General features: G+C 56.4%; 109 protein-coding genes, 4 tRNA genes and 1 pseudogene (1 of these 114 cut by a window edge). 49 read left to right on the top strand and 65 right to left on the bottom strand.

Features of this window, described 5'->3' with window-relative positions:
- From E0L16_RS15155 to ghrB, 4 genes are all read left to right on the top strand, one after another.
- On the top strand, positions 1 to 352 hold the final stretch of the coding sequence (locus E0L16_RS15155; RefSeq protein ID WP_131637263.1) for a sugar phosphate isomerase/epimerase family protein. 398 nt of this gene lie to the left of the window's left edge; the window shows 352 of its 750 coding nt (coding positions 399-750); its start codon lies beyond the left edge, outside the window; it ends in the stop codon at positions 350 to 352.
- A gap of 3 nt (positions 353 to 355) precedes the next feature.
- A complete protein-coding gene (locus tag E0L16_RS15150) occupies positions 356 to 1294 on the top strand; it encodes a sugar kinase (RefSeq protein ID WP_131637262.1) in 939 nt (312 codons plus the stop codon).
- Between the two features lie 117 nt (positions 1295 to 1411).
- Positions 1412 to 2692 (top strand): MFS transporter, encoded by a 1281-nt coding sequence (locus E0L16_RS15145; protein ID WP_001089079.1) that lies wholly within the window; start codon positions 1412 to 1414, stop codon positions 2690 to 2692.
- A 27-nt stretch (positions 2693 to 2719) separates the two neighbouring features.
- Positions 2720 to 3694 carry a glyoxylate/hydroxypyruvate reductase GhrB gene (ghrB, locus tag E0L16_RS15140; RefSeq protein ID WP_131637261.1) on the top strand — a complete coding sequence of 325 codons (975 nt, stop codon included), beginning with the start codon at positions 2720 to 2722 and terminating at the stop codon, positions 3692 to 3694.
- Between the two features lie 58 nt (positions 3695 to 3752).
- Here ghrB and cspE read toward each other — a convergent pair whose 3' ends face one another.
- Positions 3753 to 3965, bottom strand: coding sequence for a transcription antiterminator/RNA stability regulator CspE (cspE, locus tag E0L16_RS15135; protein WP_003860775.1), 213 nt, complete (start codon positions 3963 to 3965; stop codon positions 3753 to 3755).
- Between the two features lie 246 nt (positions 3966 to 4211).
- Complete coding sequence (locus E0L16_RS15130) at positions 4212 to 4922, bottom strand: DUF3053 domain-containing protein (protein WP_063452198.1); 711 nt, start codon at positions 4920 to 4922, stop codon at positions 4212 to 4214.
- A gap of 331 nt (positions 4923 to 5253) precedes the next feature.
- Between E0L16_RS15130 and E0L16_RS15125 the strand changes: the two genes are divergently transcribed.
- The gene (locus E0L16_RS15125; protein WP_063452196.1) at positions 5254 to 5541 is read left to right on the top strand and encodes an HTH-type transcriptional regulator; all 288 of its coding nucleotides are present in this window, start codon (positions 5254 to 5256) and stop codon (positions 5539 to 5541) included.
- 38 nt (positions 5542 to 5579) lie between these two features.
- On the opposite strand, the gene E0L16_RS15120 is transcribed toward E0L16_RS15125, so the two are convergent.
- From E0L16_RS15120 to ubiD, 3 genes are all read right to left on the bottom strand, one after another.
- Positions 5580 to 7199 carry an ABC-F family ATP-binding cassette domain-containing protein gene (locus E0L16_RS15120; protein ID WP_131637260.1) on the bottom strand — a complete coding sequence of 540 codons (1620 nt, stop codon included), beginning with the start codon at positions 7197 to 7199 and terminating at the stop codon, positions 5580 to 5582.
- 217 nt (positions 7200 to 7416) lie between these two features.
- Positions 7417 to 8118, bottom strand: coding sequence for an NAD(P)H-flavin reductase (gene fre, locus E0L16_RS15115; protein ID WP_006812340.1), 702 nt, complete (start codon positions 8116 to 8118; stop codon positions 7417 to 7419).
- Positions 8119 to 8157: 39 nt separating this feature from the next.
- Positions 8158 to 9654, bottom strand: coding sequence for a 4-hydroxy-3-polyprenylbenzoate decarboxylase (gene ubiD, locus E0L16_RS15110; RefSeq protein WP_131637259.1), 1497 nt, complete (start codon positions 9652 to 9654; stop codon positions 8158 to 8160).
- A 169-nt stretch (positions 9655 to 9823) separates the two neighbouring features.
- On the opposite strand from ubiD, the gene rfaH reads away from it, so the two are divergent.
- Positions 9824 to 10315, top strand: a complete 492-nt coding sequence (rfaH, locus tag E0L16_RS15105; RefSeq protein ID WP_063452193.1) for a transcription/translation regulatory transformer protein RfaH — start codon at positions 9824 to 9826, stop codon at positions 10313 to 10315.
- Here the strand turns inward: rfaH and tatD are convergent.
- The 9 genes from tatD to udp all read right to left on the bottom strand — a co-directional run bounded on the left by tatD (position 10312) and on the right by udp (position 18223).
- On the bottom strand, positions 10312 to 11094 hold the full coding sequence (gene tatD, locus E0L16_RS15100) for a 3'-5' ssDNA/RNA exonuclease TatD (protein ID WP_063868871.1): 783 nt from the start codon (positions 11092 to 11094) through the stop codon (positions 10312 to 10314). The two genes, rfaH and tatD, sit on opposite strands and share 4 nt — an antisense overlap.
- A gap of 41 nt (positions 11095 to 11135) precedes the next feature.
- A complete protein-coding gene (gene tatC / locus E0L16_RS15095) occupies positions 11136 to 11906 on the bottom strand; it encodes a Sec-independent protein translocase subunit TatC (RefSeq protein WP_131637258.1) in 771 nt (256 codons plus the stop codon).
- A gap of 2 nt (positions 11907 to 11908) precedes the next feature.
- A complete protein-coding gene (gene tatB, locus E0L16_RS15090; RefSeq protein ID WP_003860783.1) occupies positions 11909 to 12451 on the bottom strand; it encodes a Sec-independent protein translocase protein TatB in 543 nt (180 codons plus the stop codon).
- 3 nt (positions 12452 to 12454) lie between these two features.
- The gene (tatA, locus tag E0L16_RS15085) at positions 12455 to 12709 is read right to left on the bottom strand and encodes a Sec-independent protein translocase subunit TatA (RefSeq protein ID WP_063452190.1); all 255 of its coding nucleotides are present in this window, start codon (positions 12707 to 12709) and stop codon (positions 12455 to 12457) included.
- 76 nt (positions 12710 to 12785) lie between these two features.
- Positions 12786 to 14426 (bottom strand): ubiquinone biosynthesis regulatory protein kinase UbiB, encoded by a 1641-nt coding sequence (gene ubiB / locus E0L16_RS15080; protein ID WP_102749584.1) that lies wholly within the window; start codon positions 14424 to 14426, stop codon positions 12786 to 12788.
- Positions 14423 to 15028 (bottom strand): ubiquinone biosynthesis protein UbiJ, encoded by a 606-nt coding sequence (ubiJ, locus tag E0L16_RS15075; RefSeq protein ID WP_131637257.1) that lies wholly within the window; start codon positions 15026 to 15028, stop codon positions 14423 to 14425. The genes ubiB and ubiJ overlap by 4 nt, the downstream gene beginning before the upstream one ends.
- A gap of 13 nt (positions 15029 to 15041) precedes the next feature.
- Positions 15042 to 15797, bottom strand: coding sequence for a bifunctional demethylmenaquinone methyltransferase/2-methoxy-6-polyprenyl-1,4-benzoquinol methylase UbiE (gene ubiE, locus E0L16_RS15070; RefSeq protein ID WP_063452187.1), 756 nt, complete (start codon positions 15795 to 15797; stop codon positions 15042 to 15044).
- A 66-nt stretch (positions 15798 to 15863) separates the two neighbouring features.
- Positions 15864 to 17321, bottom strand: a complete 1458-nt coding sequence (rmuC, locus tag E0L16_RS15065; protein WP_107534432.1) for a DNA recombination protein RmuC — start codon at positions 17319 to 17321, stop codon at positions 15864 to 15866.
- A 140-nt stretch (positions 17322 to 17461) separates the two neighbouring features.
- Positions 17462 to 18223 (bottom strand): uridine phosphorylase, encoded by a 762-nt coding sequence (udp, locus tag E0L16_RS15060; protein ID WP_131637256.1) that lies wholly within the window; start codon positions 18221 to 18223, stop codon positions 17462 to 17464.
- 259 nt (positions 18224 to 18482) lie between these two features.
- On the opposite strand from udp, the gene E0L16_RS15055 reads away from it, so the two are divergent.
- A complete protein-coding gene (locus E0L16_RS15055; protein ID WP_112792046.1) occupies positions 18483 to 19289 on the top strand; it encodes a dienelactone hydrolase family protein in 807 nt (268 codons plus the stop codon).
- Between the two features lie 81 nt (positions 19290 to 19370).
- On the opposite strand, the gene metE is transcribed toward E0L16_RS15055, so the two are convergent.
- Complete coding sequence (gene metE, locus E0L16_RS15050) at positions 19371 to 21632, bottom strand: 5-methyltetrahydropteroyltriglutamate--homocysteine S-methyltransferase (protein WP_131637255.1); 2262 nt, start codon at positions 21630 to 21632, stop codon at positions 19371 to 19373.
- Between the two features lie 116 nt (positions 21633 to 21748).
- Between metE and metR the strand changes: the two genes are divergently transcribed.
- On the top strand, positions 21749 to 22702 hold the full coding sequence (gene metR / locus E0L16_RS15045) for an HTH-type transcriptional regulator MetR (protein ID WP_131637254.1): 954 nt from the start codon (positions 21749 to 21751) through the stop codon (positions 22700 to 22702).
- On the opposite strand, the gene E0L16_RS15040 is transcribed toward metR, so the two are convergent.
- The 3 genes from E0L16_RS15040 to pldB all read right to left on the bottom strand — a co-directional run bounded on the left by E0L16_RS15040 (position 22590) and on the right by pldB (position 25395).
- On the bottom strand, positions 22590 to 23489 hold the full coding sequence (locus E0L16_RS15040) for a carboxylate/amino acid/amine transporter (RefSeq protein ID WP_131637253.1): 900 nt from the start codon (positions 23487 to 23489) through the stop codon (positions 22590 to 22592). The two genes, metR and E0L16_RS15040, sit on opposite strands and share 113 nt — an antisense overlap.
- 82 nt (positions 23490 to 23571) lie before the next feature.
- Positions 23572 to 24372, bottom strand: coding sequence for a sugar/pyridoxal phosphate phosphatase YigL (gene yigL / locus E0L16_RS15035; RefSeq protein ID WP_063452181.1), 801 nt, complete (start codon positions 24370 to 24372; stop codon positions 23572 to 23574).
- 30 nt (positions 24373 to 24402) lie between these two features.
- A complete protein-coding gene (gene pldB / locus E0L16_RS15030; protein WP_063452180.1) occupies positions 24403 to 25395 on the bottom strand; it encodes a lysophospholipase L2 in 993 nt (330 codons plus the stop codon).
- Positions 25396 to 25506: 111 nt separating this feature from the next.
- Here pldB and rhtB point away from each other — a divergent pair, with 111 nt between their 5' ends.
- The gene (gene rhtB / locus E0L16_RS15025) at positions 25507 to 26127 is read left to right on the top strand and encodes a homoserine/homoserine lactone efflux protein (protein WP_028014786.1); all 621 of its coding nucleotides are present in this window, start codon (positions 25507 to 25509) and stop codon (positions 26125 to 26127) included.
- On the opposite strand, the gene rhtC is transcribed toward rhtB, so the two are convergent.
- The 3 genes from rhtC to pldA all read right to left on the bottom strand — a co-directional run bounded on the left by rhtC (position 26124) and on the right by pldA (position 29595).
- A complete protein-coding gene (gene rhtC / locus E0L16_RS15020) occupies positions 26124 to 26744 on the bottom strand; it encodes a threonine export protein RhtC (protein WP_131637252.1) in 621 nt (206 codons plus the stop codon). The two genes, rhtB and rhtC, sit on opposite strands and share 4 nt — an antisense overlap.
- Positions 26745 to 26805: 61 nt before the next feature.
- A complete protein-coding gene (gene recQ / locus E0L16_RS15015; RefSeq protein ID WP_063868856.1) occupies positions 26806 to 28635 on the bottom strand; it encodes an ATP-dependent DNA helicase RecQ in 1830 nt (609 codons plus the stop codon).
- 90 nt (positions 28636 to 28725) lie between these two features.
- Entirely contained in the window at positions 28726 to 29595 is an 870-nt protein-coding gene (gene pldA, locus E0L16_RS15010; protein WP_063452178.1) for a phospholipase A, read from the bottom strand.
- Positions 29596 to 29755: 160 nt separating this feature from the next.
- On the opposite strand from pldA, the gene yigI reads away from it, so the two are divergent.
- The gene (gene yigI, locus E0L16_RS15005) at positions 29756 to 30223 is read left to right on the top strand and encodes an acyl-CoA thioesterase YigI (RefSeq protein ID WP_006812366.1); all 468 of its coding nucleotides are present in this window, start codon (positions 29756 to 29758) and stop codon (positions 30221 to 30223) included.
- A 51-nt stretch (positions 30224 to 30274) separates the two neighbouring features.
- Positions 30275 to 31171, top strand: a complete 897-nt coding sequence (gene rarD / locus E0L16_RS15000) for an EamA family transporter RarD (RefSeq protein ID WP_063868855.1) — start codon at positions 30275 to 30277, stop codon at positions 31169 to 31171.
- Positions 31172 to 31254: 83 nt separating this feature from the next.
- Here rarD and corA read toward each other — a convergent pair whose 3' ends face one another.
- The 8 genes from corA to lptM all read right to left on the bottom strand — a co-directional run bounded on the left by corA (position 31255) and on the right by lptM (position 38186).
- Positions 31255 to 32205, bottom strand: coding sequence for a magnesium/cobalt transporter CorA (gene corA, locus E0L16_RS14995; RefSeq protein ID WP_063868853.1), 951 nt, complete (start codon positions 32203 to 32205; stop codon positions 31255 to 31257).
- 150 nt (positions 32206 to 32355) lie between these two features.
- Positions 32356 to 32412: a YsgD/CorL family protein gene (gene ysgD / locus E0L16_RS22235; RefSeq protein ID WP_212743980.1), complete on the bottom strand. Its 57-nt coding sequence runs from the start codon at positions 32410 to 32412 to the stop codon at positions 32356 to 32358.
- Between the two features lie 149 nt (positions 32413 to 32561).
- The gene (gene uvrD, locus E0L16_RS14985; RefSeq protein ID WP_063868850.1) at positions 32562 to 34724 is read right to left on the bottom strand and encodes a DNA helicase II; all 2163 of its coding nucleotides are present in this window, start codon (positions 34722 to 34724) and stop codon (positions 32562 to 32564) included.
- 79 nt (positions 34725 to 34803) lie between these two features.
- Complete coding sequence (gene yigB / locus E0L16_RS14980; protein ID WP_112792050.1) at positions 34804 to 35520, bottom strand: 5-amino-6-(5-phospho-D-ribitylamino)uracil phosphatase YigB; 717 nt, start codon at positions 35518 to 35520, stop codon at positions 34804 to 34806.
- Positions 35520 to 36422: a tyrosine recombinase XerC gene (xerC, locus tag E0L16_RS14975; protein WP_063868846.1), complete on the bottom strand. Its 903-nt coding sequence runs from the start codon at positions 36420 to 36422 to the stop codon at positions 35520 to 35522. Before xerC ends, yigB begins: the two co-directional genes overlap by 1 nt.
- Entirely contained in the window at positions 36419 to 37126 is a 708-nt protein-coding gene (locus tag E0L16_RS14970; RefSeq protein WP_063868844.1) for a DUF484 domain-containing protein, read from the bottom strand. Before E0L16_RS14970 ends, xerC begins: the two co-directional genes overlap by 4 nt.
- Positions 37123 to 37947, bottom strand: coding sequence for a diaminopimelate epimerase (gene dapF, locus E0L16_RS14965; RefSeq protein ID WP_022646661.1), 825 nt, complete (start codon positions 37945 to 37947; stop codon positions 37123 to 37125). The genes E0L16_RS14970 and dapF overlap by 4 nt, the downstream gene beginning before the upstream one ends.
- Before the next feature lie 35 nt (positions 37948 to 37982).
- Positions 37983 to 38186, bottom strand: coding sequence for an LPS translocon maturation chaperone LptM (gene lptM, locus E0L16_RS14960; protein ID WP_006812373.1), 204 nt, complete (start codon positions 38184 to 38186; stop codon positions 37983 to 37985).
- A gap of 135 nt (positions 38187 to 38321) precedes the next feature.
- Here lptM and cyaY point away from each other — a divergent pair, with 135 nt between their 5' ends.
- The gene (cyaY, locus tag E0L16_RS14955; protein WP_003860816.1) at positions 38322 to 38642 is read left to right on the top strand and encodes an iron donor protein CyaY; all 321 of its coding nucleotides are present in this window, start codon (positions 38322 to 38324) and stop codon (positions 38640 to 38642) included.
- A 137-nt stretch (positions 38643 to 38779) separates the two neighbouring features.
- Here cyaY and cyaA read toward each other — a convergent pair whose 3' ends face one another.
- Positions 38780 to 41323 (bottom strand): class I adenylate cyclase, encoded by a 2544-nt coding sequence (cyaA, locus tag E0L16_RS14950; RefSeq protein WP_063452171.1) that lies wholly within the window; start codon positions 41321 to 41323, stop codon positions 38780 to 38782.
- A gap of 350 nt (positions 41324 to 41673) precedes the next feature.
- On the opposite strand from cyaA, the gene hemC reads away from it, so the two are divergent.
- The 4 genes from hemC to hemY are packed head-to-tail and all read left to right on the top strand — an operon-like array spanning position 41674 to position 45768.
- On the top strand, positions 41674 to 42615 hold the full coding sequence (gene hemC, locus E0L16_RS14940) for a hydroxymethylbilane synthase (RefSeq protein ID WP_139158017.1): 942 nt from the start codon (positions 41674 to 41676) through the stop codon (positions 42613 to 42615).
- Positions 42612 to 43352 carry a uroporphyrinogen-III synthase gene (hemD, locus tag E0L16_RS14935; RefSeq protein ID WP_107534423.1) on the top strand — a complete coding sequence of 247 codons (741 nt, stop codon included), beginning with the start codon at positions 42612 to 42614 and terminating at the stop codon, positions 43350 to 43352. The genes hemC and hemD overlap by 4 nt, the downstream gene beginning before the upstream one ends.
- 20 nt (positions 43353 to 43372) lie before the next feature.
- The gene (gene hemX, locus E0L16_RS14930; protein ID WP_131637251.1) at positions 43373 to 44566 is read left to right on the top strand and encodes a uroporphyrinogen-III C-methyltransferase; all 1194 of its coding nucleotides are present in this window, start codon (positions 43373 to 43375) and stop codon (positions 44564 to 44566) included.
- A 2-nt stretch (positions 44567 to 44568) separates the two neighbouring features.
- Positions 44569 to 45768: a protoheme IX biogenesis protein HemY gene (gene hemY, locus E0L16_RS14925; protein WP_063452167.1), complete on the top strand. Its 1200-nt coding sequence runs from the start codon at positions 44569 to 44571 to the stop codon at positions 45766 to 45768.
- 546 nt (positions 45769 to 46314) lie between these two features.
- Here the strand turns inward: hemY and E0L16_RS14920 are convergent.
- The 17 genes from E0L16_RS14920 to trxA all read right to left on the bottom strand — a co-directional run bounded on the left by E0L16_RS14920 (position 46315) and on the right by trxA (position 61471).
- Positions 46315 to 46391: transfer RNA gene (locus E0L16_RS14920), tRNA-Pro, on the bottom strand.
- 44 nt (positions 46392 to 46435) lie between these two features.
- Positions 46436 to 46522: transfer RNA gene (locus tag E0L16_RS14915), tRNA-Leu, on the bottom strand.
- 21 nt (positions 46523 to 46543) lie between these two features.
- Positions 46544 to 46619 (bottom strand) — tRNA-His (locus E0L16_RS14910).
- A gap of 67 nt (positions 46620 to 46686) precedes the next feature.
- Positions 46687 to 46763 (bottom strand) — tRNA-Arg (locus E0L16_RS14905).
- 102 nt (positions 46764 to 46865) lie between these two features.
- A complete protein-coding gene (gene thrP, locus E0L16_RS14900) occupies positions 46866 to 48251 on the bottom strand; it encodes a bifunctional threonine/serine APC transporter ThrP (RefSeq protein WP_063452166.1) in 1386 nt (461 codons plus the stop codon).
- Between the two features lie 198 nt (positions 48252 to 48449).
- Positions 48450 to 49190 (bottom strand): lipopolysaccharide N-acetylmannosaminouronosyltransferase, encoded by a 741-nt coding sequence (gene wecG / locus E0L16_RS14895; RefSeq protein ID WP_063868829.1) that lies wholly within the window; start codon positions 49188 to 49190, stop codon positions 48450 to 48452.
- A gap of 12 nt (positions 49191 to 49202) precedes the next feature.
- Positions 49203 to 50555 carry an ECA oligosaccharide polymerase gene (gene wzyE / locus E0L16_RS14890; protein WP_063868827.1) on the bottom strand — a complete coding sequence of 451 codons (1353 nt, stop codon included), beginning with the start codon at positions 50553 to 50555 and terminating at the stop codon, positions 49203 to 49205.
- Entirely contained in the window at positions 50552 to 51631 is a 1080-nt protein-coding gene (locus E0L16_RS14885) for a TDP-N-acetylfucosamine:lipid II N-acetylfucosaminyltransferase (protein WP_131637250.1), read from the bottom strand. The genes wzyE and E0L16_RS14885 overlap by 4 nt, the downstream gene beginning before the upstream one ends.
- Positions 51628 to 52878: a lipid III flippase WzxE gene (wzxE, locus tag E0L16_RS14880; RefSeq protein WP_131637249.1), complete on the bottom strand. Its 1251-nt coding sequence runs from the start codon at positions 52876 to 52878 to the stop codon at positions 51628 to 51630. Before wzxE ends, E0L16_RS14885 begins: the two co-directional genes overlap by 4 nt.
- Position 52879: 1 nt before the next feature.
- The gene (rffA, locus tag E0L16_RS14875; protein ID WP_063452161.1) at positions 52880 to 54010 is read right to left on the bottom strand and encodes a dTDP-4-amino-4,6-dideoxygalactose transaminase; all 1131 of its coding nucleotides are present in this window, start codon (positions 54008 to 54010) and stop codon (positions 52880 to 52882) included.
- 4 nt (positions 54011 to 54014) lie between these two features.
- A complete protein-coding gene (rffC, locus tag E0L16_RS14870; RefSeq protein ID WP_131637248.1) occupies positions 54015 to 54692 on the bottom strand; it encodes a dTDP-4-amino-4,6-dideoxy-D-galactose acyltransferase in 678 nt (225 codons plus the stop codon).
- Positions 54689 to 55951 (bottom strand): UDP-N-acetyl-D-mannosamine dehydrogenase, encoded by a 1263-nt coding sequence (wecC, locus tag E0L16_RS14865; protein WP_131637247.1) that lies wholly within the window; start codon positions 55949 to 55951, stop codon positions 54689 to 54691. Before wecC ends, rffC begins: the two co-directional genes overlap by 4 nt.
- Positions 55948 to 57078: a non-hydrolyzing UDP-N-acetylglucosamine 2-epimerase gene (gene wecB, locus E0L16_RS14860; protein ID WP_063452158.1), complete on the bottom strand. Its 1131-nt coding sequence runs from the start codon at positions 57076 to 57078 to the stop codon at positions 55948 to 55950. The genes wecC and wecB overlap by 4 nt, the downstream gene beginning before the upstream one ends.
- A 56-nt stretch (positions 57079 to 57134) precedes the next feature.
- Positions 57135 to 58181 carry an ECA polysaccharide chain length modulation protein gene (wzzE, locus tag E0L16_RS14855; protein WP_063868815.1) on the bottom strand — a complete coding sequence of 349 codons (1047 nt, stop codon included), beginning with the start codon at positions 58179 to 58181 and terminating at the stop codon, positions 57135 to 57137.
- A 13-nt stretch (positions 58182 to 58194) separates the two neighbouring features.
- Positions 58195 to 59298 (bottom strand): UDP-N-acetylglucosamine--undecaprenyl-phosphate N-acetylglucosaminephosphotransferase, encoded by a 1104-nt coding sequence (wecA, locus tag E0L16_RS14850; protein ID WP_001050933.1) that lies wholly within the window; start codon positions 59296 to 59298, stop codon positions 58195 to 58197.
- Positions 59299 to 59540: 242 nt separating this feature from the next.
- On the bottom strand, positions 59541 to 60800 hold the full coding sequence (rho, locus tag E0L16_RS14845; RefSeq protein WP_001054528.1) for a transcription termination factor Rho: 1260 nt from the start codon (positions 60798 to 60800) through the stop codon (positions 59541 to 59543).
- A gap of 341 nt (positions 60801 to 61141) precedes the next feature.
- Positions 61142 to 61471, bottom strand: coding sequence for a thioredoxin TrxA (gene trxA / locus E0L16_RS14840; RefSeq protein ID WP_006812392.1), 330 nt, complete (start codon positions 61469 to 61471; stop codon positions 61142 to 61144).
- A gap of 144 nt (positions 61472 to 61615) precedes the next feature.
- Between trxA and rhlB the strand changes: the two genes are divergently transcribed.
- Together rhlB and gppA are read left to right on the top strand one after the other, a co-directional pair.
- Positions 61616 to 62884: an ATP-dependent RNA helicase RhlB gene (rhlB, locus tag E0L16_RS14835; protein WP_063452156.1), complete on the top strand. Its 1269-nt coding sequence runs from the start codon at positions 61616 to 61618 to the stop codon at positions 62882 to 62884.
- 6 nt (positions 62885 to 62890) lie between these two features.
- A complete protein-coding gene (gene gppA / locus E0L16_RS14830; RefSeq protein WP_131637246.1) occupies positions 62891 to 64375 on the top strand; it encodes a guanosine-5'-triphosphate,3'-diphosphate diphosphatase in 1485 nt (494 codons plus the stop codon).
- Between the two features lie 51 nt (positions 64376 to 64426).
- Here gppA and rep read toward each other — a convergent pair whose 3' ends face one another.
- Positions 64427 to 66451, bottom strand: a complete 2025-nt coding sequence (rep, locus tag E0L16_RS14825; protein WP_063868811.1) for a DNA helicase Rep — start codon at positions 66449 to 66451, stop codon at positions 64427 to 64429.
- Between the two features lie 85 nt (positions 66452 to 66536).
- Between rep and ppiC the strand changes: the two genes are divergently transcribed.
- Entirely contained in the window at positions 66537 to 66818 is a 282-nt protein-coding gene (gene ppiC, locus E0L16_RS14820) for a peptidylprolyl isomerase PpiC (protein ID WP_006812396.1), read from the top strand.
- Between the two features lie 55 nt (positions 66819 to 66873).
- On the opposite strand, the gene cysE is transcribed toward ppiC, so the two are convergent.
- The 5 genes from cysE to E0L16_RS14795 form a co-directional block, all read right to left on the bottom strand.
- Positions 66874 to 67695, bottom strand: a complete 822-nt coding sequence (gene cysE, locus E0L16_RS14815) for a serine O-acetyltransferase (protein WP_008502718.1) — start codon at positions 67693 to 67695, stop codon at positions 66874 to 66876.
- A gap of 75 nt (positions 67696 to 67770) precedes the next feature.
- Positions 67771 to 68790, bottom strand: a complete 1020-nt coding sequence (gene gpsA / locus E0L16_RS14810) for an NAD(P)H-dependent glycerol-3-phosphate dehydrogenase (protein ID WP_006812398.1) — start codon at positions 68788 to 68790, stop codon at positions 67771 to 67773.
- Positions 68790 to 69257 (bottom strand): protein-export chaperone SecB, encoded by a 468-nt coding sequence (secB, locus tag E0L16_RS14805; protein ID WP_003860835.1) that lies wholly within the window; start codon positions 69255 to 69257, stop codon positions 68790 to 68792. Before secB ends, gpsA begins: the two co-directional genes overlap by 1 nt.
- Before the next feature lie 31 nt (positions 69258 to 69288).
- Positions 69289 to 69540 carry a glutaredoxin 3 gene (gene grxC, locus E0L16_RS14800; RefSeq protein WP_003860837.1) on the bottom strand — a complete coding sequence of 84 codons (252 nt, stop codon included), beginning with the start codon at positions 69538 to 69540 and terminating at the stop codon, positions 69289 to 69291.
- Between the two features lie 11 nt (positions 69541 to 69551).
- On the bottom strand, positions 69552 to 69983 hold the full coding sequence (locus E0L16_RS14795; RefSeq protein WP_003860840.1) for a rhodanese-like domain-containing protein: 432 nt from the start codon (positions 69981 to 69983) through the stop codon (positions 69552 to 69554).
- Positions 69984 to 70231: 248 nt separating this feature from the next.
- On the opposite strand from E0L16_RS14795, the gene gpmM reads away from it, so the two are divergent.
- From gpmM to E0L16_RS14770, 5 genes are read left to right on the top strand one after another with little or no spacing between them, the layout of a single operon-like run.
- A complete protein-coding gene (gene gpmM / locus E0L16_RS14790; RefSeq protein WP_131637245.1) occupies positions 70232 to 71776 on the top strand; it encodes a 2,3-bisphosphoglycerate-independent phosphoglycerate mutase in 1545 nt (514 codons plus the stop codon).
- A 33-nt stretch (positions 71777 to 71809) separates the two neighbouring features.
- Positions 71810 to 73069, top strand: a complete 1260-nt coding sequence (gene envC, locus E0L16_RS14785; protein ID WP_230373043.1) for a murein hydrolase activator EnvC — start codon at positions 71810 to 71812, stop codon at positions 73067 to 73069.
- Positions 73070 to 73072: 3 nt separating this feature from the next.
- Positions 73073 to 74023 (top strand): divergent polysaccharide deacetylase family protein, encoded by a 951-nt coding sequence (locus E0L16_RS14780; protein WP_131637244.1) that lies wholly within the window; start codon positions 73073 to 73075, stop codon positions 74021 to 74023.
- A 20-nt stretch (positions 74024 to 74043) separates the two neighbouring features.
- Positions 74044 to 75249 carry a glycosyltransferase gene (locus E0L16_RS14775; protein WP_102750783.1) on the top strand — a complete coding sequence of 402 codons (1206 nt, stop codon included), beginning with the start codon at positions 74044 to 74046 and terminating at the stop codon, positions 75247 to 75249.
- A gap of 15 nt (positions 75250 to 75264) precedes the next feature.
- Entirely contained in the window at positions 75265 to 76179 is a 915-nt protein-coding gene (locus E0L16_RS14770; RefSeq protein WP_131637243.1) for a hypothetical protein, read from the top strand.
- Positions 76180 to 76205: 26 nt separating this feature from the next.
- Here E0L16_RS14770 and tdh read toward each other — a convergent pair whose 3' ends face one another.
- Together tdh and kbl are read right to left on the bottom strand one after the other, a co-directional pair.
- Positions 76206 to 77234: an L-threonine 3-dehydrogenase gene (gene tdh / locus E0L16_RS14765; RefSeq protein WP_006812404.1), complete on the bottom strand. Its 1029-nt coding sequence runs from the start codon at positions 77232 to 77234 to the stop codon at positions 76206 to 76208.
- A gap of 9 nt (positions 77235 to 77243) precedes the next feature.
- Positions 77244 to 78440 (bottom strand): glycine C-acetyltransferase, encoded by a 1197-nt coding sequence (gene kbl / locus E0L16_RS14760; protein ID WP_045260056.1) that lies wholly within the window; start codon positions 78438 to 78440, stop codon positions 77244 to 77246.
- A gap of 215 nt (positions 78441 to 78655) precedes the next feature.
- Between kbl and rfaD the strand changes: the two genes are divergently transcribed.
- Genes rfaD through E0L16_RS14730 form a run of 6 tightly spaced genes read left to right on the top strand, consistent with a single transcriptional unit; the run spans position 78656 to position 84841 of the window.
- Positions 78656 to 79588: an ADP-glyceromanno-heptose 6-epimerase gene (gene rfaD, locus E0L16_RS14755; RefSeq protein WP_041911658.1), complete on the top strand. Its 933-nt coding sequence runs from the start codon at positions 78656 to 78658 to the stop codon at positions 79586 to 79588.
- Positions 79589 to 79590: 2 nt separating this feature from the next.
- A complete protein-coding gene (gene rfaF, locus E0L16_RS14750) occupies positions 79591 to 80637 on the top strand; it encodes an ADP-heptose--LPS heptosyltransferase RfaF (RefSeq protein ID WP_112792063.1) in 1047 nt (348 codons plus the stop codon).
- A 3-nt stretch (positions 80638 to 80640) separates the two neighbouring features.
- Positions 80641 to 81624 carry a lipopolysaccharide heptosyltransferase RfaC gene (rfaC, locus tag E0L16_RS14745; protein WP_131637242.1) on the top strand — a complete coding sequence of 328 codons (984 nt, stop codon included), beginning with the start codon at positions 80641 to 80643 and terminating at the stop codon, positions 81622 to 81624.
- A 3-nt stretch (positions 81625 to 81627) separates the two neighbouring features.
- On the top strand, positions 81628 to 82737 hold the full coding sequence (locus tag E0L16_RS14740; protein WP_131637241.1) for a glycosyltransferase family 9 protein: 1110 nt from the start codon (positions 81628 to 81630) through the stop codon (positions 82735 to 82737).
- Positions 82738 to 82742: 5 nt separating this feature from the next.
- Positions 82743 to 83642, top strand: coding sequence for a glycosyltransferase family 2 protein (locus E0L16_RS14735; protein ID WP_131637240.1), 900 nt, complete (start codon positions 82743 to 82745; stop codon positions 83640 to 83642).
- Positions 83630 to 84841, top strand: a complete 1212-nt coding sequence (locus E0L16_RS14730) for an O-antigen ligase family protein (protein ID WP_131637239.1) — start codon at positions 83630 to 83632, stop codon at positions 84839 to 84841. Before E0L16_RS14735 ends, E0L16_RS14730 begins: the two co-directional genes overlap by 13 nt.
- A gap of 23 nt (positions 84842 to 84864) precedes the next feature.
- On the opposite strand, the gene E0L16_RS14725 is transcribed toward E0L16_RS14730, so the two are convergent.
- The gene (locus tag E0L16_RS14725) at positions 84865 to 85821 is read right to left on the bottom strand and encodes a polysaccharide deacetylase family protein (RefSeq protein WP_131637238.1); all 957 of its coding nucleotides are present in this window, start codon (positions 85819 to 85821) and stop codon (positions 84865 to 84867) included.
- Between the two features lie 150 nt (positions 85822 to 85971).
- Here E0L16_RS14725 and rfaQ point away from each other — a divergent pair, with 150 nt between their 5' ends.
- The 7 genes from rfaQ to coaD all read left to right on the top strand — a co-directional run bounded on the left by rfaQ (position 85972) and on the right by coaD (position 92864).
- A complete protein-coding gene (gene rfaQ / locus E0L16_RS14720) occupies positions 85972 to 87042 on the top strand; it encodes a putative lipopolysaccharide heptosyltransferase III (protein ID WP_131637237.1) in 1071 nt (356 codons plus the stop codon).
- Positions 87039 to 88166, top strand: a complete 1128-nt coding sequence (locus E0L16_RS14715; protein ID WP_131637236.1) for a glycosyltransferase family 4 protein — start codon at positions 87039 to 87041, stop codon at positions 88164 to 88166. The genes rfaQ and E0L16_RS14715 overlap by 4 nt, the downstream gene beginning before the upstream one ends.
- A gap of 2 nt (positions 88167 to 88168) precedes the next feature.
- Entirely contained in the window at positions 88169 to 89269 is a 1101-nt protein-coding gene (locus E0L16_RS14710) for a glycosyltransferase (RefSeq protein ID WP_064910019.1), read from the top strand.
- 11 nt (positions 89270 to 89280) lie between these two features.
- Positions 89281 to 90270 (top strand): glycosyltransferase, encoded by a 990-nt coding sequence (locus tag E0L16_RS14705; RefSeq protein ID WP_063452138.1) that lies wholly within the window; start codon positions 89281 to 89283, stop codon positions 90268 to 90270.
- A 66-nt stretch (positions 90271 to 90336) separates the two neighbouring features.
- Complete coding sequence (gene waaA, locus E0L16_RS14700) at positions 90337 to 91611, top strand: lipid IV(A) 3-deoxy-D-manno-octulosonic acid transferase (protein ID WP_003860874.1); 1275 nt, start codon at positions 90337 to 90339, stop codon at positions 91609 to 91611.
- Positions 91611 to 92381 carry a glycosyltransferase family 2 protein gene (locus tag E0L16_RS14695; protein ID WP_131637235.1) on the top strand — a complete coding sequence of 257 codons (771 nt, stop codon included), beginning with the start codon at positions 91611 to 91613 and terminating at the stop codon, positions 92379 to 92381. The genes waaA and E0L16_RS14695 overlap by 1 nt, the downstream gene beginning before the upstream one ends.
- A gap of 3 nt (positions 92382 to 92384) precedes the next feature.
- Positions 92385 to 92864, top strand: a complete 480-nt coding sequence (gene coaD / locus E0L16_RS14690; protein WP_131637234.1) for a pantetheine-phosphate adenylyltransferase — start codon at positions 92385 to 92387, stop codon at positions 92862 to 92864.
- A gap of 2 nt (positions 92865 to 92866) precedes the next feature.
- On the opposite strand, the gene mutM is transcribed toward coaD, so the two are convergent.
- The 4 genes from mutM to radC form a co-directional block, all read right to left on the bottom strand.
- Positions 92867 to 93676 (bottom strand): bifunctional DNA-formamidopyrimidine glycosylase/DNA-(apurinic or apyrimidinic site) lyase, encoded by an 810-nt coding sequence (mutM, locus tag E0L16_RS14685; protein WP_131637233.1) that lies wholly within the window; start codon positions 93674 to 93676, stop codon positions 92867 to 92869.
- A gap of 72 nt (positions 93677 to 93748) precedes the next feature.
- The gene (gene rpmG / locus E0L16_RS14680; RefSeq protein WP_003024094.1) at positions 93749 to 93916 is read right to left on the bottom strand and encodes a 50S ribosomal protein L33; all 168 of its coding nucleotides are present in this window, start codon (positions 93914 to 93916) and stop codon (positions 93749 to 93751) included.
- Between the two features lie 22 nt (positions 93917 to 93938).
- Positions 93939 to 94175, bottom strand: coding sequence for a 50S ribosomal protein L28 (gene rpmB / locus E0L16_RS14675; protein WP_002436699.1), 237 nt, complete (start codon positions 94173 to 94175; stop codon positions 93939 to 93941).
- A 217-nt stretch (positions 94176 to 94392) separates the two neighbouring features.
- Complete coding sequence (radC, locus tag E0L16_RS14670; protein WP_063868776.1) at positions 94393 to 95058, bottom strand: RadC family protein; 666 nt, start codon at positions 95056 to 95058, stop codon at positions 94393 to 94395.
- Between the two features lie 172 nt (positions 95059 to 95230).
- Between radC and coaBC the strand changes: the two genes are divergently transcribed.
- From coaBC to slmA, 3 genes are all read left to right on the top strand, one after another.
- A complete protein-coding gene (gene coaBC, locus E0L16_RS14665; RefSeq protein ID WP_131637270.1) occupies positions 95231 to 96442 on the top strand; it encodes a bifunctional phosphopantothenoylcysteine decarboxylase/phosphopantothenate--cysteine ligase CoaBC in 1212 nt (403 codons plus the stop codon).
- A complete protein-coding gene (gene dut, locus E0L16_RS14660; RefSeq protein ID WP_015570042.1) occupies positions 96420 to 96878 on the top strand; it encodes a dUTP diphosphatase in 459 nt (152 codons plus the stop codon). The genes coaBC and dut overlap by 23 nt, the downstream gene beginning before the upstream one ends.
- 121 nt (positions 96879 to 96999) lie before the next feature.
- On the top strand, positions 97000 to 97596 hold the full coding sequence (slmA, locus tag E0L16_RS14655) for a nucleoid occlusion factor SlmA (protein WP_063868771.1): 597 nt from the start codon (positions 97000 to 97002) through the stop codon (positions 97594 to 97596).
- A gap of 82 nt (positions 97597 to 97678) precedes the next feature.
- On the opposite strand, the gene pyrE is transcribed toward slmA, so the two are convergent.
- A complete protein-coding gene (gene pyrE / locus E0L16_RS14650; protein WP_107534402.1) occupies positions 97679 to 98320 on the bottom strand; it encodes an orotate phosphoribosyltransferase in 642 nt (213 codons plus the stop codon).
- A 67-nt stretch (positions 98321 to 98387) separates the two neighbouring features.
- Complete coding sequence (gene rph / locus E0L16_RS14645) at positions 98388 to 99104, bottom strand: ribonuclease PH (protein WP_013094888.1); 717 nt, start codon at positions 99102 to 99104, stop codon at positions 98388 to 98390.
- A 125-nt stretch (positions 99105 to 99229) separates the two neighbouring features.
- Between rph and E0L16_RS14640 the strand changes: the two genes are divergently transcribed.
- Positions 99230 to 100093, top strand: coding sequence for a YicC/YloC family endoribonuclease (locus tag E0L16_RS14640; protein ID WP_003860907.1), 864 nt, complete (start codon positions 99230 to 99232; stop codon positions 100091 to 100093).
- Between the two features lie 207 nt (positions 100094 to 100300).
- Positions 100301 to 100918, top strand: coding sequence for a trimeric intracellular cation channel family protein (locus E0L16_RS14635; protein ID WP_131637232.1), 618 nt, complete (start codon positions 100301 to 100303; stop codon positions 100916 to 100918).
- 26 nt (positions 100919 to 100944) lie between these two features.
- On the opposite strand, the pseudogene E0L16_RS22055 reads toward E0L16_RS14635, so the two are convergent.
- Positions 100945 to 101070, bottom strand: a pseudogene (locus E0L16_RS22055) (hypothetical protein); the annotation flags it as partial.
- 5 nt (positions 101071 to 101075) lie between these two features.
- Complete coding sequence (gene ligB, locus E0L16_RS14630; protein WP_131637231.1) at positions 101076 to 102746, bottom strand: NAD-dependent DNA ligase LigB; 1671 nt, start codon at positions 102744 to 102746, stop codon at positions 101076 to 101078.
- A 249-nt stretch (positions 102747 to 102995) separates the two neighbouring features.
- On the opposite strand from ligB, the gene gmk reads away from it, so the two are divergent.
- The 5 genes from gmk to recG are packed head-to-tail and all read left to right on the top strand — an operon-like array spanning position 102996 to position 108862.
- Positions 102996 to 103619 (top strand): guanylate kinase, encoded by a 624-nt coding sequence (gene gmk / locus E0L16_RS14625; RefSeq protein WP_006177710.1) that lies wholly within the window; start codon positions 102996 to 102998, stop codon positions 103617 to 103619.
- Between the two features lie 54 nt (positions 103620 to 103673).
- On the top strand, positions 103674 to 103949 hold the full coding sequence (gene rpoZ / locus E0L16_RS14620; protein WP_000135058.1) for a DNA-directed RNA polymerase subunit omega: 276 nt from the start codon (positions 103674 to 103676) through the stop codon (positions 103947 to 103949).
- A 19-nt stretch (positions 103950 to 103968) separates the two neighbouring features.
- Positions 103969 to 106083: a bifunctional GTP diphosphokinase/guanosine-3',5'-bis pyrophosphate 3'-pyrophosphohydrolase gene (spoT, locus tag E0L16_RS14615; RefSeq protein ID WP_022646616.1), complete on the top strand. Its 2115-nt coding sequence runs from the start codon at positions 103969 to 103971 to the stop codon at positions 106081 to 106083.
- Between the two features lie 4 nt (positions 106084 to 106087).
- Complete coding sequence (trmH, locus tag E0L16_RS22125; protein ID WP_063868761.1) at positions 106088 to 106777, top strand: tRNA (guanosine(18)-2'-O)-methyltransferase TrmH; 690 nt, start codon at positions 106088 to 106090, stop codon at positions 106775 to 106777.
- 3 nt (positions 106778 to 106780) lie between these two features.
- Complete coding sequence (gene recG / locus E0L16_RS14610) at positions 106781 to 108862, top strand: ATP-dependent DNA helicase RecG (protein WP_063868759.1); 2082 nt, start codon at positions 106781 to 106783, stop codon at positions 108860 to 108862.
- A 3-nt stretch (positions 108863 to 108865) separates the two neighbouring features.
- On the opposite strand, the gene gltS is transcribed toward recG, so the two are convergent.
- Entirely contained in the window at positions 108866 to 110068 is a 1203-nt protein-coding gene (gene gltS / locus E0L16_RS14605; RefSeq protein ID WP_006812438.1) for a sodium/glutamate symporter, read from the bottom strand.
- A 225-nt stretch (positions 110069 to 110293) separates the two neighbouring features.
- Between gltS and xanP the strand changes: the two genes are divergently transcribed.
- Both xanP and E0L16_RS14595 read left to right on the top strand, forming a co-directional pair.
- Positions 110294 to 111685: a xanthine/proton symporter XanP gene (gene xanP / locus E0L16_RS14600; protein WP_063868754.1), complete on the top strand. Its 1392-nt coding sequence runs from the start codon at positions 110294 to 110296 to the stop codon at positions 111683 to 111685.
- Positions 111686 to 111805: 120 nt separating this feature from the next.
- On the top strand, positions 111806 to 113500 hold the full coding sequence (locus E0L16_RS14595; protein ID WP_131637230.1) for an AsmA family protein: 1695 nt from the start codon (positions 111806 to 111808) through the stop codon (positions 113498 to 113500).
- Positions 113501 to 113608: the final 108 nt, after the last annotated feature.

Raw genomic sequence — 113608 nt, 5'->3', positions numbered from 1 at the left:
CCAGACCGACTGCGGGCAGCTCGCCCCGATGCAGCGCTTCAAAGCCGCCTGTCGGGTGATGGCGCTGCCGGTGACGCTGACGTTCGATATGGGCAACTGGCTGTGGGTCGGCGACTCCCCGGAAGAGGCTGCGCGTCAGCTGGCACCCGCCGTGAGCTATATTCACGTGAAAGCCGCGGTCCCGCATAAGGCGCAGTTCCGCGCCGTCGCGCCGGATAAAACCGATTCTCGCTGGCAGGATCTGCTTAATCAACTGCCTGCCGACGCGCCGCGCGGTATCGAATTTCCGCTCGAAGGGACGGATCTCACCGCCGTCACCCGCCATTACGTCAACCTGCTGCGCGAGGAGTAAACCATGCACAAGACGCTGGACGTTATTACCATCGGCGAGGCCATGGCGATGTTTGTCGCCACCGAAACGGGCGAGCTGAGCGCAGTAGAACACTTTATCAAACGCGTGGCAGGCGCCGAGCTGAATGTCGCTACCGGCCTTGCGCGGCTGGGGCTGAATGTCGGCTGGGTGAGCCGCGTGGGCAATGACAGCTTTGGCCATTTCGTTCTCGACTCGCTGAAAAAAGAGGGCATTGATGCCGCAGGCGTCACGCTCGACGGACGCTTCCCGACGGGCTTTCAGCTGAAATCGAAAGTTGAAAATGGAACCGATCCCACCGTTGAGTATTTCCGCAAAGGCTCAGCAGCAAGCCATCTCTCCGTCGATGATTATCATGCCCCTTATTTCTCTTCCGCGCGCCATCTGCACCTGAGCGGCGTGGCGGCGGCGCTTTCGGCCAGTTCGTACGATTTACTGGATCACGCTGCGTCGGCGATGAAAGCGCAGGGCAAAACGATCTCCTTTGATCCGAACCTTCGTCCGGTGCTGTGGAAAAGCGAAGCGGAGATGGTAGAGAAACTCAACCGACTGGCGTTTCAGGCGGACTGGGTACTGCCGGGCGTAAAAGAGGGAATGATCCTCACTGGCGAGACCACGCCGGAAGGCATTGCGGATTTTTATCTCAACCGAGGGGTAAAAGCTGTAGTGCTGAAAACCGGTGCCGACGGCGCGTGGTTTAAAACCGCCGACGGTGAGCAAGGCGCTGTCGCAGCGGTAAAAGTCGACAACGTGGTCGATACCGTGGGCGCGGGCGATGGGTTTGCCGTCGGAGTCATTAGCGCCCTGCTGGAAGGCGAACCGCTGTCGCAGGCCGTGGCGCGGGGCAACAAAATTGGTTCGCTGGCGATCCAGGTGCAGGGCGATAGCGAAGGATTACCGACACGAGCAGAGCTCGGCGTCTGAATTCCCTCTCCCGGTGGGAGAGGTCCAGGGTGAGGGCAGCAATCCGCACCAGATAATTAAGCCACCGTGTACCCTACAGACAACGGCGGTAACAACCTCAACAACAGAGGCAAGCCTATGAACAGTTCGACCAATGCAGTCAAACGCTGGTGGTACATCATGCCCATCGTGTTTATCACGTACAGCCTGGCGTACCTTGATCGTGCCAACTTCAGTTTTGCATCCGCCGCCGGGATCAACGAAGACCTCGGGATCACCAAAGGGGTTTCCTCCCTGCTGGGCGCCCTCTTCTTCCTGGGCTATTTCTTCTTCCAGATCCCCGGCGCGATTTACGCTGAACGCCGCAGCGTGCGAAAGCTCATTTTCATCTGCCTGATCTTATGGGGTGCCTGCGCCTCCCTCACCGGCGTGGTGAATAACATTCCTGCACTGGCTGCCATTCGCTTTATTCTCGGCGTGGTGGAAGCGGCAGTGATGCCGGCAATGCTGATTTACATCAGCAACTGGTTCACAAAATCTGAGCGTTCACGTGCCAATACTTTCCTGATACTCGGTAACCCGGTCACGGTGCTGTGGATGTCGGTGGTGTCCGGCTACCTGATCCAGTCCTTCGGCTGGCGCGAGATGTTCATCATCGAAGGGGTTCCCGCAATCATCTGGGCCTTCTGCTGGTGGGTGCTGGTGAAAGATAAGCCAGCCCAGGCGAAATGGCTTTCAGAGGACGAAAAGGCTGCACTTCAGGCACAACTGGATAAAGAGCAGCAGGGGCTGAAAGCGGTGCGTAACTATGGTGAAGCCTTCCGCTCCCGCAACGTGATCCTGCTGTGCGCGCAGTATTTTACCTGGAGTATTGGCGTGTACGGCTTTGTGCTGTGGCTGCCGTCGATTATCCGCAGCGGCGGTGAAAACCTTGGCATGGTGGAAGTGGGCTGGCTGTCATCGGTGCCTTATCTGGCTGCGACCATCGCAATGATTATCGTCTCCTGGGCATCGGACAAGCTGCAAAACCGTAAGCTGTTCGTCTGGCCGCTGCTGCTGATCGCTGCTTTTGCCTTCATTGGCTCCTGGGCCGTGGGCGCGAACCACTTCTGGGCCTCGTATACCCTGCTGGTGATTGCGGGTGCAGCCATGTATGCCCCGTATGGTCCGTTCTTTGCCATCATTCCGGAAATGCTGCCGCGTAACGTCGCAGGGGGCGCGATGGCCTTGATCAACAGTATGGGCGCGCTGGGTTCATTCTTTGGCTCGTGGTTTGTTGGCTATCTGAACGGCGCAACCGGCAGCCCGTCGGCCTCTTACATCTTTATGGGGGTAGCGCTTTTTGCCTCGGTATGGCTTACTCTGATCGTTAAGCCTGCTAATAATCAACAGCTACCCGTCGGCGCACGCCACGCCTGAACCCTTTTAAAATCAACGGAGATTAGCATGAAGCCGTCCGTCATTTTGTACAAAGCACTGCCTGAAGATCTGCAAAAACGCCTGGAGGAACACTTTACCGTTACCCGGGTGAAGAACCTCAGCCCGGAAACCGTGGCACAGCACGCCGACGCGTTTGCCAGCGCCGAAGGCCTGCTGGGTTCAAGCGAAAAGGTGGATGCAGCGCTGCTGGAGAAAATGCCGAAACTTCGTGCCACCTCAACCGTTTCTGTGGGATACGATAATTTCGACGTGGATGCGCTTAACGCGCGCAACGTTCTGCTGATGCACACGCCTCATGCCCTGACGGAAACCGTCGCCGACACGCTGATGGCGCTGGTGCTCAGCACCGCCCGTCGCGTGGTGGAGGTGGCCGAGCGCGTGAAAGCGGGCGAATGGACGAAAAGCATTGGCCCGGACTGGTTCGGCGTGGACGTACATGGCAAAACGCTGGGGATTGTGGGGATGGGGCGTATCGGCCTGGCGCTGGCACAGCGCGCCCATTTCGGCTTCAGCATGCCCATTCTGTATAACGCACGCCGTCATCACGTTGAAGCTGAAGAACGTTTCAACGCCCGCTACTGCGAGCTTGATACGCTGTTGCAGGAAGCCGACTTTGTCTGCCTGATCCTGCCGCTGACGGATGAAACGCGTCATCTCATCGGCAAAGCGGCGTTTGAAAAGATGAAGAAATCGGCCATTTTCATCAACGCGGGTCGCGGCCCGGTGGTAGATGAAAAGGCGCTGATTGAGGCACTGCAAAACGGTGAGATCCACGCCGCCGGGCTGGACGTGTTTGAACAGGAGCCGCTGCCGGTGGATTCACCGCTGCTGACCATGCCCAACGTCGTCGCCCTGCCTCACATCGGCTCTGCGACACACGAAACACGTTACAACATGGCGGCGACCGCAGTGGATAACCTGATTGCCGCGCTTAGCGGTAAAGTGGATAAGAACTGCGTTAACCCACAGATACAACAGTAGAAACGAAAAAACCCGCCAGAAGGCGGGTTTTTGAATTTTGTGCTACTGGGTTGGAAGCTTACAGGCTTACAACGTTACCAGCTGCTGGGCCTTTAGCGCCGCTTTCGATGGTGAAGGAAACTTTCTGACCTTCATCCAGAGATTTGTAGCCATCGTTCTGGATAGCAGAGAAGTGTACGAACACGTCTTTAGAGCCATCGTCAGGAGTGATGAAGCCGAAACCTTTATCAGCGTTGAACCATTTTACCAGACCAGTCATTTTAGCAGACATAGAAATTACCTTATTAACAAATATATTGTGCCTTCCGGCTTGATGGATTGCGTTACAGATTTTTAAGCGATGAAGGAAGGGTCACTACGAAGGGTATCTATGGATAACAATCTGGACTGCTTTACTAAACTGCTTTAGGTCTGTGTAACAAACCGACGAACATAGTTATACCGATGTGGTAGATGAATGACAAGCGTTATTTTCATTAAGCATAAAAAAACCCCGCCAGAAGCGGGGATTTTTTTCTTATTCCGTTGCAGCGACCGCTGCGCTCCACGCCTGGCTAAAGGCCTGGTGCTGGGACGCGAGCGGCCCGATCAGCGTATTGTACTGGCTCGCCTGCTGGGAGGTCGGGAACTGAATACCGTTAGAGACGAAGCTCACCTGTGTACCCTGCTCACTGATAAAGTCACCTACCTGAACCAGCTGCTGAGTAAAGACCTGAGCCGCTGGGATCAACGGCTGCAAGGCGTTTGACGGTTTAGTTACCACTTTCTCATACACCTGGTCATAAACCGGCTTCAGGTCTTCGCCCTGCTTCAACGCGGAACGCGAGGCATCAGCCTGCATTTTGGCATTTTGCAGCTGCTGGCTCAGCACCCCGAGCGCGCCGTTGGACTGGCGCAGCGGTTCACGCTGGGTCACATAATCCTGTGGAACGCGGATGGCGTTCACGCTATCCACTACCGGGCGGATACCGGAATCCATCGCCTGGCTTACCTGCTGTGAATAGCCATACAGAATGGCGTAATCCGACACGAATGGACCAAACTGTTTTTTCTGATCCGCAGTCAGCGTTGGTAAACGCTCGCCGCTACGCATCACTGTATTCTGTAGAAAATCGATAAACGCTTTGCGCTGATCGCCTTCTTTATCGAAACACCCACTCAGGCTAACCACCATCAGCAACGCCGCAATAGGCGCAAACCAGCGAGAGCAGGACTTTCCTGTCGCCATTTTATTACTCCTTTCACCCAAAAAAGCGCACACCGGCACACGCGTGCCCAACGCTGACAAGGATAGTCCAGGTCAGCCTTGCAAGATAGAGTTTTCATGCAAAACGGGTATTCCCGTTTTTGTACTGACTATTTACAAAAAAATACCTGTTCATTCCTACATATGACTAATCAGGTAATTAGCATAACTATCCATATAGCTGAAACGGGTAAAGCGATCGTGATCGCACAATTAATCACAACCGTGACGATCCTGTGTTTGGTTTAGGGACTATTCTTAACATGCTCTCTGATGTTCATGATCCCGATGTGTGATTTATGAGGAGTTCTCAATGGAATTAAAAGATCCTGAGTTTGAGCTGCTGAGCAGCCTGGAACAGATTATTTTTAAAGATGTACCGCCGACGATTACCCTGAATCAAAAGTCCAATCCTTTTAGTGAATTTGAGCGTTTACGTAAAGGGTCGGGCCTGAAAACAGATGAATTCGCAAGAGCGATGGGTGTCAGCGTAGCGATGGTGCTGGAGTGGGAGTCAAAACGTGAAAAACCTACCCCAGCCGAGCTAAAGCTGATGCGCCTGATCCAGGCAAACCCTGACCTTCGCAAGCAGTTAGCCTGATTAAGTTTGTTTGCCCCCGCCCTTGCGGGGGCTTGTGTTTACAGCCTTTCACATCGCCATCCCGACTCCTCCCAAACCAGCTCATGCGTCAGCTTTAATCCTGCCAAAAACGCTTCATCATGGGACACCACCAGCAGCGCGCCGGGGAAATCGGCCAGGGCCGCTTCAATGGCCTGCACGGAGGCCAGATCGAGGTGATTGGTCGGCTCATCCAGCAGCAACAGCTGCGCCGCCTCCTCACGCCACAGCGCGCAGGCCAGCGCGGCCTTCAGGCGCTCGCCGCCGCTTAGCGCGGCCAGAGGCAGCGTCACTTTCTCCGCGCCCAGCTGAAGCTGCGCTAAACGGGTACGTAGCGCCCCCTCTTCGAGCGGTGTATTGCTAAGGCTGAGGTGCGTCATTACCGACTGAGACAGATCCAGCCGGGAAAGATGCTGATCGAGACAGGCGTGCCTGACGGAGACCTTACAGGTTCCCGTAACAGGGGCGGTTTCGCCCAGGATCACTTTCAACAGCGTGGATTTTCCACAGCCGTTCGGCCCGCGTAGCGCCACACGCATCGGGCCATCCATACGCCAGCCGATCGGGGGGATATGCACGTGCGGAAGCACCAGTTTTTCCAGCACCAGCACCTGTTTCCCTTCCGGAATTTGACTGCCCGGCAGGGTAAACATCACCGCGTTATCCTCTTCAACCCGCTCGCGTGCCTGGTTAACCGCAGCGTTCAGGGCATGATTTTGATCGCTATGCTGTTTTTTCCAGGAACCAATACGCTCTTTCGCCGCCGCTTTGTATTTGACCCGCTCAAACGAGGCAATGTTAAGGCTGTCGACCTTGCGAAGCGTTTTGGCTGAACGCCGCTGGCTGTCGTCATGCTCTTTATGCATGCGGGCTCGGGTACGTTTGCGCTCGGTGGCAGCATGCTCCAGCGCGGCGCGGGCGGCCTGCTGCTCGGCATCACGCTGGGTTCGATAGTCAGCATAATTCCCGCCGTAGCTGCGCAAGCCCGAAGCACTCAGTTCAAGTATACGCGGCACCTGCGCCAGCAATTCCCGATCGTGAGAGGCCACCAGCACCCCGCCCTGATACCGGGCAAGCTGCTCGTAGAACCACATGCGGCCTTGCCTGTCGAGGTGGTTGGTCGGTTCGTCCAGCAACAGGTAATCCGCATCTGCGGTGAATGCACCGCACAGCAAGGCACGAATGCGCTCGCCACCGCTCAGCTCTGCTGCGGGTTTATTCGGGTCAAAAGGTGGAAGCGAGGCCGCGATAAAAGCCTGGCTCAGCCGTTCAGCCAGATCCCAGTGGCCGTCGAGCGTGTCCAGATCGTCGGGTTCATAATGACCGCTGTCGATGCGCGTGCGCGCCGCAAAGATCGCGCCGTAGCCAAGCAGTTCGGCAAGCGTGGTATTAGCAGAAATATCCTGCTGCTGCGCCACACAGGCGTGTGTAGCAAAGCGCTCAATGTGACCGCTGGCGGGCTCATCAATACCTGCCAGCAGCCGCAGCAGGCGCGTTTTGCCGCTGCCGTTGCGGCCAACCAGCGCGCACACTGACGCATCCAGAGAAAGAGACAGAGGACCAAAAAGGATAGCGCCCGTCGCAAACTGACAGGTGACCTGATGCAAAATAAAAGAGGGGGACAGCGCAAAATGAGCCATAAGCACTCCTGAATGAAATCAAAACATCCCCTGCCGACGCGGTGCGTTTAGCAAGGATCGAAATTCATCAGTCGTGTTTGTTCATTTTTGGGGGGCGCTCCTGAGGGCGAAAGTTAACGAGAACAAGAATAACGGCAATGCGCCGCCCGTTTCAAGGTTAAATTTTCACCAGCGCCATTGTCAGCGTGAAAAAAACCCGCCGAAGCGGGTCTCTCAATCAGATAAACGCAAACGCATCGCCGAACAGACGATCTTCCCGCGCGTCACGCTCGTTGCAGAACAGGTCGCGGGCAATTTTCGCCATTTCGAAGCGACCGGCGATGTAGATATCGTGCCCCGCCAGCGTCCCGTGATCCTGCAATACCGCGGTCAGCACCGTACCGCTGCGCCCGCGCCAGCCCTCTTCCGGCTGCTCGACAACCGGCTCGATGCGCAGGTTTGGATGATTGACGCTCAGCGCTTCCAGCTCAGACAGATCGTAAAGATGCTTCTCTTCACGGCCGCCCCAGTAGATGGTGATATCGCGATTTGGATTACGCGCCAGCGCCGTTAACAGAATAGAACGGACATAGGAGAAGCCCGTACCGCCGGCAATCAGGATCAGCGGACGGTCTTCGTCTTCACGCAGCCAGGCCTCACCGTGAGGAATATCGACCACGATTTCACGCTCTTTCAGGATGCGGTCCATCACGGCCATCGCGTACAGGTTAAGCTCAGACGCACCAATATGCAGCTCAATAAATTCCTGCTCTGCTGGCGTTGAGGCCATAGAGAAAGGACGCTTATCACGCTCGTCCATCACGACCATCAGGTACTGACCGGCACGGAATGAAAATGCCGCTTCAGGAACCAAACGGACGCGATATACGGTGTCGGTAATAGCATCTACCGACGTCACTTTACAGCTTAAGGTTGTCATTCGCTCTCTCTGTCGGGAAGTCTATAGGGCTAAACGGTCTTATTCTGCCTTACCGTTATTCATTATGGCCAGCTCGTCCCAGATCGCGTCAATTCGCGCGGTCACGGCAGGATCTTTTACGATCGGGCGACCCCATTCACGGTCGGTTTCGCCAGGCCATTTGTTCGTGGCATCCAGTCCCATTTTTGAGCCAAGGCCGGAAACCGGCGAGGCAAAGTCCAGATAATCAATCGGCGTGTTTTCCACTAACACTGTGTCACGCGCCGGATCCATACGCGTGGTGATGGCCCAGATCACGTCATTCCAGTCGCGGGCATTGACGTCATCATCGCAGACAATCACAAACTTGGTATACATAAACTGGCGCAGGAAAGACCATACGCCCATCATCACGCGCTTAGCGTGACCGGCATACTGCTTCTTCATCGTCACCACCGCCAGGCGATACGAACACCCTTCCGGCGGCAGATAGAAATCCACTATTTCCGGGAACTGCTTTTGCAGGATCGGCACGAACACTTCGTTCAGCGCCACTCCCAGCACCGCCGGTTCATCAGGTGGACGGCCGGTGTAGGTGGAGTGATAAATGGCATCTTCACGCTGGGTAATGTGCGTGACGGTGAATACCGGGAAGTTATCCACTTCGTTGTAATAGCCGGTGTGGTCGCCGTACGGCCCTTCGGGTGCCAGCTCGCCCTGTTCAATGTAACCTTCCAGCACGATCTCCGCGCTGGCGGGCACTTCCAGGTCATTGGAGATGCACTTCACCACTTCGGTTTTGGTGCCGCGCAGCAGCCCGGCAAAGGCATATTCAGACAGCGTATCCGGAACGGGCGTCACTGCGCCCAGAATCGTTGCCGGATCGGCACCCAGCGCGACGGATACCGGGAAGCGTTCGCCCGGACGGGCCGCGCACCACTCCTGGAAATCCAGCGCGCCGCCGCGGTGGGACAACCAGCGCATGATGAGCTTGTTCTTGCCAATCAGCTGCTGACGATAAATGCCGAGGTTTTGACGCTCTTTATGCGGCCCGCGCGTCACGGTGAGGCCCCAGGTGATCAGCGGTGCGGCATCTTCAGGCCAGCACTGCATGATCGGAATTTTGGTCAGATCAACCGCATCGCCTTCCAGCACTTTTTGCTGGCACGGCGCACCGCGCAGGCGCTTAGTTGGCATGTTCAGCACCTGTTTAAACTGCGGCAGCTTGTCGAACAGGTCGCGGAACCCTTTTGGCGGCTCCGGCTCTTTCAGAAAGGCCAGCAGTTTGCCCACTTCACGCAGCGCCGTGACATCTTCCTGCCCCATGCCCATCGCCACGCGGCGAGGTGTGCCAAACAGGTTGCACAGTACCGGCATGGCGTAGCCTTTTGGGTTTTCAAACAGCAACGCCGGGCCGCCCGCGCGCAGGGTACGGTCGGCGATCTCTGTCATTTCCAGATACGGATCAACAGGAAGCGTAATGCGTTTGAGTTCGCCCTGCTTTTCCAGCAGCGCCAGGAAGTCGCGTAGATCGTGGTATTTCATGCAGTTAATCATGGCCTCTCTGTAAGCGCTTCATTATACGGCGTAAGACCGCGTGATGCTGTAATTTTGTTAAATTAGCGTGAACTTCCACGACTTACTCTCTTTTTCGCCATTATAATCACCTTAGCGATCCCGCCAGGGTTTTGGTATGCTTGCGCCCCGAACAATGGGAAGAGTGATTATGCAGGCCTGGTATTTACTGTATTGCAAACGCGGGCAACTTCAGCGCGCGCAGGAACATCTTGAACGTCAGTCTGTTAACTGCCTGACGCCCGTGATCACGCTTGAAAAAATGCAGCGTGGAAGACGCACGACCGTCAGTGAGCCTCTGTTCCCGAACTACCTGTTCGTTGAGTTCGACCCCGAAGTGATCCACACCACGACGATCAGCGCTACCCGCGGCGTCAGCCATTTTGTGCGTTTTGGCGCCCATCCGGCAAGAGTACCGTCATCGGTTATTCATCAGCTTTCTGTCTATCAGCAGCCTGACGATATTACCGATCCTGAAACCCCGTACGCCGGAGACAGCGTGGTGATCACCGAAGGTGCCTTTGAAGGGTTGCAGGCCATCTTCTCTGAGCCGGACGGTGAAGCGCGTTCCATGCTGCTGCTCAACCTGCTGAACAAAGAGGTGTTGCAGAGCGTTAAAAACACCGATTTCCGCAAAGTTTAGAACTGCACGCCGAACAGACGACGCACGTTATCATCGGTTTGTGCTGCCAGCCACTGCGCATCTTCTCCGCGCCAGTGCGCCACTCGCTCAGCAATGTGACCCAGATAAGCCGGTTCATTACGTCGTGATGCCGGTTTGGGCTGCATATCCCGGGGCAACAGATACGGCGCATCCGTTTCCAGCAGCAAACGATCGGCCGGGATAACGGGCAACAGCTCGCGCAACTCCAGCCCACGCCGCTCATCGCAAACCCAACCCGTGATACCCAAATAAAGCCCACGGTTCAGGCAATCCAGCGCCTCCTGACGGGAGCCCGTAAAGCAGTGCAATACCGCACCGGGCAGCTTCTCCAGCCAGGGTTCCAGCAGCGCCAGAAAACGTTCATGCGCATCGCGACAGTGCATAAACACCGGCATCCCCAGCTCTGCGGCCAGCGCGAGCTGGGCGGTAAATGCCCTCTCCTGGTCTTCAGGCGTCGAGAAGTTACGGTTGAAATCAAGCCCGCATTCGCCAATGGCAACCACTTCTGGGGTTTGTGCCAGACGATGAAGCACCTCAGCGCTTTCATGCGTCCACTGGCTGCTGTCATGCGGATGCACGCCGGCGGTGGACCAGCAGTGTTGATAGCGTTGCGCCAGCTGCCGTGCCTGCTCGCTCTCATGCAGGTTCGTTCCCGTCAGTAACAGGCCGTTCACGCCGGCGGCAAAGGCGCGCGCCACCACCTCATCGCGGTCTTTCGCAAACTGCGCACTGGTCAGGTTAAGCCCGATATCAAACATACGTATCCCCATATGACAACCGCCCTGACGGGCGGTTGGTTTTATTCTTTGGTGGTCTCTTCAGACGGCTCGTCTTCTTCGTTCCCGGTACGTCCCTTTCCTACGTAGAAACGTGCGAAGAACACGCCGACTTCAAACAGGCAGTACATGGGTATCGCCAGTAAGGTTTGCGAGAAGACGTCCGGTGGCGTCAACAGCATACCTACGACAAACGCACCCACCAGGATATAAGGACGCTTCTTGCGCAGATCGTCAGGCGTGGTCACGCCCACCCAGCAGAGCAGGACAATCGCGACGGGCACCTCGAAGGCGACACCAAAGGCCATAAACAGCGCCATGACGAAGCTGAGGTAGCTGGCGATGTCCGTCGAAACCTGTACCCCTTCCGGCGCGGTATGCGTCAGGAAGCCAAAGGCCAGCGGGAAGACCACGAAGTAGGCGAACGCCATGCCGATGTAAAACAGCAGCGAGCTGGATACCAGCAGCGGAATAACCAGCTTACGTTCATGCCTGTACAGCGCGGGTGCCACAAATGCCCAGACCTGATACAAAATGACCGGTGCAGATGCAATCAACGATACCCAGAAGGTCAGCTTGATGGGGGTAAAGAACGGCGAAGCAACGTCCGTTGCAATCATCGTCGCGCCCAGCGGCATCTGTTTAATCAGCGGCGCAGAAACCACCTGATAGATATCGTTGGCGAAATAGACCAGACATAAAAAAATGAGGAAAACCGCAATAATGCAGTTTAACAGGCGCTTACGCAGCTCAATGAGGTGCGCAATCAGCGGTTGAGTATCATCTACTGCCATGTTTACGCTTTATCACTCGACGAGGGGGATGATTCGGAAACAGGCGCGGCGGGTTTTACCTCAGCCGTTTTGACCACGGGCTCTTCCGGCGGCACCTGCTTTTTCACTTCGGGCTCCTGCGGCGATTGCTCTGGCGAAGCGGCCTGATGCTCCGCGCTGGAAGGCGTCACACCCTCGCGCTGCTCTTCGCTGCCCTTCACCACCGGATTATGGATGGTGTTTGCTTCATCGCTCGCCTTCTCAGGATCGTTAATGCTGTATGAGCGCTTCATGGATTCAGCCGCTTCGCGCAGCTCATCCATCGACGCTTTCAGCTCCGGCGTCAGGTTGTCCATGCTCGCCTTTTCAACCTTTTTCAGGCTGTCCTGAAATTCCTGAAGCTTTAATTCCTGCGCCAGCTCGTTCTGCACGGTCGTTGCCAGCGAGCGGAGCGCCCGCACCCAGCCCACGACGGTTTTCACCGCAACGGGTAAACGCTGCGGCCCCAGCACGATCAGACCAATCACAAAGACCAGCAGTAACTCACCAAAACCAATGTCGAACACGAATTACACCTGCTCTTTATCGTGACGTTTGGCCTCTTCCTTTTTGGCTTCGTCCTGCTTATCGGCGATAGATTTAGCGGTAAAATCAGCATCCTGACCGGTTTTTTCCTGCTTATTCTCATCATCGCTCATGGCTTTCTTGAAGCCTTTGATTGACGCGCCCAGGTCGGAACCAATCGATCCCAGTTTTTTCGTGCCGAACAGCAGCACAACGATGACGGCAATGATCACTAACTGCCAGATACTGATACCACCCATGCGTGTTCCCCAGTGATAGACGATTAATTAGTCAGATCGCATTATACGTATGCAATCCATCGATAGCGACGCTAATTCAGCGCGTTTTTCGCCAGCCAGCAAGCCAGACAACCACGCCGGCAGCCATAATCCAGGCTGGCATCATTTCCCAGTCCGGACGATTGATCAACAGCAACGTGCCGCTTATCAGCAGCGTCGCGCCAATTCCGAAGAGATAGCGGGACTGCCCCTGACGCACGCGACTGGATTGAAGCTCGTGCGCGATTTTATCCATGCTGTGCTGAAGGTTCTTGCTCTGACGCAAACTGTCGTAAACCAGTTCAGGAATTTCAGGCATTTTTTCAATCCAGAACGGGCCTTTCTCTTTAAGCGAGCGAACCAGCGCAGGAATACCGACCTGATCCTTAATCCAGGACTCAAGGAACGGTTTCGCGGTTTTCCACAAGTCTAACTGAGGATAGAGCTGGCGGCCTACGCCCTCAACGTAAAGTAATGTTTTCTGAAGTAAAACTAATTGTGGCTGCACTTCCATATTGAAACGGCGTGCGGTGTTGAACAGGTTCAGTAAAACGTGACCGAAGGAGATCTCTGACAGCGGCTTTTCAAAAATCGGCTCGCAGACGGTGCGGATCGCAAACTCAAACTCTTCCACGTTGGTATCTGGCGGAACCCAGCCTGAATCCACATGCAGCTCGGCCACCTTACGGTAGTCGCGGTTGAAGAAAGCGATAAAGTTCTCGGCGAGATAACGCTTGTCCTCTTTATTCAGCGAGCCAACAATTCCGCAGTCGATGCCGATGTATTTCGGATCTTCCGGGTGCTCGTAGCTGACGAAAATATTGCCCGGATGCATGTCAGCGTGGAAGAAGCTGTCGCGGAAAACCTGCGTGAAAAAGACCTGCACGCCGCGCTCGGCCAGCAGCTTCATGTTGGTGCCCTGCTTTTCCAGCGCCGCCACATCCGAGACCGGAATGCCGTAGATACGTTCCATCACCATCATGTTCTGGCTGCAATAGTCAGAGTAGACTTCAGGAACATACAGCATCGGGCTGTCTTCAAAGTTACGACGCAACTGAATGGCGTTCGCCGATTCACGCAGCAGGTTAAGCTCATCAATCAGCGTTTTTTCGTATTCCCGCACCACTTCCAGCGGACGCAAACGGCGGCCATCCGGCAACAGACGCGGCACCCAGCGGGCCAGACGATAGATCAGCTTCATGTCCGCTCTGATAACCGGCAGGATATCCGGGCGAATCACCTTAATGACCACCTCTTTGCCATTTTCCTTCAGGCGCGCGGTGTGAACCTGCGCAATAGACGCTGAGGCCAGAGGCTGGATGTCGAAATCATCAAACCAGGTGTCGATGGGAATATTACCCATCGCCTCTTCGATTTGTTGCTTTGCTCTCTCCCCATCAAACGGGGCGACGCGGTCCTGCAACAGCGCGAGCTGATCGGCAATCTGCGGCGGGAAAAGGTCGCGACGCGTTGAGAGCATCTGCCCAAACTTGATCCAGACAGGACCGAGCTCCTGCAACGCAAGACGCAGGCGTGCGCCCAGCTCCTCATCCTTATGGCGATTCGGCATCCAGAACAGCGTGCGCCGCCAAAGCCGAAGCGGCAGGGTGATACGCATTCTGGGGATAAGCTCGTCGAGCCCGTAGCTCAAAAAGGTGCGAACGATAAAGTAGAGGCGCCGAATTTCACCAGGCGTCATTTGCCCTCCAGTTTTTCCAACCGTTTGGTTAACGCATCAACTGCGCGCTCAACTGCCGCGGTCTCTTCAGCAAACCAGGCGACCTCTAAAGGCCCCGGCGCCATACGCCACTCTTCGGTCAGCACCTCGGCAGCATAGCGCTGTTGACGGAGCAGACCTTTACGCAGGAAAGCGGAGCCCGTGCGCAGCGTTTTGCTTATCCCTTCGGCCGCGATGTCGCCGATATAGGGTGCCAGAAGTTCCGCCGGGTCGAATTCGGCCTGATCGCTGAGTGCAACGAAGTTCTGTACCACCTGAATATCGCCTTCGACTTCCAGCTCACCGCTGCGAATAAGCGCCGTCATCTGCTGACGGTCACGCAGTTTTGGCAGTACGCTCATGTGCGTAATCACCGAGCAGTCAGCCGCGCCTTCCCATTCACCCAGAACGTCAAGCTGGCGTTCGCTGAAGACCAGCACAAGCGGCGTCGAGAACTCCTTTAATACGATACGCAGTACCTTCCCGTTAAGCCGCTGACGTGCGGTTTTCAGCGCCGGTGCGCGATACAGAAAGGCATTCAGTACATTCTCGATGCCAGCGGTGACTAAGGGTTTAATGGGCACGGGAAACCTCCACTCAGAACTTGTAACCACGATGCAGCGCGACGACACCCGCCGTCAAATTGAAGTATTCCACGTTTTCAAACTCCGCATCCTGCATCATCGCTTTCAGCGTGTCCTGATCCGGGTGCATTCGGATGGATTCGGCCAGATAACGGTAACTTTCGGCATCGTTCGCCACCAGCTCGCCAATGCGCGGCAGAACGTGGAAGGAATAGGCATCGTAAGCTTTGCTCAACGGGTCGATAATGGGTTTTGAGAACTCGAGAACCAGCAGACGACCGCCCGGCTTCAGCACGCGGTACATGGAGCGCAGCGCCTTGTCTTTATCGGTCACGTTACGCAGACCGAAAGAGATGGTGATGCAGTCGAACGTATTGTCCGGGAACGGCAGCGCTTCGGCGTTCGCCTGAACATATTCCACGTTCCCCACCACGCCGATGTTGCGCAGCTTTTCGCGGCCCATTTTCAGCATGGAGTCGTTGATATCCGCCAGCACCACGCGGCCCGTTTCGCCTACCAGACGGGAGAATTTTGCGGTCAGATCGCCCGTGCCTCCGGCTAAATCCAGCACCGTTTGTCCACGGCGCACGCCGCTGCAATCAATAGTAAAGCGCTTCCACAAGCGATGAATGCCGAATGACATCAAATCATTCATCACATCGTACTTCGCCGCCACGGAATGAAATACGTGGGCCACCATGTCAGCTTTCTGCGCTTTGGCGACAGTCTGAAAGCCAAAGTGCGTTGTGTCTTGTGAATCGTCAACCATCTCAGAGCCTGCTAATCAGTCAAATGTTCGTGAAGTGTAACAGATTGGGCGCATTTGCCCTACGTTTCAACCACCGTGAAAGAAACGTGCCGGCTGCTCATCTGGCGATAAACTCGCCGCTAAATCGTTGTCTTCATTGCGGGAATTTTGCTCAGCGTCGCCTTCGCGCAGGCGGAACTCTTCGTCCTGAGCGGTCGCCTGCTCCACCAGTTCCGGATTAATCTCGCGCTTCACCTCCACGCCCAGGCTGCGGAACGCCTCCGCCTGTGCCAGCAAATTGCCGCGCCCGGAGGAGAGTTTTTTCATCGCCTGGCGGTAATTATCCTGGGCGCGATCCAGGCTTTGCCCCACCGAGGACATATCGTCGACGAAGAGCCGCATTTTGTCGTACAGCTTGCTGGCGCGATCGGCAATCTGCTGCGCGTTACGACTTTGGTGCTCATAGCGCCACAGGTTGGCAATGGTCCGCAAAGCCACCAGCAGCGTGGTGGGGCTGACCAGCATAATGTTATTTTTCAGCGCTTCGGTAATAAGCTCAGGCTGTCTGTCGAGCGCCAGCAGGAATGCAGGCTCGACCGGAATGAACATCAGCACGTAATCCAGCGATCGCAGCCCCGGCAGCTGCTGATAATCTTTCCTGCCCAGCAGACGAATATGGTTACGCACGGAGGCGATATGCTCCTGCAACGCTGATTCTCGGGTGTAGTCATCGTCAGCGTTGAAGTAGCGCTCATAGGCCACCAGGGTCATTTTGGCGTCGATAACCACATCTTTGCCCTGAGGCAGACGCACAATCACATCCGGCTGCATTCGCGAGCGCGCGTCGTTTTCGATGCTGACCTGCGTCTCATATTCATACCCTTCGCGCAAGCCCGAGGCCTCCAGCACGCGAGTTAAGACCACTTCGCCCCAGTTTCCCTGCGCTTTGTTATCGCCTTTGAGCGCCCGCGTCAGGTTGATTGCCTCCTGCGCCATCTGCGCATTCAGCTGCTGGAGGTTACGGATCTCGTGCGCCAGGGTGTGGCGCTCGCGCGCTTCCTGTCCAAAGCTGTCCTGCACCTGACGGCGGAAACCGTCCAGCTGTTCGCGCAGCGGCGTCAGCAGGCTGTTCAGGCTCTGGCGGTTTTGTTCATCCACGCGGCGGTTGCTGTGCTCAAAGATACGGTTCGCGAGGTTTTCGAACTGCTCGCTGAGGCGCTGCTCGCTGTTGATCATCTGGCGGATTTTGTCTTCGGCGTGCAGCTGGGTGGATTCAAGGCGGGTGGTCACTTCGCGGAGATCGGCCTCCAGCGAGGTATTGATGTCGCGCAGGTTACGCAGTTCGTTATTGAGCAGTTCACACTCTTCGCGCCAATGGTCGCTCAGCGCAAGCTGCTGTTTCGTCGCGCTGAGTTCAGCCACGATCTCTTCGCGCTCTGCCAGCTGTTCGGCTTTCTGCTGCGCGTGCTGGTAGCTGGAAATGAGCCAGCCAATCCCCACGCTCGCCAGCGCCACTACCGCATAAACCAGGATTGAGATATCCACAATGCCCCCCTGCATCCACGTATAACCCGCACAAAATAGAATTGTGCTGTATAAACGTCCAGTTTGAAAGGGTTTTCCTGCGAGGCGCTACGCAAAAAATAAAGGCCGAACGCGTCGGCCTTTTATCTCAGACGAGAGGATTAGAGGAGACGGCGAGCCGCTTCAACCACAATTTTCACCGCATGACTTTCGGTCTGCTTCATGGTTTCGGCGTTCGGGATCTCCTGCTGGGTACGGTTGACGATTACGCCCGCCACCATACCGGCACGCAGACCCTGGCTTGCGCACATGGTCAGCAGCGTTGCAGATTCCATTTCATAGTTCATCACGCCCATGGACTGCCACTCTTCCATTGAGCCTTTGAAACGGCTCACCACGCGGCCAGAGTAGGTGTCGTAACGCTCCTGGCCCGGGTAGAAGGTGTCGGAGGAGGCCGTCACGCCCACGTGGGTGGTTGCGCCAACGGATTTCGCCGCTTCTACCAGCGCGGTGGTGCACTCGAAGTCAGCCACTGCCGGGAATTCCATCGGTGCAAAGTGCAGGCTTGCGCCGTCCAGACGCACGGATGCCGTCGTGACCAGCACGTCGCCCACGTTGATGTGCGGCTGAATGGCGCCCGTGGTGCCGATACGCAGGAAAGTACGAATGCCCAGCTGCGCCAGCTCTTCAACGGCGATTGAGGTAGACGGACCACCGATACCGGTAGAGCACACGATCACCGCTTTGCCGTCCAGCTCTGTGCGCCAGGTGGTGAATTCGCGATGGGCTGCCAGCTTAACCGGCTTATCCATCAGCGCGGCGATCTTTTCCACACGCTCAGGATCGCCAGGGACGATAGCCAGCGTAGCCCCTTGTAAATCGTTTTTAGTGAGGCCGAGATGAAAAACATCAGACTTAGACATAGGTGACTCCTCTGTGGGTCGGTTAGTCAGAAGAAGTAAAAAGGTACTTTACAGAAGCAATGTGCATTATTTCGTGATGCATCTCACCATGAATGAAAATGATTGCAGTTAATTTCCATCAAATAGTGATTCACATCACATTAACAAGTTATATCGACGGGTGCTGCACAAAAGATAGACGCTATAAGGCACTGTGGATTGTTAACCTGGTGTCTATATTTATCTTTGCGCTAATCCATTCATTGGTACGGAGAATGCCATGACTGAAAAAACCGGTTTTGCACCTGCTGCTGCCCCGCATGCCTCAACCATTGTCTCAACCCCTGAAGAGGCCATCACCGCAGGCGAAACGTCGATTCCCTCTCAGGGAGAGAACATGCCGGCGTACCACGCGCGGCCAAAAGCCGCCGAGGGCCCGCTGCCTATCGTGATTGTGGTTCAGGAAATATTTGGCGTTCATGAACATATTCGTGACCTCTGCCGCCGCCTGGCGCTGGAGGGTTATCTGGCCGTTGCGCCAGAGCTCTATTTCCGCCAGGGCGATCCGAACGATTACAGCGACATCCCGACGCTGTTCAGCAACCTGGTCAGCAAGGTGCCGGACGCGCAGGTGCTTGCCGATCTTGACCACGTTGCCAGCTGGGCGGCGCGCAACGGCGGCGACCCGCACCGTCTGATGGTGACCGGCTTCTGCTGGGGCGGGCGCATTAGCTGGCTGTACGCCGCGCATAACCCGCAGCTGAAAGCCGCCGTAGCCTGGTACGGCAAACTGGTGGGTGAAAAGACCCTGAACTCGCCGAAGCATCCGGTTGATATTGCTACCGATCTCAATGCCCCGGTGTTAGGGCTGTATGGCGGTCAGGATACCGGTATTCCGCTTGATACCGTCGAGACCATGCGCCACGCGCTGCGGGCGGCAAACGCGAAGGCCGAAATCGTGGTGTATCCCGATGCCGGACACGCGTTTAATGCCGATTATCGTCCGAGCTATCACGCGGAATCGGCGAAAGATGGCTGGCAGAGAATGCTGGCGTGGTTTAGCCAGTACGGCGGGAAGAAAGCATAAAAAAGCCCGGTGGCGGCTGCGCCTTACCGGGCCTACTGGCAGGCCGGGTAAGCGATAGCGCCACCCGGCAATCCAGCACCACTACGCCTGACGCAGATTCTGCGCTGCCTTCACCATATTTGCCAGCGCGGCGCGCGTCTCCGGCCAGCCGCGGGTTTTCAGGCCGCAGTCCGGGTTTACCCACAGGCGTTCCGCCGGGATGCGCTGGGCGGCTTTCCTCAGCAGCCCTTCAATCCACTCCACGCTCGGCACGTTCGGGGAGTGAATGTCATACACGCCCGGCCCAATTTCGTTCGGGTAGTCGAACTCTTCAAACGACTCCAGCAGCTCCATGTCTGAACGCGAGGTCTCGATGGTAATGACGTCGGCGTCCAGCGCGGCGATGGAGTCCATGATGTCGTTAAATTCGCAGTAGCACATGTGGGTGTGGATCTGCGTGTCATCCTTCGCAACGGCGGCGTTAATGCGGAAGGCTTCCACGCCCCACTGTAAGTACGCATCCCAGTCGCTGCGACGCAGCGGCAAACCTTCCCGCAGCGCCGGTTCGTCGATCTGAATGATGCCAATCCCTGCCGCTTCCAGATCCGCCACTTCATCGCGCAGCGCCAGCGCGATCTGTTTGGCAATCGTCTCGCGCGACACGTCTTCGCGCGGGAACGACCAGCAGAGAATGGTCACCGGGCCGGTCAGCATGCCTTTTACCGGTTTATCGGTCAGAGACTGAGCATACTTCGCCCACTCCACGGTAATCGCCGCCGGGCGGCTGATGTCACCAATCACTACCGGCGGCTTCACGCAGCGGGAGCCGTAGCTCTGCACCCAGCCGTTCTGGGTAAAGACGAAACCGTCCAGGTGCTCACCAAAGTATTCCACCATGTCGTTACGCTCGGCTTCACCGTGCACCAGCACGTCCAGCCCGAGGCGTTCCTGCTCGATAATCGCCTGCTTGATGTGTTCCGCGATGCCGGTGCGGTAATGATTCGCGTCCAGATTGCCCTTTTTGAAGTCCAGACGCAGGCCGCGGATCTCGGTAGTCTGCGGGAATGAACCGATGGTCGTGGTCGGCCACGCGGGCAGGTTGAAGCGGGCGCGCTGGGCTTCAGCACGTACCTCGTACGGGCTCTGGCGCTGGCTGTCCCGGGCGGTAATGGCCGCCAGACGCTTTTCCACCGCCGGGTTGTGCACGCGAGCCGAGTGACGACGCGCCTGGATTGGGGCGCTCCAGTCGGCAATCGCCGCCGTATCGCCGCTGTTGAGCGCATCGCGCAGCAGCGCCAGCTCTTCACATTTTTGCAGGGCGAAGGCAAACCAGCTTTTCACTTCTGCGTCCAGGCGGGTCTCCACGCTCAGATCGATCGGACTGTGCAGCAGAGAACAGGACGAAGCCACCCACAGCTCGCGTTTACCGACGATGTCTTTAATTTGCGCGTATTTCTCGGTCAGATCGGCGCGCCAGACGTTACGACCGTTGACCAGACCGGCGGAGAGCAGCCAGTCCGCGGGCAGACGCTTATGCAGCTCCGCCACGTCGTCTTTACCGTGAACGAGGTCCACGTGCAGGCCCTGAACCGGCAGCGCGGTAATGGTGTTGAGGTTCGGCGTCACGCCTTCGAAATAGGTGGTCAGCAGCAGCTTCACCTGGCCGGTGAGCGCGTCATACGCTGGTTTAAAGGCATCCAGCCACGCCTGCGGCAGCTCCAGCACCAGCGCCGGCTCGTCGATTTGCACCCACTGGATGCCGCGTTTGCCCAGCTCGATCAGCACCTGCTTATAAACCGGCAGAATATCGTTCAGCAGGCTGAGGCGGTCAAACGGTTCGCCTTTCACTTTGCCCAGCCACAGGTAGGTTACTGGCCCCAGCAATACGGGCTTCACCTGATGGCCCAGCGCCAGCGCTTCGTCCACTTCATCCAGAAGCTGCGTCCAGGTCAGCGCAAACTGCTGGCCCTTAACGAACTCCGGCACCATATAGTGATAGTTGGTGTTAAACCACTTGGTCATTTCCGCCGCTGCCGCTGGTTCACCCGTTGGCGCACGGCCACGGCCGATGCGGAACAGGGTGTCGATATCTACCGATCCATCGCTGTTCTGATGACGAGCCGGCACGTTGCCAAGCAGCAGGCTGGTGGTCAGAACATGGTCGTACCAGGCGAAATCGCCCACCGGCAGCAGGTCAACGCCCGCCTGTTTTTGCTGATCCCAGTGACGGGCGCGCAGCTCGCGGCCCACCGCCAGCAGTTCTTCACGGGTGGCGTTACCCGCCCAGTAGCTTTCTTGCGCTTTTTTCAGCTCGCGACGCAGGCCAACGCGAGGGAAACCGAGAGTGTGAGAGCGGATTGTCATGGCATACCCCTTGTAGAAATTCGTTATTTAGACGTCCAGATGTTTACACTTCTATAATTGGCAGGTACTGTATATTCCTCAAGCGCAAAATGTTCATGGCGAAGTGAAGGACTTTCATGATCGAGATAAAACACCTGAAAACGCTACAAGCGTTGCGGAACTGCGGTTCTCTTGCGGCGGCAGCGGCCACGCTGCACCAGACTCAGTCTGCCCTTTCTCACCAGTTCAGCGATCTGGAACAACGCCTCGGTTTTCGTCTTTTTGTGCGTAAGAGCCAGCCCTTGCGCTTTACGCCGCAGGGCGAAATTTTGCTTCAGCTGGCGAACCAGGTGCTGCCGCAGATTGCCAGCGCGTTGCAGTCCTGCAACGAGCCGCAGCAGACCACTCTGCGCATTGCCATTGAGTGTCACAGCTGTATTCAGTGGCTGACCCCCGCGCTTGAGAACTTCCGCCAGAAGTGGCCGCAGGTGGAGATGGACTTTAAATCCGGCGTTACGTTTGATCCGCAGCCGTCGCTTCAGCAGGGTGAGCTGGATCTGGTGATGACCTCAGACATTCTGCCGCGCAGCGGCCTGCACTATTCGCCGATGTTTGATTTTGAGGTGCGTCTGGTGCTGGCCCCGGATCATCCGCTGGCCGCCAAAACGCGCATTACGCCGGAAGATCTTGCCAGCGAAACGCTGCTGATTTACCCGGTACAGCGCAGTCGTCTGGATATCTGGCGCCATTTTCTGCAACCCGCAGGCATCAGCCCTCAGCTGAAAAGCGTGGACAATACCCTGCTGCTGATCCAGATGGTGGCGGCCAGAATGGGGATCGCGGCGCTGCCGCACTGGGTGGTCGAGACGGTTGAACGCCAGGGTCTGGTGGTCACCAAAACCCTGGGTGAAGGATTGTGGAGCCGGCTGTACGCTGCCGTGCGCGACGGCGAGCAGCGTCAGCCGGTTACGGAGGCGTTTATTCGCTCAGCGCGGAACCACGCGTGCGACCATCTTCCGTTTGTGCGGAGCGCGGAGCGACCCAGCGGCGATGTACCCACAGCGAAGCCAGGATCACCGTTCCCCCAATAAGGAAGCTCGGCCAGTGCGGCTGTTCCTGCCAGATGGCGAGGTTTACCAGCAGTCCCGCCGGGACGTGTACGTTGTTCATGATCCCCAGCGTTCCGGCGTCTACCTGCGTAGCGCCGTAGTTCCACATAAAGTACCCCAGCCCCGACGCCACCACGCCCAGCCAGACCAGAACGCTCCACTGCACGGTAGTGGTCGGCAGCCTTTGCGGATTGCCGAGCAGAAACCACGCCGCCACCGCGACAATCGCCGCGCCCATATAGAACCATGCAAACGCGTTATGCTGCGGCATCGGACGGGTTTCCATCAGGCGTTTGTAACCCACCATCCCGATGGCGAAGCTGATATTGGCGAGCTGGACGAACATCAGCCCGGTCCAGAAGTGATCGCTCACCTTGTCGTAGCGAATGATCGCCGCGCCAATTACCGCCAGCGCGGCGCTCAGCAGATATCCCCAGCGCAGGCGGCGCTTGCTGAGCAGGTCGTAAATCAGCGTGATATAGAGCGGCGTCAGGACGGTAAAGAGCAGGAATTCCGAGACGGACAGGTAGACGTAGGCCCGAAAGCTGAACAGATACATGATGCCGAGCTGCATCGCGCCCACCAGCATGTACAACAGAATGGTGTTCAGCGATTGCCCGCGGGTGCGCAGGAACGGCAGGAATACCAGCGCCGCCAGCCCTACGCGCATCAGTACCGAGAAGTAGCTGTCGACCGATCCGGCAAGGTATTCGCCAATCAGGCTAAAGGAGAAGGCCCACAGGATAGTGGTGATAATGAGTAGCGCCACAATGCTTGTCTCTCAGAAAGAAGGACAGGCATTGTAGCGAACTCTTTAGTTGACATCTGAGCAATAAACAATCAAATGAAGATTATTCAAGGAACAGCTTGCGCAAATACTTAGGTACCGCGTTATCGGCGTTAGTGCCGATCACTTCCAGCTCCGGGTGCAGGTCTTTAAGGCGCTGGTGCGCGTTCTGCATGATGCAGCCTTTGCCCGCCATGGAGAGCATCTCGGCATCGTTCATGCCGTCGCCGAACGCGATGCAGTCTTTCAGCTCAAAGCCCAGACGTTTTGCCACCGCTTCCAGGGCGTGACCTTTGGACACGCCGCCCGCCATCACTTCCAGACAGGTCAGCGTGGAGAAGCTCACGTTGACGCGGTCGCCCCAGCGGGCGTTGATCGCCTGCTCCAGCGGCAGCAGCGCTTCGTGGCTTTCGCAGGTAAAGAACACTTTGCTGATCCCCTCCGGATCCAGCAAACCCGGCTCATACAGCGAGTAGTTGAATACCGCTTCCTTGAAGAAGCGCATTTCGTCCGGGCGATGACGGTTCATAAACCATTCGTCGTCACGGTAAACGTTGGTGACGATATCCGGGTTGTTATGCACCACGCCGAACAGATCGGCGGCGATATCACGATCCAGGTTATGGGTGAAAATGAGGTTGCCGTCTGTGTCGTGTACGCGAGCGCCGTTGGAGGTGATCATGTACGATTTGATTTCCAGGTTATCGCGGATCTGCCCCACGTCCACGTGGTGGCGGCCGGTGGCGAAGACAAAGTTCACGCCGCGGGCGGTCAGGAGTTTTAAGGTCTCTTTCGCGTAAGGCGACAGGGTGTGGTCGGGGGAAAGCAGCGTGCCATCTAAATCAGATGCAACAACCTGGTACATAGGGATTTAAACCTCTGGTGAAAACAGTAATCAGTTATGCCTGTTGAAAAATTCAACAATAGCGTTGAGCGCGACTGAGCGCATAGCGTCCTTTTCGAAAAGGATCTCATGGTACGCGCCGTTGATGACAAGCGGTTTACCCCCTTCACACGGGTGGCCCGCCGCGGCGCGCAGTTCACAGTATCGATCGTGCATGCGGTTATCCACCACACGCTCTTCCTCCGCCTGAATCAGAAGCGTCGGCGTGTCATCATCACCCACGCCCGCCAGCACCTGCTCGCCGGCGTGAATGCCTTCCCGCACCCAGTGCCAGGTCGGGCCACCGACGCGTAAGCGCGGCTCATCGGCATAAAAGCGCAGGTTACGGCGATAGCGCTGCCGGCTGTGGGTTAACACGTTGATGGCAAAAGGCAGCGCCCGCCAGCGCCCTGTCCCGATGGCATAATTTTCCCGAATACGCTGATGGCCCTCAGCCCAGTCGAGAAGATGGCGTACCATCCAGTCAGGGAAACGAATCACAATGCCATACATCGGCGCGGTAAGCGCGATGGCATCGCACTGGTGATCGTAGCGCTGCAAAAACAGCGTGGAAATGGCGCCGCCCATGGAGTGCGCCAGTATATAGCGCTTGCGCCACGGGCCTGGCTGCACTTCCTGCTCCCAGAACGCGGCGAAATCGTCGACGTAATCGCTGAAGTTATCCACGTGGCCGCGATGGGTATCCGGCAGCAACCGGCCTGAAAGCCCCTGCCCGCGATGGTCGATAATTAATACGTCGAAGCCCAGATGGAACAGGTCATACGCCAGCTCGGCATATTTGACGTAACTTTCGATACGGCCGGGGCAGACCACAATCACCCGGTCATTTTTTTCATCACGGAAACGAACGAAGCGTACCGGGATCCCTCCGACGCCCGTAAATTCATCTTCCTCTCGCTGGCGCCAGAAATCGCTCAGCGGCCCCATGGAGAAAGCCGCAAATGCGTTTTCTCGTGTTTCCCAGTCCTTTTTCTGCTGAAACATTGGGTTTCCACCCCCCGTAATCCAGGGAATATAGTTTTTTTCGTCATCGGTCACAAAATGACTCAACAATAGCGTATTGTGGCATAAAAACAGACGATCCGGGAGTTTCAAATGACCTTCGAGTGGTGGTTCGCTTATCTGCTGACATCCATCATCCTCAGCCTTTCACCCGGCTCCGGGGCCATCAATACCATGACCACCTCCATCAACCACGGCTATCGCGGCGCGGCGGCGTCGATTGCCGGTTTACAGACCGGGCTTGGCATTCACATTGTGCTGGTGGGGATTGGCCTGGGGACGCTGTTCTCCCGTTCGGTGCTGGCGTTTGAAGTGCTGAAGTGGGCCGGTGCGGCGTATCTGATTTGGCTGGGCATTCAGCAGTGGCGCGCGGCTGGCTCAATTGACCTGAATACGCTCTCCCGGACGCAAACACGCGGCCATCTGTTTAAGCGCGCGGTGTTCGTTAACCTGACCAACCCAAAAAGCATCGTGTTCCTCGCCGCCCTGTTCCCGCAGTTTATCGTGCCGCATCAGCCTCAGGTCATGCAGTATGTGGTGCTCGGCGCGACCACCATTATTGTCGATATCATTGTGATGATTGGTTACGCGACGCTGGCGCAGCGAATTGCGGCGTGGATCAAAGGGCCTAAGCAGATGAAGGCCCTGAATAAAGTCTTTGGTTCGCTGTTTATGCTGGTTGGCGCGCTGCTTGCGTCAGCGCGTCATGCTTAGCGAGAAATGATGAGATGAATGCCGAAGCCGGCGAACAGCGCGCCGGCAAAGCCGTCGATCCACTTCGCGATACGCTGGTAGCCGCGACGCATTGCCGGTAAGGCGAACAGGCTGGCAACAATAGTGAACCAGGCGAACGTCTCAACGACGATCAGCAGGAAGATCCCCCAGCGCGCGCCCGCGCCGACGCTATCACCCACAAACAGCGAGAACACGGAGCCGAAATAGATAATCGCTTTCGGGTTCGCCAGGTTGGTCAGGAGACCTTTCACAAAGCTTCGTCCGCCCGTTGCCAGCTCAACCTTTGGCTCTTCCGGCTTTTTCTCTTCTTTCTTCAGCGCCCCGCGCAGCATCTGATAGCCCATCCAGCACAGGTACAGTCCACCGCCGACCATAATGATGTCGTGTAGCCACGCCATCTTCGCCAGGATCAGGTTCAGCCCGAGCAGCGCAACCGCCGCCCAGACCATGACGCCCATGGTAATACCGAGCACACCCATCATCGCCTCTTTGCGGGAGCGGCTGACGGCCGTTTGTGATACGAAGAAAAAGTCAGGGCCAGGGCTCATCAGCGCAACGATATGCACTAACGCCACGGTGAGAAATAGCATTAACATAATTAGCTCGCGGGGAAATAATTCAGTGAGTCATCATCCTGGCACTTTTTCGCCCGGCTGACTACTCCTCATCATCACCATCGGCGTGAGAGCGGATGAGCGCCATAAATTCTTTACCAAAGCGCTCCAGCTTGCGCGTACCGACGCCGTTGACGCTGAGCATTTCGCTGGCGCTGAGCGGCATCTGCTCGGCCATCTCAATCAGCGTCGCGTCGTTGAACACCACGTATGGCGGGATGTTCTCTTCATCCGCAATGGCCTTGCGCAGCTTACGCAGCTTGGCGAACAGCTTGCGATCGTAGTTGCCGCCGTAGGATTTTTGCATCACACGCGGCTTGAGGGCGACGACGCGCGGCACGGCGAGCTTCAGCTCCACCTCGCCGCGCAGGACCGGCCGCGCCGCTTCGGTGAGCTGAAGCGCAGAGTGCTGGGCGATATTTTGCGTGGCAAAGCCGAGGTGGATCAGCTGGCGGATAATGCTCACCCAGTGCTCGTGGCTCTGATCTTTACCGATGCCGTAAACCGGCAGCTTGTCGTGACCCATGTCGCGGATACGCTGGTTGTTGGCACCGCGCAGCACTTCCACCACGTAGCCCATCCCGAAGCGCTGGTTCACGCGTCCGATAGTCGAGAGCGCTTTACGCGCGTCCATCAGGCCATCGTATTGCTTTGGTGGGTCGAGGCAGATATCGCAGTTGCCGCACGGTGCCTGTCGTCCTTCACCAAAGTAGTTGAGCAGCACCAGACGGCGGCAGGTTTGCGCTTCGGCAAAGGCCCCCATCGCGTTGAGCTTGTGGCGTTCGATATCCTGCAACTGCCCCTGCGGTTTCTCTTCCAGACAGCGGCGCAGCCACGCCATATCCGCCGGATCGTAAAACAGCATCGCTTCCGCAGGCAGGCCATCACGCCCCGCGCGGCCGGTTTCCTGATAGTAGGATTCAATGTTGCGCGGAATGTCGAAATGCACCACAAAGCGCACGTTGGGCTTGTTGATCCCCATCCCGAACGCCACCGTCGCGACGACGATTTGCAGGTCGTCGCGCTGGAATTTCTCCTGCACCTCGGCGCGGATGTGGTTCTCCAGCCCGGCGTGATAGGCCGCGGCGCTAAAGCCGCGGTTTTGCAGACGCGCGGCGGTGTCTTCCACCTTCGCGCGGCTGTTGCAGTAGATAATGCCGGACTTGCCGCGCTGCTCCTGCACGTAGCGCAGGAGCTGATCCAACGGCTTGAATTTTTCCATCAGCATGTAGCGGATGTTCGGTCTATCGAAGCTGCTGACCTGGATGTACGGATCTTTCAGCCCCAGCAGGCGAACGATATCCAGACGCGTGGTGTCGTCCGCCGTGGCGGTAAGCGCCATAAACGGCAGCTCGGGGAAGCGCTGACGCAGCTGGCCGAGCGCGGCATATTCCGGGCGGAAGTCGTGCCCCCACTGGGAGATACAGTGCGCTTCATCCACCGCCAGCAGGACCGGGTTCCAGTGCGCCAGGTTTTCGAGGAAGTTGTCCAGCATCAGGCGCTCTGGCGCGATATACAGCAGACGAACCTGTCCGGTGCGGCACCCGGCCATCACCTCTTGCTGCTGCTCGCGGGTTTGCGTTGAGTTAAGACAGGCCGCCGCCACGCCGTTGGCGAGCAGCTGGTCGACCTGGTCTTTCATCAGGGAAATAAGGGGCGATACCACGACCGTCAGGCCGTTAAGCACCAGCGCGGGCACCTGATAGCAGAGCGATTTACCGCCGCCGGTCGGCATCACCACCAGGCAATCGCGGCCTTCCAGCACGGTTTCAATGATGGTTTCCTGGCCAGGACGGAACTGCTGGTAGCCAAAGGTTTCATGCAAAACCTGTTTAGCCAGCGATTCCTGATTCAATACTTCCGCCTGCGCCACGTTAACCCCATATGCCAGAAATGAAACAGGCGCTATTTTCAGCGCCTGAGAGAGAAACTTCAACGTTTAACGCAAAAACATTCGAGCAGCTTAGAAAATATCGTTCAGCATGACGCCCACACCGACGCGGGTCTGGTTGAAGTTGTAGTCGATCAGCGATTCGCCGTAGCCGCTATACACCTGGGTATAGAGACGCACGTGTTTCGTCACCGGGTAGCTCAGGCCCAGCTCAGCGCCGCCGTATCCGGTGTTCCAGTTGTACTGACCTTTGGCGCTCAGCACCGCGTCACCCAGCTGATAGCCCACCTTAAGCTGATAGTAGCCCATGTATTTGGTGATATCCGGGTTGTCATCGGTGCTGCCCACCACGTACCACGGCTTCACTTCCACCATGAAATTGCCGTTCTGCGCCATCAGACGCGTATAGACGCGGTTCCAGCTGCGTGAGGTTGGGTCGGAACGACCGTTGGAATCGTGGTTATAACCCACCTCTACGTCGCGCAGCGTCCAGCCTGCAAACTCATAATCGGTGGCGAAACCGAGGAACAGCTGCGGCTCATAGTTGGTTTCGCGGAACGGTGAAGATTCGCCGCTGTTGGAGAGCTGCCACCATGACTTCTGCGTGTAGGACGCGCCGAGCACCGAGTTCGGCCCCAGGATGCCGCGCCAGAACGGGAAGGCGAGGCTGAGCTGGAACTTCACCTCATCTTTACGCGCATTATCAGACCAGTTATAGGAACTTATCGCCTCTTTGTTGAGATCGCTGGTCTGGGTGTAGATCACGTAGTTTGTGTCATAGGGGTACAGCGTGAACGGATTGTCGTGCTCCTGAAGCATATTGGCGATGATGCTGCCCTGAACGGCAGGTTTATCATGCACTTCTTTGATCGTCGCTTCCTGCGCATATGCTGTGAGGGGCAGCGCAACCGCCGCCAGTAACCAACCCAGATACGTCCGCATCGGTGGTGTTCTCCTGAAATTGTGACATTTAATGAATAGTTTTGTCTGCGCATTCTACAGACTTCTGCGATAACTTCCGCTTCCTCGTTTCTTAAAGTGGCATTCCTTTATCCTGAAGCATAAAATCAACATTTTATTAACAACAAGGATGCCACGTCTGATGTCAGCCACGCTAACCGCCGAAGAAACGTTAAAACTCGTGGGCGAGATTTTTGTGTACCACATGCCGTTTAACCGTGCACTGGGTCTTGAGCTGGAACGATACGAAAAAGACTTTGCTCAGCTTAGCTTCAATAATCAGCCAATGATGGTGGGCAACTGGGCGCAAAGCATTTTGCATGGCGGGGTGATTGCCTCTGCGCTGGACGTGGCGGCCGGTCTGGTGTGCGTGGGCAGCACGCTGACGCGCCACGACACCATCAACGAAGATGAGTTACGCCAGCGCCTGTCGCGCATGGGAACCATCGATTTACGCGTCGACTACCTGCGACCAGGACGAGGAAACCGCTTTACCTGCACCAGCAGCCTGCTGCGTGCCGGGAATAAAGTTGCCGTTGCCCGCGTTGAGCTGCATAACGAAGAGCAGGTTTATATCGCCAGCGCAACCGCCACTTATATGGTGGGTTGAGGCGGCAAATTCGGGTAAAATTGATTCACTTTTTTGTAACGGATTTTCCCGATGGATGCTAAACAGACGCGGCAGGGCGTTTTACTCGCCCTTGCCGCTTATTTTATTTGGGGTATCGCGCCGGCGTACTTCAAGCTTATCGCCTATGTCCCGGCGGACGAAATCCTCACCCACCGCGTCATCTGGTCGTTTTTCTTTATGATCGCGCTGATGAGCATCAGCCGTCAGTGGTCAGGCGTCAAAACGCTGCTGAAAACGCCGAAGAAGGTCTTCCTGCTCGCGCTTTCCGCAGTGCTGATCGGCGGCAACTGGCTGCTGTTCATCTGGGCGGTGAATAACCATCATATGCTCGAAGCGAGCCTGGGGTACTTCATTAACCCGCTGGTGAATATCGTGCTGGGGATGATTTTCCTCGGCGAGCGCTTCCGTCGGATGCAGTGGGTGGCGGTGATTCTGGCCTTCTGCGGCGTGCTGGTGCAGCTGTGGACCTTTGGCTCGCTGCCGATTATCGCCCTCGGCCTGGCGTTCAGCTTTGCCTTCTACGGCCTGGTGCGTAAGAAGATTGCGGTGGAAGCGCAGACGGGCATGCTGTTTGAAACCTTGTGGCTGCTGCCGGTCGCGGCAATCTATCTGTTCGGTATTGCCGACAGCGCCACCAGCCACATGGGCAGCAACCCCTGGTCGTTAAACCTGATGCTGATGGCCGCAGGCGTGGTCACGACGATTCCCCTGCTGTGCTTCACCGGCGCGGCAACGCGTCTGCGCCTCTCCACGCTGGGTTTCTTCCAGTACATTGGCCCGACGCTGATGTTCCTGTTGGCAGTGGTATTTTACGGCGAAGTGCCGGGTGCGGATAAGATGGTGACCTTCGCCTTTATCTGGGTAGCGTTGGCCATCTTTGTTGCGGATGCGATCTATACCCAGCGCAGGACCCGCAGAGGGGTGTAGTGCTTTTTTGCCGGATGGCGGCTGCGCCTATCCGGCCTACAAGATCTGTAGGCCCGGTAAGCGTAGCGCCACCGGGCGAACTCTCAAAGCCAGTTCTTCCGCTTAAAGTACAGATACGGCGCCAGCCCGGCGAGGATCATAAAGATAATCGCCCCCGGGTAACCAAAGCTCCACTTCAGCTCCGGCATAAACTCAAAGTTCATCCCGTAGCTGGACGCCACCAGCGTCGGCGGCAGGAACACCACGGAGACCACCGAGAAGATCTTGATGATGCGGTTCTGCTCAATGTTGATAAAGCCCATCGCCGCCTGCATCAGGAAGTTGACCTTCTGGAACAGGGATTCGTTGTGCGGCAGCAGGGATTCGATATCGCGTAAAATCTCACGCGCCTGCTCCAGCTGACCGCCCGGCAGACGCGCCTTGCGCACCAGGAAGTTCAGCGCGCGCTGGGTATCCATCAGACACAAACGCACCTTCCAGCCGATATCTTCCAGCTCCGCCAGCGTGGACAACGCTTCGTCGTATTCATCGCCCTGATGGCCTTCCATGATCACGCGGCTCAGCTTTTCCAGGTCGCTGTAGATGTTTTCGATTTCATCCGCCAGCTGTTCGATTTTGGTTTCGAACAGATCCAGCAGCAGCTCATAGGCGTTTCCGTCTATCATCGCCTGGCTGCGGGCACGCATGCGGTAGAGACGAAACGCCGGCAGTTCGCGCTCGCGCAGGGTGAACAGGCGGCCATCGCGGATGGTGAACGCCACGGTAGAGTTCCCCGCGTGGTCTTCGGCATCTTCAAAAAAGAAGAAGGAGTGAATGTGCAGGCCGTCTTCGTCTTCAAAAAAACGGGCGGATGCTTCGATGTCTTCCAGTTCCGGGCGTGTCGCCAGGCTTTGCCCCAGTTCAGATTGTACGCGAAGGCGTTCATCGTCGTCCGGCTCGACCAGATCCACCCATACGGCATCAATGAGGGGCTGTGACTCTTCGGCTTCAAGCCGAGTCAGTCGGTTATTTTCGAGTTGAAATGCGCTCAACATGACCGGGACTCCCAATGCAAAAAATATCGGACAGTTCGGTGGGCACACAGAAACAAATTGGGTTTCAGACCATTAAACAGCCTGACTCAGCGCGACGGGAAAAATGCAGTCGCTGACAACCACTAAGGCCATCAGCAAGAGGAGATAGCCTTAGGAGTTGTTCCTGGATGACAGGGAATTGAGCCAGTATCTACTGGGTGTGTCCAAGGCGAATGTCCTCTTAGCGTAATCGTGCGCGCATGTTACGCCAGCAATAACTGTGGCGTCAACACGCAACGGAACGCTGAAGGGCATTAATTGACCTTCAGCGTATAAGGCTAGCAGATTATTACAAAATAGTGATATTTTTCTGAAAGTTACACACTTTCCAGCCTGGCATAGGCTGCCACCAGCCATTTGATCCCCTGCCCCTGGAACGCTACCTGCAAGCGGCTGTGCTCGCCGCTGCCTTCCAGGTTGACGATGGTGCCTTCGCCAAATTTAGCGTGGCGCACGCGCTGGCCCAGCTTGTACCCGGTGTCGGTTTCAGAGATTGGCGACCCCATACGCTGATGGCTGACCGGACGGCTGATGCTGGCGCGCAAGCGCACCTCTTCCACGCACTCCTCGGGCAGCTCGCCGATAAAGCGCGACGGACGGTGATACACCTCTTTCCCGTACAGGCGGCGGGTTTCCGCGTAGGTCAGGGTCAGCTTCTGCATCGCACGGGTCACGCCCACGTAGGCCAGACGACGCTCTTCTTCCAGACGCCCGCCTTCATCCAGCGACATCTGGCTCGGGAACATGCCTTCTTCCATCCCGACGATAAACACCTGCGGGAACTCCAGACCTTTGGCGGAGTGCAGGGTCATCAGCTGAACCGCATCCTGCCAGGTATCGGCCTGCCCTTCCCCCGCCTCCAGCGCGGCGTGAGAGAGGAATGCCTGCAACGGCATCAGATCTTCGTCTTCTTCGTTGTAGCTGAACTGGCGCGTTGCCGTGACCAGTTCCTCTAAGTTCTCTATACGGGTCTGCCCCTTTTCGCCTTTTTCCTGCTCGTACATGGTGCGCAGGCCGGAATCTTTGATCACCCGGTCGGTCTGTACGTGCAGCGGCATGTCGGCGGTTTCCTGCGCCAGCGCGTCAATTAATTCCAGGAAGCGCTGCAACGCGCTGGCGGCGCGTCCGGCGAGGGCTTTTTCCTGCAACAGCTCGCGGCACGCCTGCCACAGCGTAAGCTGACGATCGCGCGAGGCCTGGCGCACCACGTCCAGCGTGCGATCGCCGATGCCGCGCGTCGGCGTGTTCACCACGCGCTCAAACGCCGCATCGTCGTTACGGTTGGCAATCAGACGCAGATACGAGAGCGCATCTTTGATCTCCTGACGTTCGAAGAAGCGCATACCGCCATAAATACGGTACGGCATGCTCACCTGCAACAGCGCCTCTTCCAGCACGCGCGACTGGGCGTTGCTGCGATAGAGAATGGCGCACTGCTCCAGCGCGCCGCCGTTGTCCTGCCAGGTTTTAATGCGGTTCACCACGAAGCGCGCTTCGTCGAGTTCGTTGAAGGCGCAGTAAATCGAAATAGGTTCGCCGTCGACGCCGTCGGTCCACAGCTTTTTACCCAGGCGCCCGTTGTTATTCTCAATCAGGGCGTTGGCCGCGCTCAGAATATTGCTGGTTGAGCGGTAGTTCTGCTCCAGACGGATGGTTTGCGCGCCGGGGAAATCGTTGAGGAAGCGCTGGATGTTTTCCACCTGCGCGCCGCGCCAGCCATAGATAGACTGGTCGTCATCGCCGACGATCATCACCTTGCCGGTATCACCGGCCAGCAGGCGGATCCACGCGTACTGGATGTTGTTGGTATCCTGAAATTCGTCCACCAGGATGTTGGTGAAGCGTTCACGGTAGTGTTGCAGGATATGCGGTTTGTTGAGCCACAGCTCATGGGCGCGCAGCAGCAGCTCGGCGAAATCCACCAGGCCGGCGCGGTCGCATGCTTCCTGATAGGCCTTGTAGACGTTCTGCCAGGTCTGCTCGACCGGATTACCGAAGCTCTGGATATGGTGCGGACGCAGCCCTTCGTCTTTCTGACCGTTGATGTACCACATCGCCTGACGCGGAGGCCACTGCTTCTCGTCGAGGTTCATCGCCTTGATCAGGCGCTTCAGCAGGCGCAGCTGGTCTTCGCTGTCGAGGATCTGAAAATCCTGCGGCAGGTTAGCGTCCATATGGTGCGCGCGCAGCAGACGGTGCGCCAGGCCGTGGAAGGTGCCAACCCACATGCCGCCCTGGCTGGTGCCCATCAGCTGTGCGATACGGTGGCGCATCTCTGCCGCCGCCTTGTTGGTAAACGTCACGGCCATAATTGAGTACGGCGAGCAGTTCTCCACGCTCTGGAGCCAGGCGATACGGTGAACCAGCACGCGCGTCTTACCACTGCCCGCTCCAGCCAGTACCAGCAGGTTTGTACGCGAGGCGGCAACCGCATCACGTTGTTTATCATTAAGGCTGTCGAGCAGGTAAGAAACGTCCATTGGCACCGTCACGTCATGTCGGGCAGGCAAATGTTTCCATTCGCCAAAACCCTGTTAATTTATACAGAACAATTGATGATTATATCAGCGTCGTGAGGGATGCCAACCGTGAAATTTCCACGTGCGGCAGAAGACGGCTGTCCAGGGTGGTCATCAGATCGGCGTTTTCCGGCTTGATCCAGCAGGCCTGCATACCGCAGCGGATCGCCCCGGCGACGTCCGTGGTGAGGTCATCGCCCACGTGCAGGATTTCGCCGAGCGGCAAATCCAGTTTTTCCGCCGCCAGGTGATACATATCGTTAAACGGCTTCGAGCGCCCGTGCGGGCCCGCGCGCAGCACGAACTGAAAATAGTCACCTAAGCCGAACAGCTCGGGCTGAGCGTTGCCGTTGGTGATGGCCACCAGCGGCCACTTACTGGCCAGTTTCGCCAGCGTGTCGTGCGTCTCCTGCGGCACATCGATGCGGCTGCGCCATTTGGCGAAGTTTTCCATGGCCGCTTCGGCCCCCGTGGCCGCATCCTGCGCGCTCAGGCCGGCGTTGAGCATCGCCTGCTCAACCGCCCGGCGACGCCATTCGGTCACGTCGTGGTAAATCTCCGGTTCGGTTTCCCGCAGGGACTGACGCAGCTGCTGGAAGTCTTTGTTCTGCATCGCTTTCAGCGCAGGATGGTAGTTCTGCACAAACGTCAGCGACTCCTGCTCGGTACGCAGGATCACCGGACGGTTATCATAAAGAGTGTCATCAAGGTCAAACGTCAGGGCTGATATCTGACCGAGTGGGCGGTAAAAACGCATTATTTCCCCCGTTTGGCGCGTGGATGCGCCGCGTCATACACCGAGGCAAGGTGTTGGAAGTCTAAATGGGTATAGATTTGGGTGGTCGACAGATTCGCGTGGCCGAGCAGCTCCTGCACGCCGCGCAGGTCGCCGCTTGATTCCAGCATGTGCGTCGCAAAGGAGTGGCGCAGCTTGTGCGGATGCACGTGGCTGTTCAGCCCCTGCTTGATGCCCCACTCCGCAAAGCGCTTCTGCACGTTACGCGCGGAGATCCGCTTGCCAAGCTTCGACAAAAACAGCGCATCTTCTTCGGCGCCAAACAGCCCGCGCAGATCCAGCCAGTGCTCAATCCAGGAGACGGCGTTGCGGCCAATCGGCAGGCGGCGCTCTTTGCTGCCCTTGCCCATCACCCACACTTCGCCCGTTTCCAGGTCGAGATGTTTTATATCGAGATTGACCAGCTCGGACAGACGCAGCCCGGCACCGTACATCACCTCCAGCATCGCGCGGTCGCGCACGGCCAGCGGATCGTTAAGATCGATATCCAGCAGGCGGTTTACGTCGTCGACGTCGATATTTTTCGGCAGATGGCGTGGGGCTTTTGGCGTGGCGATCCCTTTTGCCGGGTTAGCTTTCAGCTTGCCCTGACTGACCAGCCAGTCGAAAAAGCTGCGCAGGGCAGAGAGCCGGAGCGCCAGGCTCGCCGGGCTTAAGTTTTTTTTACGGCTACGCACGACGAATCCGCGTACCGTGGCGGCGTCACATTGTTGCCAGCTTTTCAGGCCGATTTCATCGGCAATCTGCATGATGGCATCAAGCTGACGCTGATAGTTGAGCAGCGTAATGGGGCTGAGCTGACGCTCTACGCCCAGATAGCGCAGAAAACGCGAGACGTCAGTGGCAAGCAGTGCGTCCGTCATACGCGCTCAATCCAGCGCTCCAGCAGCTCAGGCAGCATCAGGGCGATTTCCTGTAGCAGCTGCGTGCCCTGCCCCTGCTCATAATGATGCGCGTCGCGGCTGGTAAATAACATCACGCCCAGGTCACCATCACGCCCCATCAGCGACATCGCCACCGAGCCAATAGCTTTGGCTTCCGGCAGCACCACCAACAGCTCGGGTCCGTTAAGCGGCCCCAGATAGTGGTGCTCATGGCCCAGACGCTGAATGCGCAGCGGCTCAAATGCCTGACGGCTAAGCGCCAGATGGGTAAACCCGGACGGCGCGCCAATGCGCCACCGGTCAGGGAACAGGCGGAGAGTTGCGCCTGCCAGCCCCAGCTCGCGCGCCCAGCGGTGGAAGCGGTTGAGAAACTCTTCGAGACTGTGCGCAGACGCCAGGCGCGCCTGGAGGTGCAGAAGACGGTGGAACAGGCTTTCGTTATTGCTGGCCTGCTCCATCAGCAGCGTCATGTTCTCTTCGAGCTGATGGATGTGATTGCGCGAGCGCGCCATGTGCCATTCAACCAGCGACACGGTCTCGCGAACCGGATGCGGCACGCGCATCCGTTCGACAACGCGTGCATTGCGGATAAAAAACTCAGGATTGTGCAGCAGGTAATCCACAACGGCGCTGTCGTCCAGCTCGGTTAAGGGTTCCCGCAGTTCTTCCCCTGGTTGCTTCATAGATGGATAAACCCGTCATAAACATGTGTCGCCGGGCCAGTCATGTACAGTGGATGACCCGCTCCTTTCCAGGCGATATCAAGACGCCCGCCCGGTAATTCCACGCGAACCTCTTCTGCCAGTAACCCCTGCGAGATGCCCACGGCCACCGCCGCACAGGCACCGCTTCCGCAGGCCTGGGTTTCGCCTGCGCCGCGCTCGTAAACCCGCAGGCGAATGTGTTCACGCTTCACCACCTGCATGAAACCGATGTTCGCCCGCTCCGGGAAGCGCTCGTGGCTTTCCAGCACCGGGCCGAGCGTTTCGACCGCGGCGGTTTGCACATCATCCACCTGAATCACGCAGTGCGGGTTACCCATTGAGACAACGCCACACAATACTGTCTGCTCGGCGGCGCGCATAATATAGGTCTTTTCCGCTTTGTTGGCGCGAAACGGCACGGCAGAAGGCTCGAAGTTTGGCTCGCCCATGTTCACGCGCACCAGTTCGTCGTCGGTGACGCTGAGCACCATCCGACCGTTGGCGGTGCTGACGCGGATATCGCGCTTGTTGGTGAGCCCCTTTAGCCGAACAAAGCGGGCAAAACAGCGCGCGCCATTGCCGCACTGGGACACTTCGCTGCCGTCGGCGTTAAAAATGCGGTAGTGAAAGTCCAGGTCAGGATCGTAAGGAGGCTCCACCACCAGCAGCTGGTCAAACCCGACGCCCACGTGTCGATCCGCCAGACGACGGATCAGCTCCGGAGAGAAAAAGACATTCTGCGTTACCGCGTCGACGACCATAAAGTCGTTGCCAAGGCCATGCATTTTAGAGAACTGCATCATTTGCTCCATTGCGCGGGTACAGAACGTAATTGTCAGAGATTGACCTGAGTCGGGCCACCGTTATTGCCGCGATCGTTGGTATCCGGCGTAGATGACTCGATACCACTTTGCACCGGTTTTGTCGGCGGTGGTGCGTTTTTATCCTCTGGCGGGAAGTAAAGTGGTCCCTTCAGTCCACAGCCGGTCAGGCTAAACAGAGTGACAAGAACGGCAAGCGTTCGAAAGACGTTTTTCATGTAGAGGTTGCCCGTAAGTTCAAATCTGTTTCTATCATCGCAGGAGAAGACACAAAAGCAAGAGTTTGCCGCTTTCCTGCAACGGGAATTATTTAGCGTTATACTGCCGCCATCACGAAAAACAGGAATAAAACCATGAACGACAGTGAATTTCATCGCCTCGCCGATACCCTGTGGATGACCATCGAAGAGCGTATCGACGACTGGGACGGCGACAGCGATATCGATTGTGAAATCAACGGCGGGATCCTGACCTTAAGCTTCGAAAACGGCAGCAAAATTATTATTAACCGTCAGGAGCCGCTTCACCAGGTGTGGCTGGCGGCTAAACAGGGCGGTTATCACTTTGACCTGAAAGGTGACGAGTGGGTTTGCGATCGCAGCGGCGAAACGTTCTGGGATCTGCTGGAACAGGCTGCAACCGCGCAGGCGGGCGAGGACGTGAGTTTCAGGTAGTTTTGTTGCCCGGTGGCGGCTACGCCTTACCGGGCCTACAACGGCTCGGACCGTAGGCCGGGTAAGCGTGAGCGCCACCCGGCGAAAAGGCTCGGACCGTAGGCCGGGTAAGCGTAAGCGCCACCCGGCGAAAAGGCTCAGGAGAAATACTGCTGCAACAGCGGTGCGGTATCCTGATTCGCAGGCGCCGCAGGGGTAATTGCCTGCGTACGGAACGGGATCACCTGCGCCCGGCCATCTACGTTCACAATCTGGTAGAACTGCGGCAGGTTGAAGTTGATAAAGCTTGAGCCGTAGGTAAAGCGATCGTGCGAGGACGAATAGAAGCGGCTGACGTCGCGCACCAGCTCCTCTTTGCTGCCTTCACAGTGGTGATACACCTCGGCGCGGTTGGTTTCATCCAGAATGTAGATATTAAACCCGGCGTTATCGCCTGACTCTTCGAAGAAGAACTGAATGATCCCTTCACTGGCAAAGCCATCCACCACCTGTGGCAGCTTAACGTGGTTGGTTTCCACCTGAACCGACAGGCCATGCAGCTTGTTATGCGAAATCGCGCCGTAGAATTCAATGGCGTTTTCCAGCTTCTGGACCGACACGTTCAGGCGCTCAAAGAACAGGCCCCAGGTCTGGCCGGAGACGCGCAGCGCTTTAAAGCGCCCGGTTTCCTGGCGGGTGCTGGAGAGGCGCAGTTCGATGCACTCAGACACCAGCTGCTGCACGCGGGTACGAATCAGGCCGCGCAGGTGCTGGCTGTAGCAGAACACTTCCACGCTGTCCGGCGGCGCGGCGTCCTGGTGCATCTTGCCGAGAATGGTTTTCAGCGCTTCGATCATCGCCTGCTCGCCGTTGAAGTGCAGGGTACGCACTTCGTTCCACGAGTTGCGGTACAGCAGATCCACGCTGCCCACCAGGCAGTTTTGCTGCTCGCCGAAGCTAAAAACGTCCAGCTTGCGGAAGTCAAAGTGGACCACCTGATTGCGGAAGGCCGCCGTCGGGTCGTATTCCAGGTTGACGATGATCGCCAGATGGCGGATCTCACACGGGCTGTAGAGCGCTTTTGGCGTCGGCGCAGGCAGACGCAGCGGGAAGTGGTGCGAGACATCCGCCACCATCTCCTGCAACTTGGCTAAATCGACCACCTCGTTGCCCTTGATAAACAACCGGGTGCGTGAGGTGAGGAGGCCGTTAAACCAGGCCCAGGCCACCAGCTTGTTCAGGTAGCGGTTATATTCCAGCGGCTGATGGCTGATGATTGAATCCATGCTTGGCGCACGGTTGTACAGATACCACCCGGTGCGGTTTGCGCGGCCCGGCGGCACGTAGATAAAGGTCAGATTCGGTTCAGACAGGTCAGGCGAAATCTGTGGGTTAACCAGCGTAACCTTGCCCGGCAACGCTTCAAACGCGGCGTACAGCTTACGGGTTAACACCCCGATATCCTGTGGGCTGGCAGAAACGCTAAGGTTGTTACGGCGGGCAAAGCGGATCAGGTTGCGGTAGCTCTGCATCATCGCATCAAGCAGTTCGTTGTGCGCTTCACGCACCTGATCGATCTTCCAGTTGGCGCGGTTGTCGAGCATGGCGAGACGCGCTTCGTCCCATCCCCACTCTTTGACTAACTGGCTGACCACTTCACGACGCCAGCCAACGCAGGCGCGCTCACGGCTCAGTTTTTCACAGACTTTGAGATAGAAACATCGACGCACCAGGTCAAGACGCGTGGTGTCATCAATGGCCGTCAGGTATTCGGTAACGCGTTCCAGCATCATGCAGTAGGCATCAAGCCCGTAGGAGACGATCTCCCCGTCGTGCAGACGCTGCTTAATGTCTTTCGCCAGCAGACGCGGCGTGGGGTATTCCCAGGAGTAGGCTTCCAGCAGCAGGGTTTTCAGCACCGCTTTGTACGGTGAATCAATGCTCTTATAGAGCTGCCAGAGGCTTGCACCAAAGTACTCTTCGGCGGACAGGGAGCTCAGGCCGCCCAGATCCAGCCACTCGTTTGGCGTCAGAACGCCCTGCGAGTAAAGCGACATGACGTAGTCGTCATAATTCTCTTCTTCATCGCACGGCACCATATTCCACAGAATACGTTTCCCGGCCAGGCGAACGGCGGTACGGTAAAACTCATCCAGCAGCAGAATGTGCTGAGTCGAGCCGCAGTCTTCACCACCCAGACTGCCGCTTTCGTTATGGCGGAAACGGTTTTCATCAATCAGGAAGAAGCTTACTTCCACGCCGAGCGACGCCGCCCAGCTCTCCAGCAGGCTGCATTTACGCTGCAACAGCTGGCGCTCTTCATTGTCGAGCCAGGACTGATGGCAGACCCAGATATCCAGGTCAGAAGAACAGCTTTGCCCAACCGATGAGGTACTGCCCATCGAGTAAACCCCGGTAATCGGCAGCTCGCCTTTCGGCGAATCCTGCGGCGGCATACCACGGTAGAGCTCAAGTTCGGTCAGGTAATGCTGTTGGGTTTCATCAGGCGTGAAGAGGCAAATGCCCTGGGGAACGTTACCATCGAGGTAACCCGGCATTAGCGGATGGTGATAGTGCAACAATGTCGGCAGTAGACTGTATACCTGCTGGAAAGCAGGTCCCATGGCAGCAAGCGCGCGATCCACGCGCAATTGATTGATGGCATCCAGTCTCTGTTTCAGAGTCTCAATATAGAGGTACAAGACGTATCGCCTGATGTTTCCGGGTGTCGCACGCCAGTCAAAACAGAAAAAGCAGCGGACCCGCAGTATTTCAAAAAATAACCGTTACCCTTCTTTCGCCTTTTGCTTTTCTGGTGGTACAGACGAAAAAATGGTCTAAAACGTGATCAATTTAACACCTTGCCGGTTGACCGTAAAGAAAGATGCGCTACATACAAGTGTAGCACCGTTCTGTACGTGTAAATTCCTGAATACGGCGGTGGCTGACGCGTACGCCGCCCTGTCCCTCTCGCGCTTCATCAACCGTAAAACTGCCATCCGAGTGTCAACAATGTTAGGATGGTTAGCGATTGATAATGACGGTAACAAGCATGTTAGACAATGTTTTGAGAATTGCCACACGCCAAAGTCCCCTTGCGCTCTGGCAGGCACATTATGTTAAGCAGCGCCTGGAAGCCTGCCACACCGGATTACGCGTTGAGCTGGTGCCAATGGTCACGCGCGGTGACGTAATCCTCGATACGCCGCTGGCGAAAGTGGGCGGCAAGGGCCTGTTTGTCAAAGAGCTGGAACTGGCATTGCTTGAGAACCGCGCCGATATCGCCGTGCATTCGATGAAAGACGTGCCCGTTGAGTTCCCGGAAGGGCTGGGGCTGGTGACTATCTGCGAGCGCGAGGATCCGCGCGATGCGTTTGTCTCTAACCGCTATGCGTCGCTCGACGCGTTGCCAGAGGGCAGCGTGGTCGGCACGTCAAGTTTACGCCGCCAGTGTCAGCTGGCGGAGCGTCGCCCGGATCTGGTGATTCGTTCGCTGCGCGGTAACGTCGGCACGCGCCTTGGCAAGCTGGATAACGGCGACTACGATGCCATTATTCTTGCGGTTGCGGGCCTGAAACGCCTGGGGCTGGAGGAACGCATTCGCGTGGCGTTGCCGCCAGAGCTGTCGCTGCCCGCCGTCGGTCAGGGTGCCGTCGGCATTGAATGCCGTCTGGATGATGCGCGCACCCAGGCCCTGCTCGCGCCGCTGAATCATGACGACACCGCCATTCGCGTAAAAGCCGAGCGTGCGATGAATACTCGTCTCGAAGGCGGCTGTCAGGTGCCCATTGGCAGCTATGCTGAATTAACCGACGGTGAACTGTGGTTGCGTGCGCTGGTCGGCGCGCCGGACGGCTCGCAGATGGTTCGCGGTGAACGTCGCGGCAGGCCGCAGGATGCCGAAGCGCTTGGCGTATCGCTGGCGGAAGAGCTGCTGAATAACGGCGCGCGTGAAATTCTGGCCGAGGTCTATAACGGAGAACCCCCTGCATGAGTATTCTTGTCACCCGCCCTTCTCCCGCAGGAGAGCAGTTAGTGAGCCGTCTGCGCGCACTGGGGCAGGTGGCCTGGAGTTTTCCGCTGATTGAATTCTCCCCCGGTCGCGAGCTGTCTACGCTCGCTGACCAGATGCGTGCCTTGCAGGAAGGCGATCTGCTCTTTGCTCTGTCGCAGCATGCCGTTGAGTTTGCCCATGCGCAGCTGCAACAGCAGGGCGTTAGCTGGCCCTGTACACCCCGCTATTTCGCCATCGGGCGCACCACCGCGCTGGCCTTACACACCGCCAGCGGAATTGACGTTCGTTATCCGTTAGATCGGGAAATCAGCGAAGTCTTGCTACAATTACCTGAATTACAAACCATTGCCGGAAAGCGTGCGCTCATTTTGCGCGGCAACGGTGGCCGCGAACTGCTGGGTGAAACGTTGCGGGAACGCGGTGCAGACGTGACGTTTGTGGAGTGCTATCAGCGCTGTGCAAAACATTACGATGGCGCGGAAGAAGCAATGCGCTGGCACGCGCGCGGCATTAATACGCTGGTGGTCACCAGCGGTGAAATGTTACAACAGCTTTGGTCGCTGATCCCGCTTTGGTATCGCGAAAACTGGTTACTCCGCTGTCGGCTTCTGGTCGTCAGCGAGCGTCTGGCGAACCACGCCCGGGAACTGGGCTGGCAGGATATTCGGATCGCTGATAACGCCGACAACGATGCGCTGCTGCGCGCATTACAATAACTCTCAAATGGGAAGCCATAATGACGGAACACGAAAAATCCTCCGCCGTGGTTGAAGAGACCAGGGAGACTGTGGACACCACGTCACAGCCAGAGACGACAGACAAAACCGTTGAGAAGAAAAACGGCAGCAACAAAACCAGCCTTACGCTGAGCGTGATTGCCATCGCGATTGCGCTGGCCGCAGGCGTGGGACTTTACGGGCTGGTGAAGAAACAGGGCACCAACCAGACGGCCACCAGCGACGCGCTGGTTAACCAAATCACCGCCCTGCAAAAAGCGCAGGAGACGCAAAAAGCCGAGCTGGAAGGCGTGATTAAGCAGCAGGCTGCCGCCCTCGCCGACGCGAACAGCAAGCGTGAAGCGTTGACCAAACAGCTGAGCGAAGTGCAGGAAAAAGTCGCCACGATTTCCGGGACCGATGCCAAAACCTGGCTGCTCTCACAGGCCGATTTTCTGGTGAAACTGGCCGGACGTAAGCTCTGGAGCGATCAGGATGTCACCACCGCCGCCGCGCTGCTGAAAAGCGCCGACGCAAGCCTGGCCGACATGAACGATCCGAGCCTGATCGGCGCACGCCGCGCCATTACGGAAGATATCGCCAGCCTGTCTGCGGTTTCTCAGGTCGATTACGACGGTATCATTCTTAAAGTGAATCAGCTTTCGAACCAGATTGATAACCTCCAGCTGGCCGATAACAACGACGACGACTCTCCAATGGATTCCGACGGCACCGAGCTGTCCAGCTCCCTGAGCGAGTGGCGTATCAACCTGCAAAAGAGCTGGCAGAACTTTATGGACAGCTTCATTACCGTTCGCCGCCGCGATGAAACTGCCGTGCCGCTGCTGGCGCCGAACCAGGACGTCTATCTGCGCGAAAACATTCGCTCCCGCCTGCTGGTGGCTGCTCAGGCCGTACCGCGCCACCAGGAAGAGACCTACAAACAGGCTCTGGATAACGTATCCACCTGGGTCCGCGCTTACTACGATACCAATGACGCAACCACGACCGCGTTCCTTGAGGATATCGACAAGCTGAGCCAGCAAAACATCACCATGAACGTGCCGGACAAACTGGAGAGCCAGCCGATTCTGGAGAAGATCATGCAGACGCGCGTGCGTAACCTGCTGGCCCAGCCGGGCGTTCCGGCAGAGCACCCGGCTGAAGCACCTGCCGCCGCGCCAGCGCCTGAAAGCGCGCCGCAAGGAGAGTAATGATGCTAAAAGTCTTCTTACTCTTCATCCTGCTGATCGCCGGGATTGTGCTGGGGCCGATGCTCGCGGGTCACCAGGGTTACGTACTGATCCAGACCGATAACTACAACATCGAAACCAGCGTGACCGGGCTGGTGATTATCCTGATCCTGGGCGTGGTCGTTCTGCTGGCCGTGGAGTGGATCCTGCGTCGTATTTTCCGTACCGGCGCGCATACCCGCGGCTGGTTCGTTGGCCGTAAGCGCCGTCGCGCCCGTAAGCAGACCGAGCAGGCGCTGCTGAAGCTGGCCGAAGGAGATTATCAGCAGGTTGAAAAGCTGATGTCGAAAAATGCCGACCATGCAGAACAGCCGGTTGTAAACTATCTGCTGGCCGCTGAGGCGGCGCAGCAGCGAGGCGATGAGGCCCGCGCCAATCAGCATCTTGAACGCGCCTCTGAGCTTTCTACTAAGGATCCGATTCCGGTTGAGATCACCCGCGTTCGTCTGCAACTGGCGCGGAATGAAAACCATGCGGCACGCCACGGCGTTGACCGTCTGCTGGAGATTACGCCTCGTCATCCGGAAGTGCTGCGTCTTGCTGAGCAGGCATACATCCGGACCGGTGCGTGGGGATCGCTGCTGGACATTATCCCTTCCATGGCGAAAGCCGACGTGGGCGATGATGAACACCGTGATGAACTTCAGCGTCTGGCGTGGATTGGCCTGATGGATCAGGCGCGTGCCGATCTTGGCAGCGACGGGCTGAAGGCCTGGTGGAAAAACCAGAGCCGTAAAACGCGCCAGCAGGTCCCTCTCCAGGTGGCGATGGCCGAACATCTGATTGAGTGTGACGACCATGACACCGCGCAGGAGATCCTCCTCGACGGTCTCAAGCGGCAGTATGATGACCGCCTGGTAATGGTGATCCCGCGCCTGAAGACCAATAATCCTGAGCAGATCGAAAAAGTACTGCGCCAGCAGATCAAAACCGTCGGCGATCGTCCGCTGCTGTGGAGTACGCTGGGCCAGTCTCTGATGAAGCACGGCGAGTGGCAGGAGGCAAGCCTCGCCTTCCGCGCGGCGCTGAAGCAGCGCCCGGACGCATTCGATTACGCCTGGCTTGCTGATTCGCTGGACAAGCAGCACAAGCCGGAAGAGGCCGCAGCCATGCGACGTGATGGACTACTGCTGACGCTACAGAACAACGGGACGCAGCAGTAGATTACAAGGAGGCCAGATGGCCTCCTTTTTTTAGGCATAAAAAAACGCCTGCTATAAAAGCAGGCGTTAAAACAGGTCTGTAAGACAACATATGTGGTGCTTCACTCAACGTTGTGTCCATGGTGTTTGATGAGGCCGAAGCGACATCTGTCAGTGGACGATAAGCACCGTAAACGGCTCTGCGTCATTCCTGAGTTTATGAGGCCCTGAGGCGAGCATAAGAGATGGAATGAGCATCTACCCCTGTATTATTGCACGTATTGTGCCAGGTTTACACACAGAACTTTTACATCACGCAACATTTTAAGATAAAAGGAAATTATGCTGTTAAGAACCGCCTTACGCCGTACAACATCGCGTTAAGGGCGGCGATCTGTCGTCAGCAGGAGACGCTTAAAGCGACAAAATAAAAATTTCTTTATTATTAAATGGTTATATGTCGCTGAATCGCGACAAGGATGCAGGGTGTTGTCGGGGGATGGCTACAGGATGAAAAACCGAAAAAGCGCAGAAAACAAAAAACCCCGCCGAAGCGGGGTTCAAAATTGGTCGGCGAGAGAGGATTCGAACCTCCGACCCACTGGTCCCAAACCAGTTGCGCTACCAAGCTGCGCTACTCGCCGATGTACTGCTTTTTTGAATTTTTAGTTCAATTCATTAAAAGTCGTGGTGCGAGGGGGGGGACTTGAACCCCCACGTCCGTAAGAACACTAACACCTGAAGCTAGCGCGTCTACCAATTCCGCCACCTTCGCAATTCACAACTCTTTCAATAATGGGGTGGCTAATGGGATTCGAACCCACGACAACTGGAATCACAATCCAGGGCTCTACCAACTGAGCTATAGCCACCACTGTATTCTTTCACGCGGTTCTGACTACTTCTCAGACCACCGCAGCTCTAGCGCCGGGACTAAAATGGCGCGCCCGACAGGATTCGAACCTGAGACCTCTGCCTCCGGAGGGCAGCGCTCTATCCAGCTGAGCTACGGGCGCTTAGCGCCGTTGCGGGGCTGGATATTACGTACCTCCGTCCCCGCTGTCTAGTGCTTTTTTGAAAAAAATGCGCGTTTGGTTATGGTTTGCACATTTTGCCGCTTATTCCTCCACTTTATGGGCGGAGCCGCGGCGACCCAGGCCAAAAAGCTTATAGGCAGCCGTCACGGCGGCCAGGAAGATCATCCCGACAAACAGCGACATGCGGGTATCTTCATTAAAGTACATTCCAATTAATACGCAAATCAGGAACGCCATCGTCAAATAGTTTGCATACGGGAACAAAATGGAGCGGAACGGATGGCTGGCAATCGCCTGCCTGTGCGCCTGACGAAAACGCAGCTGGCTAATCAGAATCACAAACCACGGCACCATCCCCGGCAGCACGCTGGCGCTGTAGACGTAAACGAACACGCGCTGCGGATTGGGGATGATGTAGTTCAGGCAAGAGCCAATCAGCAGAATGACAATTGATACCGCCACGCCCGCCACGGGGACACCCACGCGGGAGACTTTGCCCATCACTGCCGGCAGCTGTTTGTTTTGCGAGAGCGCGTAAAGCATGCGCCCGCAGCTGTACATTCCGCTGTTACAGCCGGAAAGCGCCGCCGTCAGCACCACAAAGTTGATAATCGCGGCCGCCGCCGTGATGCCAATCTTTGCAAAGGTTAAAACAAACGGGCTGCCGGTCGTGCCAATTTCGTTCCACGGGAAAATGGTCACGATAACGAAGATGGCACCTACATAGAAAATCAGGATACGCCACAGCACCTTGCCTACCGCGCTACGCAGCGTCACCTGCGGGTTTTTCGCTTCACCTGCGGTGATCCCGATTAGCTCTACGCCCTGATAAGATGCCACCACGATACAGAGCGCCGTCAGGAAGCCCTTCCAGCCGCCCGCAAAGAAGCCGCCGTGCTCGGTCAGGTTACCAAAACCGATGGCGTGCCCGCCGTTACCGAAGCCAAAGAAGATGACCCCGAGGCCAACGACAATCATCACGATAATGGTGGTGACTTTGATCATCGCAAACCAGAACTCGATTTCGCCGTAAAGACGAACGGCGGCAAGGTTCGCCAGCGCCACCAGCCCTACGGCAATAAGCGCGGGTATCCACTGGGCCATCTCCGGGAACCAGAACTGCACATAGACCCCGATGGCGGTGATCTCCGAAATCCCCACGGCCATCCACATAAACCAGTACGACCAGGCCGTGAGATAGCCAAAGAACGGGCTCATATAACGGTGGGCGTAAACGGCGAAAGAGCCCGTCACCGGCTCCAGGAACAGCATTTCGCCCATTGAGCGCATGATGAAGAAGACGAACAGCCCGGCAATAATATACGCCAGCAGGACGGAAGGCCCCGCCCACTTCAGCGTGCTTGCCGAGCCCATAAACAGGCCAACGCCGATAGTCCCGCCCAGCGCGATCAGTTCAATATGTCGAGCTTCCAGCCCACGCTGAAGCTCCGGTTTTTTCTCTGCCATAATTCCTCGGTTGTGTTTGCTGTTTCCCGACTTGTTGCCGGTTATTATTTTTGAGGGGTACTGAAATACGGAGCGAATGGTTTCTTAAATTCTGGCAAATGGCAAACAATGCATTAAAAAAATGAATGCATTGCACATAAACTCAGCAGTTTTGCGGGGGGCGTTGCAGCGCGAACGGCAGATCGCGCTGCATATTGATTACATTTTCCCGGTGTAGTGCCAGGCGAGGTAGCGCAGGAGGCGAATCTGTCGTTTGATGCGCGTCGGTTGGGAAAGCAGGCGGTACAGCCACTCCAGGCCCAGGTTTTGCCAGACTTTCGGCGCACGCTTAACGTGGCCGGTAAAGACGTCGTAGGTGCCGCCAACGCCCATATAGAGCGCATCCGGGCTGACCAGACGGCAATCGCGCATCAGTATTTCCTGGCGCGGCGATCCCATGGCAACGGTGACAATTTTCGCCCCGCTGTCGCGTACGCGCTCATATAACGCCTGGCGATCTTCCGGCCTGAAGTAGCCATCCTGACTGCCCACGATGTTAACATTCCACTGGCTACGCAGCTTTTGTTCGGTCTGTGCCAATACCTCGGGCTTGCCGCCAATCAGAAATACCGGCGTGCCTTCAGCGCCTGCGCGCTCCATAAGCCGCTCCCAAAGATCGGCTCCCGCCACGCGAGACACATTAGCGTCAGGAAACTTTTTCCGGATCGAACGCACCACGCTAATACCGTCTGCGTATTTAAACTCCGCGGCTTCGATCAGGCTTTTCACTTCCGCGTTATCTTCAACCGCCAGCATTTTTTCTGCGTTGATGGCCACCAGCGTGCCCGACTTCATCTGCCCGTCCGCGAACAGAAAATCCAGCGCGTGCTGCATGTCACGCCAGCCAATCAGCTGTAGCCCACGCAGCGCATAACGCGGGGCTGAAGTTTTATCCGTCATGATAATCCCTACTCAGACTTGCGACAGCGTTGTGCTGCCCTGTGGCTCACGTCTGTGCACAAGCCCTGCACTGTCAAACAGCCAGTACAGGAGTTTTGCCAGCAGCAGACAGACGCCGAAAACAACCATAAAGAACACCACGCGCGAGACGAACGAATCCAGCCCCTCGCGCGCCAGAACGATCATATTGAAAATGGCACCGAAACAGAAACTGTGCAAAACAGCGGCTTTGTAGCGGTTGGTCTCTTCGTTACCCAACGTGTACAGCCAGTCGAACCATTTTATTATCAGTCCGACCGCGATGGCGCCGGGCAGGATAAACCACGTTCCGCCCATCACCACCAGCGAGCCAATCAGGGTGGGGGAAATCGCCAGGCCAGAGTGATTATTCAGCACTTCCCAGGTGAAATAGTTCGCCGTGTTCAGGACAATGCCGGGACGGTCAGGCCACAGCCACGTCGGAATAAAGACATAGAAATCGCGAACAATCGGCGCCAGTCCCTGGAATTCGATCTTGTCGTAGTTTTGCAGCAGCAATGCCAGGTTTTCCCACGGCGAGAAGGTATCGCGCGTCAGATACAGGAAGGTATAAAACGCTTCGTCACCGGCTACGTTAAGACCGTAGCGCTTCAGCGCCAGCCAGAACATCCCCACAATGCCAAAGACGCCTGCCGCCGCCAGCATCCACAGGGAGATCCAGCCGCGAATAATGCCGATAAACAGGAAAATCGCGAAGGCGATAATGATGTTGGCGCGAGTACCGCCGACGATCATGTAGGTCAGAATGCCAAACGCGACGGTGCTGACCAGGAAGAACAGCCAGGCTTTGCTGTCCTGGCGCAGGAAAAAGACCACCAGCATCGCCGGGATGAAGAAATAGAAGAAGCGCTTGAGCGCGACGCCGGAGACTTCGGCAGAAAAAATCTGGCTATAGGACTGCAACTTAAACAGTAAAAAACCGTTATGCATGAAGAAAATCGCCACGCTGACCAGGGCGATGGTCATCAGCATAACCCACGTCAGATGGGTCTCTACCCGGTTCATGGTAAACAGCGGGCGACGGGGCGCGGTGTCTTTCGCCGCGCGCAGGCGCGTTTTATAGGTGACGTAGTACACCGCGTAGAAGCAGGTCGCAGAGAGCAGCGCCTGCAACAAGATTTCCGGCGGAGCGACGCCCACATCAAAGCGGAACACGAGGATGCTGGTCAGCGGGAAACCAAAGAAAAAGGTCAGCAAAAACAGCAGCGAGAAGAAGACGTTGAAGTTAAAACGTACGCGCCGGAACTCAAACCAGGTGAGCGTGGCGATAAACAGCGTGCTCAGCAGCCAGACCACGAGCAGGCCGCTAAACTGCAACTGGCTCATGCGTTGTCTCCTGAAGCAATACGCAGCGCGCGGTGCCACGGCGTAAGGTAGTTCGGGCTGAAAAAGTCGATGCTATTTTTATCCACCAGCGCGAGCTGGCGCTGTGCTTCCCGTACTACCCCGACATTAAGCGTGTCAGAGGTAAACAGCACCGGAATGTGCTGCTCGGCCATGTCCTGCCAGAACGGGTTTTCGCGGTTGAGCACGCACGGTACTCCCGCCTGAATCAGCAGACACAGCGTGCCAATCCCCTGCTGACGGGCAAAGATGAAATAGCCCAGATCGCATTTTCGCAGCAGCGCGAGATAGTCATCAAATTCCAGCTTATCCCTGAGAATATGCAGATTGTCCGCGCTAAACAGCGCAAGCCCCTGCTGGCGGACCTCGTCAATGTAGGCGTCGTTATTGGCGGGATAGCCCATCGGCACCACCACGTTCACCGTGTCGCCAAACTGCTGATGCACAGCCCGGAGCGCCGCGACATGCTCGTTGCTGCGATCGCCGGAATTCCCCACCAGGATGGTCAGCTTGCCCTCACGAACCGCGTCATTCCCCATCGTGTTCAGCGCCGGATCCATGCGGGTCGGGAAATAGAGCAGCTCGCCGCGCACCTTCGGATGCTGTTTAGCAAAATAGGTGAGATCGCCGCGGGTGGCAAAAACGCAGCCCACGCGCGCCTGCGCCAGACGGCGCAGCGGGTAGAACAGGCGGAATTTCCAGCCGTGGGAGACTTCATAGAGATCCGCTCCCCAGATATGCCAGCTGAACTGGGAGGGTTTGATCCCGCCGCTCAACAACGCCAGCCACAGGCCGGTATTGAACTGCCCGTGGAAGAAGAAACGCTGGCTTCGATCCGCTTTGGCTTTCGCGACAACGGCTTTGGTCAGGGCCGCTTTGTCTGGCCAGAAAGTTATGTTCAGTGCCGGACAGGCCGCGCTCAGGCCATTCTCTTTTCCAACAACCATAAACTCGCGCGCGTCGGGCGTGCCGGATGCCAGCTCATCGTTGAAAAACCGCAGAACGGTCTGGTTATGATGCGGGATGTCCGATCCCAGAATGTGTATCAGTGCAGTCATGCGCGTTTACGCCAAAGTAAAAATACGCCGCAACAGGCAGCGAAATAAACGATATAGGTTGCCATATAGGCCTGAGCCGCCCCCAGCGCTCCATGGGTAGGGATCAGCCAGTGAGAAAATGCCGTCAGCAGCGCAAACTGGCTAATCTCTGCCAGGATATACAGCCGCAGCGAGGCCTTCGCAATCACCAGATAGCCGAAAACGTACGCCCCCACTTTCAGCACATCGCCGACCAGCTGCCAGGCAAACAGATCGCGCATGGCGGTAAACTTCGCCGAGAACAGCAGCCAGATGGCGAAGTCACGCAGCAACCAGACGGTAAAGCTGGCGACCGCAACAGCCGGCAACACAAAACGCAGGGAGCGAAAAATCTCGCGGGTAATATCCTGCCTGGACGTCAGGCGCGATAAGGTTGGCAGCAAATAGACGCTAAAGGAAGCCGTAATAAATTGGAGGTAGGCATCGGAAATGCTGCTCACGCCCTGCCAAATCCCCACTTCTTCCCAGCTGTAATGCGCCGCCAGCAGGTTTCGCATCATCACGTAGGCTACCGGAATGGTGACGGAAGTGATGAGGGCCATCAGCGTAAATTTCGCCAGCTGGCCTGCCAGTAACTTGTCCCACTGCGGTTTCAGGTAACTCAGCGGGACATCGCCTCTGCGCATCAGCATAAACGCCGCCGGGATGACAACCAGGGCAGGCACAAGCGCCAGCCCCAGCAGTGCGCCTTCATAGCCGCCCAGCCGATAGCAAAAGTAGTAGGCGATAACGCCGATGACGCTGCCGAAGATCAGCGCCAGTGCATTCCCGGCGGCATCACGGAAGCCTTTCATCAGCGCCAGCAACAGGTTCGCCCAGGCGATGCCCATCTGCACCAGCGCCACCAGGCGTACCAGCCCCTGATAGTGCGTATGTCCGAACAGCCCCTGGCTGATGGGTGCCGCCGCCAGCAAAAAGACGACGGCCAGCAGCGTAGAGAAGCCCAGCACCATTGTAGAAGAAGTCCCCACCACCGTGCGGAGCTTTCCGGCATCGTCATGATGCTGCGCTACGTATTTGGTGACGCCATTGAATATCCCGGCCCCCGCCAGCACGCCAAGCACCGTGACCAGCTGGCGGAAATTCCCGGCCAGCCCAACGCCTGACGGACCAAATGAGACGGCCAGCAGCTTGACGACCAGTAACCCGGCGCCAATTTTTACAAGCGTGGACGCTGCCGTCCACACCGACGCTTTTGCCAGAGACATATCAGGCGAAATAACTCAGAAGCGAATTGATCACCGTCCGCTGGTTCACCGGCGCGAGGTTGTAGAACAGGGGCAGACGAAGCAGACGTTCGCTCTCTTTGGTGGTGTAGCGGTCTTCACCGGCAAACGCGCCGAAGGCTTCTCCCGCCGGGCTGGAGTGCAGCGGAATATAGTGGAATACCGCCATAATTTCCGCTTCTTTCAGCCAGGCAATCAGCTTGCTGCGATCGTCGTTATCGCGCAGCTTGATGTAGAACATGTGGGCGTTGTGGACGCAGTCGGCCGGTACGGTCGGCAGCTCAATACGCCCTGCCTTAGCCAGCGGCGCCAGCGCGTCGTAGTAGGTTTGCCACAGGGAGAGGCGGTGCAGATTGATTCGCTCTGCCGCTTCCAGCTGCGCCCAGAGGTATGCGGCCTGCAAATCCGCCATCAGGTAGCTTGAGCCGATATCACGCCAGGTGTACTTATCCACCTGGCCGCGGAAGAACTGGCTGCGGTTGGTCCCTTTCTCACGGATCACTTCCGCACGCTCTACCAGAGCGCGATCGTTAATCAGCGTCGCGCCGCCCTCACCGCCTGCGGTGTAGTTTTTGGTTTCGTGGAAGCTAAAGCAGCCGATATGACCGATGGTGCCCAGCGCGCGTCCTTTGTAGGTGGACATCACGCCCTGCGCGGCGTCTTCCACCACGAACAGGTTGTGCTTTTTGGCGATGGCCATGATGGTGTCCATTTCGCAGGCCACGCCCGCATAATGCACCGGCACGATCGCCCGCGTTTTGTCGGTGATCGCCGCTTCAATCAACGTTTCGTCAATGTTCATGGTATCCGGGCGGATATCCACAAACACGATTTTCGCCCCGCGCAGGACAAAGGCGTTCGCCGTGGAGACGAAGGTGTAGCTCGGCATGATCACCTCATCGCCGGGCTGGATATCCAGCAGCAGCGCCGCCATCTCGAGCGATGCGGTACAGGACGGCGTCAGCAGAACTTTGGCACTGTGGAAGCGTTGCTCCATCCACTGCTGGCAGCGACGGGTGAACCCGCCGTCGCCACAGAGCTTGCCGCTGCCCATAGCAGACTGCATATAATCAAGTTCAGTGCCCACGACCGGAGGCGCGTTAAATGGAATCATCTTGTCACCTGTATAACCAGTAGGCGGTGGCGTCGATGCTGGCACCACTCGCAATATAACGTTTAAGCGCAGCGGTGTTGCCCATCTGGGTCGCGACCCGCAGCGTTGATACTCGCTGTTGCTCCGCCCAGTGCAGCGCCGCCTGCATGAGTTTTTCGCCCATGCCGCGTCCGGCTAATAAACCGATGCGCGCCTCGTGCTCGTTGAGCCTGCGAAGCGAAACAAAACCTTCAATCGGACCTTCCGGCGCACGAAACACCAGACAGACGTGGTCAAACGTGCCCTTTACCGCATTCTCAATCCACTGGGCATAAAAACGGCCGCTGTCATCGGGCGTATACCAGGGCGCCCGGAAACGGCTCTGAGCGAATGCCAGCGCCGCCATGTTGCGCAGCGCGGGAATATCCTGCTCTGATGCAATTTCCGCGCCCGGTGAGTCGTGGCGGGCCACGGTAATAGAGAGATCAACCTCACCCTCAACCAGCCGGAATCCGTGCTGCTGAAGCGCGTCCAGCATATCGGCCCGGTCTGCCGGGATCTTAGCCTGCACGCGCGACCAGGCGCCGAAGTCGGCTTCCCGCAACGCAGGGGCATTTTCGCGCAGACGCACTATCGCTGAGGGGCGCGCAAAGAATGTGCTTTCCCACTCAAGGGGCTCCAGCACGCCGTTGAGGATACTCAACGCCACACGCCTTTAGTATCAACAACATACTGCTGACGTACGGCATCACCGGAGACCGCTTTAAACGCATTGTGATCTACCAGCAGTACCAGCACATCCGCCGTCGCCAGCGCGTCATCCAGTGCGGTAAGGGTGCAGTGACCGGCAAGCTTTGCCGGCAACGCATGAATATTCGGCTCAACCACCAGCGTTTCACCGCTGTGCCAGTCAGCGATCATCCCGGCAATTTCCATCGCCGGGCTTTCGCGCAGATCGTCAATATTCGGTTTGAATGCCAGACCAAAGCAGGCGATTTTCAGCTCGCTGGCGCGTTTGCCGCTGTCGGCCAGGCAATCCGCGACCGTGGCTTTCACCTGGTTGATCACCCAGTGCGGTTTGTGGTCATTCACTTCGCGCGCGGTGCGAATCAGGCGTGCCTGTTGCGGGTTTTGTGCCACGATAAACCACGGATCGACCGCGATACAGTGTCCACCCACGCCCGGCCCCGGCTGAAGAATGTTTACGCGCGGGTGACGGTTGGCAAGGCGGATCAGTTCCCAGACGTTAATTCCCTGATCGGCGCAAATCAACGACAGTTCATTCGCAAACGCGATGTTGACGTCGCGGAAGCTGTTTTCGGTCAGCTTGCACATTTCGGCGGTGCGGGAGTTGGTCACCACGCATTCGCCTTCAAGGAAAATCTTATATAACTCGCTGGCGCGCGCGGAGCAGACCGGGGTCATGCCGCCAATCACGCGGTCATTTTTAATCAGCTCAACCATTACCTGGCCCGGCAGCACGCGCTCAGGGCAGTAGGCGATATTGATATCAGCCTGCTCGCCCGCCTGCTGCGGGAAGCTGAGATCGGGGCGCGCCTCGGCCAGCCACTGGGCCATCTGCTCGGTGGCCCCAACAGGTGAAGTGGACTCAAGGATAACCAGCGCCCCTTTCTTCAGCACCGGCGCAATGGATTTTGCCGCCGCCTCGACGTAAACCATGTCAGGCTCATGATCGCCTTTAAAAGGGGTTGGTACCGCAATCAGGTACGCGTCGGCTTCTACCGGCGTCGTACTGGCGCGCAGGAAGCCGCCGTCCACCGCTTTTTTCACCACGCGATCGAGGTCAGGCTCCACGATATGAATTTCGCCACGGTTGATGGTTTCCACCGCGTGCGCGTTGATATCTACGCCAACAACCTGCTTTTGACGAGAGGCAAAGGCCGCCGCAGTAGGCAGTCCGATATAGCCAAGACCAACAACAGAGATGGTAGTAAAACTCATAGCGTTACCCGATTGTGTTTAAGTGCGTGCAAAATACGGCCACAAGCCTGCCCGTCCCCGTACGGGTTATGGGCGCGGCTCATTGCCTGATACTCTTCATCGTCATGCAGTAAGCGCGTGACCTCTTCGACAATACGACGCGGATCCGTTCCGACCAGACGGACGGTCCCGGCAGTTACCGCTTCCGGACGTTCGGTGGTTTCGCGCATCACCAGTACCGGCTTGCCAAGAGAAGGCGCTTCTTCCTGAATGCCGCCAGAATCGGTCAGGATCAGCCAGGCGTGGTTCATCAGCCAGACAAACGGCATATAGTCCTGCGGCTCAATCAGGAGCACGTTTTCCACGTGGCCGAGGATACGGTTGACCGGTTCGCTGACGTTAGGGTTGAGGTGTACCGGATAGACAATCTGCACATCCTCATTCTGCGCGGCTATTTCAGCCAGCGCGTGGCAGATTTGCTCAAAGCCACGGCCAAAACTTTCGCGACGGTGGCCCGTCACCAGGATCGTTTTCTTGCCGTTATTCAGGAACGGATAGCGCGCAGCGAGTTCTGCCTGAAGTTCGCCGTTAGCCAGCACGCGGTCACGCACCCAAATCAGCGCATCAATAACGGTATTGCCGGTGACGAAAACTTTGCTGTCGCTGATATTTTCTCGCAGCAGGTTCTGACGTGAGTTCTCGGTAGGCGCAAAATGATACATCGCCAGGTGGCCGGTGAGGGTACGGTTGGCCTCTTCCGGCCAGGGAGAATAGAGATTGCCGGTACGCAGTCCCGCTTCGACATGGCCCACAGGGATACGCTGATAGAACGCGGCCAGGCTGGTCGCCACGGTGGTGGTGGTGTCGCCATGCACCAGGACCACATCAGGCCTGAACGACTCCAGAATAGGCTTTAACTCTTGCAGAATACGGCAGGTAATTTCCGTCAATCCCTGTCCCGGTTTCATTATATTGAGATCGTAATCCGGGACGATAGAAAAGAGGGTTAAGACCTGATCGAGCATCTCACGGTGCTGGGCAGTTACGCACACCTTCGCTTCAATGTCAGGATCTCTGGCCAGCGCATGAACCAGAGGTGCCATCTTGATGGCCTCCGGCCTGGTGCCAAATACGGTTAGTACTTTCACATCGATTCTCTTCGATTAGACGATGAAGGCCGCAGCCTTCATCGTAGACGGCGTTCTTAGTTTGTGCGGCGACGCAATAACGCTACGCCAGCGCCAGTCAGTGCGCCCACAATCCCCCACATGATCATCAGGAAGGCGCGACGCGGACTATCGCGTTTTACAGGCTCTTCAGGCGTTCTCAAATAACGATAGGTCTGAAAACGCGGGTCCAGCGTTGGACCGACGTTGAGCGTATTGAGCATGGCGCGGTTTTGGTCGTAATCAAGGTCAAAGTCAGGGCCAACCGCCTGGATATTTTCCAGACGTGCCTGAAGCATTGGGCGACCCAGGAGGAACATTTCTGAATCCGGGAGTTCGTCAGCCGGAACATCCGTTTCGCTACGGGAAATATTGTGCTGTTCAGCAATCTTCAGCGCCTGCTCAATATTATGCACGCGTCGCGCGAAGATGGCCTTTGCGACCTCTTCCTGACGTTTTACCTGCGCCTTCATCTGGATTGTACGTGCCGCCCAGGCGCCTTTCAGCTCGTCATTCAGATGGCTTGCTGCGCGCTGGCTGGCAAAAGCAACGTACTGACGCAGCAGGTTATTGGCGTCCGGCGCCGTTTCCGCAATCAGCTTCACGCTGTCGCTAACATTACGGAGCATATCGCCAGGCATAAACTGAATGTTATTAATTAAATCATCCAGCAGCGCGGCATCCGCTTTGCTGTTCCCGACCATGCGCTGCTTGTAGTAGTCCGTCTGGGACCAGAAATCGCGACGTGTATCCCACGACGCCAGCTGCATCACAAACTCTTTGTAGGATTCATCCATCACCGAGGCCTGATCCGGGGTCGCCAGATTGGCCTTGATATCAAGATTACGCAGGAATTGCTGCTGGGAGTAGTAGCCTCCAAGCATATTCACCGTTGGTCGGTCTGTAATTGCCGTGGCGCTCCACTCTTGTTTTGCAAAGAAGGTGTAGGCAAGCGCTAACAGTGCGAACCCCAATGCAATACCCACAATCCACAGTTTGCCTTGCCATAACACTCGAAACAAACCACGAATATCCAGCTCGTTCTCAGTGCCCACTGATTTCGCTCCCGCCAACGGTTGAGTCATCATAGTCCCGGTTTTACTTAGTTAATGTTGTGTTTTTGCCACTGTTCCGACGCATCCTGCGTTTTAAACGTTTAATAAAACGCGCGACTTTCCATGCACGCTTAATGCAGTAACCGTACATGAAAAATGCTAGCAAGAATAATACCAACATTACCCATTCAGGAATGAAATGTGCGTATTCCGCGGCAACGCCAATCGCAGCCAGAATAGCAGCCGCAAGCGTAATCAGCACAAATGCCTGACGAGACGTGAAGCCAGCACGCATAATCAGATGATGAATATGCTGGCGATCGGGAGAGAACGGGCTCATCCCTTTACGCAGACGGCGGTACATAATGGCGACCATGTCCATCAGCGGGATGGCGATAATCCACAGAGCCGTTACCGGACTTATCGGGTGAGTTTTGCCCTGGGTGGTCTCCAGCAGGACCCAGATCACCGTAAAGCCAATCAGGGTACTGCCCGCATCGCCCATAAACACTTTATAGCGACGCCCTAACACACCCAGGTTCAGGCAGATATAAGGCAGGATGGCGGCAATCATGGCAAAGCACCACATTGACAGGCTGTACTGGCCGTCAAACCATAAAATGATGCCGATAGCGCCAAATGAAACAGAGGACAGCCCACCGAGCAGGCCGTCTATACCGTCAACCATGTTAAAGGCGTTGATGGCCGCCCAAACGGCAAACAGCGTCAGGAAGAAGCCGAATGGCCCAAGCACCAGCTCCCAGGGACCAAACACGTAGCCCAGACTTCTGAGATAGAGACCGCCCACCACCATCATAATGATGCCGATAGCCGCCTGTACCGTCGCGCGAAACTTCACGCTGATATCAAAACGGTCGTCAAGGGCGCCGACCAGTACCAGCACACCGGCACACGCCAGATAGAGTGCGGCATGGGGGATATAGTAATCCGCGATCCCGAATGTGAAACAGATGCCTGCGTATACCGAAATGCCGCCCACCAGTGGAATAAGCCCCTGATGACGTTTACGGAAGTTCGGTTTGTCCACTAACCCAATTCTTTTTGCTACCTTGCGCGCAATGAACAAAAAACAGGTTGTGAATAAAAAAATACTGATCAGCTCAGTTACTGCAGTGAGTAGATTCACAATGGATTGCTCTCAACAAATGTTAGTCCCGGAAGTATAACCATGAAGCCCCTGCCTCAGAAGGATTAAAGATGGCTTCTCACAACTCCCTTTGTATGTTTTTCAATCAATTATTTCTTTGACTGTGCAAACCTTCTTATTGTCGCACCGACAGGTCTAAATTGGGAGTGTGTGGTAATAGCGTATAGTCCATAAATAAAAAACGCCACGTAAAAACGTGGCGTTTACTGGGATTATTTGCGTTACGAGCGTTTCATCATGTCGAAGAAATCGTCGTTCGTTTTGGTCATCGCCAGTTTGTTAATGAGGAATTCCATTGCGTCGATTTCGCCCATTGGATGGATGATTTTGCGCAGGATCCACATTTTCTGGAGCTCTTCCTGAGTGGTAAGCAGCTCTTCTTTACGGGTACCGGAACGGTTGTAGTCGATGGCCGGGAAGACGCGTTTCTCTGCGATCTTACGAGAAAGGTGCAGTTCCATGTTGCCTGTACCTTTAAACTCTTCGTAGATAACTTCGTCCATTTTGGAGCCGGTATCGATCAGCGCCGTCGCGATAATGGTCAGGCTACCGCCCTCTTCCACGTTACGCGCCGCACCGAAGAAACGCTTCGGACGGTGCAGGGCGTTGGCGTCCACACCACCGGTCAGTACTTTACCGGAAGCCGGCACCACGGTGTTGTAGGCACGTGCCAGACGGGTAATGGAGTCGAGCAGGATGATCACGTCTTTTTTGTGTTCAACCAGGCGTTTCGCCTTCTCGATAACCATTTCCGCAACCTGAACGTGGCGAGAAGCCGGTTCGTCGAAGGTAGACGCAACCACTTCACCTTTCACCAGACGCTGCATCTCGGTCACTTCTTCCGGACGTTCGTCAATCAGCAGCACCATCAGCACACAGTCTGGATGGTTGTAAGCAATGCTCTGCGCAATGTTTTGCAGCAGCATGGTTTTACCGGCTTTTGGCGGTGCCACAATCAGACCACGCTGACCACGACCAATTGGCGATGCCAGATCCAGCACACGAGCGGTTAAGTCTTCAGTAGACCCGTTACCACGCTCCATGCGCAGGCGAGAGTTCGCGTGCAGCGGCGTTAAGTTCTCGAACAGGATCTTATTGCGGGAGTTTTCCGGTTTGTCGTAGTTAACTTCGTTAACCTTCAACAGCGCAAAGTAGCGTTCACCCTCTTTAGGAGGACGAATCTTACCTGAAATGGTGTCACCAGTGCGGAGGTTGAAACGGCGGATTTGGCTAGGGGATACGTAGATGTCGTCAGGGCCGGCGAGGTAGGAGCTGTCTGCGGAGCGGAGGAAACCAAATCCGTCTTGCAGTATCTCCAGCACACCGTCGCCAAAGATATCTTCGCCACTCTTAGCGTGCTGCTTCAGGATGGCGAAAATGATGTCCTGCTTGCGCATACGAGCCTGGTTTTCCAGTCCCATATTTTCGCCGAGAGTGATCAGCTCAGAAACCGGCGTATTCTTTAATTCGGTAAGATTCATAATGGTGTGGGTTCTTAAACTCGGGGTGATTCTCGAACTTAATGTTGTGAATGGTATGGCAGGGTCATCCATGCCTGTTTAGCGGCCATCACCTCATGTCTGTTCGCTGTCTGGTCACAGGGAAAGAACGCAGAACTGAAACGACAAGACGGATTGAGTGACAAGCCCGGAATCTAGCAACTTCACGCACTGTTTACATTAACAACGGGAAGTATCGGGTAAAACAAGATTCAAACAACAAGATATGTTTAAAACGTAGTCATAGCTAACTTAGCACGACTAAAGCCGGGCGTCCAGAGCTCGCCATTAATTAGGCGCTCTGAACGCTCAGCTGAGAAACCTTACGCCAGATTAGCGTCCAGGAACTCTTTCAGTTGACCCTTGGACAGTGCGCCCACTTTGGTCGCCGCCACGTCACCGTTTTTGAACAGCAGCAGGGTCGGAATGCCACGGATACCGTATTTTGGCGCGGTGCCCGGGTTCTGGTCGATGTTCAGCTTGGCAACGGTCAGTTTGCCCTGATATTCGTCAGCGATTTCATCCAGAATCGGAGCGATCATTTTGCAAGGACCACACCATTCAGCCCAGAAATCAACGAGGATCAGCCCGTCAGCTTTAAGTACGTCCGTGTCAAAACTGTCGTCAGTCAGGTGAATAATTTTATCGCTCATATATAACTCCACAGGAATAAGCCTGGTACGTTGGTTTTGTCACCACCAACGACGTGTTGATGTCGCATTAACCAACTAAAGGTTGACTTTATTTCACCGGATACGCTTTCGTAAAGCAATAGTAAGCTGATATTCTACCACACTATGAGCAAAACACATTTAACAGAACAGAAGTTTTCCGACTTCGCCCTGCACCCAAAGGTGATCGAAGCCCTTGAAACTAAAGGGTTTCATAACTGCACGCCCATTCAGGCTCTCGCCCTGCCGCTGACGCTGGCCGGTCGCGACGTTGCAGGGCAGGCGCAAACCGGTACTGGCAAAACGATGGCGTTTTTAACGTCAACGTTTCATTATTTACTTTCTCACCCAGCGATTGCAGACCGCAAAGTTAACCAGCCGCGCGCGCTAATTATGGCCCCGACGCGAGAACTGGCGGTACAGATCCACGCAGACGCTGAGCCACTGGCGCAAGCCACCGGCCTGAAGCTTGGCCTGGCCTATGGCGGCGACGGCTACGATAAACAGCTGAAAGTGCTGGAAAGCGGCGTGGATATCCTGATTGGAACCACTGGCCGTCTTATCGACTACGCCAAACAGAACCATATCAACCTCGGCGCAATCCAGGTTGTCGTGCTTGATGAAGCAGACCGCATGTACGATCTGGGCTTCATTAAAGATATCCGCTGGCTGTTCCGTCGTATGCCTGCCGCAAACCAGCGTCTGAACATGCTGTTCTCCGCAACCCTGTCATACCGCGTGCGTGAACTCGCCTTCGAGCAGATGAACAACGCCGAGTATGTGGAAGTGGAACCGGAGCAGAAAACCGGGCACCGCATTAAAGAAGAGCTCTTCTATCCCTCTAATGAAGAGAAAATGCGCCTGCTGCAAACGCTGATCGAAGAAGAGTGGCCGGATCGCGCGATCATCTTTGCGAACACCAAACATCGCTGTGAAGATATCTGGGGCCACCTGGCGGCAGATGGTCACCGCGTAGGTCTCCTGACCGGCGACGTGGCGCAGAAAAAACGCCTGCGCATTCTTGACGAATTTACCCGTGGCGATCTTGATATTCTGGTCGCGACCGACGTGGCGGCCCGTGGCCTGCACATTCCAGCCGTGACGCACGTCTTTAACTACGATCTGCCAGATGACTGTGAAGACTATGTACACCGTATCGGTCGTACCGGTCGTGCCGGCGCAAGCGGCCACTCCATCAGCCTGGCGTGTGAAGAGTATGCGCTGAATCTTCCGGCCATTGAGACCTACATCGGTCACTCTATTCCACAGAGCAAATACAATCCGGACGCGCTGTTAAGCGAACTGCCGCCGCCTAAGCGCCTTACCCGCCCACGCCCCGGCAATGGTCCGCGTCGTTCCGGCGGCGCACCACGTAACCGTCGTCGTTCAGGTTAAGAAAATATGCTCAGCTCCACCTCGCTCTATGCGGCAATAGATCTCGGCTCCAACAGTTTTCATATGCTGGTTGTGCGCGAGGTGGCGGGAAGCATACAAACGCTGACGCGCATTAAGCGCAAGGTCCGCCTCGCGGCGGGCCTGAGCAGCGACAACCACCTCTCCCCTGAAGCCATGGAACGTGGCTGGCAGTGCCTGCGTCTGTTTGCAGAACGTTTGCAGGATATCCCGCTCAGTCAAATTCGCGTTGTTGCCACGGCGACCCTTCGTCTGGCGGTTAACGCTGGCGATTTCATTGCCAAAGCGCAGGAAATTCTGGGCTGTCCGGTGCAGGTCATCAGCGGTGAAGAAGAAGCGCGTCTGATTTATCAGGGCGTGGCGCACACGACCGGTGGCGACGATCGCCGTCTGGTGGTGGACATCGGTGGCGCCAGTACCGAACTGGTCACGGGCACAGGCGCACAGGCGACCTCGCTCTTTAGCCTGTCGATGGGCTGTGTGACCTGGCTGGAACGCTACTTTACCGATCGAAACCTTGCCAAAGAGAATTTCGACGAGGCGGAAAACGCGGCGCGTGAAGTCCTGCGCCCGGTCATGGATGAGTTGCGCTATCACGGCTGGAAAGTCTGCGTCGGGGCTTCCGGCACCGTTCAGGCGTTGCAGGAAATCATGATGGCGCAGGGCATGGACGAGCGGATCACCCTTACCAAGCTCCAGCAGCTTAAACAGCGCGCCATCCAGTGTGGACGCCTGGAAGAGCTTGAAATTGAGGGGCTGACGCTCGAACGCGCGCTGGTTTTCCCAAGCGGGCTCGCCATCCTGATTGCCATTTTCACCGAGCTGAATATCCAGTGTATGACGCTGGCAGGCGGTGCGCTGCGTGAAGGTCTGGTTTACGGAATGCTGCACCAGTCGGTCGATCAGGACATCCGTAGCCGTACGCTGCGTAACGTTCAGCGACGCTTTATTGTTGATACCGACCAGGCGCAAAGAGTAAGTCAGCTGGCGTCACTTTTTGCCGATCAGGTGAAAACTAGCTGGGATATTGAACCGTTAAGCCGCGATCTGTTGCTAAGCGCCTGTGCGCTACATGAAATTGGTCTCAGCGTGGAGTACAAGCAGGCACCGCTGCACGCGGCCTGGCTGGTACGAAATCTCGATTTACCCGGCTATACGCCCGCACAGAAGAAGCTGCTGGCCACCCTGCTGCTGAACCAGACCAACGCCGTCGATCTCTCTTCACTTCACCAGCAGAACGCCGTGCCGCCGCGCGTGGCCGAGCATCTGTGTCGTCTGCTACGCCTGGCGATCCTGTTTGCCAGCCGCCGTCGTGATGATTTGCTGCCAGACATTACGCTGGTGGCAGACGATGAGAAACTGACGCTGACGTTGCCGAAAAACTGGCTTGAAAATCACCCGCTTGGCGCAGAACTGGTTGAGCAGGAGTTCCAGTGGCAGAGCTATGTGCACTGGGCGCTTGAGGTGAAGTGACCCTTTGAAGCCTGCCGGGCGGCGGCTTCGCCTTACCCGGCCTACAAACCGTTATCCCTTCTCTTTGGCTTTTGCCAGCATCGCACGAATGTTTGCCACGTTGGCCTGGCCTTTGTGCATGCGCTCTTCCGCGGTAATGACCTTACGTTGCTGCTCCCAGATAAGATCGTCCTGAGGCAACTCCAGCAGAAAACGGCTCGGCTCCGGGCGCACCAGCTCACCGTACTGACGGCGCTCTTTACACAGCGTAAACGTCAGCTCCTTCTGCGCACGGGTGATCCCCACGTAGGCCAGACGGCGCTCTTCGTCGACGTTATCTTCATCAATGCTGCTCTGGTGCGGCAGTAGGCCCTCTTCCATCCCCACCAGATAGACATACGGGAACTCCAGCCCTTTGGACGCGTGAAGCGTCATCAGCTGGACCTGGTCGGCCTCTTCTTCACTTTCGCCGCGCTCCATCATATCGCGCAGCGTGAAGCGGGTGACGACCTGCGTCAGGGTCATGGGCTCGTCTATCTCTGAACCTTCAAGCATTTCGGTCATCCAGCTGAAGAGCTGGTTAACGTTTTTCATGCGCATCTCAGCCGCTTTTGGGCTGGCGGAGGTTTCATAGAGCCAGGATTCGTAATCAATGCCGTGGATCAGATCGCGTACCGCCGCCACCGGCTCGCGCTCGGCCAGACGCTGTACCTCACCCAGCCAGTGGGTGAAGCGGGTTAAGGCATCATAGCCGCGCCCGGTCAGGGTCTGGCTCAGCCCCATATCGAAGCTGGCGGTGAACAGGCTTTTGTTGCGGGTCATCGCCCACTCGCCCAGCTTTTGCAGCGTCGCAGAGCCAATTTCGCGTTTCGGCGTATTCACGATGCGCAGGAAAGCGCTGTCGTCATCCGGGTTGGTCAGCACGCGCAGGTAGGCCAGCAGATCCTTGATTTCCGGACGCGAAAAGAACGACGTGCCGCCGGAGATTTTGTAGGGAATGCGGTTCTGCATCAGCATCTTTTCAAAAACGCGCGACTGGTGGTTACCGCGATAGAGGATCGCGTAGTCTTTATAGTCGGTTTTGTTGACGAAGTGATGGGCAATCAGCTCGCCCGTTACGCGCTCCGCTTCGTGTTCTTCATTGTTGGCGCTGAGCACTTTCAGTTCGGTACCGTAACCCAGCTCGGAGAACAGGCGCTTCTCAAAGACGTGCGGGTTATTGGCAATCAGGATGTTCGCCGCCTTCAGGATGCGCCCGGAAGAACGGTAGTTCTGCTCCAGTTTGATCACCTGCAACGCCGGGAAGTCTTTGCTCAACAGCACCAGGTTTTGCGGACGTGCGCCGCGCCAGGAGTAAATGGACTGATCGTCATCGCCAACGACGGTGAAACGCGCACGCTGTCCTACCAGCAGCTTCACCAGCTCGTACTGGCTGGTGTTGGTATCCTGATATTCATCCACCAGCAGGTAGCGGATTTTGTTCTGCCAGCGCTCGCGCACCTCTTCATTCCGCTGAAGCAGCAGCGTCGGCAGCAGGATCAGATCGTCGAAATCCAGTACGTTGCAGGCTTTCATATGCGCGTCGTACAGACCGTAGCAGTGGGCAAAGATACGATCGCGCTCGCCTTTGGCACTCGCCGCTGCCTGGGCCGGCGTCATGAGATCGTTTTTCCAGTTCGAGATCGTCGAGATCAGCTGTTGCAACAGCACTTTGTCATCTTCGATCAGCCCTTCCGTCAGCTCTTTAAGCAGCGCCACCTGGTCGGTGTCATCGAAGAGCGAAAAGTTGGACTTCATGCCCAGCGCCGCGTACTCACGCTTAATGATATCCAGGCCCAGCGTGTGGAAAGTGGAGATCATCAGCCCGCGCGCCTCTTTACGGCCCAGGGTCTGGCCGACGCGCTCTTTCATCTCACGCGCCGCTTTGTTGGTAAAGGTGACCGCCGCGATATGGCGCGCCTGGTAGCCACAACCGCGAATTAAGTGGGCAATTTTGTTGGTGATCACGCGTGTTTTACCGGATCCCGCTCCCGCCAGCACCAGGCAGGGTCCGGTGACGAATTCGACAGCTTGTTGTTGTCCGGGGTTTAAACGCATAAGTGATCGCTCAATGAAAGTGGGGAGAGGAGGAAAAACGCGTGGTAGTATACCGATCGTAAACTCGTTGACTCAAGGCACGATCATGGCAAAAACAGCAGCAGCACTGCATATCCTTGTTAAAGAAGAGAAACTGGCACAGGATCTTCTCGAACAGATTAAAAACGGCGCCGATTTCGGCAAACTGGCGAAGAAACACTCGATTTGCCCGTCAGGCAAACGCGGCGGTGACTTAGGCGAGTTCCGCCAGGGCCAGATGGTTCCGGCGTTTGATAAAGTGGTTTTCTCCTGCCCAGTGCTGGAGCCAACCGGCCCACTGCATACGCAGTTCGGCTATCACATTATCAAAGTGTTATACCGCAACTAATCAAAAGCCCGGTGCATTGACTCACCGGGCTTTTTTTATCTGGCTGTTCCCGCGTTTAAATGCCGTCGCCGTATTCGAAGGTGTGGTGAATACCGTTGAAGTGCTGATCCATATCCATCGACGGTTTATCGCTGTCTGGCTTACCGACGATGCGCGCCGGGACGCCAGCGGCGGTGGTATGCGGCGGTACGGGCTGGAGCACAACCGACCCCGCGCCAATCTTCGCGCCGCGTCCGACTTCAATATTGCCGAGGATTTTGGCGCCTGCGCCAATCATCACCCCTTCACGAATTTTCGGATGGCGATCTCCGCTGGTTTTACCGGTACCGCCCAGCGTAACGGATTGCAGGATCGACACATCATCTTCAATCACCGCCGTTTCACCGACAACAATGCCGGTGGCGTGATCGAGCATGATCCCGCGGCCAATTTTCGCCGCCGGGTGAATATCGACCTGGAAAGTCACGGAAACCTGGTTTTGCAGGAAGATAGCCAGCGCGCGGCGTCCCTCATTCCATAACCAGTGGCCGATGCGGTACGCCTGTAAGGCGTGAAAACCTTTGAGATACAGCAGCGGCGTGGAGTATTTATCCACCGCCGGATCGCGCGTGCGTACGGCCTGAATGTCGCAGGCGGCAGAGGCGATCATTTCCGGGTCGGCGGCGTAGGCCTCTTCCACCACCTCACGAATGGCGATAGCAGGCATGATGGAGGAAGCCAGCTTATTGGCGAGCATATAGCTCAGGGCGCTGCCGAGGTTTTCGTGCTTGAGTAGCGTCGCGTGATAGAAACTGGCCAGCATAGGCTCACAGTCGGCCAAAGCGCGGGCTTCGGCTTTAATATTATTCCAGACGATATCCAGTTCTTCACACGGCATTGCTTGCTCCAGACGATAGTTAATGACCAGCCAGTTCTGCGCTGGCTGGGTCATTCAGGTGACGATACTTCCCGGCTAATTGCTGCTGCGCTCGTCCTTGCGCGCACGACCTAATAGGGTCAATGCTGCCTCGCGCGCATTTTTTCCGCAATACAATACCTGATAAATTTCCTCGGTTATTGGCATTTCGACACCGAAACGGTGCGCCAATTCGCGGACTTCTTTGGTATTGCGATAGCCTTCAACCACCTGACCAATCTTCTCCTGCGCGCTTTTTACATCGCTGCCCTGTCCGAGCATCATGCCAAAGCGGCGGTTACGCGACTGGTTGTCGGTGCAGGTCAGCACCAGGTCGCCCAGCCCAGCCATCCCCATAAAGGTGGCCGGATCGGCACCCAGCGCTTCGCCCAGACGGGACATTTCGGTCAGACCACGGGTGATCAGCGCCGTACGCGCATTCGCGCCGAAACCGATGCCGTCAGACATCCCGGCCCCGATGGCAATGACGTTCTTCACCGCACCGCCCAGCTGTACGCCGATAAAATCAGGGTTGCTGTAGACGCGGAAGCTCTTGCCGCAGTGCAGCAGTTGCTGAAGATCGTCGGAAAATGCCTGGTCGGTGGACGCCAGCGAGATCGCCGTCGGCAGACCGGCAGCCAGCTCTTTAGCAAACGTCGGCCCGGAGATCACCGCCAGCGGGATCGCCGTTCCCAGCGCTTCGCGGGCAACGTCCTGCAACAGACGTCCGGTTTCGGCTTCCAGCCCCTTCGTCGCCCACACAATACGCGCATCCGCGCGCATCAGCGGCTTAATCTGACGCAGGACTTCGCCAAACACATGGCTCGGCACCACAATCAGAATATTGCGGCTGGCCGCCAGCGCGGTCGCGAGGTCGCTTTCCAGATAGAGAGAGTCAGGGAACGGAACGTCCGGGAGAAACGCCACGTTGCAGCGGTCGTGTTGCAACGTCGCGATATGTTTTGGATCGTGGCCCCACAGGACCACGTCGTGACCATTTCTTGCCAGCGTGATGGCAAGAGCGGTGCCGTAAGAGCCGGCACCGATCACAGTCATTGACGCATTAACAGTGCTCATCAGGCATCCTGATGTTGTTCGGCACCTTCGCCAGCCTGCTGCTGCAAATAGTTCATGAACAGCGCATCAAAGTTAACTGGCGCAAGGTTCAGTTGCGGGAATGTACCGCGAGAAACCAGGCTGGTGATGCATTCACGCGCATACGGGAACAGGATGTTCGGGCAGTATGCACCCAGGCAATGCGCCATCTGGTTGCCTTCGATGCCGCCGATGGAGAAGATACCGCCCTGCTGTACTTCGCACAGGAATGCAGTTTCTTCGCCCAGAGAGGCGGTCACGGTGACACGCAGTACGACTTCATACACGTCATCCGCCAGCTGGGTGGATGCGGTATCCAGATCAAGTTTAACCTCTGGCTGCCAGTCTTTCTGGAAAACGTGCGGCGCGTTTGGCGCTTCGAAAGAGACATCCTTGGTGTAGATGCGCTGGATCTGGAAAGTCATCTCGGTGTTGTTTTGTTCTGACATGGAAAAACCCTTTTTAATTGTCCTAAAGTCTCTAGCTCAGCAGCGGATCGAGTCCACCGCGGGCGTCGAGCGCATACAAGTCATCACAGCCGCCAATGTGCTGCGCATCAATAAAAATCTGTGGAACCGTTGTGCGACCACTGCGTTGGATCATCTCTTCGCGTTTAATCGCGTCACCATCGATCGGCAGTTCCTTGAACGTTACGCCTTTGCTGGACAGCAGCGCTTTCGCTCGGTGGCAGAACGGGCACGTTGCTTTGGTGTAGATCTCAATATTGGCCATCACTTAACTCCTTATTTACCGCGCACTAAAGGAAGATTCTCCCCGCTCCAGCCGGAGATGCCTTCTTTCAGCACCGTTACGTTTTCAAAGCCTGCTTTATGCAGTGCGTTGGCAGATTCCTGCGCCTGCATGCCTGTGCCGTCAACAACGATAATCGGCTGGGCTTTATGCTTCTCCAGCTCACCAATGTTGTTCGCTTTGATTTCCGCTGGCAGCAGGTTGATAGCACCTGCGATATGGCCCTTGCGGAAATCGTCGCGCTGACGCAGATCAACCACAACGGCGTCCTCTTTGTTGATCAGACGTGTCGCTTCACCGCGGGTGATCACCTTAATTTTAGACGTCAGTCCCTTAAATGTGGTGAACAGTACAGCGACCAGCAGGCCAATCCACGCGATGCTCAGAACCGGGTGGCGGCTAACGAATTGCATAATTTCTTGCATGGGGGGTAACAACTCCCGACTAAGTGATTAAAAAAACCAGGACAGGAGTATACCTGTGCGCTGTGGCAAATACAGCCAGCGACATAAAGCTAATCTATTTTCTGCGGCATGCCACGAAAAAAAAGCCTCAAAATGGCCCGAGAACGGCCTTGCCTCCACGCTTTCTTTGATCTTCTGCGGCTATTTTATCGATTCAGCTGTAGTAAAATTACGCAAATTTTTTGTCTCTTGAGCATGAGGTTGTCGCAATGTCGGTTTCTAAAAAACCTATGGTACTGGTGATTCTGGATGGCTATGGCTACCGTGAAGATCAGCAGGATAACGCCATTTTCAACGCCAAAACCCCGGTAATAGATGCGCTATGGGCAAAACGTCCCCACACCCTGATTGACGCGTCTGGTCTGGAAGTCGGGCTGCCGGACCGTCAGATGGGCAACTCTGAAGTGGGTCACGTGAACCTGGGCGCAGGCCGTATCGTCTATCAGGACCTGACGCGCCTGGACGTTGAAATCAAAGAACGTACATTCTTTGCCAACCCAACGCTCACCGGAGCAGTGGATAAAGCTGTTGCCGCAGGCAAGGCCGTTCACATTATGGGCCTGCTCTCTGCGGGCGGCGTTCACAGCCACGAAGATCACATCATGGCGATGGTTGAACTGGCCGCTGAACGCGGTGCGGAAAAAATCTATCTGCACGCCTTCCTGGACGGTCGCGATACGCCGCCACGCAGCGCTAAGGGCTCGCTGACAGCCTTTGAAGAGAAATTTACCGCACTGGGCAAAGGCCGCGTGGCGTCCATCATTGGCCGTTACTATGCGATGGACCGCGATAACCGCTGGGACCGCGTTGAGCAAGCCTACGATCTGCTGACCCTGGCAAAAGGTGAGTTCCAGTTCGCGACTGCCGTCGAAGGTCTGGAAGCGGCTTACGCGCGTGATGAAAACGACGAATTCGTGAAAGCAACCGTGATCCGCGCTGAAGGCCAGGCCGATGCCGCCATGGAAGATGGCGATGCGCTGATCTTCATGAACTTCCGCGCTGACCGCGCGCGCGAAATCACCCGTGCTTTCGTCAACAGTGATTTCGACGGTTTCGCCCGTAAGAAAGTGGCGAAGCTCGATTTCATCCAGTTGACCGAGTATGCAGCGGATATCAAGGCCCCCTGCGCGTATCCGCCAGCGTCGCTGGAAAATACCTTCGGCGAGTGGATGGCGAAAAACGATAAAACCCAGCTGCGTATCTCTGAAACGGAGAAGTATGCGCACGTGACCTTCTTCTTTAACGGCGGCGTAGAAGAGCCGTTCAAAGGCGAAGACCGCATCCTGATCAACTCGCCGAAAGTCGCGACTTACGATCTCCAGCCAGAAATGAGCTCTGCGGAGCTGACCGAAAAACTGGTGGCCGCGATCGAAAGCGGTAAATACGACACCATCATCTGTAACTATCCGAACGGTGACATGGTAGGTCACACCGGCGTGATGGAAGCCGCCGTTAAGGCGGTTGAGGCGCTGGACCACTGCGTAGAGCAGGTCGCAAAAGCGGTTGAATCCGTGGGAGGCCAGCTGCTGATCACCGCCGATCACGGTAACGCAGAACAGATGCGTGACCCGGCAACCGGTCAGGCGCATACCGCCCATACCAACCTGCCTGTTCCACTGATTTATGTGGGTGATAAATCAGTGAAAGCAGTGGAAGGCGGCAAGCTTTCCGACATCGCGCCAACCATGTTGTCGCTGATGGGTATGGAAATCCCTGAAGAGATGACTGGCAAGCCGCTGTTCATCGTGGAATAATCGCTCCCCATGAGGGGAAAGGCGATTTTTTCAATCACATGGGTCGTGAAGCCGCTTCGGTTATCAGTCAGACCTCTGCTTTGCGCCAGCGCACTCAGCGCTGGCGTATTGCTGTGCGCCGCATCCGCCCACGCGGATGACCGCGACCAGCTCAAATCCATTCAGGCCGATATCGCCGCCAAAGAGCGTGCGGTACGCCAGCAGCAGCAACAGCGCTCTGCCCTGCTTGCCCAGCTTAAAAAGCAGGAAGAGGCCATTTCCGCCGCTGCGCGTAAGCTGCGTGAAACGCAAAACACCCTTGCCCAGCTCAATAAGCAAATCGATGAAATGAACGCGTCGATTGCGAAACTGGAGCGCCAGCGTGACGCCCAGGAACGCAACCTGGCTGCACAGCTTGATGCCGCTTTCCGTCAGGGTGAACACACTGGCCTTCAGCTGATCCTCAGCGGTGAAGAGAGCCAGCGCGGTCAGCGTTTACAGGCCTATTTCGGCTATCTCAACCAGGCTCGTCAGGAGACCATTGCGCAGCTGAAACAGACGCGCGAAGAAGTCACCACGCAAAAAGCCGAGCTGGAAGAGAAGCAGAGCCAGCAGCAAACGCTACTCTACGATCAGCAGGCGCAGCAGGAGAAGCTTGAGCAGGCGCGCAATGAGCGTAAGAAGACGCTCGCCGGGCTGGAGTCCTCTATCCAGGCAGGACAAAGCCAGCTGAGCGAAATGCGCGCCAACGAATCGAAACTGCGTAACAGCATTGCCCGGGCAGAAGCCGCAGCCAAAGCGCGCGCCGAAAAAGAAGCGCGCGAAGCGCAGGCGGTGCGTAATAAGCAGCAGGAAGCCTCCCGGAAAGGCACCACCTATAAGCCGACTGAAAATGAACGTTCCCTGATGTCGCGCACCGGCGGCCTCGGTTCCCCTCGTGGTCAGGCCTACTGGCCCGTTCGCGGCACTATTCTGCATCGCTATGGCGAACAGTTGCAGGGTGAGCTACGTTGGAAGGGGATCGTTATCGGTGCGTCTGAAGGTAGCGAAGTGAAAGCCATCGCCGATGGCCGCGTGATCCTGGCCGACTGGCTACAGGGTTACGGGCTCGTGGTGGTGGTCGAGCATGGTAAAGGCGACATGAGTCTTTACGGCTACAACCAGAGCGCGCTGGTCAGCGTCGGTACTCAGGTGCGCGCCGGTCAACCCATTGCCCTTGTGGGCAGCAGTGGCGGTCAGGGCCGCCCGTCACTCTATTTCGAAATTCGTCGTCAGGGTCAGGCGGTCAATCCACAGCCGTGGTTGGGAAGATAAGTTTTGCTTCAATTTCGTCGAATTGTTTTTTCCGTCGTCAGCGCACTGGCGCTGGCTGCACCGGTTTATGCAGGCAAACTCGCGATTGTGATTGATGACTTCGGTTATCGACCACACTATGAAAATCAGGTGCTGGCGATGCCGTCAGCCATCTCTGTTGCCGTCCTGCCGAATGCGCCTCACGCGCATGAAATGGCGACCAAAGCACACAATGGCGGCCATCAGGTCCTCATCCATCTGCCGATGGCTCCCCTCAGCAAGCAGCCGCTGGAAAAAGATACCTTGCGCCCGGACATGAGCAGCGACGAGATCGATCGCATCATCCGCGATGCGTACAATAAAGTGCCGTATGCCGTGGGTCTGAATAACCATATGGGCAGCGCGATGACCTCCAGCCTGTACGGTATGCTGAAGGTGATGCAGGCGCTGGAGCGTTACAATCTCTATTTCCTCGACAGCATGACCATTGGCAACAGCCAGGCGATGCGTGCCGCTCAGGGTACGGGGGTGAAGGTCATCAAGCGCAAAGTCTTCCTGGACGACTCCCAGAACGAAGCGGATATCCGCGTGCAGTTCAACCGCGCGGTTCAGCTGGCGCGCCGTAACGGTTCGGCGATTGCCATCGGGCACCCGCATCCGTCTACCGTTCGCGTTTTGCAGCAAATGTTACCGGGCTTACCCGCCGATATCACGCTGGTGCGTCCGAGCGATCTGCTCAACGAACCTCAGGTGGATACCTCTCGCCCGGGTAGTGCGCAACCGCCCGCAACGCAGCCGCGTAACCCGTTCCGTGGCGTGAAGAACTGCACGCTGAAGCAGCCGCCTGAACCGGTGTATGCCACCCGCTTCTTCACGGTAATTGGCGAAAGCGTAAGCCAGAGTACGCTGGTGCAGTACTTCCAGCACCAGTGGCAGGGCTGGGGGAAAAAAACAGCAGCGAGCCCAACCCAGTGACAGGCGATTAAGGTAGAAAGATGCCGCAACGACACAAAATTCTGCTCCTCGATACCGGTAAAGAGTGGGGAGGAGGCACCAACAGCATGCTCGAACTTCTGAAGCGGATTAACCGCGAGAAGTTTGATATTACCTGTTGTTTTTACAGCGATTACAGCCGGGCCGAAGGGGAAACCATCGGCCAGGTGTTGAACGGCATTGGCATCCCGTTAATTGTCATTCCGCAGCAAAAGCAGCCCGGTTGGGCGAAGGTTGCGAAAGAGCTGGGCCGTGGCCTGCTGTTTTTCTCGCGCAGCGCCCGCAAGGCGTTTACCCGACATATTGATACGCTCTGGCGCATCCGGCCCAATGTCAGCAAGATCGAGACGATTTTCAGGGAAGGCGGTTTCGATACGCTGTACATGAACAACCAGCCGGGCTCTAACGAAGAAGGGTATCTGGCGGGCGCGAACCTGCATGCGCGGATAATCCAGCACTGCCGGATTGAACCGGTGCTGACCCCGCCGTTGGTGAAGCTGGTGAATGCCCACGCCACAAAAATCATCGCCGTCTCGCACGGCGTTGAACGCGTACTTCTTCAGCATGGCGTCCGGCCAGCGCTGTGCACCACGGTCAACAACGCCATCGACATCCACCAGCCCTTGCCCGACCGACGCGCCATGCGCCAGCGTCTGAACATTGATGACGACACGTTTGTGTTCGGTAGCATTGGATCGTTAATCCCCCGCAAGGCCAACCACCACACGCTGGAAGCGCTGGCCCAGTTCAACCAGAAGCACCCGCAGGCAAAATGGAAGATGGTGCTGGTCGGTGAAGGGGCTGAACGCGGCGCGCTGACGGCACAGGCTGACGCGCTGGGGATTGCTGAGCACGTCATTTTTACCGGTTTCCAGAATACGCCTTTTGACTATCTCGCCACCTTTGACGCGTTTATTCTGGCTTCGAAGAGCGAAGGTTTGCCCCGCGTCGTGCTGGAGGCAATGCTGCTGAACATTCCGGTGATTGGCTCAAAGGTGACCGGCACGGCAGAATTGATCGACCACGAGTCGACCGGATTGCTGTTTCCGTGGAGCGATGTGTCGCAACTTGCTCAACATCTGGATAATATCTGGCAGGATCCTGCTCTGCGCGCCCGGCTCGCCGCAGCCGCGCACCAGAATGTCTGCAACGCGTATGCAATTGAAAGCTATGTTAACGGTGTCGAGGCCGTTCTTGGCGCGCAATAACCAAACGAGAAGAACATGTTTAAATTCCTGAATGCTCGCTACCGCCACATTACCGGGCGTCATAACATTCCTTACGCTTCCCTTCCGGCCACGCGCGATCTCGTTGCGGTTGATTCCATTGTGATCCCCTGTACGGGCGCGGATTTCGTCGAAGAGGCGTTATTGTCAGCGACCTTTGCAGCGCGTTACGCCACCGACGTCAGCGAGATTGTTATCGTCAGCGATCAGCCTGAATCCGCTTTCGGCGAGCTGCCGCCAAAAACCCGCGTTGTGACCCTCACGCTGCCAAAACGTGAAGAGGGATACCGCTATAAGCAGATCTACCTCAGCCGTCTGGTGAAGCTTAACGCTCCGCTTCAGGCGCGCGGTGAAGGGGTGCTGATGATCGACTCCGATCTCAACCTGCTGAAGATGCCCGAGATCAACATGGCGGATATGCACATCTACTCCAGCTTCCGTCAGGGCAAAATGATTGCCAAGCTGGACGGCGCCCCCGCAGAAAAAGTGCCGGCCTATTACAAAGAAACGGTGCGCCCGTATCTGGTCGATCACGTTAACGGCGCGTTTCTTGCCGCAACCAAAAAAACCTGGCGCCGCATCTGCCCGCTGTGGCTGACGCTGTTCCAGGATACCTGGGAGCTGATGGACGACACGCAGCCGCCGACCGATCAGCTGCCGCTCGCTGCGCTGCTGGACATGCTGGATATAAAAACGGTTAACCTGGGCGACTGGATGAACTGGCCGGTCTCCAAGAAGATCGGCGGACAGGAAGCCGTTGTGCCGAAAGAGGTGATTGGCGCGCACGGGGGTTTCCCGCTTTCCGAATGGCAGAAGTATCTTGAATCGCCGGATAACAAACTGCTGTTTAAAGGGCAGGACTACACCCGCAAGGTGCGCTACCTGACGGATGAAGAGAAAAAGAATCAGTAAAAAAGGGGCCTGAGGCCCCTTTTTGTTTACTTATCCCAGCTCAGGATCACTTTCCCTGACTGGCCGGAACGCATCGCGTCAAAGCCCTGCTGGAACTCATCGATGGAGAATCGGTGAGTGATAATCGGGGACAGATCCAGGCCGGACTGGATCAGCGCTGCCATCTTGTACCAGGTTTCGAACATCTCGCGGCCATAGATGCCCTTGATGAACAGCCCCTTGAAGATGACTTTGTTCCAGTCGATGGACATATCTGACGGCGGAATGCCCAGCATCGCGATACGGCCACCGTGGTTCATGGTGTCCAGCATGGTGCGGAACGCCGGCGGCGCGCCGGACATCTCCAGACCGACGTCAAACCCTTCGGTCATACCCAGCTCTTCCATCACGTCGGTCAGGCTCTCTTTCGAGACATCCACCGCGCGGGTGACGCCCATTTTGCGCGCCAGCGACAGGCGGTATTCGTTCACGTCGGTGATCACCACGTTGCGCGCGCCCACGTGCTTCGCCACGGCTGCCGCCATAATGCCGATTGGGCCGGCGCCGGAGACCAGCACGTCTTCACCGACCAGGTCGAAGGAGAGCGCGGTGTGTACCGCGTTGCCGAACGGGTCGAAGATGGAGGCCAGATCGTCAGAGATATTGTCCGGGATTTTGAAGGCGTTAAACGCCGGGATCACCAGATATTCCGCGAAGCAGCCCGGACGGTTCACGCCCACGCCGACGGTGTTGCGGCACAGGTGGGTGCGACCGCCGCGGCAGTTGCGGCAGTGACCGCAGGTAATATGGCCTTCACCCGAGACGCGATCGCCAATGCTAAAGCCTTTTACTTCCTGGCCGATGCCGACCACTTCACCGACATATTCGTGACCGACAACCATTGGGACAGGAATGGTTTTTTGCGACCACTGATCCCAGTTGTAGATGTGAACGTCAGTACCGCAGATGGCGGTTTTACGAATTTTGATCAGCAGATCGTTATGACCGACTTCCGGCTCCGGCACGTCGGTCATCCAAATCCCTTCTTCCGCTTTCAGTTTGGATAACGCTTTCATCACACGTCCTCAGGCAATTACGCCCAGCTGTTTGCCGATGCGGGTAAAGGCTTCCACCGCACGCTCAATTTGTTCAGGCGAATGCGCCGCAGACATCTGGGTGCGGATACGCGCCTGACCTTTTGGTACCACCGGGAAGAAGAACCCGGTCACGTAAATCCCTTCTTTCTGAAGCTCACGGGCAAACTGCTGCGCCACAACTGCGTCGCCCAGCATCACCGGAATGATCGCGTGGTCAGCGCCGGCCAGGGTGAACCCTGCGGCGCTCATTTTTTCGCGGAACAGACGGGCGTTTGCCCACAGGCGGTCGCGCAGTTCAGCCCCGGACTCCACCATCTCCAGCACTTTGATGGAGGCGGCCACAATGGCTGGCGCCAGGGAGTTGGAGAACAGGTACGGGCGGGAGCGCTGACGCAGCCACTCAACCACCTCTTTACGCGCAGCGGTATAACCGCCGGACGCGCCGCCGAGCGCTTTGCCCAGCGTACCGGTGATGATGTCCACGCGGCCCATCACGTCACAGTACTCGTGGGAGCCGCGGCCGTTTTCGCCGACAAAACCGACCGCGTGGGAGTCATCAACCATCACCAGCGCGTCATATTTATCCGCCAGATCGCACACGCCCTTCAGGTTGGCGATCACGCCGTCCATGGAGAACACGCCGTCGGTCGCGATCAGCACGTGGCGGGCCCCCGCTTCACGGGCCTCTTTCAGGCGGGCTTCCAGCTCAACCATATCGTTGTTGGCGTAGCGGAAACGCTTCGCTTTACACAGGCGAACGCCGTCGATGATGGAGGCGTGGTTCAGGGCGTCGGAGATAATCGCATCTTCTGCGCCGAGCAGGGTTTCAAACAGACCGCCGTTGGCGTCGAAGCAGGAGGAGTACAGAATCGCGTCTTCCATTCCGAGGAAGTTCGCCAGCTTTTGCTCAAGCTGCTTGTGGCTGTCCTGGGTGCCGCAAATGAAGCGCACGGAGGCCATGCCGAAGCCGTGGGTGTCCATGCCGTTTTTCGCGGCGGCAATCAGCTCAGGGTGATTCGCAAGACCTAAGTAGTTGTTCGCGCAAAAGTTGATCACATGGCTGCCGTCGGCAACGGTGATGTCCGCCTGCTGGGCAGACGTGATAATACGCTCTTCTTTGAACAACCCTTCCGCACGTGCGGTGTCGAGGTCGCTGTTTAACTGTTTGTAAAAATCACCACGCATTGCAATTCTCCAGACTCGGCAAATTTTGGCACATATTACCCAAACCTATAGTTCATGACGAGATGACGCCGTATCTCTTCTCGTTTTTGCAGCATAAATCACGTGTACCCCTGCTGCATATCGGTGAATGGCTGAAGACCGGGCATTGTGATGATATGATATGACTATTAGCGTCCGGGATTGTCCTCGGGCTCAACACTTCAAAGGTTACAGTTATGATCATCGTTACCGGCGGCGCGGGCTTTATCGGCAGCAACATTATTAAGGCCCTCAATGATAAGGGCATCACCGACATTCTGGTGGTGGACAACCTGAAAGACGGCACCAAGTTCGTTAACCTGGTGGATCTGAACATCGCTGACTACATGGATAAAGAAGACTTCCTTATCCAGATTATGGCGGGTGAAGAGTTCGGCGAGATCGAAGCCATCTTCCACGAAGGTGCGTGCTCTTCCACCACCGAGTGGGACGGCAAGTACATGATGGACAACAACTATCAGTACTCTAAAGAGATCCTGCACTACTGCCTGGAGCGTGAAATTCCGTTCCTGTATGCCTCCTCAGCAGCAACCTACGGCGGGCGCACCTCGGACTTCATCGAATCCCGCGAATACGAGCAGCCGCTGAACGTCTACGGCTACTCCAAGTTCCTGTTTGACGAGTACGTGCGTCAGATCCTGCCGGAAGCGAACTCGCAGATTGTCGGCTTCCGCTACTTCAACGTTTACGGGCCGCGCGAAGGGCACAAGGGCAGCATGGCGAGCGTGGCATTCCACCTGAACACGCAGCTGAATAATGGCGAAAGTCCAAAACTGTTCGAAGGCAGCGACGGCTTCAAGCGCGACTTCGTCTACGTGGGCGACGTTGCAGCCGTAAACCTGTGGTTCCTGGAAAACGGCGTCTCCGGCATTTTCAACCTGGGCACGGGCCGCGCGGAATCCTTCCAGGCGGTGGCTGACGCAACGCTGGCGTACCATAAGAAAGGCAGCATCGAGTACATTCCGTTCCCGGATAAGCTGAAAGGCCGCTACCAGGCGTTCACGCAGGCGGACCTGACCAACCTGCGCGCCGCAGGCTACGACAAGCCGTTCAAGACCGTTGCCGAAGGCGTAACGGAATATATGGCCTGGCTGAACCGCGACGCATAAGCATGAAGATTCTGGTGATCGGCCCGTCATGGGTGGGCGACATGATGATGTCGCAAAGTCTCTATCGCACGCTCAAGGCGCGTTATCCCCAGGCGATAATCGACGTGATGGCACCCGCATGGTGCCGTCCGCTGTTATCGCGCATGCCGGAAGTGAACGAGGCGATCCCGATGCCGCTCGGCCACGGGGCGCTGGAAATCGGCGAACGCCGCAAGCTCGGCCATAGCCTGCGTGAGAAGCGCTACGATCGCGCATACGTGCTGCCTAACTCCTTCAAATCTGCCCTTGTGCCCTTCTTTGCGGGCATCCCGCACCGTACCGGCTGGCGCGGCGAAATGCGCTACGGCCTGCTGAACGATGCCCGGGTGCTGGATAAAGAAGCCTGGCCGCTGATGGTGGAGCGCTACGTGGCGCTGGCCTACGACAAAGGCGTCATGCGCAGCGCGAAAGATCTGCCGCAGCCGCTATTGTGGCCGCAGCTTCAGGTTAACGACGGGGAGAAATCCCACACCTGCAATGCATTTGGCATTTCATCCGAACGCCCGATGATTGGCTTCTGTCCCGGCGCGGAGTTCGGTCCGGCAAAACGCTGGCCGCACTACCACTACGCCGAACTGGCGAAACAGCTGATCGACGAGGGCTATCAGATTGTGCTCTTTGGCTCGGCGAAAGATCACGAGGCGGGCAATGAAATCCTCGCCACGCTCAGCACCGAGCAACAGGCCTGGTGCCGCAACCTGGCTGGAGAAACGCAGCTTGAGCAGGCGGTTATCCTGATTGCCGCCTGTAAGGCCGTGGTCAGCAATGACTCTGGCCTGATGCACGTCGCCGCCGCGCTGGATCGTCCGCTGGTCGCGCTGTATGGCCCGAGCAGCCCAGACTTCACGCCGCCGCTGTCGCACAAGGCGCGCGTTATTCGTCTCATTACCGGCTATCACAAAGTCCGCAAAGGCGATGCGGCAGAAGGTTACCATCAGAGCCTGATCGACATTACGCCGCAGCGCGTTCTCGAAGAACTCAACGAACTGCTGTTGAGCGAAGAAGGATAACGGATGCGGGTATTGATCGTTAAAACCTCTTCAATGGGTGATGTTCTGCATACGCTGCCGTCGCTGACGGACGCGATGCGGGCCATTCCCGGCATCCGTTTTGACTGGGTGGTGGAAGAAGGCTTCGCGCAAATCCCCACCTGGCATGAAGCCGTTGACCGCGTGATCCCGGTGGCCATTCGCCGCTGGCGCAAAGCGTGGTTCTCCGCACCGATTAGAGCCGAACGTAAAGCCTTTCGCGAAGCGGTACAGGCGCAGCGTTACAACGCCATCATTGACGCGCAGGGGCTGGTCAAAAGCGCGGCGCTGGTCACGCGTCTGGCGCACGGCGTAAAGCACGGTATGGACTGGCACACCGCCCGCGAACCGCTGGCGAGCCTGTTCTATAATCGTCGCCACCATATTGCGAAGCAGCAACACGCCGTGGAACGCACCCGCGAGCTGTTCGCAAAGAGTCTCGGCTATGCAAAACCCGACGTCCAGGGTGACTACGCCATCGCACAGCATTTTCTGCGCGAAACGGAGAAGGATAGCGAGCCGTATCTGGTCTTCCTGCATGCCACAACGCGCGACGACAAGCACTGGCCGGAAACGCACTGGCGAAGACTGATTGAACTAATGCAACCTTGCGGTATCCATATTAAACTCCCGTGGGGCGCTGAACATGAGCGGCAGCGCGCGGAGCGTCTGGCAGCAGGCTTTTCCCACGTCGAGGTGTTACCCAAACTCACGCTGGCGCAAGTTGCCGCACAGCTGGCGGGCGCTAACGCCGTCGTTTCTGTGGATACAGGGTTAAGCCATTTAACCGCCGCACTGGATCGTCCTAATATCACGATTTTCGGCCCGACCGATCCGGGGTTGATCGGGGGTTACGGTAAAAACCAGCATCAGATGGTCAGCCCTACGCAACAAACGAAGGATATTAGCGCAGATGCTATTTTTTCATTTTTACAGGGCAGCCATCGGCTTTCCAACAGGGATATTTAACCCATGAGTTATGTATTTCTGCTGATTTTACTCTTTCCGGTGAAGCTCCTCCGGAAGCTGTTTCGGAAAGACACGGGCAAAAACCTTGTCATTCAGACAGCCAAAATCGGTGACTTTATTAATGCGACACCTCTTCTGGCACATCTGCAAAAAAGCGATGTGTTGGTCAGTCGCAGCGTTGGCGCGCTGGCGAAGCATGATGAGACTATCGAGCAGATCTATTTTATTGAGCAGCATAAGCGCAGCCTGTGGCGCAAGCTCTGCTTCGCTTGCAGGATCATGAACCGCTATGACAACGTCTACCTGCTACAGCCCAACAGCGTAAACCTCTTTTTTGCCGCCGTCTGCAATGCAAAAAACAAACAATTTCTAAGCATTTACACACGCAGGTGGTATCACGGGATTTTCTATCTCGCGGCCGACGGTACCGTTGAGCACGGCAAAAAAACGCTTTCGGTGACGAACTACCTGAAACTGGCCGACCGCTCGCTTACCTGGCAAGACTCTCCCAAGCACGCCACAAAGCCGCTCTTCAAACCGACGACTTACCCGGCCATTCTTGATAAACCAGACGTTATCCGCATCGGCATCAGCATTGCGGCGGGTAATAAAGCCAAAACGGTGCCGCCTGCTATCTGGAAGCGGATTGTGGATCGTCTCGCCGATTTACCCTGCGAGTTTTATGTCTTCGGCGCACCAAACGAACAGTCGTGGATGGACGATATCACCCGCCTTTACGGTGACATCCCGAATTTTATCAATCTGATTGGCAAAATTTCGCTCGAAGAGCTTCCCTGTGCCATTTCTAAAATGGACTGCTACATCGCGTCTGATTCGGGCAATGTCTACATTGCAGACGCTGTCGGCGTGCCGGTGGTTCTGCTGTTTGGGCCTTGCTGTCACTATGAACAGCGTCCGCTTGGCAACGTGATGCTGATTGGTAATGACGACAACATTTGCTCTTATGTCTTTGAAACACGTTATTATTTCCCTCAGGAGAGGGAAGAGCTTTTCGCGGTGACTGAACCCGCTTTAGACGAACTCCAGCAGTTTATTCGACGCTTGCCGAAAGCCCGCTCACTGGATCGCGCTACCGACGCTCAAGGACACTAATTTTTATGGCTTTTTTAAGCGTCATCATTGCTGCGCATAACGCTGAAGATACGCTGCCCGCCACGCTTTCGAGCCTGCTGGCAGCAACCGACCAAGACACAGAAATCATTATTTTTAACGACAGTTCTGAGGATGCCACGCAGGCAATAATTGACGAGTGGTCGCCTAAATTTCCGCAAGTCATAACCCGGACCGTGAACTTTCGTAACGTAGGCCAGGTCCGAAACAGTGCCGTCGCGCTGGCATCGGGAGAGTACATTACGATGCTCGACAGTGACGATTGCTTAAAGCCGGGTAGCCTGAGAGACGCAATCACCTTCCTGAAAGCACAGCGCCCGGACATGCTGCTGACGCGTTTGCTTGAGATTCGCGATCCCCGGAAAATAAGCGCAGAGTGGCGGGGATTTAACCCTATTTCCCTGTCACAGCATGAAGCAATCTCGCGTTTCTTACGCCACAAAGATTTTCAGGCGCATCTCATCGGTCAGTTTGTTCATCGTAAGCTGTATGAAAACAATCCGATTCCCTCTCTGCAATGCTATGAGGATTTCGCTGTTTTTCCCGGCATGCTAATGCAGTCGAGTAAAATAGCTTATCAGCGCCAGGGCCACTATTATTATATTAAACGCAGCGACAGTTTATCGAGCGTTCTGGATGCCAGCAAAATATCTACGCTGGTCGAGTGTACGCTACAGATGGAAAACACATTTCCATCCTCCTACAGGCATCTCGTCAATTGCCACTGGTTTGATATCTACAGCAATCATAGGACATATCTCTCAGACCAACACCTGGCGCTCGTTACGCAACGCGTAAAATCCATGTATACATTGTCGTTTTTCCTTTCCACCGATGTTCGTTTTAGCTACAAAAAAAGGGTTATTGAGGCGTTATGGAAAAAATAAGACCACGACTGTATCAGCTGACACTCATTTTGAGCCTCATCTCTTTGATGTTGGCATTGGTTAGTTCAGGAAAACAGAGAGAGTTTTTCTATATTGCTATTTATGTCAGCATTATCGGTCTGGCGTTCGAATATAAAAAAATCACGCTGCGTCCCTTTACCATAGCGCTGCCGATTTTATTGATTGGATTACTGAACCTTAGCTGGTATCTCATCTATGAGTACCATAATCAGGGGATGAATCTTTACAGCGATTATCTCGATTCAAGTAAAAAATTAATCCTGGCGAGCGTCCTGATATTCTATATTGACCGTTTTAAATCCTATCTCGATAAAGAGACCTTTAAAAAATATTTCCTTTACGCCTCAGCTGCGGGGTTTGTACTCGCAACGGGATATGGCCTGTGGCAGGCAACGCAAGGGATGGCTCGCGTCGAGATGGCGATTAACCGAGCCACCGTTTCAGCTTATGTGTATTCCGTGTTATCGCTGGCATTCGTATACAGTCTTTACCTACAGAAGAACGTGACGCTTTACGTTGTTGCTGGTTTAACCATTTTACTTTCTTACTTCGTCATACTGCTCACGGGCACGCGCGCTGCAATGGGGCTTTATCTGCTCCTGGCGATAGTGCTGACGCTCTATCACTTCAGGCGTATTCACCTTAAATCCACCCTCATCTTTTTATGTATTGTGGCTGGTATTATCATCGTTAGCTACAAGCCGTTAATATCGCCTAAAATATCGCAAACACAGCTTGAATATCAGAGATATCAACAGGGTATTGACCGCACGTCACTCGGCGCTCGTTTTTCCATGTGGACGGTAGGTATTCAGAATGGACTTGCCCATCCGTTAGGGCAATCACTGGAGGAGCGTGAAGCATGGACGCGGCAGTATATTAAAGACGGACATCCACACCTTGGCAGCGCGCTCGAATACATCAAAGTCCACCTGCACAACGAATTCATTGAGAAGTTCTCTTTGCAGGGGATCCCCGGCGTGGCGGTAATGCTCTTTTTCTTTGTTTCGATGATTGCGTATGCCCTGCGAAACAGAAATGCGCTGCTGCTCACGTCGATGCTTCTTTTGCTTTTGTATGGACTGACGGATGTCATACTGCTCAGCTCAGAAGCCCTCATCTTCTTTATGATTATCTTTGCGTTGAGTACACCTTTCTCGCAAACAAAGCAGCAATAGCAAATATGCCCGCCTGGCGGGCATTATGCTTTTTTGTACTGGTAAAACTCCGCCAGCGTCATTCCCACCGTTTTATCTGATAACCAGGTAAAGAGCTGCTCCAAATCCTGATATAAACCTTCAATCGCCGCCTCATCTTTAAACGTCGGGCTGCCGCCAGGCATAAATTCCGACGAATGAAGCATAAACTCCACGTAGTCATTCCCCTGAGACAGACACTGCTGCGCAACCTTAATCATCTCCGCCGCGTTCCCGCCGGACGGGCGTAACCAGTTAACTGACGGAGAACGGTATTTACCGCGAAGACGATCATAACCCTGCTTCAGGGAATTCAGCCATGCCGGGTGTTTATACTGGATGCTCATCGGCACTTCGAGTAACGGGCTGTTTCCAGGACGGGAAATATCGTCTGCGTCCAGAAAGTAAGCGCGATCGGGAAAATGCTGGTAATTCGTTCCGCCATTACCCTGCGGAGCGCCTTTCGCGTTGCGCCAGTTCACGCGCGGCGTGACGGAACAATCTACCTGATATCCCAGTTCAATCAGCAGCCTGGCGTAACGGCTGTCAAATGCCCAGCGCCCGGCGCGATGGCTGAGCATTTTTGTCTGGAAGGTCTCTTCCAGTAAGCGGGTCATAAATACCACTTTCTCACGCATCACCTCGTCTGAAAACTCAATCAGATAAGGCTGCCAGCGCCAGTCATCACCGGTAAGATCGTGCTCCGGAGGGCTGTTCCAGGCATGGAGATGCATCCCCACCTCACCCTGGCCGCGGGCTATGACCTCTTTAGCGAACGCAATAAATACCGGCTCGACTGCCATCTCGTAGTTGGTCAGCCAGACGGGCTTAAAGCCGAAACGTTCACAAAGCGCCTGAAACCGCGCCAGGTAGCGCGCGTTTTCCGTTTTGATCACCCGGTGGTTCTGCCAGAGATTATCCCCTTCGGTATCGATCGTGATGATAAACGCTGGTTTTTTCATAATGAGCCCGCAAGACAAAATAGTTAGCGCTATGTTACGCACGCCCGAAAGCAGGAGTAAACCCTTCCAGGGAAATTCCCGACATTATGGAGAAAGAGTGCAAGTCGTTACCAGGTCTATTAGAATTGCCAATAGTACAACGCCGATAAGATGATGATGAATAACTTACCTGACACGCCTGATTTGCGCATTTTACTGATCAAACTTCGCCATCATGGTGACATGTTACTCACTACCCCCGTCATCAATTCATTACGCCAAAAATGGCCTGAAGCCCAAATCGACGTGCTTCTCTATGAAGAGACGCGAGACATGCTCGCCGCGCATCCGGCAATCGGTACGATCTACGGTATCGATCGTAAATGGAAGCAGCTGGGGATGCTAAAGCACCTGCAAAAAGAGTGGCAGCTGCTTCGTGCGTTGCGCGCTCAACATTATCACCTGGTGATTAATCTGGCCGATCAGTGGCGCAGCGCGATTGTCACCCGCTTCACCGGCGCACCGGTTCGGCTCGGGTTTGCCTTTAACAAGCGCAATAATGCATTCTGGCGTTTTTGTCACAGTGAACTGGTTTCTGTGGCCAGCCATCAGTCGCTGCATACCGTTGAACAAAATCTCTCCATACTGTCAGCGCTGCCGGTAGCGTCCAACCCTACCGTCACCATGGCTTACAGCGCGGATGACTGGCACCATGCTCAGCAAAAGCTGACGCAAAAGGGCGTGGGAGAAGGGTTCATCGTTATTCAACCCACTTCACGCTGGTTCTTTAAGTGCTGGGACGAAGGCAAAATGGCGCAAACTATCGCCGCGTTGCAGCAGGACGGCCATACCATCGTTCTTACCGCAGGTCCGGATAAAAAAGAGCTGGCGATGATCGATCGCATTCTTGCCGCCTCCCCGCAAACGGGTGTTGTTTCGCTGGCAGGGCAGTTAACCCTGCGCCAGCTGGCCGCGCTTATCGATCATGCGAACCTGTTCATCGGCGTTGACTCCGTACCCATGCACATGGCCGCCGCCCTTCAGACGCCCTGCGTGGCGCTGTTTGGCCCGTCAAAATTGACGTTCTGGTCGCCATGGCAGGTTAACGGCGAGGTCATCTGGGCAGGTAACTACGGCCCGCTTCCCAACCCTGACGCCATTGATACAAAAACGACGGAACGTTATCTCGACGCCATACCCGTTGATGCCGTCGTCTCCGCCGCAAGGAGATACCTGCAATGAAGCTTCATCGTCTGGCCATCGTGCGCCAAAAATATCGTCCGGATGGGGGAGCGGAACGTTTTGTCTCCAGGGCACTCACCGCGCTGAGTAATCAAAATCTTGAGCTCAACGTCATCACTCGCGAGTGGCAGGGCGAAAAGCAGGACGACTGGCACATTCATATTTGCGATCCACGGAAATGGGGCCGCATCAGCCGTGAACGCGGCTTCGCACATGCCGCGCGCGCGCTTTGGCAGCAACAGCAGTTTGATATTGTGCAGAGCCACGAACGCATTCCGGGCTGTGATATTTACCGCGCCGGAGATGGCGTGCATCGACGCTGGCTGCTACAGCGGTCGCGTATTCTCCCCGCCTGGCGCGCAAAGCTGCTTATGCACGATCGCTATCACCGCTACGTAATGCACGCAGAGCGTGAAATGTATCAGGCGCCCGAGCTGAAAGCCGTTATCTGTAATGCGGAGATGATCAAACGCGAAATCGTCGAAGACTTTGATATTGACGCAAAAAAGATACATGTGATTTATAATTCAATAGATTCCAGCCGCTTCGTTCCGGCAGAAGAGCGCCAGCGTGCTGTACTGCGTAAGCAATTTGGCTTACCCGCTGATGCCGTCATTTTCTGCTTCGTGGGTTCGGGGTTTGAACGCAAGGGTCTGGCAAGCGCTATTCAGGCGATAGCAGGAACATCGGCGTGGCTGATTGTGGTCGGTCAGGATAAAGCGGAAAGCCGCTATCGCGACCTCGCCCGTTCATTAGGCTATGAGGGGCAAATCCGTTTCCTGGGGATGCAAAAAGAGACGCTGCCATTTTATCAGCTTTCTGATGGTTTACTGCTGCCGACGCTGTATGATCCTTTTCCTAACGTCATACTTGAAGCAATGGCCTGCGGACTGCCCGTCATTACGTCAGAGAGTTGCGGTGGATCAGAATTTATTGCGCAAGGCCAGAACGGGTTTTACTGTGATGCACTTGATATCCGCACATTGAAGGAGGCCGTCGTGTCCATTCCTTCACTGGCAAAAAATAACAATATGGGGCTGGCGGCGCGTGAACGCGTCAGAGAAGCAACCCCTGAAAAACTGTCAAGTCAGCTTATTTCGCTTTATCAAAAATTACTGGATTAATAATGCGCATCCTAATGATTATTGATGGTTTACCCGGTGGAGGAGCTGAAAAAACGGTTCTCACCCTCTCCAGCGGACTGACAGAACTGGGGCATCAGGTTACCCTTTTCTCCTTACGGAAGGTGTGCGACTACGCCATTCCGGAAGGCATCGATTTTCAGGTTGTGCAGGATACCTGTAAAAAACCCTGGCGGAAGCTGACCGAGATCCCGCGTCGCGCCCGTTTGCTGGATCGCGCCATTGAGCAGGCAGAACGCAGCGGTAAATTTGACGTTGTCTTCTCCCATCTGCATAAAACCGACCGTATCGTGGCGCACAGCCGCGCGCTGGATCGGGATAAGGTCTGGTTCTGCGTACACGGGATGTTCTCTTTCTCCTATTTACGCCATCGCAGCGGGCTTTCCCGCTGGTTTAAGCATTATAAAATTCGCCATACCTATGAAAACCGCAACGTTGTGGCGGTATCCGGCGCCGTGCTGCACGATCTCGCTGAAGTACTCGCTATCCCCCTGCGGCGCAAAGCGGTTATCCATAACCCCTTCGATATCCCTGAAATTCAGCGTCTGGCAGAAGCGCCCTTTGAGATGCAGGGGCAGGATTACATTATCCACGTTGGCCGTTTTCATGAACACAAGCGACACGACCGGCTTCTGCGCGCGTTCGCGCTGAGCAAGATTGACGCATCGCTGGTGTTAATGGGCAAAGGCTCTGACGCCAAAATAGACCAGCTCAAACAGTTAGCCGCTGAGCTTGGAATCGAAAATAAGATTATTTTCCGCCCGTTCGAAACCAACCCCTATCCGTGGATCAAAGGGGCTCGCCTTTTAGTGTTAAGTTCCGACTGCGAAGGTTTTGGTAATGTACTGGTGGAGTCCATTATCTGTCAGACCCCACCGGTGAGTACAAACTGCCCTGGCGGCCCTGCTGAGATCCTTACTGGCCCCCTGGCGCGTGGTCTGACAGCGTTAACCGACGAATCACTGGCGAAAACACTGGCAGAACTGTATGCCTCTCCGCCGGTTGTTGATCGCGAAACGATCGCATCGTTCGGTATCAACGCCATTTGCCAGCAATACATTGCTTTGGTCGACAACCAAAAATAATCAGGTTTCATATGCAAAATTCAGCGCCTTTGTTAAGCGTGGTGGTTGCCGTTTATAACGGTGAAGCTTTTCTCGATCAGTTCTTTACCTGCCTTGTCAATCAACATATCGACAGTATGGAAGTCATCATCGTCAATGATGGCTCTACTGACCGCTCGATGCAGATTGTCGAAAAATGGCGTGAAACGCTGCCACAGATGCAGGTTATTGAACAACCTAATCAGGGCGTGTCCATCGCGCGTAATACCGGCCTGGCCGTAGCGACCGGCCAATATCTCTCTTTCCCGGATATTGATGACGTCTTTAAACCCGGCATGTACCAGCGTCTGCTGGATATGGCCGTCACGCAGAACCTGGACGTCGCCACCTGCAATGGCAACTACGTCTGGGAAAATAACAAAAAACCGTCTCGCCCTATCTTCCCTGAAGATAAGCTCGCCTCAACGGGCGTCATGAATGGCGCGGCATGGCTAAAAAAGGCGCTGGATTCACGTAAGTTCCTCCATGTGACCTGGCTGAATATCTATCGCCACGATTTTATTCGTCAGAACGGTTTCCGCTTCGAGCCTGGCCTGCGCCATCAGGATATCCCGTGGACTACCGAGGTGCTGCTTGCTGCGGAACGCGTTCAGTACACCAGCGAACGCTTTTACGACTACTACATACACTCCGCCTCGGTATCGCACACCCCGGATAATGACGACACGCTTATTCGCTCCGCGCGTCATTACATGAAGATCCTGAAGATGCTTGATGCCATTAACCAGCGTTACCCGGATAAAGTGAAAAATATCCCAGCCTGCCACTGGCAAATCGCCAAAGAGGGGCTGGGAATTATTCATACCTTCGACAACATGAAGGATGAGGCGAAGAAATCAATGATAATCAAAGAGTTCTTCGATACCGGGATCTGGAAGCTCATCTGGAAGAGTGCCAAAAGCCCGCGTTTGCGCTGGCGCCTGGGCCGCCGCTACTTCCGTTTAAAACGGTATCTGGCATAAGAGATAGCTTTAGCACGCTTAAATGCTTAGAATTTCCCGGCCGAAACTAAAAAAACGGATAATCGCTTGGAATTGTTGTATACCGCCCTGCTCTACATCATTCAGCCACTGGTATGGCTGCGACTGTTGCTCCGTAGCCGTAAAGCGCCTGCGTACCGTAAACGCTGGGCCGAACGCTATGGCTACTGCCGCAATAAAGTGGCGCCGGACGGTATTCTGCTGCATTCCGTGTCAGTCGGGGAAACGCTGGCGGCCATTCCGCTGGTGCGTGCCCTGCGCCACCGCTATCCGTCGCTGCCCATCACCGTCACCACGATGACGCCAACCGGCTCAGAGCGTGTGATGTCTGCTTTCGGTAAAGATGTGCATCACGTCTATCTGCCGTACGATCTTCCCTGCGCCATGAACCGTTTCCTCAATACCGTTCGCCCTAAACTGGTGATCGTCATGGAAACCGAACTGTGGCCGAATATGATTTCCGCCCTGCATGCCCGTAAAATCCCTTTGGTTATCGCCAACGCGCGTCTGTCAGAACGCTCGGCGAAAGGGTACGGCAAGCTGGGTAAGTTTATGCGTCGCCTGCTCAGCAAAATCACGCTGATTGCCGCGCAGAACGAAGAAGATGCCGCGCGCTTTATCGCCCTCGGGCTGAAACGCAACCAGCTTGCGGTCACGGGTAGCCTGAAGTTCGATATTTCCGTCACTCCAGAACTCGCCGCCCGTGCGGTCACGCTGCGTCGACAGTGGGCGCCGCGTCGTCAGGTCTGGATTGCCACCAGCACCCATGACGGCGAAGAAGCGATTATTCTTCAGGCTCACCGCCAGCTGCTGGAAAAATTCCCTGATTTACTGCTGATTCTGGTTCCCCGCCATCCGGAGCGTTTCAAAGATGCCCGCGAGATGGTGCAAAAAGGCGGTTTCAGCTTCACCCTGCGCAGCAGCGGGGAAATCCCCTCAGGCAGTACGCAGGTGGTGATTGGCGATACGATGGGCGAACTGATGCTGCTGTACGGCATTGCGGATCTCGCCTTTGTCGGCGGCAGCCTGGTAGAGCGCGGTGGCCATAACCCGCTGGAGCCGGCGGCCCACGCCATCCCTGTTCTGATGGGGCCGCACACGTTTAACTTCAAAGATATCTGCGCTAAATTGCAGCAAGCCGACGGCTTAATCACTGTGACCGACGCGGATTCGGTGGTCAAAGAGGTCTCTACCCTTCTGACTGACGAAGATTACCGCCTGTGGTACGGTCGTCATGCCGTTGAAGTCCTGCATCAGAACCAGGGCGCACTGACCCGTCTGCTGCAACTTCTGCAACCTTATCTGCCGCAGCGGAGCCACTGATGTCAACGCGTCTGTCGGTCGTGATGATCGCCAAAAACGCCGCCGACCTGCTTCCGGATTGCCTGGCCTCCGTTGCCTGGGCTGACGAAATCGTCATTCTCGACTCCGGAAGCACGGACAACACGGTGGACGTTGCCCGAGCTGCGGGCGCAAAAGTCTTTACCGACACCGACTGGCAGGGCTACGGCATTCAGCGCCAGCGTGCGCAGGGTTTCGCCACGGGCGATTATGTGCTGATGATCGACACCGACGAGCGCGTCACCCCGGAACTCCGGCAGGCCATTCAAACGGTGCTTGCCGCGCCGCAGCCTGGCGCGGTCTACAGTATCGCGCGCCGTAACTATTTCCTGGGCCGCTTTATGCGCCACAGCGGATGGTATCCCGACCGCGTGATGCGCCTCTATGCGCGCGAGCGTTATCAGTACAACGATAACCTTGTTCATGAGTCGCTGGCCTGCGATAACGCTCAGGTGATCCCCCTGACGGGCGATCTGCTTCATCTGACCTGCCGTGATTTCGCCAGCTTCCAGTGTAAACAGCTCAACTATGCCACCGCATGGGCGCAGGAACGCCACCAGCGCGGCAAGAAGGCCACGCTGACGGGTATCTTCACCCACACGCTGGGCGCGTTTCTGAAAACGCTGCTGCTGCGCGGCGGCGTGCTGGACGGCAAACAGGGCTGGTTACTGGCGGTGGTCAATGCCCAGTATACTTTCAACAAATACACCGAGCTGTGGGCGCTGAACCGCGGCTACTCAGAGAAAACGTGAGCCATGAGCACAAAAGCGATTTATCCGGGTACCTTCGATCCAATCACTAACGGTCATCTTGATATCATCACCCGTGCGGCGAGTATGTTCGACAAGGTGATTCTGGCCATCGCCGCCAGCCCGAGCAAAAAGCCGATGTTCGACCTGAACGAACGCGTACAGCTGGCCACCGATGCGATTTCGCATCTGTCGAATGTTGAGGTCGTCGGGTTCAGCGATTTGATGGCAAACTTTGCCCGTGCTCAGCAGGCCACTATCCTGATCCGCGGGCTTCGCGCGGTAGCAGACTTCGAATACGAGATGCAGCTGGCGCACATGAACCGCCATCTGATGCCGGAGCTGGAGAGCGTATTCCTGATGCCCTCCAAAGAGTGGTCCTTCATCTCGTCTTCGCTGGTGAAAGAGGTGGCGCGCCATCACGGGAACGTTACCCACTTCCTGCCGATTAACGTCCACCAGGCGTTGATGGAAAAGCTAAAGTAACCTTACTTCTGGCACTGACGGCAGTAGAACGTGGCCCGCTGGGCATGCTTCGTGGCAATAATCGGCGTCCCGCAGGCCCTGCATGGCTCACCCTTACGGCCATAAACCTGCAACTCCTGCGCAAAATAGCCCGGCTTCCCGTCGCTTTGCAGGAAATCCTTCAGCGTCGTCCCGCCCTGCTCAATTGAGCGCAGCAGTACCGCTTTAATCACTCTGACCAGCAGCTCGCACTCCTGTGCCGACAGCGAAGAGGCCAGCCGATCGGGATGGATCCCGGCGGCAAACAGCGATTCACTGGCATAGATATTCCCCACGCCCACCACCAGCTTATTATCCATCAGCCAGGGTTTAATCGGGGTCTTCTTCTTCGCACACTTCTCTTTGAGATAATCCGCGTTAAACGCCTCAGAGAGCGGCTCAGGCCCGAGATGCGCCAGCACGTTGTGCCCTTCCAGCTCTTTGGTCCACAGCCATGCGCCAAAGCGACGCGGGTCGGTATAACGCAGCACTTTGCCGTTGCTCATCACCAGGTCAACGTGATCGTGCTTTTCCGCAGGCAATTCTTCGGTGATGATGCGCAGACTGCCCGACATGCCCAGATGGATAATGATCCAGCCGTCAGGCAGCTCCAGCAGCAGGTATTTCGCGCGGCGCTGCACGCTCAGGACGGGTTTATCGCTTAACGCGTGGATCTCATCGGAAACCGGCCAGCGCAGACGCCCGTTGCGAACGACAGCATGAAGAATAGTCGCGCCGACCAGATGCGGCTCAATACCGCGGCGGCTGGTCTCTACCTCAGGTAATTCAGGCATGGTTCCTCCGTTGAGATGCAGAATGCAAAAAACCCCGCAGATGCGGGGTTTTTCAATACAAGGAGACTAAAATTATTTGATTTTAGCTTCTTTGTACAGTACGTGCTGGCGTACAACTGGATCGAATTTTTTCAGTTCCAGTTTTTCCGGCTTAGTACGTTTGTTCTTCGTGGTGGTGTAGAAGTGACCTGTACCAGCAGAAGAAACCAGCTTGATTTTCTCGCGAATACCTTTAGCCATGATTTATTTCCTCTTTAAGTACTTAGTACTTTTCGCCACGGGCACGCAGTTCGGACAGAACTGTATCGATGCCTTTCTTATCGATTACACGCATACCTTTAGCAGATACGCGCAGGGTGACAAAACGCTTCTCGCTCTCAACCCAGAAACGGTGAGAGTGCAGGTTCGGCAGGAAACGGCGTTTAGTCGCGTTCAGTGCGTGGGAACGGTTGTTACCGGTCACCGGACGCTTGCCAGTAACTTGGCAGACTCGGGACATGTCTATTCTCCAAAAATCAAATTAGCTCGAGCTTCGTATGGGGTATCGGCGCCTCGTCAGGCTTTACAGCCCGGTCATCGCATAGTTCTATTGAACTCTCGATTGCCAGGCCCAAATGCCAAACCCGAGATTCTCAAAGGTGGCGTAGTATACGCTGACTCGGCGGTGTGCTCAAGTCCCGAACAGACAAAGATCCCGATGGATCGCGAGAAAAGGCCTAAATCCAGCCACGTTCGGCAAAAGAAATGTACTCTCCGCGGCCAATTATCAGATGGTCCAGCACACGAATGTCCATGAATTGACAGCATTTGATAATACGTTCGGTAATGGCTTTGTCAGCTCTGCTTGGTTCTGCACAGCCAGAGGGGTGATTATGCGCGAGGATCACGCCGGCTGCATTCACTTTTATCGCTTCCCGCACAATTTCACGCGGATGCACCTCAACATGGCTCAATGTTCCCGAAAAAAGGCGGGTATGTTTCAGTACCCGGTTTTTGTTGTCGAGAAAGATCACCATGAAGATCTCCCGCTCCAGATCGGAGAGCTGGCTTTGCAGAAATTCGCGGGTCATGTCCGGGGTCAGGATCGGGTCTTCTTCCTCCATACGCACGTTATAAAATCGCCGGGCAAGCTCCGCAATGCCCCGCAGCTGGGCATATTTCGCCACGCCGATGCCCTCCACGTGCGTAAACGCCTCCAGCTCGGCGGTCAGCAAACCATGCAGTGAACCAAAATGGTCTATCAGCTCTTTCGCCAGCGTAAATACCGTTTTTCCCTGCGTGCCGGTGCGTAAAAAGAGCGCCAGCAGCTCGTCGTCTTTCAGCAACGTGACGCCATGGCGCAGCATTTTTTCACGCGGTAGCAGCAGTTCAGTCTCTTCCATGCCCGGCCTCCTTCTGTTTGCCATTATGCTGCCACAGGCAAATTCGGGGCTCGACGCTGACGTTTCGTTCTTGCGTAACGCCTCGCAAAGTGAATAAAGGACATCATCACCCCGTTTTAGGGATTGTGATAAAATGCCCGCTCTCTGGTGAACCCAACAGGAAAGAATCATGATGAGCCTGGCCGGTAAAAAAATCGTTCTTGGCGTAAGCGGCGGTATTGCTGCCTATAAAACGCTAGACCTTGTGCGCCGTTTGCGCGAGCGCGGGGCCGACGTACGGGTCGCGATCACCGAAGGCGGCAAAGCCTTTATCACCCCGCTAAGCCTGCAAGCCGTCTCGGGATACCCAGTATCCGACAGCCTTCTCGACCCGGCGGCCGAAGCCGCAATGGGCCACATTGAGCTGGGGAAATGGGCCGATCTGGTTATCCTTGCCCCCGCCACGGCAGATGTAATTGCCCGCGTGGCGGCGGGAATGGCGAACGATCTGGTATCGACCATTTGCCTCGCCACGCCTGCGCCCGTCGCGGTTGTGCCCGCCATGAACCAGCAGATGTACCGCAATGCCGCCACCCAGCATAATCTGGAAACGCTGGCCGCGCGCGGCCTGCTGATTTGGGGACCGGACAGCGGCAGCCAGGCCTGTGGCGACGTGGGGCCGGGCCGTATGCTCGACCCATTGACGATTGTTGATATGGCCGCCGCCCATTTCTCGCCTGTCAACGATCTGCAACATCTCAACATCATGATTACCGCGGGCCCAACGCGCGAGCCGCTGGATCCGGTGCGTTACATCACCAATCACAGCTCCGGCAAAATGGGCTTTGCCATTGCCGCCGCGGCGGCCAAACGCGGCGCGAACGTCACGCTGGTGAGCGGCCCGGTGTCGCTTACCACACCGGCGTTTGTGCAACGTATTGATGTGACGACCGCGCTGGAAATGAACGCCGCCGTACAGGCGCATGCACAACAGCAGCATATTTTTATCGGCTGTGCGGCCGTCGCTGATTACCGTGCTGAAACCATTGCTGACGCCAAAATTAAAAAGCAAGGCGATGAATTAACAATAAAAATGGTGAAGAACCCGGATATCGTTGCCGGTGTCGCCGCATTGAAAACTCATCGTCCTTACGTTGTTGGGTTTGCCGCAGAAACGAATAATGTGGAAGAATATGCCCGGCAAAAACGTACCCGCAAAAACCTCGATTTAATTTGCGCGAACGACGTATCGCTGTCCACGCAAGGATTTAACAGCGACAGCAACGCATTGCACCTTTTCTGGCAGGATGGAGATAAAGTCTTACCGCTTGAGCGCAAAGCACTCCTGGGCCAACAATTACTGGACGAGATCGTTACCCGTTATGATGAAAAAAATCGACGTTAAGATTCTGGACCCGCGCGTTGGCGAGCAATTTCCGCTGCCAACGTATGCCACCTCCGGCTCTGCCGGTCTTGACCTGCGCGCCTGTCTCGACGACGCCGTAGAACTGGCGCCGGGTGCAACGACCCTGATCCCGACCGGACTGGCGATTCACATTGCTGACCCGTCACTGGCAGCAGTGATCCTGCCGCGCTCTGGCCTGGGCCATAAGCATGGCGTCGTGCTGGGTAATCTGGTCGGCCTGATCGACTCTGACTATCAGGGTCAGCTGATGGTCTCCGTCTGGAACCGTGGCCAGGACAGCTTCACCATTGAGCCGGGCGAGCGTATCGCGCAGATGGTGTTTGTACCGGTGGTGCAGGCAGAATTTAACCTGGTGGCAGACTTCGACGCCACCGACCGTGGCGAAGGCGGCTTCGGCCATTCCGGGCGCAAATAACCGCCCGACAAACACGCATCTCACAGCGCCATAATGCAATAACAAACCGCAAACGTCAGTTTGCGGGTCGCTGTGTGGTTGCCAGCCTGACAAGTGCTTATTTTCAGGGGTATTTTGTAACATGGCAGAAAAACAAACCGCGAAAAGGAATCGTCGCGAAGAAATACTTCAATCTCTGGCTCTGATGCTTGAATCCAGCGACGGCAGTCAACGCATCACCACCGCAAAGCTGGCGGCCTCTGTGGGCGTATCAGAAGCGGCGCTGTATCGTCATTTTCCGAGTAAAACCCGGATGTTCGACAGCCTGATCGAGTTTATTGAAGATAGCCTGATCACGCGCATCAACCTGATTCTGAAAGATGAAAAAGACACCAGCGCGCGTCTGCGTCTGATTGTGCTGCTGATTCTGGGCTTTGGTGAACGTAACCCGGGTCTGACCCGTATTCTGACCGGCCACGCGCTGATGTTTGAACAGGATCGTCTGCAAGGCCGTATAAATCAGCTTTTTGAGCGTATCGAAGCTCAGCTGCGTCAGGTTCTGCGCGAGAAAAAAATGCGGGAAGGTGAGGGGTATACAACTGATGAGACCCTGCTGGCAAGCCAGATCCTGGCATTTTGCGAGGGGATGCTCTCTCGGTTTGTGCGCAGCGAATTTAAATACCGACCAACGGACGATTTTGACGCCCGCTGGCCGTTAGTGGCAGCACAATTGCAGTAACGCCATCGCCGGATGGCGGCTTCGCCTTATCTGGCCTACGAACGGGTTGGCCCGGTAAGCGTCGCGCCACCGGGCAACGCAATTAAACCCCGAACGCTTCGCGATACGTTTTTACCGCTGCCAGATGGTCCGCCATCTCAGGCTTCTCTTCCAGATACGCAATCAGGTCTTTCAGGGTAATAATCGACGTGACCTTGCAGCCATAATCGCGTTCCACTTCCTGAATAGCAGAGATGTCGCCGCGCCCGCGCTCCTGACGATCGAGCGAAATCAGCACGCCCGCAAGCGTTGCACCGTTAGCCTGGATAATCTCCATCGATTCACGGATTGCGGTGCCTGCGGTGATCACGTCATCGACCAGCATCACGCGGCCCTGCAACGCACTGCCTACCAGATTGCCGCCTTCACCGTGGGTTTTGGCCTCTTTACGGTTAAAGCAGTATGGCACGTCGCGGTCATGGTGCTCCGACAGCGCCACCGCCGTGGTGGTTGCAATCGGAATGCCCTTGTACGCGGGGCCAAACAGCAGGTCGAAATCAATCCCGGAATCCACCAGCGCTTCGGCATAGAAACGGCCTAACAGTGCCAGGTCGCGCCCGGTATTGAACAGCCCGGCGTTGAAGAAATACGGGCTTTTACGCCCCGATTTCAGCGTGAACTCGCCAAACTTAAGTACCTGCTTGTTAAGCGCAAACTCAATAAACTGGCGCTGATACGATTTCATGGATTTGCTCCTTTCGTTTTTTCTGTCTTACAGGCAAAAAAAAGGCGACTCATTGGTCGCCTTAAAATCAATTTTCTAACGCCGCTTTCTGCGTCGTTACAATGGATTCGATACCCCCTCGGGCCAACGCCAGCAAGGTGAGCAGCTCTTCATGGGTGAATGGCTCGCCTTCCGCCGTGCCCTGCACTTCAATGATGCGACCATCTTCGGTCATCACCACGTTCATGTCGGTTTCTGCGGCAGAATCTTCAACGTATTCCAGATCGCAAAGTGCTTCGCCGTTAACGATACCGACGGAGACAGCGGCAACCATCCCTTTCATCGGGTTGGTTTTCAGCTTACCGGCGGCAACCAGCTTGTTCAGCGCATCTGCCAGCGCCACGCAGGCGCCGGTAATGGAGGCGGTACGCGTGCCGCCATCGGCCTGGATCACGTCGCAGTCCAGGGTGATGGTGAACTCGCCCAGCGTTTTCAGGTCAACCGCGGCGCGGAGCGCACGCGCGATCAGGCGCTGGATCTCCATAGTACGCCCGCCCTGCTTACCCTTTGCCGCTTCACGGGCATTACGGGTATGGGTTGCGCGCGGCAACATGCCGTATTCGGCGGTGATCCAGCCCTGGCCCTGACCTTTCAGGAAGCGAGGCACGCCCTCTTCGATGGACGCGGTGCAAAGCACTTTGGTGTCACCAAACTCAACCAGCACGGAGCCTTCAGCGTGTTTTGTATAGTTACGGGTCAGGGTGACGGGGCGCACCTGATTGGCGCTACGACCTGCTGGACGCATGATGGATTCTCCGGCTTGAAACGAATGTGGCTGCGCATTATACGGATAAAGGACGCTTATTCCTATCCTGAGAAGCCCCTGAAAGCTATAATCCCCCCATCTCTCCTTTAAAAACGGGAATGTCTATGATCCGCAGTATGACCGCCTACGCCCGGCGTGAAATCAAGGGTAGCTGGGGTAGCGCTACCTGGGAAATGCGCTCGGTAAACCAGCGCTATCTGGAAACATATTTCCGTATGCCGGAACAGTTCCGCAGCCTGGAGCCTGTGGTGCGTGAGCGTATCCGTACGCGTCTGACCCGCGGGAAAGTGGAATGTAATCTGCGTTTTGAGCCCGATGCCAGCGCGCAGGGTGAACTGATCCTTAACGAAAAGCTGGCAAAACAGCTGGTTAATGCGGCGAACTGGGTCAAAATGCAAAGCGACGAAGGCGAGATTAACCCGGTTGATATTCTGCGCTGGCCTGGCGTGATGGCCGCCGGAGAGCAGGATCTGGACGCGATTACCGCCGAAATTCTCGCGGCACTCGACGGCACGCTGGATGACTTTATCGTTGCCCGCGAAACCGAAGGCCAGGCGCTGAAAGCAATGATTGAACAGCGTCTTGAGGGCGTGAGCGCCGAAGTGGCTAAAGTTCGCGCTCATATGCCAGAAGTGCTGCAATGGCAGCGTGAGCGACTTGTCGCCAAACTGGAAGAGGCGGAAGTCCAGCTCGAAAACAACCGTCTGGAACAGGAATTGGTACTGATGGCGCAGCGCGTGGACGTGGCTGAAGAGCTGGATCGTCTGGAAGCGCACGTTAAAGAGACCTACAACATTCTGAAGAAGAAAGAAGCAGTAGGCCGCCGTCTCGACTTTATGATGCAGGAGTTCAACCGCGAGTCGAACACGCTGGCGTCTAAGTCTATCAATGCAGAGGTGACCAATTCAGCGATTGAACTGAAGGTCCTCATTGAGCAGATGCGCGAGCAGATCCAGAATATCGAGTGATCCCTTTCCGGGTGGTGCTGCCTCGCACGCCACCCATTACTTTTTCTAATCCTTATTTAGCCTTACTTTCTCTCTCCCCGCCTTAAATCAAGCCTGCCCGCCGTGCGCTGATAAATTCCTTTAGGGAAAACCACCTCGCCTTAGAAAATCTCAATCGTGATCTCCCGCACAAATCGTTAATCTCCCCTTCTTCATTCCGGAGGTTTTATGCTGCTTCACGTTCTCTATCTCATTGGCATTACCGCAGAAGCCATGACCGGCGCGCTCGCTGCCGGACGTCGCCGTATGGACACCTTCGGCGTGATCATTATTGCCACAGCCACTGCGCTCGGCGGCGGGTCCGTACGCGATATCCTGCTTGGCCATTATCCACTCGGCTGGGTCAAAAACCCTGAGTACGTCATTATCGTGGCAACGGCAGCCGTACTCACCACGATTGTGGCTCCGGTGATGCCTCATCTGCGCCGCTTATTCCTCGTGCTTGATGCGCTTGGGCTGATTGTTTTTTCCATCATTGGTGCGCAAATCGCTCTCGATATGGGTGAAGGCCCGGTTATCGCCACCATTGCGGCGGTGATCACGGGCGTGTTTGGCGGGGTGCTGCGCGATATGTTCTGCAAACGTATCCCGCTGGTTTTCCAGAAGGAACTGTATGCCGGCATCTCCTTTGCCGCCGCAGTGCTGTATGTTGCCTTACAGCACTATGTCACCAATCACGATGTGGTGGTTATCTCCACGCTGCTGTTTGGTTTCACCGCGCGCATGCTCGCATTGCGCCTGAAGCTTGGCCTGCCCGTTTTTCATTACAAACACAATGCGCATTAATGTCAGAACGGGCAGGCGCCGGATTATCAGTTACTCGAATAGGTGTAGCCGTAGTGATGATAGCCGTAGCCGTAAGCGTTGCTTGCCCGCTTAATGACGCCGTTCAGGATCATTCCTTTGGTGTTGACGCCGCTCTGCTCCAGACGTTGTACGCAGATTAAAATCCACCAATGTGCTGTGCGGCCAGCCACCTCGCCAGCGCATCAATCTGCGGCTGATGCAGCCAGTCTACGATATGGCGGGCCTTCTCCTGCCCGGTACCCGGCAGCCTCCGCCACTCCGCTTCGCTTCGTTGAACCAACGCCTGCCAGGAGCGATCCCCTGCCGCCTTCAGCGTCGACCGGGACAGCGGTATTCCCATCGCGGCGATCCAGCGGATAAAAGGACGCTCCCGCGCCAGGTTAAACTGATGCCATAGCGCAGCGCCATGCGTTGCCGATATCCCCGGCGTCGCAGCGAGCTGCGCCTGCGTGAGCTGTAGCCAGGAAAAGAGATGCTCAAACCGATGCGCCTGATAGAGGTTACGCCACCCCGACTCGCCCATCCCTTTGATATCTAACGCCTGGCTGGAGCTTAGCCACGTCAGCCGGGCAAAAAATTGCTCCATGCATTCCGGGGAGGCGTAGAAACAGGTTAAGCCGTTATAGCGCGATGAGGGCGGCTGTGGTTTATGGCGATCCACATTGCGCCATACCACCTTATCCAGCCGGGGAATACCTTGTCCCGCCAGGCTTACCAGCACCTGATCGCCGGGCGCAATATCCAGCATCTGCCAGCGGTTGACCGATCCCAGGCTCACGCGCTGTACACGTTTATCGTCGAGCATAAGCGGCTCAAGCTGCGCAATCGCCGTGATCCGCCCGGTACGGCCAACGGTAAAATGAATGGCTTTGACTTCCGTCACCTGGGCCACAGGACGATATTTCCACGCGATGACCCAGTTCCCTTCTCCCGGCAGCCACTGCTCTCCCGGCGGCTCTGCCGAGGCGCGAACCACAATGCCATCCGTGGCAAAGGGTAACGAAGCCTTAAACCAGGCCGTCCGCTGCGCTTCCACGTCAGTCGCGTTTTTAACCGGCAAGGTATAACGCGCAGTCAGGGTAAAACCGGCCTCTGCCAGCGCGGAAAGGCGTGCTTTCATCATTTTTGGACCGTTCGGCCAGGCCCAGATAAAAATGCCTGTCTGCTTCAGCGCTGCGCGATCGGTCGCGCGCATCATCGCTCCCGCCACCTTCGCTCGCGCATTCATACCGCCCATCTGCTGTTGAATATGCCCCTCGCGAAGCAGAAAAAGTTCACCCTGCAATACGCTGTTGGCAAGCGGCCCGGACAGCGTTTGCGGGATAGCGGGGATCATTCGCGCCTGTGCCGTCCACTCTTCCCCCTGCATACCGTCGCCGCGGCTGATGGCCTGCACCAGCCTGCCGTTTTTGTAGACCAGGGTGACCGCTACGCCATCCACCTTTGGCTGCACCCAAAGATCCTGCTGCGCGGCCATCCAGCGGCTAAGCGCCTGCTGACTATCTGCCTTATGCACGCCGGTATGGGCGAAGGGGTGCTTCACCGTCCCGCTGGCGGCAGGGAGATCGTCGTGCAGCGGCTCATCGTGAAAACAGCGCTGCCACTGTTTTAATCGGGCGTTAAGCCTGTCGTAAACGTCGTCGCTCACCTCGCTGCTGCCCTGCTTCCAGTAAGCATCATTCCAGCGGGCCAGCTGCGCCTTCAGGGCCGCGATCTCCTGCCCGGCCTTCGACGGCGACCAGACCGGGCAGATTGCCATCGCCCCGCTGCTTAAGAAGAACATCAGTATGCTTATCCATCTCACCATTATCATCCCTCCCGGTTTTGCGAAGGGTATACCCTGCCCAAGAGCCGCAGACCAGCGGCAAAAAGGCATTTTACGAGCGTGCTTCAGCGCATTGTTTTTATTGCAGCAAAAGGAGGGTAAAACCTGAAAACGGCACGCAAAATCAATAATCCAGGGGAAAAAGTGTGACAAAGGCTACGTCACACAGCGGCGACGTGTATAATAAGCCCGTATGTAGGACTTCTTCGTTAACACATACAAAAGACTCTCATGGCTCAAGGCACGCTTTATATTGTTTCTGCCCCTAGTGGCGCGGGTAAATCCAGCCTTATTCAGGCACTGTTAAAAACCCAACCGTTGTACGATACGCAGGTTTCTGTTTCTCACACCACGCGGGCGCCGCGTCCGGGTGAAGTGCACGGTGAACACTATTTCTTTGTGAATCACGATGAATTCAGGGCGATGATTGGCAGAGACGCGTTTCTTGAACACGCTGAAGTTTTCGGTAACTACTACGGAACCTCGCGTGAAACCATTGAGCAAGTTCTGGCGACCGGCGTGAACGTGTTCCTGGATATCGACTGGCAGGGCGCGCAGCAAATTCGCAAGAAAATGCCTGATTCGCGCAGTATCTTTATTTTACCGCCATCGAAAGATGAGCTGGATCGCCGCCTGCGTGGCCGCGGCCAGGACAGCGAAGAAGTTATCGCAAAGCGTATGGCGCAGGCTGTTGCAGAAATGAGCCATTACGCGGAATATGATTACCTTATTGTGAATGATGATTTTGATGCCGCGCTGAGCGATCTCAAAACAATCCTTCGCGCAGAACGTCTGCGTATGAGCCGCCAGAAGCAGCGACATGACGCATTAATCACCAAACTGTTGGCAGACTGAACCCACTTTCAGTATCATGCCCAGTCATTTCTTCACCTGTGGAGCATTTTAAGTATGGCACGCGTAACTGTTCAGGACGCTGTAGAGAAAATTGGTAACCGTTTTGACCTGGTGCTGGTCGCCGCGCGTCGCGCTCGTCAGATGCAGGTAGGCGGTAAAGATCCGCTGGTACCGGAAGAAAACGATAAAACCACCGTTATTGCACTTCGCGAAATCGAAGAAGGTCTGATCAACAACCAGATCCTCGACGTGCGTGAGCGCCAGGAGCAGCAAGAGCAGGAAGCCGCTGAATTACAAGCTGTTACCGCTATTGCTGAAGGTCGTCGTTAATTAAACCTGCGGGTCGCCCTTGTATCTGTTTGAAAGCCTGAATCAACTGATTCAAACCTACCTGCCTGAAGACCAGATTAAGCGTCTTCAGCAGGCGTATCTCGTTGCACGTGACGCTCACGAGGGCCAGACACGTTCAAGCGGTGAACCTTACATCACGCACCCGGTAGCGGTAGCCTGTATTCTGGCCGAGATGAAACTCGACTACGAAACGCTGATGGCCGCCCTGCTGCATGACGTGATCGAAGATACCCCTGCCACCTACCAGGATATGGAACAGCTGTTTGGCAAAAGCGTTGCCGAGCTGGTGGAAGGGGTCTCTAAGCTTGATAAGCTGAAATTCCGCGACAAGAAAGAGGCGCAAGCCGAAAACTTTCGCAAGATGATCATGGCGATGGTGCAGGATATCCGCGTCATTCTCATCAAACTTGCTGACCGCACCCACAATATGCGCACGCTGGGCTCACTTCGCCCGGATAAACGTCGCCGCATCGCCCGTGAAACCCTCGAAATCTACAGTCCGCTGGCGCACCGTTTAGGTATACATCATATTAAAACCGAGCTGGAAGAGCTGGGTTTTGAGGCGTTGTACCCGAACCGCTATCGCGTGATTAAAGAGGTGGTGAAAGCCGCTCGCGGCAACCGTAAAGAGATGATTCAAAAGATCCTCTCTGAAATCGAAGGGCGTTTGCAGGAAGCCGGTATACCGTGCCGCGTGAGCGGTCGCGAAAAGCATTTGTACTCTATCTACTGCAAAATGGTGCTTAAAGAGCAGCGTTTTCACTCAATCATGGATATTTATGCGTTTCGCGTGATCGTCCATGACTCAGACACCTGCTATCGCGTGCTGGGGCAGATGCACAGCCTGTACAAGCCACGTCCGGGGCGCGTCAAAGATTACATTGCCATTCCAAAAGCGAACGGATATCAATCTTTGCACACCTCCATGATTGGCCCGCACGGTGTCCCTGTTGAGGTACAAATTCGTACCGAAGACATGGATCAAATGGCAGAGATGGGTGTCGCGGCGCACTGGGCCTATAAAGAGCACGGTGGCGAAAGCAGCACTACCGCGCAAATCCGCGCCCAACGCTGGATGCAGAGCCTGCTGGAGCTGCAACAGAGTGCAGGTAGCTCGTTTGAATTTATCGAGAGCGTTAAATCCGATCTCTTCCCGGATGAGATTTACGTTTTCACGCCGGAAGGGCGCATTGTCGAACTGCCTGCGGGCGCGACACCGGTCGACTTCGCGTACGCCGTGCATACCGATATCGGCCATGCCTGCGTAGGTGCCCGCGTCGACAGACAGCCTTACCCGCTCTCCCAGCCGCTCTTCAGCGGACAGACGGTAGAAATTATTACCGCGCCGGGCGCACGGCCTAACGCCGCCTGGCTGAACTTTGTCGTGAGCTCAAAAGCGCGCGCAAAAATCCGCCAGCTGCTGAAAAACCTCAAGCGTGACGACTCCGTCAGCCTGGGGCGTCGTCTGCTCAATCACGCGCTGGGTGGCAGTCGCAAACTGGCTGAAATCCCGCCAGAGAACATTCAGCATGAGCTGGAGCGTATGAAGCTCGCCTCGCTGGATGACCTGCTGGCTGAGATTGGCCTCGGCAACGCCATGAGCGTGGTCGTGGCGAAGAACCTGCAACAGGGCGAAACGACAGCCGTTCCAGCTAACGCACAAAATCATGGTCACCTGCCGATCAAAGGCGCTGACGGGGTGCTCATCACCTTCGCCAAATGCTGCCGTCCTATCCCGGGCGACCCGATTATTGCGCACGTCAGCCCAGGTAAAGGGCTGGTGATCCACCACGAATCCTGCCGTAACATCCGTGGCTACCAGAAAGAGCCTGAGAAGTTCATGGCGGTCGAGTGGGATAAAGAGACGGCGCAGGAATTTATTACTGAAATCAAGGTGGATATGTTTAACCACCAGGGTGCACTGGCGAACCTGACGGCAGCGATCAACACGGCCTCGTCCAACATTCAGAGCCTGAATACGGAAGAAAAAGATGGCCGCGTTTACAGCGCCTTTATTCGCCTGACCGCCCGTGACCGCGTGCATCTGGCGAATATTATGCGCAAGATCCGCGTGATGCCGGACGTCATTAAAGTCACCCGAAACCGAAACTAGCATTATGAATTCAAAACGTTACGAGCGAATCTGCGAAATGCTCGCCAGGCGTCAGCCTGATCTGACGGTCTGCATGGAGCAGGTCCATAAACCTCATAACGTCTCTGCTATCGTCCGCACCGCAGATGCCGTCGGCGTGCATGAAGTACACGCCGTCTGGCCGGGCGCACGTATGCGTACCATGGCCTCCACCGCCGCAGGCAGCAACAGCTGGGTATCCGTTAAAACGCACCAGAGCATTGGTGAAGCGGTCTCGCACCTGAAAGGGCGTGGTATGCAGGTTCTGGCAACCAACCTCTCTGCTAAAGCCGTGGATTTCCGTGAGATCGACTATACCCGTCCAACCTGTATTTTAATGGGCCAGGAGAAAACGGGGATCACGCAGGAAGCACTGGAACTGGCCGATCGGGACATCATCATTCCGATGATCGGCATGGTCCAGTCGCTCAACGTGTCGGTCGCCTCTGCGCTGATTCTGTACGAAGCGCAGCGCCAGCGTCAGAACGCCGGCATGTACGAGCGCAGCAACAGCATGCTGCCGGAAGATGAGCAGCAGCGCCTGCTGTTTGAAGGTGGCTATCCGGTGCTGGCTCGCGTTGCGAAGCAGAAGAAATTGCCTTACCCCCACGTCAACGCGCAGGGCGAAATTGAAGCCGATGCCGAGTGGTGGTCCACCATGCAGTACGCAGGGTAAAAGATGAAAGGCCGCCTGCTGGACGCCATACCGCTCAACAGCCTGACGGGCGTGGGCGCGGCACAAAGCAGTAAACTGGCCAAAATTGGCCTGCACACCGTGCAGGATCTCCTGCTCCACCTCCCCCTGCGTTACGAAGACCGCACCCAGCTTTATAAGATTGGCGATCTGCTGCCTGCCATCTATGCCACCGTTGAAGGGGAAGTGCTGAACTGCAACATCACCTTTGGCGGACGCAGGATGATGACCTGCCAGATCAGCGACGGGACCGGCATTCTTACCCTGCGCTTTTTCAACTTCAGCGCGGCGATGAAAAACAGCCTTGCCACGGGACGACGCGTGCTCGCGTACGGCGAAGCGAAACGTGGCAAATACGGCGCGGAGATGATCCACCCGGAATACCGCGTGCAGGGCGATCTTAGCTCACCTGAGCTACAGGAGACGCTCACGCCGGTCTATCCGACCACCGAGGGCATCAAGCAGGCAACGCTGCGCAAGCTCACCGACCAGGCGCTGGAGCTGCTCGATACCTGCGCCATTAACGAGCTGCTGCCACCGGAGCTGGCGCAGGGCATGATGAGCCTGCCGGAGGCGTTGCGCACCCTGCACCGTCCACCGCCAACGCTTCAGCTTATTGATTTAGAAAGCGGTAAACACCCCGCCCAACGGCGTCTTATCCTTGAGGAATTACTGGCTCATAACCTGAGCATGCTGGCACTGCGCGCAGGTGCGCAGCGCTTCCACGCGCAGCCATTAAGCCAGCGCGATGAACTCAAGGATAAGCTGCTGGCCTCACTCCCGTTTAAACCCACCGGCGCACAGGCGCGGGTCACCGCCGAGATCGAACGCGATATGGCGCTTGACGTGCCGATGATGCGCCTGGTGCAGGGCGATGTCGGTTCCGGTAAAACGCTGGTCGCCGCGCTGGCCGCGTTACGCGCCATCGCCCACGGCAAGCAGGTGGCGCTGATGGCGCCGACGGAACTGCTGGCCGAGCAGCATGCCAACAATTTCCGTAACTGGTTCGCCCCGCTGGGCATCGAAGTGGGCTGGCTGGCCGGGAAGCAGAAGGGCAAAGCGCGCCTTGCGCAGCAGGAAGCCATTGCCAGCGGGCAGGTGCAGATGATTGTCGGCACACACGCTATTTTCCAGGAACAGGTGCAGTTTAACGGCCTGGCGCTGGTCATTATCGACGAACAGCACCGCTTTGGTGTGCATCAGCGTCTGGCGCTGTGGGAGAAAGGCCTGCAACAGGGCTTCCATCCGCATCAGCTGATCATGACCGCCACGCCTATCCCGCGCACCCTGGCGATGACGGCCTATGCCGATCTGGATACCTCCACCATCGACGAACTGCCGCCGGGCCGTACGCCGGTGACCACGGTCGCCATTCCGGACACGCGCCGCAGCGACATTATTGACCGTGTGCGCAACGCCTGCACGCAGGAAGGCCGCCAGGCTTACTGGGTCTGTACCCTGATTGAAGAGTCTGAGCTGCTGGAAGCCCAGGCTGCCGAAGCCACGTGGGAAGAGCTGAAGCTCGCCCTGCCGGAGCTGAACGTTGGTCTGGTGCACGGGCGCATGAAGCCCGCCGAGAAGCAGGCGGTGATGCAGTCGTTCAAGCAGGGTGAGCTGCATTTGTTGGTCGCCACGACGGTCATTGAAGTGGGCGTGGACGTGCCAAACTCCAGCCTGATGATTATTGAGAACCCGGAGCGTCTGGGTCTTGCGCAGCTCCACCAGCTGCGAGGCCGCGTGGGCCGTGGCGCGATCGCCTCTCACTGCGTGCTGCTCTACAAAGCCCCGCTGTCGAAAACCGCGCAGATGCGGTTGCAGGTCTTACGCGACAGCAATGACGGCTTCGTCATCGCGCAAAAAGATCTGGAGATCCGCGGCCCGGGCGAACTGCTGGGCACGCGTCAGACGGGTAACGCCGAATTTAAAGTGGCGGATTTGCTGCGCGATCAGGCCATGATCCCCGAAGTACAACGCCTTGCGCGCCATATTCATGAACGCTACCCCGAACAGGCGGCAGCGTTGATTGAACGCTGGATGCCGGAAACCGAGCGGTATTCCAACGCCTGACGGTCAGCCAAACATCGGCAGCATCAGGTAGAGCTTAATCACCAGCGCGTTGACGATATCAATGAAGAATGCGCCCACCATCGGCACCACCAGGAACGCCATGTGCGATGGGCCGAACCGTTCGGTGATCGCCTGCATGTTGGCGATGGCCGTTGGCGTTGCCCCCAGTCCAAACCCGCAGTGTCCTGCTGCCAGCACCGCCGCATCGTAGTTTTTGCCCATCATCCGCCAGGTGACAAAGATGGCATACAGCGCCATAAACACGGCCTGCACCGCCAGAATCGCCACCATCGGCAGCGCCAGCGAGGCGAGTTCCCACAGCTTGAGGCTCATCAGCGCCATTGCCAGGAACAGCGACAGGCTGACGTTCCCGAGCACGGACACCGCGCGTTCAAAGACGCGGTAGAAGCCCATCTGCGCCAGACCGTTGCTCAGGATCACCCCGATAAACAGCACGCAGACAAAGGTTGGCAGTTCGAACGCCGTTCCCGCCAGCCATTGCGCAACGATTTTGCCCACGGTGAGGCAGATGGCAATCATGGCGATGGTTTCAATCATCACCAGCGAGGTGATGCTGCGGCCAACGTCCGGTTTTTCAAACGCGGTCGGGACCATTTCATCGTCTGGTCTGCCTTCCGGCGTGGTGGAGTGCTTCACCAGATAGCGCGCCACCGGGCCACCAATCAGGCCGCCAAGCACCAGACCAAAGGTCGCGCAGGCCATCGCCACTTCCGTTGCGTTTTCAAAGCCATAGCGTTCGATGAACAGCTTGCTCCACGCCGCGCCCGTTCCGTGGCCGCCTGAGAGGGTAATCGACCCCGCCAGCAGGCCCATCAGCGGATCCAGCCCCAGCAGCGACGCCATACCGATGCCGATGGCGTTTTGCATCAGCAGCAGGCCCACCACGACAATCAGAAAAACGCCCAGCACCTTGCCGCCCGAACGCAGGCTTGCGAGGTTGGCGTTCAGGCCGATAGTGGCAAAGAAAGCCAGCATCAGCGGATCTTTCAGGGACATATCAAAATCGATTTCCCAGCCCATGCTTTTTTTCAGCACCAGCAGGGCCAGCGCCACCAGCAATCCACCGGCGACGGGTTCAGGAATGGTGTACTTTTTCAGAAAGGAAACACTGTGTACCAGCTTGCGACCAAGCAGAAGAACCAGCGTTGCGGCAACAAGGGTCGACAACGTATCGAGATGAATCATAGAAGGCTCCTGTTATGCGCGTGTTCCATACACACGCGGCGTTATCCTGGGCCGGGTGATGCTCGTCATGAGCCGCCGGCGCGAAAAGTGTAATTTTTTTTTCCTGTTGGTTGTAGAAAACCTGCTCACACCGGCAGATTTTCTCTCTTTTTTTTGCTGGCAATCGTTTGCTTTTACCAGATGGTCAGCTAAAATGCCCGCTTTTCCACCGTGGGATTGCCGCCGATGTCTGTTAACACTCTGGAGTCTTCTGATGCGCAACCGATTGCGCAGAAGCAAAACAGCGAACTGATTTACCGCCTTGAAGATCGTCCCCCGCTGCCTCAAACCCTCTTTGCCGCCTGTCAGCACCTGCTGGCGATGTTCGTGGCGGTCATTACGCCGGCGCTGCTGATTTGCCAGGCGCTGGGGTTACCGGCACAGGATACGCAGCACATCATCAGTATGTCTCTGTTCGCCTCCGGCGTGGCCTCCATCATACAAATTAAAGCCTGGGGTCCGGTGGGGTCTGGGCTACTGTCGATTCAGGGCACCAGCTTTAACTTTGTGGCACCGCTGATCATGGGCGGTACGGCGCTGAAAACCGGCGGCGCGGACGTGCCGACCATGATGGCGGCGCTTTTCGGCACCCTGATGCTGGCAAGCTGCACGGAGATGATTATCTCCCGCGTTCTGCACCTGGCGCGCCGGGTGATCACCCCGCTGGTCTCCGGCGTGGTGGTGATGATTATCGGCCTGTCGCTGATTCAGGTAGGCCTGACCTCCATCGGGGGCGGCTACGCGGCAATGAGCGACCATACCTTTGGCGCCCCGAAAAACCTGCTGCTGGCAGGCGTAGTGCTGGCGATCATTATTCTGCTCAACCGCCAGCGTAACCCGTACCTGCGCGTTGCATCACTGGTGATCGCCATGGCGGCCGGTTACCTGCTGGCGTGGGCGCTGGGTATGCTGCCGGAAAACACCGCGCCGACTAATAGCGCGCTGATTACCGTGCCAACGCCGCTCTACTACGGCCTGGGCATTGACTGGAGTCTGCTGCTGCCGCTGATGCTGGTCTTTATGATCACCTCGCTGGAAACCATCGGCGATATCACCGCCACCTCCGACGTTTCCGAGCAGCCGGTCTCTGGCCCGCTGTACATGAAACGCCTCAAAGGCGGCGTGCTGGCAAACGGGCTGAACTCGTTTGTCTCGGCGGTATTCAACACTTTCCCGAACTCCTGCTTTGGCCAGAACAACGGCGTGATCCAGCTGACCGGCGTGGCCAGCCGCTACGTGGGCTTCGTGGTGGCGCTGATGCTGGTCGTCCTCGGGCTGTTCCCGGCAGTGAGCGGGTTTGTGCAGCACATTCCTGAGCCGGTACTGGGCGGCGCGACGCTGGTCATGTTTGGCACCATTGCCGCCTCCGGCGTGCGTATCGTCTCCCGCGAGCCGCTGAACCGCCGCGCAATCATGATTATCGCGCTGTCGCTCGCCGTGGGTCTGGGCGTCTCCCAGCAGCCGATGATTTTGCAGTTTGCTCCGGACTGGGTGAAAAACCTGCTCTCTTCCGGCATCGCCGCGGGCGGTATTACCGCTATCGTGCTGAACCTCGTTTTCCCGCCTGAAAAGAACTGATTCCCCCTCACGGCAGGCTGTCAATGCCTGCCGTGACACCTCTTTACACCATTCCCGCCTTGAGCATTGCGCATAAATCGTGCATAACTCCTTTATGTACGTTTCGCGGGAAGGAAGACCATGAAATTTATTGGAAAGCTGCTTATCTATCTTCTGGTAGCCCTGCTCATCGTAGTGCTCGCCTTTTATTTTCTGCTCCAGACCCGCTGGGGCGCATCGCAGGTCAGCAGCTGGATCACGGTGAATACCGATTACGAGCTCAACTTTGACCTGATGGATCACCGGTTTTCATCCCCTTCTCACATCCTTCTGGAAAACGTCACCTTCGGACGAGATGGCAAACCGGCCACGCTGGTCGCTAAAAAGGTGGATATCGGCTTAAGCAGTCGCCAAATCACCGACCCGCTGCACATGGACGCCATCACCCTGTCCGACGGCACGCTGAACTTATCGCCGCAGACGGCGCCGCTGCCGTTCCAGGCCGACCGTCTGCAACTGAATAACATGGCCTTTAACAGCCCGAACACGGCGTGGGATCTCAGCGCGCAAAAGGTTACGGGCGGCGTCAGCCCGTGGCAGCCCGAGGCGGGTAACGTGCTGGGGAAAAACGCGCGCATTCAGATGAGCGCCGGCTCGCTCACGCTCAACGGCATACCGGCGAATAACGTGCTGATTCAGGGGCAGCTGAACGGCAATGAGGTGGTGCTTAACACCATCGGCGCCGATATGGGGCGCGGCTCCCTGACGGGCTCTGCCCAGCGTAATGCTGACGGCAGCTGGGTAATTGATACCCTGCGTCTGAATGAGATCCGCATGCAGAGCGACAAATCGCTGCTGGATTTCTTCGCCCCAATCGTCACCCTGCCTTCGTTACAGATTGGGCGGCTGGACGTGACCGATGCCCGTCTACAGGGGCCTGACTGGGCGGTAACCGACCTCGATCTCAGCCTGCGTAACCTCACCCTGAGTAAAGGTGACTGGCAGAGCCAGGAGGGACGGTTATCCATGAACGCCAGCGAGTTTATTTACGGCTCGCTGCACCTGTTTGATCCCATCCTGAACGCGGAATTCTCGCCTCAGGGCATTGCGCTGCGTCAGTTCACCTCCCGCTGGGAAGGGGGCATGGTGCGCACCTCCGGCAACTGGCTGCGCGAGGGTCAGGCGCTGGTGCTGGATGACGTTGCCATTGCCGGGCTGGAATATACGCTTCCGGAAAACTGGAAAACGCTGTGGATGGATCCGCTCCCGGCATGGCTGAACAGCGTGACGCTGAAAAAATTTGGCCTGAGCCGCAACCTGGTGATCGACATCGATCCTGCCTTCCCGTGGCAGATCACCTCCCTTGACGGCTATGGCGCAAATCTGCGGCTGGCGAAAGATCGCAAATGGGGCATATGGGGCGGTAACGCAACCCTGAACGGCGCGGCAGCAACCTTTAACCGCGTCGACGTGCGACGCCCGTCGCTGGCGCTGAACGCCAACGCCGCGACGGTAAATATTACCGACCTGAGCGCCTTTACCGAGAAAGGGATCCTGGAAGCGACCGCCACCGTGTCACTGCTGCCCCAGCGGCAAACCAACGTGAGCCTGAACGGGCGCGGCGTACCGCTCAACGTATTGCAGCAGTGGGGCTGGCCAGCGCTGCCGATTGCGGGGGACGGCAATATTCAGCTCACCGCCAGCGGCAGCGTGCAGGCGAATGTGCCACTGAAGCCGACGGTGAATGGGAAGCTGAGCGCGGTAAATATGGATAAACAGCAGGTGCAGCAGACAATGACCGGCGGCGTGGTGTCGGCGGTGGCTCCGGCACAGTAAAAAGCCGGGTGGCGGCTTCGCCTTACCCGGCCTACGAGGTTTTGGTTCCCTCTCCCACGGGAAGAGGGTTTGGGTGAGGGCATCAAACATCATAATTACCGTAGGCCC

It is taken from the genome of Enterobacter quasihormaechei (genome assembly GCF_004331385.1).
Lineage (GTDB): Bacteria > Pseudomonadota > Gammaproteobacteria > Enterobacterales > Enterobacteriaceae > Enterobacter > Enterobacter quasihormaechei.
The sequence above is the reverse complement of the archived record's forward strand: the minus strand, read 5'-3'. Positions and strand labels throughout refer to the sequence as shown.

Bases quoted from the DNA above. Each gene is read 5' to 3' on its own strand.
- rfaQ (WP_131637237.1), top strand. From the start codon at position 85,972: ATGATGATGAATAACTTACCTGACACGCCTGATTTGCGCATTTTACTG.
- E0L16_RS14705 (WP_063452138.1), top strand. From the start codon at position 89,281: ATGCAAAATTCAGCGCCTTTGTTAAGCGTGGTGGTTGCCGTTTATAAC.
- trxA (WP_006812392.1), bottom strand. From the start codon at position 61,471: ATGAGCGATAAAATTATTCACCTGACTGACGACAGTTTTGACACGGAC.
- dapF (WP_022646661.1), bottom strand. From the start codon at position 37,947: ATGCAGTTCTCTAAAATGCATGGCCTTGGCAACGACTTTATGGTCGTC.
- rpmB (WP_002436699.1), bottom strand. From the start codon at position 94,175: ATGTCCCGAGTCTGCCAAGTTACTGGCAAGCGTCCGGTGACCGGTAAC.
- rph (WP_013094888.1), bottom strand. From the start codon at position 99,104: ATGCGTCCAGCAGGTCGTAGCGCCAATCAGGTGCGCCCCGTCACCCTG.
- thrP (WP_063452166.1), bottom strand. From the start codon at position 48,251: ATGGCAGAGAAAAAACCGGAGCTTCAGCGTGGGCTGGAAGCTCGACAT.
- rhlB (WP_063452156.1), top strand. From the start codon at position 61,616: ATGAGCAAAACACATTTAACAGAACAGAAGTTTTCCGACTTCGCCCTG.
- rfaC (WP_131637242.1), top strand. From the start codon at position 80,641: ATGCGGGTATTGATCGTTAAAACCTCTTCAATGGGTGATGTTCTGCAT.
- ubiE (WP_063452187.1), bottom strand. From the start codon at position 15,797: ATGGTTGACGATTCACAAGACACAACGCACTTTGGCTTTCAGACTGTC.
- E0L16_RS14770 (WP_131637243.1), top strand. From the start codon at position 75,265: ATGTTTAAATTCCTGAATGCTCGCTACCGCCACATTACCGGGCGTCAT.
- hemD (WP_107534423.1), top strand. From the start codon at position 42,612: ATGAGTATTCTTGTCACCCGCCCTTCTCCCGCAGGAGAGCAGTTAGTG.
- pyrE (WP_107534402.1), bottom strand. From the start codon at position 98,320: ATGAAATCGTATCAGCGCCAGTTTATTGAGTTTGCGCTTAACAAGCAG.
- hemY (WP_063452167.1), top strand. From the start codon at position 44,569: ATGCTAAAAGTCTTCTTACTCTTCATCCTGCTGATCGCCGGGATTGTG.
- E0L16_RS15145 (WP_001089079.1), top strand. From the start codon at position 1,412: ATGAACAGTTCGACCAATGCAGTCAAACGCTGGTGGTACATCATGCCC.
- wzzE (WP_063868815.1), bottom strand. From the start codon at position 58,181: ATGACTCAACCGTTGGCGGGAGCGAAATCAGTGGGCACTGAGAACGAG.
- metR (WP_131637254.1), top strand. From the start codon at position 21,749: ATGATCGAGATAAAACACCTGAAAACGCTACAAGCGTTGCGGAACTGC.
- tdh (WP_006812404.1), bottom strand. From the start codon at position 77,234: ATGAAAGCGTTATCCAAACTGAAAGCGGAAGAAGGGATTTGGATGACC.
- dut (WP_015570042.1), top strand. From the start codon at position 96,420: ATGATGAAAAAAATCGACGTTAAGATTCTGGACCCGCGCGTTGGCGAG.
- rfaH (WP_063452193.1), top strand. From the start codon at position 9,824: ATGCAGGCCTGGTATTTACTGTATTGCAAACGCGGGCAACTTCAGCGC.
- E0L16_RS14730 (WP_131637239.1), top strand. From the start codon at position 83,630: ATGGAAAAAATAAGACCACGACTGTATCAGCTGACACTCATTTTGAGC.
- cyaY (WP_003860816.1), top strand. From the start codon at position 38,322: ATGAACGACAGTGAATTTCATCGCCTCGCCGATACCCTGTGGATGACC.
- E0L16_RS14725 (WP_131637238.1), bottom strand. From the start codon at position 85,821: ATGAAAAAACCAGCGTTTATCATCACGATCGATACCGAAGGGGATAAT.
- rfaF (WP_112792063.1), top strand. From the start codon at position 79,591: ATGAAGATTCTGGTGATCGGCCCGTCATGGGTGGGCGACATGATGATG.
- rpoZ (WP_000135058.1), top strand. From the start codon at position 103,674: ATGGCACGCGTAACTGTTCAGGACGCTGTAGAGAAAATTGGTAACCGT.
- E0L16_RS15130 (WP_063452198.1), bottom strand. From the start codon at position 4,922: ATGGCGACAGGAAAGTCCTGCTCTCGCTGGTTTGCGCCTATTGCGGCG.
- ppiC (WP_006812396.1), top strand. From the start codon at position 66,537: ATGGCAAAAACAGCAGCAGCACTGCATATCCTTGTTAAAGAAGAGAAA.
- rhtB (WP_028014786.1), top strand. From the start codon at position 25,507: ATGACCTTCGAGTGGTGGTTCGCTTATCTGCTGACATCCATCATCCTC.
- yigL (WP_063452181.1), bottom strand. From the start codon at position 24,372: ATGTACCAGGTTGTTGCATCTGATTTAGATGGCACGCTGCTTTCCCCC.
- rffA (WP_063452161.1), bottom strand. From the start codon at position 54,010: ATGATTCCATTTAACGCGCCTCCGGTCGTGGGCACTGAACTTGATTAT.
- E0L16_RS15150 (WP_131637262.1), top strand. From the start codon at position 356: ATGCACAAGACGCTGGACGTTATTACCATCGGCGAGGCCATGGCGATG.
- pldB (WP_063452180.1), bottom strand. From the start codon at position 25,395: ATGTTTCAGCAGAAAAAGGACTGGGAAACACGAGAAAACGCATTTGCG.
- tatC (WP_131637258.1), bottom strand. From the start codon at position 11,906: ATGGCAGTAGATGATACTCAACCGCTGATTGCGCACCTCATTGAGCTG.
- pldA (WP_063452178.1), bottom strand. From the start codon at position 29,595: ATGCGGACGTATCTGGGTTGGTTACTGGCGGCGGTTGCGCTGCCCCTC.
- tatD (WP_063868871.1), bottom strand. From the start codon at position 11,094: ATGTTTGATATCGGGCTTAACCTGACCAGTGCGCAGTTTGCGAAAGAC.
- slmA (WP_063868771.1), top strand. From the start codon at position 97,000: ATGGCAGAAAAACAAACCGCGAAAAGGAATCGTCGCGAAGAAATACTT.
- coaBC (WP_131637270.1), top strand. From the start codon at position 95,231: ATGAGCCTGGCCGGTAAAAAAATCGTTCTTGGCGTAAGCGGCGGTATT.
- coaD (WP_131637234.1), top strand. From the start codon at position 92,385: ATGAGCACAAAAGCGATTTATCCGGGTACCTTCGATCCAATCACTAAC.
- E0L16_RS14885 (WP_131637250.1), bottom strand. From the start codon at position 51,631: ATGACTGCACTGATACACATTCTGGGATCGGACATCCCGCATCATAAC.
- E0L16_RS14735 (WP_131637240.1), top strand. From the start codon at position 82,743: ATGGCTTTTTTAAGCGTCATCATTGCTGCGCATAACGCTGAAGATACG.
- E0L16_RS14775 (WP_102750783.1), top strand. From the start codon at position 74,044: ATGCCGCAACGACACAAAATTCTGCTCCTCGATACCGGTAAAGAGTGG.
- E0L16_RS14795 (WP_003860840.1), bottom strand. From the start codon at position 69,983: ATGCAAGAAATTATGCAATTCGTTAGCCGCCACCCGGTTCTGAGCATC.
- E0L16_RS15120 (WP_131637260.1), bottom strand. From the start codon at position 7,199: ATGGCTCATTTTGCGCTGTCCCCCTCTTTTATTTTGCATCAGGTCACC.
- cysE (WP_008502718.1), bottom strand. From the start codon at position 67,695: ATGCCGTGTGAAGAACTGGATATCGTCTGGAATAATATTAAAGCCGAA.
- rho (WP_001054528.1), bottom strand. From the start codon at position 60,800: ATGAATCTTACCGAATTAAAGAATACGCCGGTTTCTGAGCTGATCACT.
- wzxE (WP_131637249.1), bottom strand. From the start codon at position 52,878: ATGTCTCTGGCAAAAGCGTCGGTGTGGACGGCAGCGTCCACGCTTGTA.
- ligB (WP_131637231.1), bottom strand. From the start codon at position 102,746: ATGGTGAGATGGATAAGCATACTGATGTTCTTCTTAAGCAGCGGGGCG.
- E0L16_RS14970 (WP_063868844.1), bottom strand. From the start codon at position 37,126: ATGAAGCAACCAGGGGAAGAACTGCGGGAACCCTTAACCGAGCTGGAC.
- wecC (WP_131637247.1), bottom strand. From the start codon at position 55,951: ATGAGTTTTACTACCATCTCTGTTGTTGGTCTTGGCTATATCGGACTG.
- grxC (WP_003860837.1), bottom strand. From the start codon at position 69,540: ATGGCCAATATTGAGATCTACACCAAAGCAACGTGCCCGTTCTGCCAC.
- cspE (WP_003860775.1), bottom strand. From the start codon at position 3,965: ATGTCTGCTAAAATGACTGGTCTGGTAAAATGGTTCAACGCTGATAAA.
- xanP (WP_063868754.1), top strand. From the start codon at position 110,294: ATGTCTGTTAACACTCTGGAGTCTTCTGATGCGCAACCGATTGCGCAG.
- recG (WP_063868759.1), top strand. From the start codon at position 106,781: ATGAAAGGCCGCCTGCTGGACGCCATACCGCTCAACAGCCTGACGGGC.
- xerC (WP_063868846.1), bottom strand. From the start codon at position 36,422: ATGACGGACGCACTGCTTGCCACTGACGTCTCGCGTTTTCTGCGCTAT.
- E0L16_RS14635 (WP_131637232.1), top strand. From the start codon at position 100,301: ATGCTGCTTCACGTTCTCTATCTCATTGGCATTACCGCAGAAGCCATG.
- E0L16_RS14595 (WP_131637230.1), top strand. From the start codon at position 111,806: ATGAAATTTATTGGAAAGCTGCTTATCTATCTTCTGGTAGCCCTGCTC.
- rep (WP_063868811.1), bottom strand. From the start codon at position 66,451: ATGCGTTTAAACCCCGGACAACAACAAGCTGTCGAATTCGTCACCGGA.
- E0L16_RS15125 (WP_063452196.1), top strand. From the start codon at position 5,254: ATGGAATTAAAAGATCCTGAGTTTGAGCTGCTGAGCAGCCTGGAACAG.
- gmk (WP_006177710.1), top strand. From the start codon at position 102,996: ATGGCTCAAGGCACGCTTTATATTGTTTCTGCCCCTAGTGGCGCGGGT.
- trmH (WP_063868761.1), top strand. From the start codon at position 106,088: ATGAATTCAAAACGTTACGAGCGAATCTGCGAAATGCTCGCCAGGCGT.
- rhtC (WP_131637252.1), bottom strand. From the start codon at position 26,744: ATGTTAATGCTATTTCTCACCGTGGCGTTAGTGCATATCGTTGCGCTG.
- rpmG (WP_003024094.1), bottom strand. From the start codon at position 93,916: ATGGCTAAAGGTATTCGCGAGAAAATCAAGCTGGTTTCTTCTGCTGGT.
- rarD (WP_063868855.1), top strand. From the start codon at position 30,275: ATGGATGCTAAACAGACGCGGCAGGGCGTTTTACTCGCCCTTGCCGCT.
- yigB (WP_112792050.1), bottom strand. From the start codon at position 35,520: ATGCGTTTTTACCGCCCACTCGGTCAGATATCAGCCCTGACGTTTGAC.
- udp (WP_131637256.1), bottom strand. From the start codon at position 18,223: ATGTCTAAGTCTGATGTTTTTCATCTCGGCCTCACTAAAAACGATTTA.
- hemC (WP_139158017.1), top strand. From the start codon at position 41,674: ATGTTAGACAATGTTTTGAGAATTGCCACACGCCAAAGTCCCCTTGCG.
- E0L16_RS14640 (WP_003860907.1), top strand. From the start codon at position 99,230: ATGATCCGCAGTATGACCGCCTACGCCCGGCGTGAAATCAAGGGTAGC.
- gltS (WP_006812438.1), bottom strand. From the start codon at position 110,068: ATGATTCATCTCGATACGTTGTCGACCCTTGTTGCCGCAACGCTGGTT.
- wecG (WP_063868829.1), bottom strand. From the start codon at position 49,190: ATGACGGATAAAACTTCAGCCCCGCGTTATGCGCTGCGTGGGCTACAG.
- E0L16_RS14740 (WP_131637241.1), top strand. From the start codon at position 81,628: ATGAGTTATGTATTTCTGCTGATTTTACTCTTTCCGGTGAAGCTCCTC.
- gpsA (WP_006812398.1), bottom strand. From the start codon at position 68,790: ATGAGCACTGTTAATGCGTCAATGACTGTGATCGGTGCCGGCTCTTAC.
- radC (WP_063868776.1), bottom strand. From the start codon at position 95,058: ATGGAAGAGACTGAACTGCTGCTACCGCGTGAAAAAATGCTGCGCCAT.
- tatA (WP_063452190.1), bottom strand. From the start codon at position 12,709: ATGGGTGGTATCAGTATCTGGCAGTTAGTGATCATTGCCGTCATCGTT.
- ubiD (WP_131637259.1), bottom strand. From the start codon at position 9,654: ATGATTAACTGCATGAAATACCACGATCTACGCGACTTCCTGGCGCTG.
- mutM (WP_131637233.1), bottom strand. From the start codon at position 93,676: ATGCCTGAATTACCTGAGGTAGAGACCAGCCGCCGCGGTATTGAGCCG.
- kbl (WP_045260056.1), bottom strand. From the start codon at position 78,440: ATGCGTGGTGATTTTTACAAACAGTTAAACAGCGACCTCGACACCGCA.
- gpmM (WP_131637245.1), top strand. From the start codon at position 70,232: ATGTCGGTTTCTAAAAAACCTATGGTACTGGTGATTCTGGATGGCTAT.
- corA (WP_063868853.1), bottom strand. From the start codon at position 32,205: ATGTTGAGCGCATTTCAACTCGAAAATAACCGACTGACTCGGCTTGAA.
- yigI (WP_006812366.1), top strand. From the start codon at position 29,756: ATGTCAGCCACGCTAACCGCCGAAGAAACGTTAAAACTCGTGGGCGAG.
- ghrB (WP_131637261.1), top strand. From the start codon at position 2,720: ATGAAGCCGTCCGTCATTTTGTACAAAGCACTGCCTGAAGATCTGCAA.
- lptM (WP_006812373.1), bottom strand. From the start codon at position 38,186: ATGAAAAACGTCTTTCGAACGCTTGCCGTTCTTGTCACTCTGTTTAGC.
- ubiB (WP_102749584.1), bottom strand. From the start codon at position 14,426: ATGACGCCTGGTGAAATTCGGCGCCTCTACTTTATCGTTCGCACCTTT.
- E0L16_RS14710 (WP_064910019.1), top strand. From the start codon at position 88,169: ATGCGCATCCTAATGATTATTGATGGTTTACCCGGTGGAGGAGCTGAA.
- E0L16_RS15055 (WP_112792046.1), top strand. From the start codon at position 18,483: ATGACTGAAAAAACCGGTTTTGCACCTGCTGCTGCCCCGCATGCCTCA.
- fre (WP_006812340.1), bottom strand. From the start codon at position 8,118: ATGACAACCTTAAGCTGTAAAGTGACGTCGGTAGATGCTATTACCGAC.
- wzyE (WP_063868827.1), bottom strand. From the start codon at position 50,555: ATGAGCCAGTTGCAGTTTAGCGGCCTGCTCGTGGTCTGGCTGCTGAGC.
- metE (WP_131637255.1), bottom strand. From the start codon at position 21,632: ATGACAATCCGCTCTCACACTCTCGGTTTCCCTCGCGTTGGCCTGCGT.
- hemX (WP_131637251.1), top strand. From the start codon at position 43,373: ATGACGGAACACGAAAAATCCTCCGCCGTGGTTGAAGAGACCAGGGAG.
- gppA (WP_131637246.1), top strand. From the start codon at position 62,891: ATGCTCAGCTCCACCTCGCTCTATGCGGCAATAGATCTCGGCTCCAAC.
- E0L16_RS14695 (WP_131637235.1), top strand. From the start codon at position 91,611: ATGTCAACGCGTCTGTCGGTCGTGATGATCGCCAAAAACGCCGCCGAC.
- uvrD (WP_063868850.1), bottom strand. From the start codon at position 34,724: ATGGACGTTTCTTACCTGCTCGACAGCCTTAATGATAAACAACGTGAT.
- secB (WP_003860835.1), bottom strand. From the start codon at position 69,257: ATGTCAGAACAAAACAACACCGAGATGACTTTCCAGATCCAGCGCATC.
- rfaD (WP_041911658.1), top strand. From the start codon at position 78,656: ATGATCATCGTTACCGGCGGCGCGGGCTTTATCGGCAGCAACATTATT.
- E0L16_RS14715 (WP_131637236.1), top strand. From the start codon at position 87,039: ATGAAGCTTCATCGTCTGGCCATCGTGCGCCAAAAATATCGTCCGGAT.